General features: G+C 60.3%; 110 protein-coding genes, 4 tRNA genes, 1 pseudogene and 1 riboswitch (1 of these 116 cut by a window edge). Of the genes and pseudogenes, 37 read left to right on the forward strand and 78 right to left on the reverse strand.

Annotated elements, in window-relative coordinates:
* From ACM6HV_RS01020 to ACM6HV_RS01045, 6 genes and pseudogenes are all read right to left on the reverse strand, one after another.
* A pseudogene (locus ACM6HV_RS01020) lies at positions 1–1,169 on the reverse strand (type IV secretion protein Rhs); the annotation flags it as partial.
* 246 nt (positions 1,170–1,415) lie between these two features.
* Positions 1,416–1,814 (reverse strand): sel1 repeat family protein, encoded by a 399-nt coding sequence (locus ACM6HV_RS01025; RefSeq protein ID WP_414903040.1) that lies wholly within the window; start codon positions 1,812–1,814, stop codon positions 1,416–1,418.
* Positions 1,815–2,186: a hypothetical protein gene (locus ACM6HV_RS01030; RefSeq protein ID WP_003223109.1), complete on the reverse strand. Its 372-nt coding sequence runs from the start codon at positions 2,184–2,186 to the stop codon at positions 1,815–1,817.
* A complete protein-coding gene (locus ACM6HV_RS01035; RefSeq protein ID WP_145593414.1) occupies positions 2,183–2,524 on the reverse strand; it encodes a helix-turn-helix domain-containing protein in 342 nt (113 codons plus the stop codon). Before ACM6HV_RS01035 ends, ACM6HV_RS01030 begins: the two co-directional genes overlap by 4 nt.
* 113 nt (positions 2,525–2,637) lie before the next feature.
* Positions 2,638–3,093, reverse strand: coding sequence for a YkvA family protein (locus ACM6HV_RS01040; protein WP_041071886.1), 456 nt, complete (start codon positions 3,091–3,093; stop codon positions 2,638–2,640).
* 300 nt (positions 3,094–3,393) lie between these two features.
* Complete coding sequence (locus ACM6HV_RS01045; protein WP_007966725.1) at positions 3,394–4,110, reverse strand: FKBP-type peptidyl-prolyl cis-trans isomerase; 717 nt, start codon at positions 4,108–4,110, stop codon at positions 3,394–3,396.
* A gap of 270 nt (positions 4,111–4,380) precedes the next feature.
* On the opposite strand from ACM6HV_RS01045, the gene ACM6HV_RS01050 reads away from it, so the two are divergent.
* Together ACM6HV_RS01050 and ACM6HV_RS01055 are read left to right on the forward strand one after the other, a co-directional pair.
* On the forward strand, positions 4,381–6,189 hold the full coding sequence (locus ACM6HV_RS01050) for a di-heme-cytochrome C peroxidase (protein ID WP_414903043.1): 1,809 nt from the start codon (positions 4,381–4,383) through the stop codon (positions 6,187–6,189).
* Positions 6,186–7,349 (forward strand): catalase family protein, encoded by a 1,164-nt coding sequence (locus ACM6HV_RS01055; protein WP_414903045.1) that lies wholly within the window; start codon positions 6,186–6,188, stop codon positions 7,347–7,349. Before ACM6HV_RS01050 ends, ACM6HV_RS01055 begins: the two co-directional genes overlap by 4 nt.
* Positions 7,350–7,549: 200 nt before the next feature.
* Here the strand turns inward: ACM6HV_RS01055 and ACM6HV_RS01060 are convergent.
* The 4 genes from ACM6HV_RS01060 to ACM6HV_RS01075 form a co-directional block, all read right to left on the reverse strand.
* Positions 7,550–7,626: transfer RNA gene (locus ACM6HV_RS01060), tRNA-Asp, on the reverse strand.
* Between the two features lie 19 nt (positions 7,627–7,645).
* Positions 7,646–7,721: transfer RNA gene (locus ACM6HV_RS01065), tRNA-Val, on the reverse strand.
* A 199-nt stretch (positions 7,722–7,920) separates the two neighbouring features.
* A tRNA-Asp gene (locus tag ACM6HV_RS01070) sits at positions 7,921–7,997 on the reverse strand.
* Positions 7,998–8,016: 19 nt separating this feature from the next.
* A tRNA-Val gene (locus ACM6HV_RS01075) sits at positions 8,017–8,092 on the reverse strand.
* A 159-nt stretch (positions 8,093–8,251) separates the two neighbouring features.
* Between ACM6HV_RS01075 and rdgC the strand changes: the two genes are divergently transcribed.
* The 3 genes from rdgC to sugE all read left to right on the forward strand — a co-directional run bounded on the left by rdgC (position 8,252) and on the right by sugE (position 10,720).
* A complete protein-coding gene (gene rdgC / locus ACM6HV_RS01080; protein WP_047600223.1) occupies positions 8,252–9,172 on the forward strand; it encodes a recombination-associated protein RdgC in 921 nt (306 codons plus the stop codon).
* A 148-nt stretch (positions 9,173–9,320) separates the two neighbouring features.
* Positions 9,321–10,286 carry a bile acid:sodium symporter family protein gene (locus ACM6HV_RS01085; protein ID WP_414903048.1) on the forward strand — a complete coding sequence of 322 codons (966 nt, stop codon included), beginning with the start codon at positions 9,321–9,323 and terminating at the stop codon, positions 10,284–10,286.
* A 119-nt stretch (positions 10,287–10,405) separates the two neighbouring features.
* Entirely contained in the window at positions 10,406–10,720 is a 315-nt protein-coding gene (sugE, locus tag ACM6HV_RS01090; RefSeq protein WP_007962927.1) for a quaternary ammonium compound efflux SMR transporter SugE, read from the forward strand.
* Positions 10,721–10,817: 97 nt separating this feature from the next.
* Here the strand turns inward: sugE and ACM6HV_RS01095 are convergent, their stop codons facing one another.
* The 4 genes from ACM6HV_RS01095 to ACM6HV_RS01110 form a co-directional block, all read right to left on the reverse strand.
* Positions 10,818–12,692 carry an MFS transporter gene (locus ACM6HV_RS01095; protein WP_414903050.1) on the reverse strand — a complete coding sequence of 625 codons (1,875 nt, stop codon included), beginning with the start codon at positions 12,690–12,692 and terminating at the stop codon, positions 10,818–10,820.
* 97 nt (positions 12,693–12,789) lie between these two features.
* Entirely contained in the window at positions 12,790–13,941 is a 1,152-nt protein-coding gene (locus ACM6HV_RS01100) for a TDT family transporter (protein WP_414903052.1), read from the reverse strand.
* A 105-nt stretch (positions 13,942–14,046) separates the two neighbouring features.
* A complete protein-coding gene (locus ACM6HV_RS01105; protein WP_108182101.1) occupies positions 14,047–14,358 on the reverse strand; it encodes a cupin domain-containing protein in 312 nt (103 codons plus the stop codon).
* A 52-nt stretch (positions 14,359–14,410) separates the two neighbouring features.
* Positions 14,411–15,598, reverse strand: a complete 1,188-nt coding sequence (locus tag ACM6HV_RS01110) for an MFS transporter (protein WP_414903055.1) — start codon at positions 15,596–15,598, stop codon at positions 14,411–14,413.
* A 91-nt stretch (positions 15,599–15,689) separates the two neighbouring features.
* Here ACM6HV_RS01110 and ACM6HV_RS01115 point away from each other — a divergent pair, with 91 nt between their 5' ends.
* Complete coding sequence (locus ACM6HV_RS01115; protein ID WP_414903057.1) at positions 15,690–16,232, forward strand: TetR/AcrR family transcriptional regulator; 543 nt, start codon at positions 15,690–15,692, stop codon at positions 16,230–16,232.
* Between the two features lie 220 nt (positions 16,233–16,452).
* Positions 16,453–19,923 carry a NahK/ErcS family hybrid sensor histidine kinase/response regulator gene (locus tag ACM6HV_RS01120; protein WP_414903059.1) on the forward strand — a complete coding sequence of 1,157 codons (3,471 nt, stop codon included), beginning with the start codon at positions 16,453–16,455 and terminating at the stop codon, positions 19,921–19,923.
* An 86-nt stretch (positions 19,924–20,009) separates the two neighbouring features.
* Here ACM6HV_RS01120 and rmuC read toward each other — a convergent pair whose 3' ends face one another.
* From rmuC to ACM6HV_RS01135, 3 genes are all read right to left on the reverse strand, one after another.
* Positions 20,010–21,374, reverse strand: a complete 1,365-nt coding sequence (rmuC, locus tag ACM6HV_RS01125) for a DNA recombination protein RmuC (protein ID WP_414903277.1) — start codon at positions 21,372–21,374, stop codon at positions 20,010–20,012.
* A gap of 175 nt (positions 21,375–21,549) precedes the next feature.
* Positions 21,550–21,873 (reverse strand): sel1 repeat family protein, encoded by a 324-nt coding sequence (locus ACM6HV_RS01130; protein WP_145593424.1) that lies wholly within the window; start codon positions 21,871–21,873, stop codon positions 21,550–21,552.
* A gap of 523 nt (positions 21,874–22,396) precedes the next feature.
* Complete coding sequence (locus tag ACM6HV_RS01135; RefSeq protein WP_414903061.1) at positions 22,397–22,690, reverse strand: hypothetical protein; 294 nt, start codon at positions 22,688–22,690, stop codon at positions 22,397–22,399.
* 208 nt (positions 22,691–22,898) lie between these two features.
* Here ACM6HV_RS01135 and ACM6HV_RS01140 point away from each other — a divergent pair, with 208 nt between their 5' ends.
* The 3 genes from ACM6HV_RS01140 (at position 22,899) to ACM6HV_RS01150 (ending at position 25,298) form a co-directional block, all read left to right on the forward strand.
* Positions 22,899–23,123 carry a hypothetical protein gene (locus ACM6HV_RS01140; protein WP_007962908.1) on the forward strand — a complete coding sequence of 75 codons (225 nt, stop codon included), beginning with the start codon at positions 22,899–22,901 and terminating at the stop codon, positions 23,121–23,123.
* A gap of 274 nt (positions 23,124–23,397) precedes the next feature.
* Positions 23,398–23,880 carry a hypothetical protein gene (locus ACM6HV_RS01145; RefSeq protein WP_041074321.1) on the forward strand — a complete coding sequence of 161 codons (483 nt, stop codon included), beginning with the start codon at positions 23,398–23,400 and terminating at the stop codon, positions 23,878–23,880.
* 146 nt (positions 23,881–24,026) lie between these two features.
* Positions 24,027–25,298 (forward strand): outer membrane protein transport protein, encoded by a 1,272-nt coding sequence (locus ACM6HV_RS01150; protein ID WP_145593425.1) that lies wholly within the window; start codon positions 24,027–24,029, stop codon positions 25,296–25,298.
* A gap of 179 nt (positions 25,299–25,477) precedes the next feature.
* Here ACM6HV_RS01150 and ACM6HV_RS01155 read toward each other — a convergent pair whose 3' ends face one another.
* The 14 genes from ACM6HV_RS01155 to cobO form a co-directional block, all read right to left on the reverse strand.
* Positions 25,478–26,038, reverse strand: coding sequence for a glutathione peroxidase (locus tag ACM6HV_RS01155; RefSeq protein ID WP_041074325.1), 561 nt, complete (start codon positions 26,036–26,038; stop codon positions 25,478–25,480).
* Between the two features lie 54 nt (positions 26,039–26,092).
* Positions 26,093–26,218: a hypothetical protein gene (locus ACM6HV_RS01160; protein ID WP_256588587.1), complete on the reverse strand. Its 126-nt coding sequence runs from the start codon at positions 26,216–26,218 to the stop codon at positions 26,093–26,095.
* On the reverse strand, positions 26,215–27,423 hold the full coding sequence (locus tag ACM6HV_RS01165) for an MFS transporter (RefSeq protein ID WP_414903065.1): 1,209 nt from the start codon (positions 27,421–27,423) through the stop codon (positions 26,215–26,217). The genes ACM6HV_RS01160 and ACM6HV_RS01165 overlap by 4 nt, the downstream gene beginning before the upstream one ends.
* A gap of 53 nt (positions 27,424–27,476) precedes the next feature.
* Positions 27,477–27,881 carry a MarR family winged helix-turn-helix transcriptional regulator gene (locus ACM6HV_RS01170; RefSeq protein WP_007950413.1) on the reverse strand — a complete coding sequence of 135 codons (405 nt, stop codon included), beginning with the start codon at positions 27,879–27,881 and terminating at the stop codon, positions 27,477–27,479.
* 175 nt (positions 27,882–28,056) lie between these two features.
* Positions 28,057–28,788 carry an adenosylcobinamide-GDP ribazoletransferase gene (locus ACM6HV_RS01175; protein ID WP_414903067.1) on the reverse strand — a complete coding sequence of 244 codons (732 nt, stop codon included), beginning with the start codon at positions 28,786–28,788 and terminating at the stop codon, positions 28,057–28,059.
* A 1-nt stretch (position 28,789) separates the two neighbouring features.
* Positions 28,790–29,365: an alpha-ribazole phosphatase family protein gene (gene cobC / locus ACM6HV_RS01180; RefSeq protein ID WP_414903069.1), complete on the reverse strand. Its 576-nt coding sequence runs from the start codon at positions 29,363–29,365 to the stop codon at positions 28,790–28,792.
* Complete coding sequence (cobT, locus tag ACM6HV_RS01185) at positions 29,362–30,417, reverse strand: nicotinate-nucleotide--dimethylbenzimidazole phosphoribosyltransferase (protein ID WP_145593431.1); 1,056 nt, start codon at positions 30,415–30,417, stop codon at positions 29,362–29,364. The genes cobC and cobT overlap by 4 nt, the downstream gene beginning before the upstream one ends.
* Complete coding sequence (cobU, locus tag ACM6HV_RS01190; protein ID WP_414903071.1) at positions 30,414–30,935, reverse strand: bifunctional adenosylcobinamide kinase/adenosylcobinamide-phosphate guanylyltransferase; 522 nt, start codon at positions 30,933–30,935, stop codon at positions 30,414–30,416. Before cobU ends, cobT begins: the two co-directional genes overlap by 4 nt.
* Before the next feature lie 211 nt (positions 30,936–31,146).
* Positions 31,147–32,598 (reverse strand): cobyric acid synthase, encoded by a 1,452-nt coding sequence (locus tag ACM6HV_RS01195; RefSeq protein ID WP_414903073.1) that lies wholly within the window; start codon positions 32,596–32,598, stop codon positions 31,147–31,149.
* Positions 32,595–33,587 carry a threonine-phosphate decarboxylase CobD gene (gene cobD / locus ACM6HV_RS01200; RefSeq protein WP_414903075.1) on the reverse strand — a complete coding sequence of 331 codons (993 nt, stop codon included), beginning with the start codon at positions 33,585–33,587 and terminating at the stop codon, positions 32,595–32,597. Before cobD ends, ACM6HV_RS01195 begins: the two co-directional genes overlap by 4 nt.
* Positions 33,580–34,488 (reverse strand): adenosylcobinamide-phosphate synthase CbiB, encoded by a 909-nt coding sequence (gene cbiB / locus ACM6HV_RS01205; protein ID WP_414903077.1) that lies wholly within the window; start codon positions 34,486–34,488, stop codon positions 33,580–33,582. The genes cobD and cbiB overlap by 8 nt, the downstream gene beginning before the upstream one ends.
* Positions 34,485–35,135, reverse strand: a complete 651-nt coding sequence (gene bluB / locus ACM6HV_RS01210; protein WP_414903079.1) for a 5,6-dimethylbenzimidazole synthase — start codon at positions 35,133–35,135, stop codon at positions 34,485–34,487. The genes cbiB and bluB overlap by 4 nt, the downstream gene beginning before the upstream one ends.
* A 47-nt stretch (positions 35,136–35,182) precedes the next feature.
* Positions 35,183–36,532: a cobyrinate a,c-diamide synthase gene (locus ACM6HV_RS01215; protein WP_414903081.1), complete on the reverse strand. Its 1,350-nt coding sequence runs from the start codon at positions 36,530–36,532 to the stop codon at positions 35,183–35,185.
* Positions 36,529–37,140: a cob(I)yrinic acid a,c-diamide adenosyltransferase gene (gene cobO, locus ACM6HV_RS01220; protein ID WP_145593438.1), complete on the reverse strand. Its 612-nt coding sequence runs from the start codon at positions 37,138–37,140 to the stop codon at positions 36,529–36,531. Before cobO ends, ACM6HV_RS01215 begins: the two co-directional genes overlap by 4 nt.
* 80 nt (positions 37,141–37,220) lie before the next feature.
* Positions 37,221–37,452, reverse strand: a riboswitch (cobalamin riboswitch).
* A gap of 164 nt (positions 37,453–37,616) precedes the next feature.
* On the opposite strand from cobO, the gene ACM6HV_RS01225 reads away from it, so the two are divergent.
* Both ACM6HV_RS01225 and ACM6HV_RS01230 read left to right on the forward strand, forming a co-directional pair.
* Positions 37,617–38,201, forward strand: a complete 585-nt coding sequence (locus ACM6HV_RS01225; RefSeq protein ID WP_414903083.1) for a hypothetical protein — start codon at positions 37,617–37,619, stop codon at positions 38,199–38,201.
* 65 nt (positions 38,202–38,266) lie between these two features.
* Positions 38,267–39,580 carry a PQQ-dependent sugar dehydrogenase gene (locus ACM6HV_RS01230; RefSeq protein WP_414903085.1) on the forward strand — a complete coding sequence of 438 codons (1,314 nt, stop codon included), beginning with the start codon at positions 38,267–38,269 and terminating at the stop codon, positions 39,578–39,580.
* Between the two features lie 132 nt (positions 39,581–39,712).
* On the opposite strand, the gene ACM6HV_RS01235 is transcribed toward ACM6HV_RS01230, so the two are convergent.
* The 5 genes from ACM6HV_RS01235 to ACM6HV_RS01255 all read right to left on the reverse strand — a co-directional run bounded on the left by ACM6HV_RS01235 (position 39,713) and on the right by ACM6HV_RS01255 (position 44,395).
* Positions 39,713–40,249 carry a C40 family peptidase gene (locus ACM6HV_RS01235; protein WP_034156233.1) on the reverse strand — a complete coding sequence of 179 codons (537 nt, stop codon included), beginning with the start codon at positions 40,247–40,249 and terminating at the stop codon, positions 39,713–39,715.
* A 220-nt stretch (positions 40,250–40,469) separates the two neighbouring features.
* On the reverse strand, positions 40,470–41,087 hold the full coding sequence (locus ACM6HV_RS01240) for a C40 family peptidase (RefSeq protein WP_041074354.1): 618 nt from the start codon (positions 41,085–41,087) through the stop codon (positions 40,470–40,472).
* A 226-nt stretch (positions 41,088–41,313) separates the two neighbouring features.
* Complete coding sequence (hda, locus tag ACM6HV_RS01245) at positions 41,314–42,018, reverse strand: DnaA regulatory inactivator Hda (protein ID WP_025111852.1); 705 nt, start codon at positions 42,016–42,018, stop codon at positions 41,314–41,316.
* Positions 42,019–42,237: 219 nt separating this feature from the next.
* Positions 42,238–43,311, reverse strand: coding sequence for an AI-2E family transporter (locus tag ACM6HV_RS01250; RefSeq protein WP_041074356.1), 1,074 nt, complete (start codon positions 43,309–43,311; stop codon positions 42,238–42,240).
* A gap of 31 nt (positions 43,312–43,342) precedes the next feature.
* Entirely contained in the window at positions 43,343–44,395 is a 1,053-nt protein-coding gene (locus tag ACM6HV_RS01255) for a DUF2066 domain-containing protein (RefSeq protein WP_414903089.1), read from the reverse strand.
* Positions 44,396–44,769: 374 nt separating this feature from the next.
* Here ACM6HV_RS01255 and purM point away from each other — a divergent pair, with 374 nt between their 5' ends.
* The 3 genes from purM to ACM6HV_RS01270 are packed head-to-tail and all read left to right on the forward strand — an operon-like array spanning position 44,770 to position 47,200.
* Positions 44,770–45,828, forward strand: a complete 1,059-nt coding sequence (gene purM, locus ACM6HV_RS01260; protein ID WP_414903091.1) for a phosphoribosylformylglycinamidine cyclo-ligase — start codon at positions 44,770–44,772, stop codon at positions 45,826–45,828.
* Positions 45,828–46,478: a phosphoribosylglycinamide formyltransferase gene (gene purN / locus ACM6HV_RS01265; RefSeq protein ID WP_414903093.1), complete on the forward strand. Its 651-nt coding sequence runs from the start codon at positions 45,828–45,830 to the stop codon at positions 46,476–46,478. The genes purM and purN overlap by 1 nt, the downstream gene beginning before the upstream one ends.
* 8 nt (positions 46,479–46,486) lie before the next feature.
* Positions 46,487–47,200, forward strand: a complete 714-nt coding sequence (locus ACM6HV_RS01270) for a DUF3108 domain-containing protein (RefSeq protein ID WP_041074363.1) — start codon at positions 46,487–46,489, stop codon at positions 47,198–47,200.
* Positions 47,201–47,393: 193 nt separating this feature from the next.
* On the opposite strand, the gene ACM6HV_RS01275 is transcribed toward ACM6HV_RS01270, so the two are convergent.
* Positions 47,394–49,019 (reverse strand): methyl-accepting chemotaxis protein, encoded by a 1,626-nt coding sequence (locus ACM6HV_RS01275; protein ID WP_414903095.1) that lies wholly within the window; start codon positions 49,017–49,019, stop codon positions 47,394–47,396.
* Positions 49,020–49,149: 130 nt separating this feature from the next.
* Positions 49,150–50,205, reverse strand: coding sequence for an amidohydrolase family protein (locus ACM6HV_RS01280; protein WP_414903098.1), 1,056 nt, complete (start codon positions 50,203–50,205; stop codon positions 49,150–49,152).
* A gap of 129 nt (positions 50,206–50,334) precedes the next feature.
* On the opposite strand from ACM6HV_RS01280, the gene ACM6HV_RS01285 reads away from it, so the two are divergent.
* Both ACM6HV_RS01285 and ACM6HV_RS01290 read left to right on the forward strand, forming a co-directional pair.
* Positions 50,335–50,751, forward strand: a complete 417-nt coding sequence (locus ACM6HV_RS01285; protein ID WP_027614046.1) for an OsmC family protein — start codon at positions 50,335–50,337, stop codon at positions 50,749–50,751.
* A gap of 61 nt (positions 50,752–50,812) precedes the next feature.
* Positions 50,813–51,676: a pirin family protein gene (locus ACM6HV_RS01290; RefSeq protein ID WP_414903099.1), complete on the forward strand. Its 864-nt coding sequence runs from the start codon at positions 50,813–50,815 to the stop codon at positions 51,674–51,676.
* A 157-nt stretch (positions 51,677–51,833) separates the two neighbouring features.
* Here ACM6HV_RS01290 and ACM6HV_RS01295 read toward each other — a convergent pair whose 3' ends face one another.
* From ACM6HV_RS01295 to ACM6HV_RS01310, 4 genes are all read right to left on the reverse strand, one after another.
* Positions 51,834–52,562, reverse strand: coding sequence for a dienelactone hydrolase family protein (locus ACM6HV_RS01295; protein ID WP_414903101.1), 729 nt, complete (start codon positions 52,560–52,562; stop codon positions 51,834–51,836).
* 68 nt (positions 52,563–52,630) lie between these two features.
* Entirely contained in the window at positions 52,631–54,535 is a 1,905-nt protein-coding gene (htpG, locus tag ACM6HV_RS01300; protein ID WP_145593447.1) for a molecular chaperone HtpG, read from the reverse strand.
* Between the two features lie 81 nt (positions 54,536–54,616).
* Positions 54,617–55,069: a PaaI family thioesterase gene (locus ACM6HV_RS01305; RefSeq protein ID WP_041074374.1), complete on the reverse strand. Its 453-nt coding sequence runs from the start codon at positions 55,067–55,069 to the stop codon at positions 54,617–54,619.
* Positions 55,066–55,542, reverse strand: coding sequence for a PaaI family thioesterase (locus ACM6HV_RS01310; protein WP_041074375.1), 477 nt, complete (start codon positions 55,540–55,542; stop codon positions 55,066–55,068). The genes ACM6HV_RS01305 and ACM6HV_RS01310 overlap by 4 nt, the downstream gene beginning before the upstream one ends.
* Positions 55,543–55,700: 158 nt before the next feature.
* On the opposite strand from ACM6HV_RS01310, the gene ACM6HV_RS01315 reads away from it, so the two are divergent.
* Complete coding sequence (locus tag ACM6HV_RS01315) at positions 55,701–55,937, forward strand: hypothetical protein (protein ID WP_007962865.1); 237 nt, start codon at positions 55,701–55,703, stop codon at positions 55,935–55,937.
* 88 nt (positions 55,938–56,025) lie between these two features.
* Here the strand turns inward: ACM6HV_RS01315 and ACM6HV_RS01320 are convergent, their stop codons facing one another.
* From ACM6HV_RS01320 to sdhC, 12 genes are all read right to left on the reverse strand, one after another.
* Positions 56,026–56,427, reverse strand: a complete 402-nt coding sequence (locus ACM6HV_RS01320) for an MAPEG family protein (RefSeq protein ID WP_041074377.1) — start codon at positions 56,425–56,427, stop codon at positions 56,026–56,028.
* Entirely contained in the window at positions 56,427–57,164 is a 738-nt protein-coding gene (locus tag ACM6HV_RS01325) for a DUF599 domain-containing protein (protein WP_003223022.1), read from the reverse strand. The genes ACM6HV_RS01320 and ACM6HV_RS01325 overlap by 1 nt, the downstream gene beginning before the upstream one ends.
* A gap of 257 nt (positions 57,165–57,421) precedes the next feature.
* Positions 57,422–58,735 carry a branched-chain amino acid transport system II carrier protein gene (brnQ, locus tag ACM6HV_RS01330; protein ID WP_047292845.1) on the reverse strand — a complete coding sequence of 438 codons (1,314 nt, stop codon included), beginning with the start codon at positions 58,733–58,735 and terminating at the stop codon, positions 57,422–57,424.
* Positions 58,736–59,123: 388 nt separating this feature from the next.
* Positions 59,124–60,005 carry a succinate--CoA ligase subunit alpha gene (gene sucD / locus ACM6HV_RS01335; RefSeq protein ID WP_003223019.1) on the reverse strand — a complete coding sequence of 294 codons (882 nt, stop codon included), beginning with the start codon at positions 60,003–60,005 and terminating at the stop codon, positions 59,124–59,126.
* The gene (sucC, locus tag ACM6HV_RS01340; protein ID WP_003223015.1) at positions 60,005–61,171 is read right to left on the reverse strand and encodes an ADP-forming succinate--CoA ligase subunit beta; all 1,167 of its coding nucleotides are present in this window, start codon (positions 61,169–61,171) and stop codon (positions 60,005–60,007) included. Before sucC ends, sucD begins: the two co-directional genes overlap by 1 nt.
* Before the next feature lie 199 nt (positions 61,172–61,370).
* Positions 61,371–62,807 carry a dihydrolipoyl dehydrogenase gene (gene lpdA / locus ACM6HV_RS01345; protein ID WP_041074385.1) on the reverse strand — a complete coding sequence of 479 codons (1,437 nt, stop codon included), beginning with the start codon at positions 62,805–62,807 and terminating at the stop codon, positions 61,371–61,373.
* Between the two features lie 97 nt (positions 62,808–62,904).
* On the reverse strand, positions 62,905–64,128 hold the full coding sequence (gene odhB, locus ACM6HV_RS01350; RefSeq protein WP_041074387.1) for a 2-oxoglutarate dehydrogenase complex dihydrolipoyllysine-residue succinyltransferase: 1,224 nt from the start codon (positions 64,126–64,128) through the stop codon (positions 62,905–62,907).
* Between the two features lie 42 nt (positions 64,129–64,170).
* Positions 64,171–67,002, reverse strand: coding sequence for a 2-oxoglutarate dehydrogenase E1 component (locus ACM6HV_RS01355; protein WP_086794958.1), 2,832 nt, complete (start codon positions 67,000–67,002; stop codon positions 64,171–64,173).
* Positions 67,003–67,261: 259 nt separating this feature from the next.
* On the reverse strand, positions 67,262–67,966 hold the full coding sequence (locus tag ACM6HV_RS01360; RefSeq protein ID WP_003223007.1) for a succinate dehydrogenase iron-sulfur subunit: 705 nt from the start codon (positions 67,964–67,966) through the stop codon (positions 67,262–67,264).
* 11 nt (positions 67,967–67,977) lie between these two features.
* Positions 67,978–69,750 carry a succinate dehydrogenase flavoprotein subunit gene (gene sdhA / locus ACM6HV_RS01365; RefSeq protein WP_007962857.1) on the reverse strand — a complete coding sequence of 591 codons (1,773 nt, stop codon included), beginning with the start codon at positions 69,748–69,750 and terminating at the stop codon, positions 67,978–67,980.
* Between the two features lie 3 nt (positions 69,751–69,753).
* A complete protein-coding gene (gene sdhD, locus ACM6HV_RS01370; RefSeq protein WP_003222999.1) occupies positions 69,754–70,122 on the reverse strand; it encodes a succinate dehydrogenase, hydrophobic membrane anchor protein in 369 nt (122 codons plus the stop codon).
* Positions 70,116–70,490, reverse strand: coding sequence for a succinate dehydrogenase, cytochrome b556 subunit (gene sdhC, locus ACM6HV_RS01375; RefSeq protein ID WP_016773673.1), 375 nt, complete (start codon positions 70,488–70,490; stop codon positions 70,116–70,118). Before sdhC ends, sdhD begins: the two co-directional genes overlap by 7 nt.
* Positions 70,491–70,853: 363 nt before the next feature.
* Here sdhC and gltA point away from each other — a divergent pair, with 363 nt between their 5' ends.
* Entirely contained in the window at positions 70,854–72,143 is a 1,290-nt protein-coding gene (gene gltA / locus ACM6HV_RS01380; protein WP_003222994.1) for a citrate synthase, read from the forward strand.
* A 1,090-nt stretch (positions 72,144–73,233) separates the two neighbouring features.
* On the opposite strand, the gene ACM6HV_RS01385 is transcribed toward gltA, so the two are convergent.
* The 3 genes from ACM6HV_RS01385 to ACM6HV_RS01395 form a co-directional block, all read right to left on the reverse strand.
* On the reverse strand, positions 73,234–74,892 hold the full coding sequence (locus ACM6HV_RS01385; RefSeq protein WP_414903110.1) for a cation acetate symporter: 1,659 nt from the start codon (positions 74,890–74,892) through the stop codon (positions 73,234–73,236).
* Positions 74,889–75,200, reverse strand: coding sequence for a DUF485 domain-containing protein (locus tag ACM6HV_RS01390; protein WP_041072887.1), 312 nt, complete (start codon positions 75,198–75,200; stop codon positions 74,889–74,891). Before ACM6HV_RS01390 ends, ACM6HV_RS01385 begins: the two co-directional genes overlap by 4 nt.
* A gap of 242 nt (positions 75,201–75,442) precedes the next feature.
* On the reverse strand, positions 75,443–76,294 hold the full coding sequence (locus tag ACM6HV_RS01395) for a glycine betaine ABC transporter substrate-binding protein (protein ID WP_414903112.1): 852 nt from the start codon (positions 76,292–76,294) through the stop codon (positions 75,443–75,445).
* Between the two features lie 288 nt (positions 76,295–76,582).
* On the opposite strand from ACM6HV_RS01395, the gene ACM6HV_RS01400 reads away from it, so the two are divergent.
* Positions 76,583–78,178, forward strand: a complete 1,596-nt coding sequence (locus tag ACM6HV_RS01400; RefSeq protein WP_414903114.1) for a beta (1-6) glucans synthase — start codon at positions 76,583–76,585, stop codon at positions 78,176–78,178.
* A 107-nt stretch (positions 78,179–78,285) separates the two neighbouring features.
* Here the strand turns inward: ACM6HV_RS01400 and ACM6HV_RS01405 are convergent, their stop codons facing one another.
* The gene (locus ACM6HV_RS01405; protein ID WP_145592988.1) at positions 78,286–78,654 is read right to left on the reverse strand and encodes a hypothetical protein; all 369 of its coding nucleotides are present in this window, start codon (positions 78,652–78,654) and stop codon (positions 78,286–78,288) included.
* A 223-nt stretch (positions 78,655–78,877) separates the two neighbouring features.
* On the opposite strand from ACM6HV_RS01405, the gene ACM6HV_RS01410 reads away from it, so the two are divergent.
* Positions 78,878–80,176 carry a serine/threonine protein kinase gene (locus ACM6HV_RS01410; protein ID WP_041072894.1) on the forward strand — a complete coding sequence of 433 codons (1,299 nt, stop codon included), beginning with the start codon at positions 78,878–78,880 and terminating at the stop codon, positions 80,174–80,176.
* Positions 80,169–80,957 carry a VacJ family lipoprotein gene (locus ACM6HV_RS01415; protein ID WP_007969640.1) on the forward strand — a complete coding sequence of 263 codons (789 nt, stop codon included), beginning with the start codon at positions 80,169–80,171 and terminating at the stop codon, positions 80,955–80,957. The genes ACM6HV_RS01410 and ACM6HV_RS01415 overlap by 8 nt, the downstream gene beginning before the upstream one ends.
* Positions 80,958–81,132: 175 nt before the next feature.
* Here ACM6HV_RS01415 and ACM6HV_RS01420 read toward each other — a convergent pair whose 3' ends face one another.
* Positions 81,133–82,047 (reverse strand): DUF808 domain-containing protein, encoded by a 915-nt coding sequence (locus tag ACM6HV_RS01420; protein ID WP_414903117.1) that lies wholly within the window; start codon positions 82,045–82,047, stop codon positions 81,133–81,135.
* 134 nt (positions 82,048–82,181) lie between these two features.
* On the opposite strand from ACM6HV_RS01420, the gene ACM6HV_RS01425 reads away from it, so the two are divergent.
* Positions 82,182–82,787: a TetR/AcrR family transcriptional regulator gene (locus ACM6HV_RS01425; RefSeq protein ID WP_047292618.1), complete on the forward strand. Its 606-nt coding sequence runs from the start codon at positions 82,182–82,184 to the stop codon at positions 82,785–82,787.
* A 112-nt stretch (positions 82,788–82,899) separates the two neighbouring features.
* Here ACM6HV_RS01425 and ACM6HV_RS01430 read toward each other — a convergent pair whose 3' ends face one another.
* Positions 82,900–83,358 (reverse strand): REP-associated tyrosine transposase, encoded by a 459-nt coding sequence (locus ACM6HV_RS01430; protein WP_414903119.1) that lies wholly within the window; start codon positions 83,356–83,358, stop codon positions 82,900–82,902.
* A gap of 212 nt (positions 83,359–83,570) precedes the next feature.
* Positions 83,571–84,011, reverse strand: a complete 441-nt coding sequence (locus ACM6HV_RS01435) for a GlcG/HbpS family heme-binding protein (RefSeq protein ID WP_095667156.1) — start codon at positions 84,009–84,011, stop codon at positions 83,571–83,573.
* Positions 84,012–84,280: 269 nt separating this feature from the next.
* Here ACM6HV_RS01435 and gcl point away from each other — a divergent pair, with 269 nt between their 5' ends.
* The 8 genes from gcl (at position 84,281) to ACM6HV_RS01475 (ending at position 94,010) form a co-directional block, all read left to right on the forward strand.
* Positions 84,281–86,056, forward strand: a complete 1,776-nt coding sequence (gcl, locus tag ACM6HV_RS01440; RefSeq protein ID WP_041072901.1) for a glyoxylate carboligase — start codon at positions 84,281–84,283, stop codon at positions 86,054–86,056.
* Between the two features lie 155 nt (positions 86,057–86,211).
* Positions 86,212–86,994: a hydroxypyruvate isomerase gene (hyi, locus tag ACM6HV_RS01445; protein ID WP_108182068.1), complete on the forward strand. Its 783-nt coding sequence runs from the start codon at positions 86,212–86,214 to the stop codon at positions 86,992–86,994.
* Positions 86,995–87,127: 133 nt separating this feature from the next.
* The gene (locus ACM6HV_RS01450) at positions 87,128–88,021 is read left to right on the forward strand and encodes a 2-hydroxy-3-oxopropionate reductase (protein ID WP_003222962.1); all 894 of its coding nucleotides are present in this window, start codon (positions 87,128–87,130) and stop codon (positions 88,019–88,021) included.
* 154 nt (positions 88,022–88,175) lie between these two features.
* Entirely contained in the window at positions 88,176–89,450 is a 1,275-nt protein-coding gene (locus ACM6HV_RS01455) for a glycerate kinase (protein ID WP_329699248.1), read from the forward strand.
* Positions 89,447–90,862, forward strand: coding sequence for a pyruvate kinase (gene pyk / locus ACM6HV_RS01460; protein WP_086791476.1), 1,416 nt, complete (start codon positions 89,447–89,449; stop codon positions 90,860–90,862). The genes ACM6HV_RS01455 and pyk overlap by 4 nt, the downstream gene beginning before the upstream one ends.
* Before the next feature lie 210 nt (positions 90,863–91,072).
* Entirely contained in the window at positions 91,073–91,987 is a 915-nt protein-coding gene (locus tag ACM6HV_RS01465) for an urea transporter (protein ID WP_414903124.1), read from the forward strand.
* 21 nt (positions 91,988–92,008) lie between these two features.
* Positions 92,009–92,833 (forward strand): ion transporter, encoded by an 825-nt coding sequence (locus ACM6HV_RS01470; protein WP_414903126.1) that lies wholly within the window; start codon positions 92,009–92,011, stop codon positions 92,831–92,833.
* Between the two features lie 181 nt (positions 92,834–93,014).
* Positions 93,015–94,010: a sulfate ABC transporter substrate-binding protein gene (locus ACM6HV_RS01475; protein ID WP_041072913.1), complete on the forward strand. Its 996-nt coding sequence runs from the start codon at positions 93,015–93,017 to the stop codon at positions 94,008–94,010.
* A 144-nt stretch (positions 94,011–94,154) separates the two neighbouring features.
* On the opposite strand, the gene ACM6HV_RS01480 is transcribed toward ACM6HV_RS01475, so the two are convergent.
* Positions 94,155–94,775, reverse strand: coding sequence for a DUF5666 domain-containing protein (locus ACM6HV_RS01480; protein WP_041072915.1), 621 nt, complete (start codon positions 94,773–94,775; stop codon positions 94,155–94,157).
* Positions 94,776–95,018: 243 nt separating this feature from the next.
* Between ACM6HV_RS01480 and ACM6HV_RS01485 the strand changes: the two genes are divergently transcribed.
* Positions 95,019–96,206, forward strand: coding sequence for an MFS transporter (locus ACM6HV_RS01485; RefSeq protein WP_414903129.1), 1,188 nt, complete (start codon positions 95,019–95,021; stop codon positions 96,204–96,206).
* 69 nt (positions 96,207–96,275) lie between these two features.
* On the opposite strand, the gene ACM6HV_RS01490 is transcribed toward ACM6HV_RS01485, so the two are convergent.
* Both ACM6HV_RS01490 and ACM6HV_RS01495 read right to left on the reverse strand, forming a co-directional pair.
* The gene (locus tag ACM6HV_RS01490; RefSeq protein WP_086791488.1) at positions 96,276–96,680 is read right to left on the reverse strand and encodes a type II toxin-antitoxin system HicB family antitoxin; all 405 of its coding nucleotides are present in this window, start codon (positions 96,678–96,680) and stop codon (positions 96,276–96,278) included.
* Positions 96,680–96,892, reverse strand: a complete 213-nt coding sequence (locus ACM6HV_RS01495) for a type II toxin-antitoxin system HicA family toxin (RefSeq protein ID WP_041072921.1) — start codon at positions 96,890–96,892, stop codon at positions 96,680–96,682. Before ACM6HV_RS01495 ends, ACM6HV_RS01490 begins: the two co-directional genes overlap by 1 nt.
* A gap of 307 nt (positions 96,893–97,199) precedes the next feature.
* Here ACM6HV_RS01495 and ACM6HV_RS01500 point away from each other — a divergent pair, with 307 nt between their 5' ends.
* From ACM6HV_RS01500 to ACM6HV_RS01510, 3 genes are all read left to right on the forward strand, one after another.
* Positions 97,200–98,087: a LysR family transcriptional regulator gene (locus ACM6HV_RS01500; RefSeq protein ID WP_414903132.1), complete on the forward strand. Its 888-nt coding sequence runs from the start codon at positions 97,200–97,202 to the stop codon at positions 98,085–98,087.
* Between the two features lie 84 nt (positions 98,088–98,171).
* Positions 98,172–98,639 (forward strand): helix-turn-helix domain-containing protein, encoded by a 468-nt coding sequence (locus ACM6HV_RS01505; RefSeq protein ID WP_414903134.1) that lies wholly within the window; start codon positions 98,172–98,174, stop codon positions 98,637–98,639.
* Positions 98,636–99,211 (forward strand): PIN domain-containing protein, encoded by a 576-nt coding sequence (locus ACM6HV_RS01510; protein ID WP_414903136.1) that lies wholly within the window; start codon positions 98,636–98,638, stop codon positions 99,209–99,211. Before ACM6HV_RS01505 ends, ACM6HV_RS01510 begins: the two co-directional genes overlap by 4 nt.
* Positions 99,212–99,269: 58 nt before the next feature.
* On the opposite strand, the gene ACM6HV_RS01515 is transcribed toward ACM6HV_RS01510, so the two are convergent.
* The 10 genes from ACM6HV_RS01515 to ccmA all read right to left on the reverse strand — a co-directional run bounded on the left by ACM6HV_RS01515 (position 99,270) and on the right by ccmA (position 106,652).
* Entirely contained in the window at positions 99,270–99,674 is a 405-nt protein-coding gene (locus tag ACM6HV_RS01515) for a hypothetical protein (protein WP_041072925.1), read from the reverse strand.
* 27 nt (positions 99,675–99,701) lie between these two features.
* Positions 99,702–100,904: a c-type cytochrome biogenesis protein CcmI gene (ccmI, locus tag ACM6HV_RS01520; RefSeq protein WP_041072926.1), complete on the reverse strand. Its 1,203-nt coding sequence runs from the start codon at positions 100,902–100,904 to the stop codon at positions 99,702–99,704.
* Complete coding sequence (locus ACM6HV_RS01525) at positions 100,901–101,371, reverse strand: cytochrome c-type biogenesis protein (protein WP_041072928.1); 471 nt, start codon at positions 101,369–101,371, stop codon at positions 100,901–100,903. The genes ccmI and ACM6HV_RS01525 overlap by 4 nt, the downstream gene beginning before the upstream one ends.
* On the reverse strand, positions 101,368–101,904 hold the full coding sequence (locus ACM6HV_RS01530) for a DsbE family thiol:disulfide interchange protein (protein ID WP_041072930.1): 537 nt from the start codon (positions 101,902–101,904) through the stop codon (positions 101,368–101,370). Before ACM6HV_RS01530 ends, ACM6HV_RS01525 begins: the two co-directional genes overlap by 4 nt.
* Positions 101,901–103,889 (reverse strand): heme lyase CcmF/NrfE family subunit, encoded by a 1,989-nt coding sequence (locus ACM6HV_RS01535; RefSeq protein ID WP_414903139.1) that lies wholly within the window; start codon positions 103,887–103,889, stop codon positions 101,901–101,903. Before ACM6HV_RS01535 ends, ACM6HV_RS01530 begins: the two co-directional genes overlap by 4 nt.
* A 3-nt stretch (positions 103,890–103,892) precedes the next feature.
* Positions 103,893–104,348 (reverse strand): cytochrome c maturation protein CcmE, encoded by a 456-nt coding sequence (gene ccmE / locus ACM6HV_RS01540; protein ID WP_041072935.1) that lies wholly within the window; start codon positions 104,346–104,348, stop codon positions 103,893–103,895.
* Positions 104,345–104,521: a heme exporter protein CcmD gene (gene ccmD, locus ACM6HV_RS01545; protein WP_003222944.1), complete on the reverse strand. Its 177-nt coding sequence runs from the start codon at positions 104,519–104,521 to the stop codon at positions 104,345–104,347. Before ccmD ends, ccmE begins: the two co-directional genes overlap by 4 nt.
* Positions 104,518–105,273, reverse strand: coding sequence for a heme ABC transporter permease (locus ACM6HV_RS01550; protein ID WP_414903142.1), 756 nt, complete (start codon positions 105,271–105,273; stop codon positions 104,518–104,520). Before ACM6HV_RS01550 ends, ccmD begins: the two co-directional genes overlap by 4 nt.
* Before the next feature lie 78 nt (positions 105,274–105,351).
* Positions 105,352–106,020 (reverse strand): heme exporter protein CcmB, encoded by a 669-nt coding sequence (gene ccmB, locus ACM6HV_RS01555; protein WP_003222942.1) that lies wholly within the window; start codon positions 106,018–106,020, stop codon positions 105,352–105,354.
* On the reverse strand, positions 106,017–106,652 hold the full coding sequence (ccmA, locus tag ACM6HV_RS01560; RefSeq protein ID WP_047292581.1) for a cytochrome c biogenesis heme-transporting ATPase CcmA: 636 nt from the start codon (positions 106,650–106,652) through the stop codon (positions 106,017–106,019). The genes ccmB and ccmA overlap by 4 nt, the downstream gene beginning before the upstream one ends.
* 197 nt (positions 106,653–106,849) lie before the next feature.
* Here ccmA and ACM6HV_RS01565 point away from each other — a divergent pair, with 197 nt between their 5' ends.
* Together ACM6HV_RS01565 and ACM6HV_RS01570 are read left to right on the forward strand one after the other, a co-directional pair.
* Entirely contained in the window at positions 106,850–108,430 is a 1,581-nt protein-coding gene (locus ACM6HV_RS01565; protein ID WP_414903145.1) for a flagellar hook-length control protein FliK, read from the forward strand.
* On the forward strand, positions 108,427–108,756 hold the full coding sequence (locus tag ACM6HV_RS01570) for an EscU/YscU/HrcU family type III secretion system export apparatus switch protein (RefSeq protein WP_145593023.1): 330 nt from the start codon (positions 108,427–108,429) through the stop codon (positions 108,754–108,756). The genes ACM6HV_RS01565 and ACM6HV_RS01570 overlap by 4 nt, the downstream gene beginning before the upstream one ends.
* Before the next feature lie 105 nt (positions 108,757–108,861).
* On the opposite strand, the gene ACM6HV_RS01575 is transcribed toward ACM6HV_RS01570, so the two are convergent.
* The 4 genes from ACM6HV_RS01575 to ACM6HV_RS01590 all read right to left on the reverse strand — a co-directional run.
* The gene (locus ACM6HV_RS01575) at positions 108,862–109,254 is read right to left on the reverse strand and encodes a DUF2802 domain-containing protein (RefSeq protein WP_007961680.1); all 393 of its coding nucleotides are present in this window, start codon (positions 109,252–109,254) and stop codon (positions 108,862–108,864) included.
* The gene (locus ACM6HV_RS01580; RefSeq protein WP_003222936.1) at positions 109,255–109,740 is read right to left on the reverse strand and encodes a chemotaxis protein CheW; all 486 of its coding nucleotides are present in this window, start codon (positions 109,738–109,740) and stop codon (positions 109,255–109,257) included. It abuts the gene before it with no gap.
* Between the two features lie 90 nt (positions 109,741–109,830).
* Positions 109,831–110,763, reverse strand: a complete 933-nt coding sequence (locus ACM6HV_RS01585) for a CheW domain-containing protein (protein ID WP_414903148.1) — start codon at positions 110,761–110,763, stop codon at positions 109,831–109,833.
* 105 nt (positions 110,764–110,868) lie between these two features.
* Positions 110,869–111,445 carry the 3' portion of a ParA family protein gene (locus ACM6HV_RS01590; protein WP_003222933.1) on the reverse strand. It continues 212 nt past the right edge of the window, so only the last 577 of its 789 coding nucleotides appear in the window; the start codon falls outside the window, past its right edge; its stop codon occupies positions 110,869–110,871.

Below are 111,445 nucleotides of genomic sequence, written 5' to 3' on the forward strand. Positions count from 1 at the left end.
ACGCTGTCGCCGTTGGGGTTTTTCGCTTGTTCCGGCGAGTCGTCGTGATGCTCGTTTTTCTTCAGGGCGGCATTGCGCTTCGCATCCCAGCGCAACTGCATGCGACCCTTTTTAACGCCGGCGGCAATGCCCCGCGCGGCGACGGTTTTGTACTGGTCGACGTAATGGATGAACGTGTTGACGATGCCGAACATCGCCTTGACCAGACGTTTCACAACCGTGAGCAGCTGGGCGGCGCGATCCGCCAGACGTAGCGTCAGATAAGCGATCCCTGCGCCAGCCCCGACGAATGTCAACACCACGCTGATCAGCACATCGAGCAGCACCTGCACGATCATCATCGACGCCGTTTCAGCGGTTTTGCCGACGATCTGGCTGGGCGGCAGCATCTCCAGCCAGAGACTCGCACTGCGCAGCAGCAAACACAGCGCCGCCTCATCGCTGACCAGCAACTGCAGCTTTTGCATGACATCCGGAGCCGATTCTGCGAGGCGGATCAGATCGGCCGCGCCGCTTCCAAGGCGATCGGCAAACGCCGCTGGATCCTGCAGAATCTCCGACAGCATGCCGATGCTGTCCCACACGCCCTCGATCGCCGCCCAGCTCCCGGCGAGCATGCCGTTGCCCGCCGCGGTCGCCACCGACTGTGACCACTGCGGCTTGAACCCCTGCCACTCGCTGCGCAGCCAGCCTTCCAGATTGCCGGTCAAGCCGTCGTAGGACTTGAACAGCGCCTCGATCTGCTCCGAGGTAACGTCGCTGTGCACCTGCACGCGATAGAACTTGCCGGGCGTCCCGGTGAATGCTCCCCGGCCTTGCGCATCAAGTCCGACGGGGAAGATTTGGCCATCATCCACCGCCACCACATCGACCACGATGTCGCCCAGCGGAATGTCGTACACCGACTCGAATTTGCTCTCGATCGTCAGCACCCCGCTTTTCGGGCACTGCACGACGCCGGAGGCAAACTCACTGTCTCCTGTGCTGACAGCGGTGATGCGATCACCGAAACGGATGATCCGCTCCATGCCCATCAGCGACGGCAAATCCGCCGCATGGCTGACCTGATCGGCCGCTCTGCTGAACCAATGTTCAAGCTGCTGGCGATAGAGGCTGAGGGTGTCGGGAAAGCTGTCGAGTTCCTGCTCGATACGGCTGACGGCTTCCATCAGCGCACGCAACGATGCGGGGTGGAATGAAAAACCGGGTCAAACATGAGCGTTCCCTCGCGCAAAAATTAGGCGCGGGGACTTTGCGGGGGATCAATCAGGAAAGAAGTCAGGCGAGTAGGCTTTTGCTGTAGGACTATTCTGCAAAGGACTGATTACTACAAAACGTAGGGCGATAAACGCAAACGTGGCGTGAGGTTTCCCTCACGCCACGTTTATCCAACGATACAAAATGATTTACTGGGTTTAATCCCGAGCGCTCAACTCTTTGAGTTTGAGCTCGGCTAACGGGTGGCCGGCCTTGGCGGCCAGCGTCCACCAGCGCGCCGCTTCTGTCGGATCCGGCGCTTTGCTCGGGGTACCGGCCAGGCTGATCACGCCAACCTGATAAGCCGCTTTGCCATCGCCGGCGAGCGCCGCCAGACGCAACAGTCGCACACCCTCTTCGCGGGCGCCCAGGCCAACACCGCGAAACGTCAGAATGTGCCCATAAAAGCTTTGCGCGCCGACATCGCCCAGATTGGCCATGCGCGCAAACTGCCCTTCGAGCCAGCGCCAGCCTCTGGGCTGGCGGACGAACCACGACCAGTGAAACAGCCTGCGGGCCAACCAGTAACTGGCCGACGCCTTGAGTCGAAAGAACACTCAGGCCTCCGCCGATTCCGGGTACTCGTATTCGAAGACCCTGACCACTTCCGACGCATGCCAAGAGGCAGCCGCGACGCCATCGGATGGCCCGGAAAAACGCCCGAGACGTTCAACGCACTCAAAAAAACCGGTTCGAGGCAAACGGCTGGCCCCTTGGCTGATCACCAGCGAGCTGCGCAATGGCTGCTCGGCCTTGGCGTCCAGTGCAGCCAGATGCTCAAGTGCCGCGGTCAGCGTCTGCATCGCCGGCGTCGGCAGTTGCAAACGTTCGAGCAAGGCTCGATAGGTCAACAGATGGCGCTGCCTGCGCGCCTGATCCAGCTCCCCCAACAATCCGTCCCAATGTTGACGACTGATGCGTACGCTCACGATTCATCCCTCCAACCCGGCACCGTCAGTTCCCAGGCCAGGCTGCGGCGAATCGCGGCGTCAGGTTGACGCTCGCCGCTTTCGATCATGGCCAGATAAGACGGGCTGATGCCTACCGTGCGGGCCAGCGCCTCGATGGCGATGCCCTTCCCTTCGCGCAAACTGCGTAGTTGATCCAGACCTGGAAGAATCGGGTCTGGCGCTGCGGCGGCCGGCGCTTGCGCCTGCTGCTGCGGTATGTCGTTGATGCCTGCTGCTTTCAGTAGAGCCTGATACTGGCCCCATGGCAGAACCGCGTATTCGGGTTCGCCATCGCGTGCAATTATCTGAATATCCATGACTACCCCGTAGGACAACAACACTTAGCGAGTCGGCACTTTTCCCTAGAAGTGTAATCCTAACAGCGGCCAAGGTCGCGGGGGGGTATCAATCTGCCTGCAGACGAGGTGAATCAGGTTTTTTTCGGGCCCTGCAGTTGAAGTTGCTCGGGGGTATCGGGCAAACGCTCGACCACTGCGAGCTTTTCCGGCTGTTGTCGATTGCGCCAGAGCCGGAAGGCAGCGAGTTCGTCGTCGAGGGTTTTCATTAGCCAGGCGAGAACAGCAATGTCATCGAGCATGCCGAAGACGGGGATGAAATCCGGGATCGCGTCTACCGGGCTGAGGAAATACATCAACCCTGCCACCACCGAAACGATGGCTTTCGGACTGATCGCCCGGTACTCGCCGCGCCAGTAAGCCAGACACAATGCCTGGAGCAAGCGCAGATCATCCTTGAGCTTGCCCAGGCGATTACCTTGCGCAGCGCCCTTGCTCGCCACGGCGAACAGCAGAGTCGGCAGCCGGCCACGCGCTAGCAGGCGTCCCGCCAGAGGCAGAAACCGGGCGAAATTCCACGGCGCTTTCATCTATTTCTCCCGTTGAAATGTTATCCACACAAATTGTGGATAACCTTGTGAACAGAGCTGCATTTCAGCGCTGAGAGCCCCGTTTCATAAGGGCTTCGCTCAGATCGGGCGTTTTTTACTCACATAAAAAAACCCAATATTTCATTGACTTGGCGGCTCGGGACGTCTACCCACGGCGGCCTCAATCTCTAGGACTGCTGCCAGCGGCATCCGTTCGCTCTGTTTACCTGCGCCATCCTTCAGATGCAACAACGCCCCGCATAAGCGAGGCGTTGTTGGCGAAGCCGTTACCGATGCCTGTTACTTGGCAGCGGCGTCTTCTTTGGCTGGATCCTTGATGGCCAGCAGTTCCAGGTCGAAGACCAGAACCGAGTTGGCCGGGATTGCCGGGCTTGGCGATTGCGCGCCGTAAGCCAGATCGCTAGGGATGTACAGTTTGTACTTCTCGCCAACGTGCATCAGTTGCAGACCTTCAACCCAACCCGGGATCACGCCGCTGACCGGCAGATCGATCGGGCTGCCACGTTCCACGGAGCTGTCGAACACGGTGCCGTTGGTCAGCTTGCCGGTGTAGTGAACAGTCACTACGTCGGTCGGCTTGGGCTGTGGGCCGTCGGCTTTCTTGACCACTTCGTACTGCAGACCGGAAGCGGTGGTGGTAACGCCAGGCTTCTTGCCGTTTTCTTCGAGGAATTTCTTGCCGGCGGCTGCCGACTCTTCGCTCATCTTGGCCATACGCTCTTCGGCACGCTTTTGCAGCGCGGCGAAAGCTTCGACCAGTTCTTCGTCTTTCAGCTTCTGTTCTTTCTTGCCGACGGCATCTTCGATGCCCTGGGCTACCGCTTTGGAGTCCAGATCATCCATGCCTTCCTGAGCAAGGCTCTTGCCCATGTTCAGGCCGATACCGTAGGAAGCTTTTTGCGCCGGGGTTTTCAGCTCTACGCTGGTCTGCGAATCACAACCCGCGAGGACCAGGCTAACCAGGGCTACCGCCGCCGCCAACCGATGCTGTTTCATGCTATTTCCTTGTTCATGCGCCGAAAGGGCAATCGAGTAAAGCCGCGAGCTTATCAGGCCGCCACGACCAATGGCTACCGGCATGAGAGCAGGAAACGTCCGATAAGTTCAGGGATTAAAACGCATTCGGGCAAAGCGACGATGAAGCTTCTGTCATCTCGGCCTGACAAGGACTGACGAGACTTCCTACGACAGTTGGCGTAATGGCCACTTGCCGCACCTGCAACAGCTGAGGCATAACAACGCAACAACTCGACAAGGATGTTTATCTTGCGCCTCTTATTCCGTGTGCTGACTCTGATCGTGGTACTGCTGGGCCTGATCCTGGCCGTGATTCTGTACTACGTCGCCAACCCGAAACTGCCCTTCTATACCCCGGCCCAACAGGTGCATTACCTGCAACAGTGGAGCGAGGAGGAGCGCCAGACTTACTATTTCACCCCGCAAGGGACACAGGTCAAAGGCCTGCGCTATGAATGGTTCCAGGCGCTGGAACTGCCCTTCTCGCAGCAGCGTTTCGCGTCCCCGGAATACCTTGCACGCTTCGGTTTTCTGGTTGATCCGCAGCAGAAAGCCACGCCAAACAACCCCGGCAATCTGCCGGTCGGCTTCGCCCGCCACCCGAATCCCGGCGGCACCGAGCAATACCTCGATATCACCTGCGCCGCCTGCCACACCGGTGAATTGCGCTTCAACGGCCAAGCCGTGCGGATCGACGGCGGGTCGGCGCAGCATGTTTTGCCTTCCAGCGTTCCTACGTTGCGCGGTGGCAGTTTCGGACAGGCATTGGTCGCCAGTCTGGCCTCGACTTACTACAACCCGTGGAAATTCGAACGCTTCGCCAGAAATGTTCTGGGCGATGGCTACGAGCTGCGCCGCGAGCAACTGCGCAAAGACTTCAAGCAATCGCTGAACACCTTCCTCAAAGTCGCCTGGAACGATACCCATCGCGGCCTCTACCCTACCGAAGAAGGCCCGGGCCGCACCGACGCATTCGGCCGCATCGCCAACGCCACCTTCGGCGACGCGATTTCCCCCGCCAACTACCGCGTGGCCAACGCCCCGGTCGACTACCCGCAACTGTGGGACATGTGGACCTTCGACTGGGTGCAGTGGAACGGCTCGGCCCAGCAACCGATGGCGCGCAACATCGGTGAAGCATTGGGCGTCGGCGCCACGCTGAATTTCTTCGACAGCAACGGCCAGCCGCTGCAAGGCGATGCGCGTTATGCATCGAGTGTGCGCGTACGCGATCTGCACACAATCGAGGAAACCCTGCAACGCCTGCAACCACCAGCCTGGCCGGAAGATGTCCTGGGCGCCATCGACAAAACGCTGGCCGCCAAGGGCCGCACGCTGTTTGCCGAAAACTGCGCCGGTTGCCACGTGCCGCGCAAGACTCAGGAAGGCGAGCGCTGGGTGCAGCACTTGCACATGTTGCCAGTGGACATGATCGGCACCGACCCGAATGCCGCGACCAACATTGCCAATCACCGTTTCGACCTGACGCCGCTGCAATGGGACCCGAAAGAACTTGAGCAGATGGATGTGAAGTTGCATCCGACGCCCACCGAACCACTGGATCTGAGCCAGCTATCGGTGGCCAAGGGCCTGGCCTATGTCACCGCATTCGTCGAGAACCGCGCCTATCGCGAGGCAGGGGTCACCGCGCAGGAGAAACCGCAACTCGACGGCTTCGGCCTGCCGATCGGTGTGCGTGAAAAGGTTGCCTACAAGGCCAGGCCACTGGCCGGTGTCTGGGCCACCGCGCCGTTTCTGCACAACGGTTCGGTGCCAAGCCTCTACCAGTTGCTGTCGCCGCAGGATGAGCGCGCGACGACTTTCTATAAGGGTTCGTTCGAGTATGACCCGCGCCATCTGGGTTATCGCACCGAAGCCTTCACCAACGGCTTTTTGTTCGATACGCGAATCACCGGCAACCACAACAGCGGCCACGAGTTCCGCGCTGGCGAGCGCGGCAATGGGGTTATCGGCCGCCTGCTGCAACCGGAAGAACGCTGGGCCTTGCTGGAGTACCTGAAAGTATTGGGCGGGCCATTGGAGGCGCAACTGCCATGATGATCAACTCGTACAAAAAACCCTCCCTTCTCGCCCGCCTCTGGCTGTGGCTGGGTCGACTGCTGGGCAAAACCCTGCTGGCCCTGCTGATTGTCGGCCTGCTGGCCTGGGCGATCGCGAGCACGTGGTTCACCTGGCAACACAGAGGTCCGGTGTCGGCGCAGGAACAGATTCCCGCCGGTGAAGCGGCCATGACCCAGGACGTCATCCAGACCGCCGTGCGCATCGTCGATCAGCACCGCGAAGGCACGCGCTACCTGCGCGATGCGCATGCCAAGGCCCATGGTTGCGTGAAAGCTGTAGTGACGGTGCTGCCGGAACTGACACCAGCGCTGCGCCAAGGTGTTTTCACCGAACCGGGCAAAACCTGGCAGGCGCTGATTCGCTTGTCCAATGGCAACGCCTACCCACAGTTCGATAGCATCCGCGACGCCCGGGGGATGGCAATCAAGCTGCTCGATGTCCCCGGCAAGCAGCTGCTCGGCGACCGTCAGGTGCGCCGTGAACAAGACTTCGTGATGTTCAGCCACCCGAACTTCTTTGTCAGCGATGTCGCCGAGTACCGTCAGAATGTGGCAGCTCAGGCTGACGGCAAAAAAATCATGGCGTTTTTTCCCGGTTGGGATCCGCGCACCTGGCAGATACGCCACCTGTTCATCGCCCTGGCGACCCTGTCACCGCCGCCGGACAGCCCGACCGCGACCACCTACTTTTCGGTATCGCCTTACAAATTTGGCGAGGCCAATGCGAAGTTTCGGGTTGCGCCGGATCCGGACAACTGCCCGACCTACGCACCGCCCGCGCAAAATCACGACCTGCCGAATTTCCTGCGCAGCGCCTTGAACCAACAACTGTCGACAGATCGGGTGCCAGCATGTTTTGTACTGCAGATTCAGCGCCAGGACGCGAACAAGTACATGCCGATCGAGGACACCAGCATCGAGTGGCGCGAGCAGGATTCAGCGTTCGAAACAGTGGCACGGATCACCCTGCCGGCGCAGGACTTCGACACGCCAGCGCTGAATCTGGCATGCGACAACCTGTCGTTCAATCCGTGGTTTGGTATCGAGGCGCATCGGCCGATTGGCGGGATCAATCGCTTGCGTAAAGCGGTGTATGAGGCGGTGAGCGATTATCGGCACAGTCGCAATGCCGAATAGTGACAATTCCTCTGTAGGAGCTGTCGAGTGAAACGAGGCTGCGATCTTTTGATCTTTAAAAGCAAGATCAAAAGATCGCAGCGTGCCGCAGCTCCTACAGAGAAGATCGAGTGATTTCACAAATCGCAGACAGCAAAAAGCCCGCACTCGGCGGGCTTTCTGTGGTGACCTGGCGTTCAGTGGGTCCAGGTGACCGAATATGGCGCAGCGGACGGGACTCGAACCCGCGACCCCCGGCGTGACAGGCCGGTATTCTAACCGACTGAACTACCGCTGCGCGAAACGCTTGAAACGAATGGTGGGTGATGACGGGATCGAACCGCCGACATTCTGCTTGTAAGGCAGACGCTCTCCCAGCTGAGCTAATCACCCTTCGCTTCGTTACGGGGCGCATTATGCCACAAGTTTTCGTAAAGTGTTGATTTAATTGAAGTTTTTTTCAAATAAATCCGAAAACCGGTGAAACGACACAAACCCGATGGAACAAGGTACAAACGTGAGACAGAAAAAAACCCGCTTCAGCGGGTTTTTCCGTGGTGACCTGGCGTTCAGTGGTCCAGGTGACCGAATATGGCGCAGCGGACGGGACTCGAACCCGCGACCCCCGGCGTGACAGGCCGGTATTCTAACCGACTGAACTACCGCTGCGCTAAACACTTGAAACGAATGGTGGGTGATGACGGGATCGAACCGCCGACATTCTGCTTGTAAGGCAGACGCTCTCCCAGCTGAGCTAATCACCCTTCGCTTCGGTGTGGCGCGCATTCTACGGAGCGACCCAACCTCTGGCAAGCACTTTTTTAATTAATTTTCTCAGGCCTTCCAAAGGCTTAGAGAAGGGTTGGCCTATGCCACGGCGAAGACAATAATGCCCCCCTTTGTATAAAGGAGAGACTCACCCCATGTGGTTCAAAAACCTGCTGATCTATCGCCTGACCCAAGACCTGCCTGTCGATGCCGAGGCGCTGGAAACTGCACTGGCCACCAAACTGGCGCGTCCATGTGCAAGCCAGGAGTTGACCACCTACGGTTTCGTTGCGCCGTTCGGCAAAGGCGAAGATGCGCCATTGGTGCACGTCAGCGGCGACTTCCTGCTGATCGCTGCGCGTAAGGAAGAACGTATTCTGCCGGGCAGCGTCGTGCGCGACGCGGTCAAGGAAAAGGTCGAAGAGATCGAAGCCGAGCAAATGCGCAAGGTCTATAAGAAAGAACGCGATCAGATCAAGGATGAAATCATCCAGGCGTTCCTGCCGCGTGCCTTTATCCGTCGTTCGTCGACCTTCGCTGCCATCGCGCCGAAACAGGGCCTGATCCTGGTGAACTCGGCCAGCCCGAAACGCGCCGAAGACCTGCTCTCCACCCTGCGTGAAGTGCTCGGCACCCTGCCCGTGCGTCCGCTGACCGTGAAAACCGCGCCGACTGCGGTGATGACCGAGTGGGTCACCACCCAGCAAGCAGCACCGGACTTCTTCGTGCTGGACGAATGCGAGCTGCGCGATACCCACGAAGACGGTGGCATCGTGCGGTGCAAGCGCCAGGACCTGACCAGCGAAGAAATTCAGCTGCACTTGAGCACCGGCAAAGTCGTCACTCAGCTGTCGCTGGCCTGGCAAGACAAGCTGTCGTTCATGCTCGATGACAAGATGACTGTCAAACGCCTGAAGTTCGAAGACCTGCTGCAGGATCAGGCAGAACAGGACGGTGGCGACGAGGCCCTGGGTCAACTGGACGCCAGCTTCACCCTGATGATGCTGACCTTCGGCGACTTCCTGCCGGCGCTGGTGGAAGCGTTGGGTGGGGAAGAGACTCCGCAGGGGATCTAACCCTGACGAGTTTCAAAACTGTAGGAGCGAGCCTGCTCGCGAATGCGGAGTGACCGTTAACATTTATGTGTCTGACACGCCGCGTTCGCGAGCAGGCTCGCTCCCACAATTGATTTTGTGGTGTTCATTCAATAATAAGGAACACGCCATGCGAGCATTGGCTGCACTGAGCCGCTTTGTCGGCAACACTTTCGCTTACTGGGTTCTGATTTTCGCCGTGATCGCGTTCCTGCAACCGACGTGGTTTCTCGGTCTCAAGGGTGCGATCGTGCCGCTGCTGGGGCTGGTGATGTTCGGCATGGGCCTGACCCTCAAACTCGATGACTTCGCCGCCGTTGCCCGCCATCCGTGGCGCGTGGCTTTGGGCGTGGTCGCACATTTCGTGATCATGCCCGGTGTGGCGTGGTTGCTCTGCCAGATCTTCCACCTGCCGCCGGAAATCGCCGTCGGGGTGATTCTGGTCGGCTGCTGCCCAAGTGGCACCTCTTCCAACGTCATGACCTGGCTGGCCCGCGGCGATCTGGCGCTGTCGGTGGCGATTGCTGCCGTCACCACCCTGCTCGCCCCGCTGCTGACCCCGGCGCTGATCTGGCTGCTGGCTTCGGCGTGGTTGCCGGTTTCGTTCATGGAATTGTTCTGGTCGATTCTGCAAGTGGTGCTGCTGCCGATCGTGCTCGGCGTGGTCGCGCAACGCGTGCTCGGCGACAAGGTGCGCCACGCGGTGGACGTGTTGCCACTGGTGTCGGTGGTCAGCATCGTGATCATCGTCACCGCCGTGGTGGCCGCCAGTCAGGCGAAGATTGCCGAATCCGGGCTGCTGATCATGGCCGTGGTGATGCTGCACAACAGCTTCGGCTACCTGCTGGGTTACTTCACCGGACGTCTGTTCAAGCTTCCACTGGCGCAGCGCAAGTCGCTGGCGCTGGAGGTCGGCATGCAGAACTCGGGGTTGGGCGCGGCGCTGGCGAGTGCGCACTTCTCGCCGCTGGCGGCGGTGCCGAGCGCGTTGTTCAGCGTCTGGCACAACATTTCCGGGGCACTGCTCTCGACCTGGTTCCGGCGCATGAGCGAGAAGCAAGACCGTGAAGCGCTGGCGCAGCAGCCGGCCGACTGACCGGGAAACTTGATCCCCGGATTAATGCTCGGCAGACTGTTGCGCTACGCGGGGACGACCCTGCGGCTCGATCGAGTTATCAATCTGGGGACGGCCCCGTCAATCGATGGAGGTCTCTCATGTCCTGGATCATTCTGTTTTTCGCCGGCCTGTTCGAAGTCGGCTGGGCCGTCGGCCTGAAATACACCGACGGCTTCACCCGCCCGCTCCCTACCGTCCTGACCGTTGCGGCCATGGCCATCAGCCTTGGTCTGCTGGGTCTGGCAATGAAGGAATTGCCGCTGGGTACGGCTTATGCGATCTGGACCGGAGTCGGCGCTGTGGGCACGGTGATTGCCGGGATCATTCTGTTTGGTGAATCGATGGCGTTGATTCGGCTGGCCAGTGTGGCGTTGATCGTGACCGGGTTGATTGGCCTCAAGGTCAGCGCTTAAGCAACTAGCGCTTTCGCGAGCAGGCTCGCTCCCACACTGGAATGTATTTCAAATGTGGGAGCGAGCCTGCTCGCGAAGGGGCCAATTCAGGCAACAACTATCTGACTGCCCCGCGCAACGCCCCCACCAACCCCTGCAATTTCGCCGGTTCCGCAGATTCCACCGCCACCGCCGAACCCGCCACCAACGTCACCCGCGACCACAACCGCTTGAACAGACCCTTGTTCGGATCGCGGCTGAAGAAACTGCCCCACAACCCTTGCAACGCCAGCGGAATCACCGGCACCGGGGTTTCTTCGAGAATCCGCGTCAGCCCACCCTTGAACTCATTGATCTCGCCGTCAGTGGTCAACTTGCCTTCGGGGAAGATGCACACCAACTCACCGTCCTTCAGATACTGGGCGATCCGGGTGAAGGCCTTTTCGTAGATCTGGATGTCTTCGTTGCGTCCGGCAATCGGAATCGTCCCCGCCGTGCGGAAGATAAAGTTCAGTACCGGCAGGTTGTAGATTTTGTAGTACATGACAAAGCGAATCGGCCGACGCACCGCGCCGCCAATCAGCAAGGCATCGACGAACGACACGTGGTTGCACACCAGCAATGCCGCGCCCTCGTCCGGGATCGCCTCGAGGTTGCGGTGCTCGACGCGGTACATGGAATGGCTGAGCAGCCAGATCATGAAACGCATGCTGAACTCGGGGACGATCTTGAAGATGTAGGCGTTGACGCCAATGTTCAGCAGCGACACCACCAGGAACAATTGCGGAATCGACAGTTTGACCGCACTCAGCAACACGATCGAAACGATCGCTGACACCACCATAAACAGGGCGTTGAGAATGTTGTTGGCGGCAATCACCCGCGCCCGCTCGTTCTCGGCGGTGCGCGACTGGATCAACGCGTACAGCGGCACGATATAGAAACCGCCAAAAATGCCGAGGCCGAGAATGTCGACCAGCACCGCCCAGGTATGTGCAAAGCCCAGCACTTCAGTCCAGCTGTGGCCGGTGACGCTCTCCGGGATTCCCCCGGAATGCCACCACAGCAGCAGGCCAAACACGGTCAGACCGAACGAACCGAACGGCACCAGACCGATCTCGACCTTGCGCCCGGAGAGCTTCTCGCAAAGCATCGAACCCAGCGCAATCCCCACCGAGAACACCGTGAGAATCAGCGTCACCACGGTTTCGTCGCCGTGCATCCATTCCTTGGCGTAGGCCGGGATCTGCGTCAGGTAAATCGCCCCGACAAACCAGAACCACGAGTTGCCGACAATCGAACGCGACACCGCAGGCGTCTGGCCCAGACCGAGTTTCAGCGTGGCCCAGGACTGGCTGAAAATGTTCCAGTTCAGGCGCATTTCCGGCGACGCCGCGGCAGCGCGTGGAATGCTGCGACTGGCGAGATATCCCAGCACCGCAATCCCGACAATCGCGGTCGAAACCAGCGGCGCGTAGTGCGTCGAGGACATGATGATCCCAGCGCCGATGGTCCCGGCGAGAATCGCCAGGAACGTGCCCATCTCCACCAGACCGTTGCCGCCGACCAGCTCATCCTCGCGCAACGCCTGCGGCAGGATCGAATACTTCACCGGCCCGAACAGCGCCGAATGCGTGCCCATCGCAAACAGCGCCACCAGCATCAGCGACAGGTGATCGAAGAGGAAACCGACCGATCCGACGGCCATGATCGCGATTTCCGCGAGTTTGATCAGACGGATCAGCGCGTCCTTGGCGAATTTTTCTCCGAACTGCCCGGCCAGCGCCGAGAACAGGAAGAACGGCAGGATAAACAGCAGCGCACACAGGTTGACCCAGATCGAACGGTCACCCTCGATGGTCAGCCGATACAGAATGGCGAGAATCAGCGACTGCTTGAACACGTTGTCATTGAACGCGCCCAGCGACTGTGTGATGAAAAACGGCAGAAAGCGCCGGGTGCGAAGCAGGTTGAACTGTGAGGGGTGACTCATCTTCCGTGTTTCCCTGAGGTCGGTAGAGAATGGCCTGGATCTCCTTATTGGAATCTCGATCGGCGATCCAGGCCACACCTTACCTAAACTTTTCAGGTTATTTCTTCAACCCTGCAATACAAGGTGAGACAAACAGCTCACCGCGCCACGCGCCTTGCACGGTGCGTTTACCGACGATCAGCCACATCACCGCCAGCAGACTCACCAGCACGCAGCCGACCACGCTGAAAAAATCCAGGTTCAGCGTGCTGGCGAGCTTGAGGGTCGCCAGCGAATACACGCCCAGCGGGAAGGTAAAACCCCACCAGCCGAGGTTGAACGGGATGCCGTCACGCAGGTAACGCGCGGTGATCAGCAGCGCCATCAACATCCACCACAAGCCGAAGCCCCACAGGGTGATACCGGCGACCAGCCCTACGCCTGCAGCGATTTCACCGATGCCCGGCAGGCCGTTGGCGGCGAAGATCGCCGGCGCATCGCTGCCCAGCAGCAACATGCCCAATGCACCGGTACCGATCGGGCCAAGGGCCAGCCAGCTCGAGGCGGCCATATTTTCGTGGGGCAGTTTATGCAGCGCCATGCGCAGCAACAGGATGGTCAGAATGCTGAACGCCACGGGCAGGGAAAATGCCCAGAGCACGTAGCTTGTCGTCAGCACCACCAGTTGCGCGTGGGCATCGGCCAGGTGCGGCGCGAGCAAACCGCCGCTGGCCGCCGCCACTTCCGCCGCCACCACCGGTAGCAGCCAGACGGCAGTCATTTGGTCGATGCTGTGTTCCTGACGGGTAAACATCATGTACGGAATCAATACACCGCAGGCCAGCGACATCGCCACATCGAGCCACCACAGCACTTCGGCCAAATGAATCACGCCTTCGCCCCAGCGTGGCAGGCCGAACAGCAGAAAGCCGTTAATGATGGTCGCCAGGCCCATGGGAATCGTGCCGAAGAACATCGATACGGTGGAGTGGCCGAAGATCCGCCGCGCTTCATCGAAGAATAGAATCCAGCGCGCGGCATAGGCGAAGGTAAACAGGCTGAACAACAGAATGTTAAACAGCCACAACCCTTCGGCAACCGCATGCAACCCGGGGATCGCCACCGGCAATTGCGCCAGCGCCAGGGCCAGCACGCCGGTGCCCATGGTTGCGGCGAACCAGTTCGGGGTGAATTGACGGATCACTTCACGCGGATGCTGAAGCTGGCGGAACGGCTTGATACCGGGTTTGGCAGTGTTGGGGCAAATCATCATGAACTCCTGTCCTCAGGTGAGGTTGAGCCCATGGTAGAACCGAATCGAATATCTATATAACGGGTAATTTCTCTATCTGTTATCTACTTTTCAGATAAGCAGTCAAACACTGCCTTCGCTTTCAATTACCAGAATCCGCGCCACCCCCTGCGGATGCGCAACGTGCTCAGTGCCGACCGAGGCGTAGAAAATGTCCCCGACCTCCAGCAGCACCTGCTTTTCTTCGCCCTGTTCGCGATAGTGCATCTGCACTTGACCGTCGAGCACCACGAACACCTCCTCACCGTCGTTGATGTGCCATTTGTATGGCTGATCGGTCCAGTGCAGGCGCGTGGTGATGCCGTTCATGTTGGCGATGTCCAGCGCACCCCAGGCACGCTCGGCGGTGAACGACTTGCTGCGGATAATTTTCATGTGTCGATCCGTGAAAAGAAGGGCCGGCCAAAGGTAGCTGAAAGCGCCGCGCTTATGGAGCGCTGCACACCTTGGCCGCTTGCGGGCGCAGGCTGAGCAACAGCGCGGCGACGGCCAGGACGATCAATCCGGCGCCGTAGCCATCGGTGGCCGCCAACAAACCATAGGCGCGGGTCAAATGCCCGGCCAACAAGGCCGGCAGGCAGAACGCCAGATAACTCAGCGCGTAGTATGCCGACATCAAACCGGCCCTTTCATGCGGCAGGGCCAGCGGCACCAGGCTGCGCACTGCGCCGAGAAACCCCGAACCAAAGCCGCAACCGGCGATCAGTGTGCCGAGGAAAAACAGCGCCAGACTGGCGCTGTGCACGCCAAACAGAATCAGCAGCACGCCGAGGGGCAGCAGACTGGCGCCGATTTGCAGGGCTTTGCCGGCGGGACGATTGCGCAAAGTGAAAATCATCAGCGCCCCGGTCACGGTCAACGCCGAGACGGTCGCGCCGCCGATCAGGTTCGACGTCGAGCCGGTGGCGGTACGCACCAGCGACGGCGCCAGCGAGGCAAAAAAGCCGCCGAGGGCCCAGGTCGCGGTGTTCAGCGGCAGCACACGCCACAAGGTCGAACGCGCCTGAACCGGCACATGCAGGGTCGGCCGTAACGAAGCCAAGGCCCCGGCCTGCGGGGTGACGCTTTCCGGCAGACGCCAGACATACACCGCCTGCAACACAAACAGCGCCAGCAACAACCAGTAAGTCAGTTGCAACGGCGCCGGGGCGAATTCGGCCAGCAGGCCACAGCCCATGCTGCCCAGCGCCATGCCGAGCAACGGTGCGACGCTGTTGATCAACGGCCCTTGCTGGCGATCGGTGTCAAGCAGTGTCGCGCTCAAAACAGCGGTGGCCATGCCGGTGGCAAAACCTTGCAGTACGCGGGCGCTGATCAGCCAGGCAACACTGTCGGCGCTGATAAACAGCAACATCGCCAGCGCATTGAGCAGCAAGGCAGTGAAAATCACTGGTTTACGTCCCAGGTGATCGGACAGCGATCCGACCGTCAACAGCGCCGCAAGCAGACTCAGGGCGTACACGCCGAAAATCAGGGTCAGCACCGCTGCCGAAAAATGCAGTTGATCCTGATACAGGTGGTATAGCGGCGTCGGCGCTGTGGAAGCGGCGAGGAAACTGAGTAAGGTGATCGCCAGGAAAATCAGGCTGCCACGGTTGGAAGCAAGGCTGGTCATGGGCACACTCCGCAAAAGCTAATTTTTTGCTTTTGCGGAGTGTGCGCTCGACTTTGGCTTAAAGCAAATTCTTTGTGTTAAGGTCTGGCGCATGGCTATTAAAGAAGGTTTACGCCCCGGTGGACGCAGTGCCCGGGTGCAAGAGTCGATTCATTCGGCAGTCCGCGCACTTCTGCAAGAACAGGAGCGCAGCAGCGTGACCGTCCCGCAAATCGCGGCGCGCGCCGGGGTCACGCCGTCGACGATCTATCGGCGCTGGGGTGATCTGGCGGCGTTGCTGGCCGACGTCGCCCTCGCCCGCATGCGCCCGGACAGCGAACCGGCGGTGACCGGTGACCTGCGCGGTGATATCCGCGCCTGGGCCGAGCAATATCTGGACGAAATGAGTTCGGAGCCGGGGCGCAACATGATGCGCGACGTGCAGGCCAGCGCCACGCCGGGGTACTGCGTGACGATCATTGGCGCACAGTTGCAGACCATCATCGAGCGTCACCCTGATGAGCCGGCGCCGAGCGTTGATCATCTGATCAATCTGGTGGTGGCGCCGGTGGTGTTCCGGATTCTGTTTTCGGCGGCGGCGCTGGAGGTGGATGAGCTGCATCGGTTGATCGATATCGCACTGCGACAGGACTGACGCTTTCGCGAGCAGGCTCGCTCCCACAGGGGATTGCATTCCAAATGTGGGAGCGAGCTTGCTCGCGAAGGGGCCTGACCGGTCACCCGAGAACCACCCGGTTTCAAAGTGCGACACCCCGCCACGCCACGACCTTGGTCGACACTGACTAACCGCCGCACTCATGCGAGACTGTCCGCCCGGGCAGGATTGCCGGGGAGTCTTTTGTCGGGAGTGTTGCATGTCGCTGTCCACCGGGCTGATCGCCGCCGTCGCCCTGGCCTATATGGCCATCATGTTCGCCATCGCCTTCTACGGCGACCGTCGCAGCACGCCGTTGCCGCCGCGGATGCGCGCGTGGGTGTACAGCCTGTCGCTGGCGGTTTATTGCACCAGTTGGACGTTCTTCGGCGCCGTCGGCCAAGCCGCCGAACAGCTGTGGTCATTCCTGCCGATCTACCTCGGGCCGATCCTTTTGTTGCTGGGCGCGCCGTGGGTCCTGCAGAAAATGGTGATGATCAGCAAACAGGAGAACATCACCTCGATTGCCGACTTCATCGCCGCGCGCTACGGCAAATCGCAATCGCTGGCGGTGGTGGTGGCGCTGATCTGTCTGGTCGGCGTTCTCCCTTATATCGCCCTGCAACTCAAAGGCATCGTGCTCGGCGTGAACCTGTTGATCGGCGCCGGTGCCGACGCCATGGGCACCCGCGCCCAGGACACCGCGCTGATCGTGTCGCTGGTGCTGGCGCTGTTCACCATCGTCTTCGGTACGCGCAACCTCGACGCCACCGAGCACCACCGCGGCATGGTGCTGGCGATTGCCTTTGAATCACTGGTCAAGCTGTTCGCCTTTCTTGCTGTCGGCGCCTTCGTCACCTTTGGCCTGTATGACGGTTTCGACGACCTGTTCAATCAGGCCATGCTCGCGCCACGGTTGGAGCAATACTGGAAAGAAACCATCAACTGGCCGTCGATGGTGGTGCAGACCGGTGTGGCGATGATGGCGATCATCTGCCTGCCGCGGCAGTTTCACGTCACGGTGGTGGAGAACATCGACCCGCAAGACCTGCGCCTGGCCAAATGGGTGTTCCCGGCTTATCTGGCGCTGGCCGCGCTGTTCGTGGTGCCGATCGCCCTCGCCGGGCAGATGATGCTGCCGAGCCACGTACTCCCGGACTCGTTCGTGATCAGCCTGCCACTGGCCCAGGCCCATCCGGCCCTGGCGTTGCTGGCGTTCATCGGCGGCGCGTCGGCGGCCACCGGCATGGTGATTGTGGCCAGCGTGGCACTGTCGACCATGGTTTCCAACGACATGCTGTTGCCGTGGTTGCTGCGCCGCAACAACGCCGAGCGCCCGTTCGAAGTGTTCCGCCAGTGGATGCTCTCGGTGCGCCGCGTGAGCATTGTGCTGATTCTGTTGCTGGCCTACGTCAGTTACCGCTTGCTCGGCTCCACCGCAAGCCTCGCAACCATCGGCCAGATCGCCTTCGCCGCCGTCACCCAACTGGCCCCGGCGATGCTCGGCGCGCTGTACTGGAAACAGGCCAATCGCCGTGGGGTGTTCGCCGGTCTGGCCGCCGGTACATTCCTCTGGTTTTACACGCTGATCCTGCCGATTGCCGCCCACAGCCTCGGCTGGTCGCTGAGCACGTTCCCGGGCCTTTCGTGGCTGCACAGTAACCCGCTGAACCTGCCGATCACCCCGCTGACCCAAGGCGTGGTGCTGTCACTGGCGGGCAACTTCACGCTGTTTGCATGGGTCTCGGTGTTGTCGCGCACGCGGGTCTCGGAACACTGGCAGGCCGGGCGCTTCATCGGCCAGGAAATCAGTGCTCGGCCGAGTGCGCGCTCGATGCTCGCGGTGCAGATTGATGATTTGCTGCAGCTGGCCGCACGGTTTGTCGGTGAAGAACGTGCGCGACAGAGCTTCATTCGTTTCGCCTACCGGCAAGGCAAGGGCTTCAACCCGAACCAGAATGCTGACGGCGAATGGATCGCCCACACCGAACGCTTGTTGGCTGGTGTGCTCGGCGCTTCTTCGACTCGGGCAGTGGTAAAAGCGGCGATTGAAGGTCGGGAAATGCAGCTGGAGGACGTCGTCCGAATCGCTGACGAAGCTTCGGAAGTCCTGCAATTCAACCGCGCCTTGCTGCAAGGCGCGATCGAAAACATCACTCAAGGCATCAGCGTGGTCGACCAGTCGCTGAAACTGGTGGCGTGGAACCGGCGCTATCTGGAGCTGTTCAACTACCCGGACGGTTTGATCAGCGTCGGCCGGCCGATTGCCGACATCATTCGCTACAACGCCGAACGCGGCTTGTGCGGCCCCGGCGAGGCGGAAGTCCACGTTGCCCGGCGCCTGCACTGGATGCGTCAGGGCCGTGCGCATACCTCCGAACGCTTGTTCCCCAACGGCCGAGTGATCGAGCTGATCGGCAACCCGATGCCCGGCGGCGGCTTCGTCATGAGTTTCACCGACATCACCGCGTTCCGCGAAGCCGAGCAGGCGCTGACCGAGGCCAACGAAGGTTTGGAGCAACGGGTCAGCGAGCGCACCCAAGAACTGTCGCAACTCAACGTTGCACTGACCGAAGCCAAGGGCCATGCCGAGGCCGCGAATCAGTCAAAAACCCGTTTTCTCGCCGCCGTCAGCCATGACCTGATGCAGCCGCTGAACGCCGCGCGCCTGTTCTCTGCCGCCCTCTCCCACCAGGACGACGGCTTGAGCAGCGAGGCACAGAAACTGGTGCAACACCTCGACAGTTCGCTGCGTTCGGCAGAAGACTTGATCAGCGACCTGCTGGATATTTCCCGCCTGGAAAACGGCAAGATCAACCCCGATCGCAAGCCGTTCGCGGTCAACGAGCTGTTCGACACCCTCGGCGCCGAATTCAAGGCGCTGGCGCAGGAACAAGGGCTGACGTTCCGGGTGCGCGGCAGCCATTTGCGCATCGACAGCGACATCAAGCTGCTGCGGCGGATCTTGCAGAACTTCCTGACCAACGCGTTCCGCTACGCCAAAGGGCCAGTGTTGCTGGGCGTGCGTCGACGCGGCAGTGAACTGTGTCTGGAGGTGTGGGATCGCGGACCGGGGATTCCGGAAGACAAGCAACAGGTGATTTTCGAGGAGTTCAAACGCCTCGACAGCCATCAGACCCGCGCCGAAAAAGGCCTCGGCCTGGGCCTGGCGATTGCCGACGGTTTGTGTCGCGTGCTTGGCCATACCCTGCGCGTACGTTCGTGGCCGGGGCGCGGCAGCGTGTTCAGTGTCAGCGTGCCGCTGGCCCGGGCGCAAGCGCTGCCGCAGACAGCCGCGGTGGAGCTGAACGGCAAATTGCTCAGCGGCGCGCAAGTGCTGTGCATCGACAACGAAGACAGCATTCTAATTGGCATGAACAGTCTGCTGACCCGCTGGGGCTGTCAGGTGTGGACGGCGCGCAATCGCGAAGAATGCGCGGCGTTGCTCAACGAGGGTGTGCGGCCGCAACTGGCATTGGTCGACTATCACCTCGACCACGGCGATACCGGGACCGAGTTGATGGCGTGGCTGCGCACCACGTTAGGCGAGCCGGTGCCGGGGGTGGTGATCAGCGCCGATGGCCGCCCGGAGACGGTGGCGCAGGTGCATGCGGCAGGGCTGGATTATCTGGCCAAACCAGTGAAGCCGGCGGCGTTGCGGGCGTTGTTGAGTCGGTATGTGCCGCTGTAAAGCAAAAGATCGCAGCCTGCGGCAGCTCCTACATGGGATTTGCATTCATCCTGTAGGAGCTGCCGCAGGCTGCGATCTTTTGCTCTTCACTCTGGCAGTTCGACCAGCCCGTCGACATCGGTCATCGCCCGTTCCAGCAAATCCGCCGGCAGACTCTTGCTGGCCCGCGCGCCGAGCAGTTTGAGCTGCTCACTGCGGCTGACCAGGTTGCCGCGCCCTTCCGTGAGTTTGTTGCGCGCCGAGCTGTAGGCCTTGTCCAGCTGTTGCAGGCGATTGCCGACTTCGTCCAGATCCTGAATGAACAGCACGAATTTGTCGTACAGCCAGCCGGCACGCTCGGCGATTTCCCGGGCGTTCTGGCTTTGCCGCTCCTGCTTCCACAGGCTGTCGATCACCCGTAACGTCGCCAGCAACGTGGTCGGGCTGACGATCACGATGTTGCGGTCGAACGCCTCCTGAAACAGCGTCGGCTCAGCTTGCAAAGCGGCGGAAAATGCCGCTTCGATCGGCACGAACAGCAACACGAAATCGAGGCTGTGCAGGCCTTCCAGACGCTTGTAATCCTTGCCGGCCAAGCCTTTGACGTGGCTGCGCAGCGACAGCACGTGCTGCTTGATTGCGATCTGGCCGAGGGTGTCGTCTTCAGCGGCGACGTACTGCTGATAGGCGGTGAGACTGACTTTGGAGTCGACCACCACCTGCTTGTCGCCCGGCAGGTAAATAATCACATCCGGCTGGAAGCGCTCGCCGTCTGGCCCCTTGAGGTTGACCTGCGTCTGGTACTCGCGGCCCTTCTCCAGACCCGCATGTTCCAGCACCCGTTCAAGGATCAATTCACCCCAGTTGCCTTGGGTCTTCTGGCCTTTGAGGGCGCGGGTCAGGTTGGTCGCTTCATCACTCAGGCGCAGGTTAAGCGCTTGCAGGCGCTCCAGTTCCTTGGCCAGCGAGAAGCGTTCACGGGCTTCGGCCTGATAACTTTCCTCCACGCGTTTTTCGAAGGACTGGATGCGCTCTTTCAGCGGATCGAGCAACTGGCCGAGGCGCTGCTGACTGGTCTCGGCAAAGCGCTGTTCACGCTCATCGAAGATCTTTCCCGCCAGCTCGGCGAACTGCGCGCGCAACTCATCGCGCGAGCCTTGCAGGTCATTGAGGCGTTGTTGATGGCTTTCCTGTTGCTCGCGCAGTTCGGCGTTCAGCGAAGCGGCCTGGGCGTCGAGACGGCGCAATTCGGCCTCTTTGTTGGCGCGCTCGATGTTCCAGGCGTGGGACGCGTCACGGGCGTCATCGCGCTCGATCTGCAGCAACTCGACTTCGCGGCGCAGAGCCGCCAACTCCGCCTGCCTGGCGGCATTGGCCTGGCCGAGGTCGACGATTTCATCGCGGCTGGCTTCCAACTGCACGTTAAGCCCGTCCTGCGCCAGTTGCGCCATGGCCAGGCGCTCTTCGAGCAAGGCGACCTCGGCTTGCCGATCACTGGCCCGCCGTTGCAGTTGCCAGGCCAGCGCCAGCAGCGGCAATCCCGCGCCCGCCAGACCGAGCAACACGCTGGTCAAGTCCATAGCCATAGCCACTCCTGCCGATCCGATAAAGCCTGAAGGTTAACCAAGGCGTGGGGTGTTGGACAGCTCAGTCTTCGAGCAGACCGAGTTCCCGTTGTGCACGACGGTCGCCGGCGCGAGCGGCCTGGCGCAGCAGATCCTGGCCGATGCGCCGATCCCGGGCATTACCGCACTCGCGGCACATCAATTGGCCGAGACGACTTTGCGCCGCGACCACGCCTTCGCGTGCCGGTTGCTTGAGCAGACGCCCCGCCAGATGCTTGGCATTACGGCTATCGCCCAGCCGCGGGCTGTCGAGCAGCCATTCGGCCACACGCACGGAAAATCGCTTGGGAGAGGTAACACGGGAGTGTTCGGAGGTAACAGAGTCTGATACTGAGCGAAACTTCATAAAACACTGTGGGACAGATCGGAAGGCGCGCCACTCTACTCTCTTTTTCGTACAGGTAAAGTCGAAAAAAACCCGGCACGCCCGTGCTAGAGCAAGCGCTAGGGACAATCCACAGAAGCTGTGGATAACTCAGTGGACAACCGCTCCCGAACCCGCGCAAAGCCTTGTGGAATGGGGCTCGCAGTCAAACTGACGATTTTTTCACCAACAAAAAAAGACGATATTTTTCATTGACTTAAACTTTTGATGCAGGCAGCCATCGGGGTCAGGATTGATATGACAGTGAGGTTACCGTCTGCGCAACTAATGTGCACAAGTACCTGTTACCCGGTTATATCGATGCGCTTTTTCGGGTCGTTTTGCGCCCTGAGCAGTGGATAAGCGGGTTGGCGATGGGCATGGCTGCACGCTTTTGTGGCGACCGGCGGTTGATCAGGGTGATCCCTTCGCGAGCAGGCTCGCTCCCACACTGGATGGTGTTTCTCATGTGGGAGCGAGCCTGCTCGCGAAAGGGCCAGCCCTGTCACCCATGATCAGCACCACCGTCCAAAATCTTTTTTTGCCGCAAGGTTTGCATTGCCCAGGACGTTCCGTTACTATCCGCGGCGTTAGTACCAAGCTGAAAGTCAATTCCGGTCGAACACATCCCCACGGTCAACCTTCTTCCCAGAAGCCCTTCACCGAAAAAAGCGGGAACGACCCCTCGATGGTTTCCAGGTAAATCTTGCGCCAGCACAGCCTTTGAATGAATGCAAAGGGTGCTGCGAAGACCACTTACTCTGACCGAACCAACCTGCAAATTGATCAGGATCTTCACCCCGGGCCCAGAACCTCTGCCCTCGATGTGTTGCCTGTCCTCCTAAGTACCTACCTGCCAGCCCAAGCGCGCCAACTTATTTAGCGCTTCAAACTGGCTGCTTTGTTCCAGTCGGGTTCTTTGTTCGACCAATGGTGGTCGACATTACTGGAACGTTTTAACGTTGCACGGTTCTTATCCGTGTCATTTGTAGGAACACCTAATAACTATGTCTACTCAAATCCAGACTCAGGATGCCATTCGCACCCTAACCAACGCTTTTGCCCCAATGAACTGCCTGATCATGGCCGCTCGCAAAGGCTGCTTCAGCTTCACCGTGGTCAATGAACACGGAATCGCCCGCCACAGCGAGCGTCTGTACCCCGATCAATACTCCAGCGCCGAGCCGCTGCAGGCCATTATTGATCGTACGCGTCAGGCGTTGATTGCCTGAGAGCCGAAAAGGCTGCAAAAGCAAAAACCCCGCACACAATGCGGGGTTTTTTATTGCCCGATGTTTCGCTTTTAGCCGCCGGTGCCTAAGCACCATCGGATATAACGCTTTTCGCTCGCTGTTGGAAATATTTTAAAAACAGGCCTTTACGTCGTGAATATGACACTACACTTCAACTCAAGCGGCTTGATCCGCTTCCGGCGAGCCTGAGTCGATCCACCGCTGCCAAAGCCCCTTCAGGTTTCGCCGCCCCATTACAAGAATCGAGGGCATTATGGGTATCGCTGCCAGCGAACTGTGTCGCTACGTGATCCGTCCCACATTGATTTATCTGGGACGTCATTGCGCAACCGCCGAATCCCTGCTGCTGGGAATCGCCGCCAGCCAGTCCGCCCTCGGCTCCGCCCTGCATGACCGCCGTGGCCACGGCCTCTACCGGATAGCCGAGCATCGCCACCAAGCCCTTTGGGATCACTACCTGGCTCTGGATCCGGAGCGCGCGAGCCTTGTTCGCGGTCTCGCCAGCCAGCATGCTTTTCTTAGCGGCCCGCACCTGGAATTGACCGTCAATCTGCGTTACGCCACCGCCATCGCCTGGCTGCTGGTAGAAGAACAACACCCCACCCTCCCCGCCCCGGGCGATCTGCTGGGCATGGCGCGAATCTGGCGTCAGACCTTCCAGCCGCAAGGCCGTCTGCGCGACTTCACCTACGCCTGGCAAACGTGTGTTTCACCGGTGAATCAGGTCGCGTGTTGACTGGCGAGTTTTGAAAGATCGCTCAACAGGTCGCGAATCTGGTCGGATTGTCCTACAAAACCGCTCTAACTCAAGGCATAGGGACTATAGCGCTGGGACGAAAATGTTGGTAATTTTCGCCCCGGTGATCACCAGGAGTTCTAATAATGAAAAAAGTCATGCTCAAAACCACCCTTAGCCTCGCCGTTACCATGGCATCCACCCAGATCTTCGCAGCTGGCTTTGCCATCAACGAACACAGCATTAGCGGGATGGGTACTGGTTACGCTGGGCGATCCTCTTCTGCCGACGACGCAAGCACTGTTTATGGCAACCCTGCCGGCATGTCGCGCCTCACGCGCGAACAAGTCACCGGCGGTGTTGCATTCCTCGATGCCAAGACCGATATCAGCGACGCCAGCTCCAGCCCTAACGGCGGCAGCAACAAAGGCGACATGGTGCCCTTCACCTCCGTACCTATGGGCTTCTACGTCAAACCGATCGATGAGCATTGGGCATTCGGCCTCGGCGTTTACGTGCCGTTCGGCCTGATTACCGACTATGAAAAAGGCTTTGGCGGCCGTTACTTCGGCAGCAAGTCCGAAGTACAAGTCATCACTTTCCAGCCAACTATCAGCTACAAGTTCAACGATGTGGTGTCGATCGGTTTCGGTCCGACCATCAACCGTATCGACGGTACGCTGGAATCCAACCTGTCGATCACCCAGGCCGCGCCGGACGGCAAGGTCAAGATCAAGGGTGACGATACCGCGCTGGGCTACAACATCGGCGTTTTGGTACAAGCCACCGACACCACGCGTCTGGGTCTGACCTACCACTCGAAAGTCGACTACAAACTCGAAGGCGACACCAAAGTCAATTACAGCGTGTTGGGCGCAGTCGGTCTGGGCGCCCAGCAGAAGTACGACGCATCGCTGAAGATCACCACGCCTGAGTCGGTGGACTTCTCCATCACTCAAGCGATCAACGATCGCTGGAACGTCTACGCCGGTAGCACCTGGACCCGCTGGAGCCAGCTGGAAAAGATCACCGTCAAGAACTCCGGCGTGCAGCCGCTGCTGGCCGGCCAGTTCGGCGAGATCACTGAAGACCAGAACTGGCACGATTCCTGGGCTTACGCCGTGGGTACTTCGTACCAGTTGAACAAGGAATGGGTACTGCGCACCGGTCTGACCTTCGACCAGGCGCCGACCAACAACGTCGACCGTTCCCCGCGCATCCCGACCGGCGACCGGACCATCTTCAGCATCGGTGCTGGCTGGAGCCCGACCGAAGACCTGACCATCGACGTGGCTTACTCGTACCTGAAAGAAGAGTCGGTCAAGGTCCACAACCAGAACGATCGTGGCCAGACCTACGACGCCAAGTATGAAAACTCTGCAAACGGTTTCGGCGTCGGCGCTACTTACCGCTTCTGATGCTGCGCGGCGAGGCTAAACCCTTGCCCACAGAAAAGCCCCGCTCTCTTTGCAGAAAGCGGGGCTTTTTTGTGCCTGAGATTTACAACCTGTAGGAGCTGTCGAGTGAAACGAGGCTGCGATCTTTTGATCTTGTTTTTTAAGATCAAAAGATCGCAGCGTTCCGCAGCTCCTCAGGGTCATGGTTGCAGTGGTTTTGAGGCGATAGCCTTTTCAACTGCCGCAATAAACTCCGGATCATCCGGCTTGGTCAGGCTGGAGAAATTGGCAATCACCTTGCCCTGCCGATCAATCACATACTTGTAGAAATTCCACTTCGGCGCACTGCTCTGTTCGGCGAGCACCTTGAACAGGTGAGTCGCATCGTCGCCTCGGACCTTCTGCGGCTCGGTCATGGTGAACGTCACGCCGTAGTTGGCGTAGCAGACCTTGGCGGTTTCGGCGCTGTCCTTGGACTCCTGCTTGAAGTCATTGGAGGGCACGCCGAGCATTTCCAGGCCTTGCGCCTTGTAGTGCTGATTGAGCGCTTCGAGGCCCTCGAACTGAGGGGCGAAGCCACAGAAACTGGCGGTATTGACCACCACCAGCGGTTTGCCGGCGTAGCGCTGGCACAGATCGACGGATTCCTTGGCGCGCAACTTGGGCAACGAACCTTGCAGCGCCTCCGGGCAATCGGCCGCCTGGGCCAATCCGGTCAACGCCATCAGCAACGCGGGCACAGCACACCAGCGCATGAGCATGTCGGGCATCCTTTGAGCAGTCATCAGACTCTCGACGTTACTCGCCCTCCAAGCCTACAAGCAAGCGCCCAGGCCCAACTGCATCAACGCCAGGCCACCCTGATGCCAGCCCCACCACACCAGCGCCAGCAACAGCGCGCCGAGTGCGGTGAAAGCAATTCGTGGCCAGGAGCGCTTCATACGGCGCCGACCGCCGGCTGCAGACGCGCCACCGGACGCTCGCGCACCGGCCAGTTCAGCGCGGCCGCCAGCAGACTCAAGAGAATCGCCACTTGCCAGATCAAGTCATAACTCCCAGTACGGTCATACACCACGCCACCCAGCCAGCCGCCGAGGAACGAGCCAAGCTGATGAAACAGGAACACGATGCCGCCGAGCATGGACAGATTGCGCACGCCAAACAAGGTCGCCACCGTGCCGTTGGTCAACGGCACCGTCGACAGCCACAGGAAGCCCATGGCCATGCCGAACAGGTACGCCGAAGTCGTCGTCACCGGCAGCCACAGGAACAGCACGATCACCACTGCACGCAGCAGGTACAACGCCGTCAACAGACGCGGTTTGGACATGCGCCCGCCGAGCCATCCAGCGGTATAAGTGCCAAAGATATTGAACAGACCGATCAGCGCCAGCACCGTGGTCCCGACGGTTGCCGGCAGATGCTGATCAACCAGATAGGCCGGCAGATGCACACCGATGAACACCACCTGGAAGCCGCAGACGAAAAAGCCGAATGCCAACAGCCAGAACCCCGAGTGCGAACAGGCTTCGCGTAACGCTTCGGACAGGCTCTGCTCATGGCCCAGCACCGGCAGCGGCCTGTCCTTGAGCATGCTCACCAGCGGCACGATCAGCGCCACCAGCAGGCCCAGCACCAGCAATGCCGCTGACCAGCCGAGCCAGCCGATCAAACCCAAGGTACCCGGCAACATCGCAAATTGACCAAAGGAGCCGGCGGCACTCGCAATGCCCATGCCCATGCTGCGTTTTTCCGGTGGCACCGCACGCCCGACCACGCCGAGGATCACCGAAAACGAGGTGCCGGACAGGCCGATACCGATCAATAGACCCGCACTCAGCGACAAGGTCAGCGCCGAATCGGACAGCCCCATGCACACCAGGCCCGCGGCATACAGCACGCCGCCGACCAGCACCACTTTGGCCGCACCGAAACGGTCAGCCAACGCGCCAGTGAACGGCTGCGCCAAGCCCCAGATCAGGTTCTGCAGGGCGATGGCGAAGGCGAACACTTCGCGCCCCCAGCCGAACTGCGCACTCATCGGCGACAGGAACAGACCGAAGCCGTGCCGCACGCCCAATGACAACGCCAGAATCAGCGCACTTCCCAGCAACACCCAACCGCACGTACGCCACATCGATGTCATTGTTATTCTCCGTTCGCGGGTATATACCCGCTTAAATCCGGAAAAACCGGCCTTCAGGCCAGTTCGTCCAACAGTCGCAGCAAGGTTTCACGCTTCTCGGCGCCCAGGCGATCGATCAATCGCTGTTGCGCCGCTTCCCAGGCCGGCAGCGCGGCCGCAAGGCGCTGTGCACCGGTTTCGGTGAGCCGGACGATGCGGTTGCGCATGTCCTCGCCCTCGGCCAGCGCCACCAGGCCCTCGCCTTCGAGTACCCGCAGGTTGCGCCCCAAAGTGCTGCGATCCAGGCCCATGGCTTCGGCCAGTTCTGAGATGCTCGGTTGATCCAGACGCTGCAGGTTGCACAGCAAAGAGTACTGGGCAACGTTGATCCCGAAGCCGTCGAGAGCGCCGTCGTAATGCCTGCTGACGCCACGAGCGGCGCGACGCAGGTTGGTGCACAAACACTGAGAAGGAAGCATGATGCGTGTATATACCCGCGACTGTGTTAAATCAAGTTACACATGAGTTTTACCCATACATTTGTAGCGCCTGGCAGACCGCTTTCGCGAGCAGGCTCGCTCCCACAATGGAAACGCATTCCAAATGTGGGAGCGAGCCTGCTCGCGAAGAGGCCGGCACGGTCTTAGCAATATGTCAGACCAACACAACCCCAACCAGCACCGCCATCTCCAGCAACTCCAGCAACGCCCCCGCCGTATCGCCCGTGGTCCCGCCCAACCGCCGCATCATCACCTGCCGCAGCCAGACAAACCCGACGAACGCGACAACCAGCGCAACAATCGCTTTCACCCCGGCAATCAGCAAGCAGGCCAGCGCACTCGCCCCCAGCACCCACCAACCGGCCCGGCGCGGAAGATGATCAGCCAACGCCTGCCCCAGACCTCCCGCGCGCACATACGGCGTGGTCAGAAACAGCCCCAGCAACGCCGCGCGCCCCAGCAGCGGCACGATGATCAACATCACTTCGTGCCCCTGCTCGATCAGCGCCAGCAACGCGCAAAACTTCAGCAGCAACACCAACACCAGCGTCACCACGGCAATCGGCCCGCTGCGCGGATCCTTCATGATCGTCAGCGTGCGCTCGCGATCACCGAAACCACCAAGCCAGGCATCAGCGCTGTCAGCCAGGCCATCCAGATGCAGCGCGCCGCTGAGCAGCACCCACACCGTCAGCAGCAGCGCCGCATGCAACAACAACGGCGCGCCGGCCAATACCAGGTTGAATACCCAGAGGATCACCCCGAACAGCAACCCCACCAGCGGATAAAACAACAGCGAACGCCCGAGCTGTTGCGGCTCCGGCATCCCCGGCAGACGAATCGGCAGGCTGCTGAGAAATTGCAGGGCGATCCACAGTGGCAGCATCTCAGTGACCTTCCTTGAGCACGCCATCGGCTTCGACACTGAGCGCGAACAGCGAAGCATGCGCGACTTCGACATTGAGCAACTGCTCACGCGGCAAACCTCGCGCCCGCGCCAGCAACAGACGCATCACGCCGCCATGACTGATCAACAAAACGCGTTCACCGGCATAGGCCTGATGCAACCGCGCAACCGCGCCCAGCACGCGCGCCGCAAAATCACTGACCGGCTCACCCTGTGGCGGCGTGAACGCATACGGATCGGCCCAGAACAGCCCCAGCGCCTCGGCATCGGTCTCCATCAGTCCCACTGCGCTCTGCCCTTCCCAGGCACCGAAATGCAGTTCTTGCAGGTTTTTATCCAGATGAACCGGCAGCCCCAACTGCTCGCCCAGTTCGGCGGCAAACCGCGCACAACGCTGCAGCGGCGAACTGACCAGTCGATCCCACGGTCCGCCCGCGATCACCGCCGCACGCATCTGCGCCCAACCCTTTTCCGTGAGCGCATCATCGAGGCTACCGCGCAATCCGCCGCCCAGCTCCGTTTCACCGTGGCGCAGCAGGTCCAGACGCAACGTCATGCCGGACGATCCGCCACCGCCGCTTCGGCGAACGTCGCCATCTGCCCGTGCAGGTCGCAGGCCAGACGCAACAGCGGCACAGCCAACGCCGCCCCGCTGCCCTCGCCCAGACGCAAACCGAGTTCCAGCAGCGGTTCGGCATTGAGGGTTTCCAGCACGTGACGATGGCCCGGCTCGGCCCCACGATGGCCGAACAGCAGCCACTCGCGGCAGGCCGGATTCAGCCGCACCGCGACCAGCGCAGCGACCGTGCAGATAAAGCCGTCGACCAGCACCGCCACGCCTTCCTGCGCACAAGCCAGGTACGCGCCGACCAGTGCGGCGATTTCAAACCCGCCGAGGTTGAACAAGGTTTGCAGCGCATCGCCACATTGCGCCGCGTGCAGCGCCAGTGCGCGCTCGATCACTTGTGCTTTATGGCTGACGCCTTCGGCATTCAACCCCGTGCCGGGACCGGTCAGGTGCGCCACCGGGCAATCGAGCAAGGCACACGCCAGTGCACTGGCGGCAGTGGTGTTGCCGATGCCCATTTCGCCACCGATGAACAACTGTGCGCCCGCCGCTTTGGCGCGCAGCACGCTGTCACGACCGGCCTGCAAGGCGAGTTCGCCCTGCGCTTGGGTCATCGCCGCGCCCTTGGCGAAATTCGCCGTGCCCGGGCCGATGTTCAGATGACGCACGCCCGGCAGATTCAACGTCGGTGTCACGGTGCCCAGATCGACCACTTCCAGTTGCGCATCGAGCTGGCGCGCCAGCACGCTGATCGCCGCACCGCCGCTGACGAAGTTGAGCAGCATCTGCCCGGTGACCTCCTGCGGGAAGGCAGAAACACCTTCCGCGACCACCCCGTGATCACCAGCAAAAATCGCGATCCAGACCTGCTTGAGGGTCGGTTTGATCTGCCCCTGCAATCCGGCCAGCTGCACCGCCACGCTTTCGAGGCGACCGAGGGAGCCGGCCGGTTTGGTCAACTGCTGTTGGCGCGCCGCCGCGTGTTCAACGATCTCGGCATTCACGGATTGGCACGGGTTCAACCACCACGCTTGAGTCATAACGCAGGTCCTTTCAGGGTCAGGGGCAGGCCGGCAACGGTCAGGACAACTCGCTGACAACGCTCGGCCAGAGCTTGATGCAGCCAACCGGCTTCATCGACGTAGCGGCGAGTCAATTCGCCCAGCGGCACGACACCCATTCCGGTCTCGTTGCTGACAAAAATGATTTCCCCCGGCAATGACGCCAGGCAGTCCAGCAGAGCTTCACGTTCGGCGGCGAGACGCGCGGCGTCATCGAGCATCAGCAGATTGGTCAGCCACAGGGTCAGGCAGTCCACCAGCAGGCAACGCTCGGCGCCGGCGTTTTCACGCAGGACGCGGGCCAGCGCTATGGGTTCTTCGATCAGTGCCCATTCGGCCGGGCGCCGGGCGCGGTGATGGGCGACGCGGGCGTTCATTTCACCGTCCAGCGGCTGGCTGGTGGCGATGTAAGTGACCGCCAGATGGCTGTCGCTGGCGAGTTTTTCCGCCAGGCGACTTTTGCCGGAGCGGGCGCCGCCGAGGATCAGTTGGAGCATGGGGACATCCTGAAAATTATGTGTTGAGGCAAACGGCCTCTTCGCGAGCAGGCTCGCTCCCACCCTGGAATGCATTCTCATGTGGGAGCATGGGAACATCCCGAATTATGTGCTGAGGCAACCGGCCCCTTCGCGAGCAGGCTCGCCCCCACATGGGAATGCGTTCCAAAGTGGGAGCGAGCCTGCTCGCGAAGAGGCCGTAACAGCCAGCCTAAATCCCGCAGAGCTGACGCAGCAGCCCGGTATCCAGATGCCGCTCCACCAGATCCGCCAACCGCTCGATATCGCGCTCGCGCAAGCCGTGATAATCCACCTCCTGCACAGCACTCAACCCGGCCCAGCGCAGCAACGCGGCACTGGCTTGCGGTGATTCGAACAAGCCATGCAGGTAGGTGCCGAACACCTGCCCGTCCGGACTCTGCGCGCCGTCGCAACGACCGTCATCCAGAAGCACCGCCGCGTTCTCCAGCGCCGGGCCTACCGTTACCCCGGCATGAATTTCATAGCCACTGACCTCGGCGTTTTCCAGCGCCAGATGCCCACGGACATTGCGCAACTGCTTCTCGGCTTCCAGCGTGGTTTCGAACGCCAGCAAACCCAGGCCGGCACTGGAGCCCGGCGCGCCTTCCAGGCCCAGCGGATCGTGCACCTGCTCACCGAGCATTTGCAGACCGCCGCAGATCCCCAGCAACTTGCCGCCATAGCGCAAGTGCCGATTGATCGCCGCGTCCCAGCCATTGGCACGTAAATAGGCAAGATCGCTGCGCACGCTTTTCGAGCCGGGCAGGATGATCAGGTCGGCGGCAGGGATCGCCTGCCCCGGGCCGATGAATTGCAGATCGACCTGCGGATGCAGGCGCAGTGGATCAAAGTCCGTGTGGTTGCTGATGCGCGGCAGCACCGGCACCACCACTTTCAGCACTTGCTCGGTCTTGTCGGTCTGGCGCTGGTCGATGCCGTCCTCAGCCTCCAGATGCAGATCCATCACGTACGGCAGCACACCGATAACCGGTTTGCCGGTGCGCTGTTCCAGCCAGTCGAGGCCAGGTTGCAGCAAGGCGATGTCACCGCGAAAACGGTTGATGATGAAGCCCTGGACCCGTGCCTGCTCGCTCGGCGACAGCAACTCCAGCGTGCCGACCAGATGCGCAAACACCCCGCCGCGATTGATGTCGGCAATCAGCAGCACCGGGCAATCCACCGCTTCGGCGAAGCCCATGTTGGCGATGTCACCGGCACGCAGATTGATTTCGGCCGGCGAGCCAGCGCCTTCAACCATCACCAGCGGATAGGCCGCGCTGAGTCGCTGGTGCGACGCGAGCACCGCTTGCATGGCGATGGCTTTGTAGTCGTGATAGGCCACTGCGTTCATGCTGGTGACCGCGCGGCCATGGATGATCACTTGCGCGCCGGTGTCGCTGTTGGGCTTGAGCAGCACCGGGTTCATGTCGGTGTGCGGTTCAAGGTGCGCGGCTTGCGCCTGCACCGCTTGCGCCCGGCCAATCTCGCCGCCGTCGGCGGTCACCGCGCTGTTGAGCGCCATGTTCTGCGGTTTGAACGGCACCACCGCCACGCCCTGACGGGTGGCCCAGCGGCACAGCGCCGTCACCAGCGTGCTTTTACCGGCGTCGGAGGTGGTGCCTTGCACCATCACGGTGGTCATTTCGATTCCTTGGCAAAGGCTTGCAGCGCCTGTTCGAGGCGCGCTTCTTCAGCGGCGTTGGCCGGCAGGCCAAAACGCAGACTGCTGTTGTGGGTGAAGAGGCGCAGAAGGATGCCGCGTCGGGCCATGAATTCGTGCAACGCAGGCGCGTGCTCGGTGATCAGCCACTGAAACAACGCACAACCCCCATGGGGTTTGAAGCCATAACGCTCCAGCAGCAGCGCCAGACGTTCACTGGCCTCATCGCTGCGAATACGTTGCCGAGTGTGCGCTTCGGTGTCCTGCAAACAGGCCTGACCGAGCACCCGTGTCGGCCCGCTCACCGCCCACGGTCCGACCTGTTCGGCGAGCAACCTGAGCAACTTGCGCTCGGCCAGCACAAACCCCAGACGCACCCCCGCCAGACCGAAAAACTTGCCGAACGAGCGCAACACGATCAGGCCAACTTGATGGGTGTGCGAGGCCAGGCTCAGCTGCGGCGTGTTATCCATGAACGCTTCATCGACCACCAGCCAGCCGCCGCGCTGGGCCAGCCGCGCATGCCAGTCGAGCAGCCGCGCCGGGGTCAGGCTCAGGCCAGTGGGATTGTTCGGATTGACCACCACCAGCACGTCGAGGCTGTCGAGAAAGAATTCCACTTCCTGCTCCAGCACTTCGCGCACGATATAACCACTGCGACGCCAGGCTTCGGCGTGCTCGGCATAACACGGCGACAACACACCGACCTTGCCGGCACGGCGCAAACGCGGCAGCAGCTGGATCGCCATCTGCGAACCGGCCACCGGCAGCACCCGCGAGGCGCCATAGTAATCACACGCGGCCTGTTCCAGCCCGTCGTCGGTTTCCGGCAAGCGTGCCCAGGCGCGCAGCGGAATCTGCGGCACCGCAAATGGCCACGGCGCAAGGCCGCTGGACAGGTCGAGCCAGTCGGCCTCGGCAATCCCGTAATCGAGTGCAGCCTTGCGCAGCCGGCCACCGTGCTCAAGCATAGAATTCAGCCCCCACGCAGAGAATCAGCAGCCATAACCATACCCCGCGCTGGACCAATTGCCAGCCGCGATCAATCGAATCGGCATCCGCCGGCGCACCTTCGCCCAGCTGCGGACGCTCATGCAGTTCGCCGTGATAGATCGCCGGGCCGCCCAGTTCGACATTCAACGCACCGGCACCGGCCGCCATCACCGGACCGGCGTTAGGGCTGTCCCATTGCGGGCCCTGGCTGCGCCAGCATTTCCAGGCGAGCCGGGTGTTGCCCAGCAGCGCGTAGGTCAGCGCCACCAGTCGGGCCGGAATGTAGTTGAGCACGTCATCGATTTTTGCCGCGCACCAGCCGAAGCGCTCGAAGCGTTCGTTGCGATAGCCCCACATCGCGTCGAGCGTATTGCTCAGGCGATAGAGCACCACCCCTGGCGCGCCGGCCACGACAAACCAGAACAGCGCGGCGAACACCGCGTCACTGCCGTTTTCCAGCACCGATTCGGTGGCGGCGCGGGCGACGGCGGTGCCGTCCAGTTCGCTGGTCTGACGGCTGACCAGATAACCGACGCGTTTGCGTGCTTCTTCCAGATCATCGCTGCGCAGGGCTTTGGCCACGGGCTCGACGTGTTCGCCAAGACTGCGCATGCCGAGGGCACAATACAGCGCAAGAATCTCGACGATCCAGCCCACGTACGGTGCCCAGGAAAACGCGGTCGCGAGCAAGGTCAGCGGCAGCACCGCGATCACCCACGCGGTGACCCCGTGACTGCGCCAGCCACGTCCGCCCGCATTGAAACGGCGCTCGATGCGCCCGGCAAAATTGCCGAACGCCACCAGCGGATGCCAGCGTTTCGGTTCACCCAGCAGCGCATCCAGCGCGACCGCGGCGACACTCAACAACGCCACACTCATTGACTCACTCCCCAATAATTTTCGTACAGCAACTCATTGAGCGGCCGCGCCTGCGCCCACCCTTCGAGTACCAGCATCGGCGCCGGATAGAATGCCCTGACCGGCCCCAGGCACAACACCGCCAATGGCTTGGCCCCGGCCGGCAGTTGCAGCAGATCGGCCAGTGCCTGCGGTTCGAACAGCGACACCCAGCCCATGCCCAGTCCTTCGGCACGGGATGCCAGCCACAGGTTCTGAATCGCGCAGGACAGCGAGGCCATGTCCATTTCCGGCAGCGTACGACGGCCGAAAATGTGTTTTTCGCGATCATCCATCAGCGCCGCGACCAGCACTTCAGCGCAGTCGTTAATGCCTTCGACCTTGAGCTTCATGAACTCGTCACTGCGTTCGCCGAGGGCTTCGGCGGTACGCACGCGTTCTTCTTCGACGAGGTTCTGGATCTGCCCACGCAAGGCGCGATCGCTGATGCGGATAAAGCGCCACGGTTGCATCAGGCCGACGCTGGGCGCCTGATGCGCGGCTTCGAGCAGACGGCGCAGCAGCTCCGGCTCCACCGTGCCACCGGTGAAGTGGCGCATGTCGCGGCGCTCGGCGATGGCTCTATAAACCGCTTCGCGTTCGGCTTCGGAGAATGTGTTGTCGGTCATGGCCTCTTCGCGAGCAGGCTCGCTCCCACATTGAACGGGGTGCTTGCTCAAGAAACGCGATCCCCTGTGGGAGCGAGCTTGCTCGCGAAGGCGGCCTCAAGATCTGGCACAAACAGTGCCGCGATAGCCGCAGGGTTCGACGGGAAGTAAAAATGCACGTACGACGCCGTCATCCGCCCCTCCCGATAAACCGCCTCCGCCCCGCGCCCGCCATTCGGGCTGATGCCCCGGGCAATCGGCGTCAGCTCGGTGCTGGTCAGGGAATGGTGATAGGTGTGGCCGCGCAACGAACCTTCCGGCAGATCTACCGCTTGCAGTGCCAGTGCCGCCAGACGTTTTTGCATCACTGCCTCACCGCGCAGCAGCCCGACCAGTTCGGCGCGGGTGCCTTCGACATCGGTCAACGCGTCGAGCAGATAGAGCATGCCGCCGCACTCGGCAAGCAGCGGTTTGCCGGCAGCGTGGTGCGCGCGAATCGCATCCAGCATCGCGGTGTTTTGCCCCAGCGCCACATGGTGCAATTCCGGGTAGCCACCGGGCAGATACAGACTGTCGGCGTCGGGCAACTGCGTATCGCGGATCGGCGAAAAGAAACTCAACTCGGCACCCATCGCCCGCAGCAGATCGAGGCTGGCACCGTAGGTGAAGGCAAAGGCTTCGTCACGAGCGACGGCGATGCGCACGCCTTCGAGCAGCGGTTCGGCAGAGATCACTTCAGGCGCGGCGAACTCCACGGCCGGTGGCAGCGCTACCTCGCAACTGCTGGCCAACGCTTGGGCGGCCGCGTCGAGACGCAGGTCCAGATCATTCAATTCGCTGGCCTGCACCAGACCGAGATGGCGGCTCGGCAACTCGATCCCGGTTTCCCGCGACAGCGCGCCGTACCAACGCAGACCTTCGGTGAGGCTGCCTTCCAGCAACTGCGCATGACGCAAGGTGCCGACGCGGTTGGCCAGCACCCCGGCAAACGGCAGGTCCGGCTGATAACGCGCCAACCCCAGCGCCAGTGCACCAAAGGTCTGGGCCATCGCGGTGCCATCGATCACACCAAGCACCGGCACACCAAAATGGCGCGCCAGATCAGCGCTGGACGGCGTGCCGTCGAACAGGCCCATCACGCCTTCGATCAGGATCAGATCGGCTTCGGCGGCGGCTTCCCACAACAGGCGGCGGCTTTCCTGCTCGCCGACCATCCACATGTCCAGTTGATACACCGGCGCACCGCTGGCGCGCTCGAGAATCATTGGGTCGAGAAAGTCCGGGCCGCACTTGAACACGCGCACCTTGCGTCCCTGATTGCGGTGCAAGCGCGCGAGCGCAGCGGTGACGGTGGTCTTGCCCTGACCGGAGGCCGGCGCGGCAATCAGCACCGCCGGGCAGTGACGTGGTTGATTCAAAGTTCGACGCCTTTCTGCGCTTTGATGCCGGCCTGGAAGGCGTGTTTGAGCATGCCCATTTCGGTGACGGTATCGCCCATCTCGATCATTTCCGGCTTGGCCGCGCGGCCGGTGACAATTACATGTTGCATCGGCGGACGCGCCTGCAAATCGCTGAGCACTCGATCCAGATCGAGGTAACCGTGCTTGAGGGCGATGTTCAGTTCATCCAGCACCACCAGACCGATCGACGGATCGCGCAGCAGCTCGCGGGACACTTGCCACGCGGCTTCGGCGGCGGCGATGTCACGTTGGCGATCCTGTGTTTCCCAGGTGAAACCCTCGCCCATCACGTGAAAACGCACTTGCTCGGGGAAGCGGCGGAAGAACAGCTCTTCGCCAGTGCTGTTGCGGCCCTTGATGAATTGCACCACACCACATTGCATGCCGTGACCCATGGCACGGGCAAGCATGCCGAACGCCGAGCTGCTTTTGCCTTTGCCATTGCCGGTCAACACCAGCACCAGGCCGCATTCGTCAGGCGAATTGGCGATGCGCTCGTCGATCACGGCTTTTTTGCGCTGCATACGCGCCAGATGGCGTTCGTCGCGCTCGGGGGAATCGGTCATGGGGGAGCTCTCCGTTGAGGCTGGATAACGGCGGGCAGGCACAAGAACAGACGGCAAAAAGCCTGGCATCGCCCACCGTGATGCCGCTGGATGGATCAGGCCGGTCTCCGGGCTCATGAGCGGCGAATCGCCTGACTGCGCGCCTTCCCGCGTCGGTCGACACAGTGGCTCAATGCGCAGTTTTCACTCATTTACCGTTGCGGGGGCAGCGCCGGGATCGTGATCGTCTTTCACCTGAAGACAACCCTCACCGGCTTCCCTGTTTCACTCTGTCGACACGCGTCACAGAGCACCTGAAACAAGCCGCGAAGGTTAGAGGGTTGGGGGTGGAGCGTCAATTAAAGAGGGGGCCGTCGGGCGAATAACTGCCACCGATCAATTATCTGACGCCAATCTTGTGCCACACTGAGACAAGTGATATCAAAGAGCCATGCTTTTGATTGAAAAAGCACACCACAACAATAAGGATGATGACGATGCAAGGCATGATCATCAGCAACCCGCGCCTGGAATTCCTGCGCCCGGTGCTTGAACGCTGGTTTGACTGTATTGACCGTTACAACGCGGTACGCGGTGACAACGACACGCCCTACTGGCATGACGAGAACGCCAATCTCGGCTTGCTCTCCGCGGCAGCCTGGATGGCCGAGCTGGTGACCCTTTGTGATACCTCGACCCGAAAGCAGAACGAGGATGGCGAGCGCAATGCCCGCGCCGATCTGTTCATCGCCGGCGCCGAAGACCGCGCCTACCTTCAGGCCACCCAGCGCTGGCCGCGGGTCAACAACCTCAACCTGACTCAGGCCCTGCTGGACATCACCAGCGATGCCAAACGCATCAGCTTCGCCAGCGACCTCAAGCTCGGCTGTCTGTTCGTCGCCCCGCAGAAGGCCCAGCACAGTGCCAGCCCCGAAGAACTGCAGGACATGGTCGACGACCTGCAAAAGGAGCATTGCTGCGCCGTGGCCTGGTATTTCCCCTACGCCTACCGCAAGTTGCGCAGCGAAGCGGGCAATTATCACCCGGGCATCGCCGTGTTGTTCAAAGAGGCTCGCGGATAGCGGTTGAACCATCGGGTGCGCAGGGTTCTCTATGATTAAGCATGCATTCATAGGGAAGATCAGCAATGCGCAAAACCCGACTCGCTCTCGTCATCGCTCTCGCCGGAGGGCTCGCCGCCTGCGGTGAATCCTCCAGCCTGCAAGTTTCCGACGGCACCGGTCCGTCACCGAAACTGCCTGAACCGAACAAAACCCTGATCCCGACGGTGAACATCGCCCCAGCGGTCGGCTGGCCTGCAGGTGGCAAACCGACCGCCGCAGCCGGTACGCAAGTGGCTGCATTTGCCGAAGGCCTCGATCACCCACGCTGGCTCTACGTGCTGCCCAACGGTGACGTATTGGTGGCGGAAACCAACGCGCCGCCCAAACCGGATGACAGCAGCGGTATTCGCGGCTGGGTGATGAAGAAAGTCATGGGTAAGGCCGGTGCCGGCGTGCCGAGCCCGAACCGCATCACCCTGCTGCGTGACGCCGATCACGACGGCGTGGCCGAGACCCGCACGGTGTTTCTGCAGAACCTCAACTCGCCATTCGGCATGACCCTGGTCGGCAACGATTTGTACGTCGCGGACACTGATCGCCTGCTGCGCTTCCACTACGAACCCGGTACGACGGAGATCAAGACACAGCCGATCAAGGTTACCGATCTGCCGGGCGGTACGCTGAACCATCACTGGACCAAGAACGTCATCGCCAGCAAGGACGGCAGCAAGCTGTATGTCACCGTCGGCTCGAACAGCAACGTCGGCGAGAATGGTCTGGATAAAGAGGAAGGTCGCGCCGCGATCTGGGAAGTGGATCGCGCCACCGGCAATCACCGGATCTTCGCCTCAGGCATTCGTAACCCCAACGGTCTGGCGTGGGAACCCACCACAGGCGCGCTGTGGACAGCAGTCAACGAACGTGACGAAATCGGCAGCGACCTGGTGCCGGACTACATCACCTCGGTCAAGGACGGTGGCTTCTATGGCTGGCCTTTCAGCTATTACGGCCAGCACGTGGATGTGCGGGTGAAGCCGCAGAATCTGGATCTGGTGGCCAAGGCCATCGCTCCGGACTATGCCGTCGGCCCGCACACCGCGTCACTGGGCCTGACCTTCGCCGAGGGCAACAACTTGCCGGCGCAGTTCAAGGAAGGCGCGTTTATCGGCCAGCACGGCTCGTGGAACCGCAAACCGCACAGCGGTTATAAAGTGATTTTCGTACCGTTCGCGGCCGGCAAGCCGAACGGAGCACCGGTGGATGTGCTGACCGGTTTCCTCGACAAGGACGAGAACGCTTTGGGCCGCCCGGTAGGCGTGGCAATCGACCAGCAAGGTGGTTTGCTGGTGGCGGATGATGTGGGGAACAAGGTTTGGCGGGTTTCGTCCGCCAAGTAACTTTTGCCTGACCTGAAACAACTGTGGGAGCGAGCCTGCTCGCGAATGCGTAGTGTCAGCCTCCATTGGGTTGACTGATACACCGCTTTCGCGAGCAGGCTCGCTCCCACATTGGAATGGCTGCTATTTTTACTACGGGTTATGCGCCAGATGCTCCGGCTGCAACACCCGCTTGGCACTCAGGTACGCCTTCTGCCAGTACGCCTTCGACAGACTGTCCAGCTTCACCGTGCCGCCGGTGGCTGGCGCGTGCACGAAGCGCCCTTCGCCGACGTAGATCCCCGCATGACTGACCTGCGAGCCGCCATTGGTGGCGAAGAAGATCAGGTCGCCGGTCTGCAAACCCTCTTTGCCGACATTCGGCGCCTGCATCACGATCATCTCGCGGGTGGAGCGCGGTAAGGAGATACCGGCGGCATCGCGGTAGACGAAACCGATCAGGCCACTGCAATCAAACCCGGAATCCGGTGTGTTGCCGCCCCAGCGATAAGGCGTGCCAACCAGGCCCAGCGCGCGAAACAGCACGTCTTCAGCAGCCGGCGAAAAAGCCTGGGAAGGCCCGAACACCACCGGGGCGCGTACCACGGGCGCAGGCGGCGGGGTGCGGCTGGCGCAGGCGCTGAGCAGCGCTGCGAAGAAAATCAATGTGAGGCGGGCCGACATCGTCATAAGCAGAACATCCTGATCTGGCTGCGGCTTTCTCTGCCGAATGGACAGAAACAAAACCGCCTGCGGAGCACGCAGGCGGTTTGCCATCAATATAGATACAGGATTCTAGCGGCTACACGGCAAACTTCAAGTAAGACTTTAACTTCACCTTGTAAAGTCTAGGTCTACTCCCTTGCCGGGATCCGTTTTTGTCGCCACGGACATGGCGACAACGGGGGAATTACTTGCGAGCGGTGACCACAGTCGGTGCCATCGCGAGGGCGCGCTTGGCTTCGATGAAGGTCTTGCTCCAGTAGCTGTCACCCAGGCTGTCGATGCGGACACCGCCGCTGCGACGGCTGCTGGAGTGAATGAACTGGTTGTCACCCAGGTAGATCCCGGCGTGGCTTACACGACCGCGACGACCATTGGTGGCGAAGAACAGCAGATCGCCCGGCTCAAGATTACCGCGCGAGACCAGAGGCGCATCCACGTTGATCATTTCGCGGGTGGAGCGCGGCAGATTCATGCCAGCCTCTTCGCGGAACAGATAACCGATGAAACCGCTGCAGTCGAAACCGGCTTCAGAGGTACCGCCGAAACGGTAACGGGTACCGATCAGGGACATGCCGCGTTCGAGGATGCTGTCGGCCAGAACCGGAAGCTCATAGGGCTTCTTGCCGTTGAAATCGGCGAGTTCTTTTTCGGTGGCCAGCTCTTCCTGGTAAATAACGGAAGACTGGGCGGTGGCAGAATTTTTAACCTGTTGAGGCTGCTCTTGAACTGGAGAATGAGCAGCGCAACCGAACAACAGGGTGACGAGTGCGAGAGGCACGAGGGGTGCGAAGCGATTTAGCATGGGCACGACCGTGGCTGAAGTTGTAAAGAAGCCGAGACTATGCCCGCTATCGGCCTCATTTGCAAATTCAATCGATCTTTTTGTGACTTCCCGGTTTCTCGTTTACATCTAAGCGCTTAAGCCCATTTGACTCGATACGCAGTCTGCACACCGTGCGGAAAAGCGGATTTTCTGGCGCCTGAAATATGTCGAAACCGCCTGAAACCTGCGGATTTCAAGGGCTGCACTACCATCCGAGGGTTTCCTTCAGGAACGGAATGGTCAGCTTGCGTTGCGCCTGCAAGGAGGCCTGATCCAGCTGTTCGAGCAGGTCGAACAATGCACTCATGCTGCGGGTGCCACGGGTCAGAATAAAGTGTCCGACTTCATCGGTCAGGTGCAGGCCGCGACGCGAAGCACGCAATTGCAGGGCACGCAATTTGTCTTCATCGGAAAGCGGGCGCATCTGGAAGATCAGCGCCAGCGTCAGGCGCGATTTGAGGTCAGCCAGTTTCACCGGCAGCTCGCGAGGTGAGGTTGAAGCGGCAATCAGCAAGCGTCGACCGCTGTCGCGCAGACGGTTGAACAGATGAAACATCGCCTCTTCCCAGTCCGGCTTGCCGGCAATCACCTGCAAGTCATCGAGGCAGACCAGTTCATACTGTTCAAGGTTGTCGAGAATTTCGATACCGCGATCCATCAATTCGGCCAGCGGCAGGTACACCGCCGGTTCACCCATCTGCTCGAAACGCAGGCAAGCTGCCTGCAACAGATGCGTACGCCCTACCCCATGCTTGCCCCACAGGTAGATCAGGCTTTCGGTCCAGCCGGCGTCGGCTTCGCATAGGCGCTCGACATAGCCGAGTGCAGCGGCATTGGCGCCTGGGTAGTAGTTGATGAAGGTGGCGTCGTCACGCAGACGCACACCTAGGGGCAGCTGAATCGGTTTCATGCTGACTGAACAGTTCTCAAGGAACCGTTAGTGGCCTCTGTGTAAAGTTTGCGAAGTTTATACCCGTGAAGCTGAGCGCACAATGCGACAGACCCCAAGCAAAATCAAAGGTTTGCGTTAACACGCTGGTTTTATGACAGTTTCTCTGACGCGTCAGCGAAACAATCCACCGCAAAACACGGGCCAACCCGGCACAATGCCGGACCGCCCGTGATCGGATCACAGCTCGGGCTCATCGGTCCCGCTGTAAATATCCGAGTCCTTGTACAAATCGTGCACGTGACGCACCAGCACCATGATCACCGCCGCCACCGGCAATGCCAGCAGCACACCGGTAAAGCCGAACAGCTCGCCGCCGGCCAGGATCGCGAAAATCACCGCCACCGGATGCAGACCGATCCGGTCACCCACCAGCAAAGGCGTCAGCACCATGCCTTCGAGCGCCTGCCCGACCATGAACACCGCCACGATTCCGATCATCGGATACAGATCACCACCGAACTGGAACAAACCGGCAATCAGCGCCGCGCCAATCCCGATCACGAAGCCCATGTACGGCACGATGGCCGCCAGACCAGCGATCAGGCCGATCAACAGCCCCAGTTCCAGCCCAACGATCATCAGACCCGCTGCATAGATCACGCCCAGCGCCAGCATCACCAGCAACTGCCCGCGCACGAACGCGCCGAGCACCTCATGGCACTCACCCGCGAGCGAGACGATGGTTTCTTCACGGTCACGGGGCAGCAGGCTGCGGATCTTGGCCATCATCACGTCCCAGTCACGCAGCAGGTAGAAACTCACCACCGGGATCAACACCAGATTCGCCAGCCAGCCGATCAGGGCCAGACTCGAGGCCGTGGCCTGACTCAGCACCACACCGACGATGTCAGTGGTCTGCCCCATGTGCTCGCTGATCGCGGCCTTGACCTTGTCGAACTTCCAGAAGCCGTCCGACAGCCCCAGTTTCGACTGCGCCCAGGGCAGCGCCGTGTGCTGCAGCCAATCGAGCATCTGCGGCGCCAGTTCGTACAAGCGCAGCAACTGCTTGGCGAGCATCGGTACCAACACCAGCAACAACGTGGTGACGATCAGGGTGAACAAGGCAAACACCGCGATCACGCCCCAGGTGCGGGACAGACCGAGCCGCTCCAGACGATCCACCAGCGGATCAAACAGGTACGCCAGCAGCAACGCCACCAGAAACGGCGTGAGGATCGGGTGCAGCAACCAGACAAACGCGCAAAGCAGGACCACCCCACCGAGCCAGAACCAACGCCGCGTATCGGCCATGTATCACTCCTGCTTCTATATAAGGAAAGACTTACCAGCGAAACCGCAACGACGATGCCGCAGGGGCCTGCGCGGCAACCGGTGCTGCACCGACAACAGCCGGTTGTGGCGCCGGCACGGGCGCCGGCGCTTCAGCCGGCAACTCCTGCAGCTTCGCCAGCGACAATTGCGCGCGCAACTGATCCGCGCTGCCATTGACCCGATACACGATGCGATCACCCTCGACACTTTGCAGACGCACACCAAACGGCTCAAGTAACCGCAGCAGCGCGGCGTAATGCTCCAGATTCATACCCTGCACTTCGAGGGTCTGCTGACCCGACACCCCTGGCTTGGCGACAAACCGCGGCGCCAGGCGCTCCGCTACCGCCAGCATTACCGCATCGGCCACGCCAGCCTGATCGGCACCCTGCACGCTGCCGGCCTCTTTCTGATCACCCAGCCACAGATGCCACTTGGCCTGCCACTGCCCCCCCTCTTCGTGCGCATGCACCGCCAACAAGGCATCCGCACCGTAACGCTCCGAAGCGCCGCGCAATGGTGCGGGATCGGTGCCATCCAGCACTGGCGCGGTGGCCACCAGTTGCTCACTCAAATCAGCCAGCGGCAAACGCAAGGGCAAACCACGATGCTGAGCCGCCGCACGCAGGGGTGCCGCCGCTGCCTGACCGTCACCGACCAGGCTCGAACCTTCAGTCGAATCATTCAGCCACCAACTCAGGATCGACGGCCGGCTCGCGCCCCACAACGACAATCCCGCACGACGCAGCGCCTGCTCAGTGGTGGCCGGGTCGAAATCGACTTTCAGCACTTCCGGTGGCCCGGCATCAAAACCGAACTGACTGATGATCTGCTGCGGGTCTTTGCGAATCGTCGCCAACCCTGGATTTTGCACAGCCTTCGGGTCGCCGGTCAGGCGCAATACCAGCGTATCCAGCGCCGCCTGCGTGGCGCGATCGCGCTCTTCCGGCGCCTGGCTGCTGACCGGCTGACGCACTTGATAGAGACCTTTGAGGTTTTCGGCATGACTCGCCAGGCTGACCACGGACAAACAACCCACAACCAACAATTTACAAAAACGCATGGAAAATTCCCGTCGACAGGAGCGGCTGGAACAGGCCGCGTGAACCGGTTAAGCAAGGCTGTGACAATCTGCCATCGCAAAACATTCACACGGCGGCGGTAAGTTTTTGCACAGGGATAACGATAGACGGTTAATCGGTACACCTTATACAGGCAGCCACCCGGCACAATTGCAAAAAATTTCCGCTGATTATGCCCCTGCCCGTCGGCGCGAGGATGGCCGCTGCCCCTCAAGCCTGATAAAATCGCGCGCCTTCGCAGACCGGCAACAGCCGGGCACCCCGAAATTCGCGTGAGGCCATCGCCCTCTCGATTTCGATGTTCCCGCTGAACTCGGTCGTTACCCCTGAATCCCCTCCCCTAAAGGCCTGGATCATGAGCAAGCAACCCTCCCTGAGCTACAAGGACGCCGGTGTAGACATCGACGCCGGTGAAGCATTGGTCGAACGCATCAAGAGCGTCGCCAAGCGCACTGCGCGCCCGGAAGTCATGGGCGGCCTGGGCGGTTTCGGCGCCCTCTGCGAGATCCCGGCCGGTTACAAACAGCCGGTGCTGGTTTCCGGTACTGATGGCGTCGGCACCAAGCTGCGCCTGGCGCTGAACCTGAACAAGCACGACAGCATCGGCCAGGACCTGGTCGCCATGTGCGTCAACGATCTGGTGGTGTGCGGCGCTGAACCGCTGTTCTTTCTCGACTACTACGCCACCGGCAAGCTGAACGTTGACGTGGCCGCCACCGTGGTCACCGGTATCGGTGCAGGCTGCGAACTGGCTGGCTGCTCTCTGGTTGGCGGCGAAACCGCTGAAATGCCTGGCATGTACGAAGGCGAAGACTACGACCTGGCCGGCTTCTGCGTCGGCGTCGTGGAAAAAGCCGACATCATCGACGGCTCGAAAGTCGCCACCGGTGACGCGCTGATCGCCCTGCCATCGTCCGGCCCGCACTCCAACGGCTACTCGCTGATCCGCAAGATCATCGAAGTGTCCGGCGCCGACATCGAAACCGTTCAGCTCGACGGCAAACCGCTGACCGACCTGCTGATGGCCCCGACCCGCATCTACGTAAAGCCGCTGCTCAAGCTGATCAAGGACACCGGCGCAGTCAAGGCCATGGCCCACATCACCGGTGGCGGCCTGCTGGACAACATCCCGCGCGTTCTGCCAAAAGGCGCTCAGGCCGTGGTTGACGTGGCCAGCTGGACTCGCCCGGCGGTCTTCGACTGGCTGCAAGAGAAAGGCAACGTCGACGAGGCCGAAATGCACCGCGTACTGAACTGCGGCGTGGGCATGGTCATCTGCGTGGCTCAGGAGCACGTTGAAGTGGCCCTGAACACCCTGCGTGATGCCGGCGAGCAACCTTGGGTCATCGGCCAGATCGCTGCCGCTGCCGAAGGCGCTGCTCAAGTCGAGCTGAAAAACCTCAAGGCTCACTGATGTCCCAGACCTGTGATGTCGTGGTGCTGTTGTCCGGCACCGGCAGTAACTTGCAGGCTCTGATCGACAGCACGCGGACCGGCGACAGCCCGGTCCGCATCGCCGCGGTGATTTCCAACCGCGCCGAAGCCTACGGCCTGCAACGCGCCAGTGACGCGGGTATCGCCACCCGCTCGCTGGATCACAAGGCCTTCGAAGGTCGCGAGGCCTTCGATGCGGCCCTGATCGAACTGATCGACGAATTCAAACCGAAACTCGTGGTGCTGGCCGGTTTCATGCGCATTCTCAGCGCTGATTTCGTGCGTCACTACCAGGGTCGCCTGCTCAATATCCACCCGTCGCTGCTGCCCAAATACAAAGGGTTACACACGCATCAGCGGGCGCTCGAGGCCGGCGACGCGGAACACGGCTGCTCCGTGCACTTCGTCACCGAGGAACTCGATGGTGGACCACTGGTCGTACAGGCAGTAATACCGGTAGAGTTGCACGACACGCCGCAGACACTTGCGCAGCGAGTGCATGTCCAGGAACACCTGATCTACCCGATGGCTGTACGCTGGTTTGCCGAAGGCCGACTGGCACTCGGTGAGCAAGGTGCTTTACTGGATGGCCAGTTACTCGCGGCCAGCGGCCACTTGATTCGACACTAGGAGATTTTATGCGTCGCGCCCTGCTCTTCGCTTGCGCTCTGCTCGCCCTGCCCTTCGCGCAGGCGGCAGACCTTCAACCGTTCTCCGCGAGCTACACCGCCGACTGGAAACAGTTGCCCATGAGCGGCACTGCCGAACGCAGCCTGACCAAGGAAGCCAACGGCGTCTGGAAACTCAGCTTCAAGGCGTCGATGATGATCGCCAGCCTGACTGAAGAAAGCACCCTGACTTTGGACAAGGACACCCTGCTGCCGCAGTCCTACCACTTTGAACGTGGCGGTCTGGGCAAAGCGAAAAAGGCTGATCTGGACTTCGACTGGAACAGCAAGATGGTCACCGGCACCGACCGTGGCGACGCAGTGAAGATCCCGCTGAACCGTGGCATGGTCGACAAGTCGACCTATCAACTGGCGCTGCAGCACGACGTCGCCTCCGGCAAGAAGACCATGAGCTACCAGGTGGTCGATGACGGTGAAGTCGATACCTATGACTTCCGTGTACTGGGTGCCGAGAAAGTCGACACCAAGGCCGGCAAGATCGATGCAATCAAGGTCGAGCGCGTGCGCGATCCGACACAAAGCAAGCGCACCACCGTGCTGTGGTTCGCCAAGGATTGGGATTACCTGCTGGTCCGCCTGCAACAGGTTGAAACCGACGGCAAGGAGTACAACATCATGCTCCAGGACGGCACGGTCAACGGCAAAACCGTTAAAGGCAGTTGATCCGCCGCTACAACCAAAAGCCCCGCAGATGCGGGGCTTTTTTGTGCCTGCAGTTTTCGCGACGACACATATCCCCTGTGGGAGCGAGCCTGCTCGCGAAAGCGTCAGTTCAGCCGACATGTTTGTGGTTGATACACCGCTTTCGCGAGCAGGCTCGCTCCCACAGGATTCAGCTCGATCATCAAGGGTCAGATCAGACCGAAAATTTGGCCACCATATTGTTCAACTCCACCGCCAGCCGCGACAACTCCTGGCTCGCCGCACTGGTCTGATTAGCCCCGGCAGAAGTCTGCGTCGCCAGATCGCGAATATTCATCAGATTGCGGTCCACCTCCCGCGCCACTGCCGCCTGCTCTTCCGAGGCACTGGCGATCACCAGGTTGCGCTCGTTGATCAAGGTGAACGCCGAGGCGATTTCTTCCAGCGCCTCACCCGCCGCCTTCGCCAGTTCCAGCGTTGAATTGGCGCGAAGGCTGCTCTGCTGCATCGAATTGACCGCCGAATCGGTGCCCTGCTGAATGCCGCCGATCATCTGCTCGATTTCCTGAGTCGATTGTTGGGTGCGGTGCGCCAACGCCCGCACTTCATCGGCCACCACCGCGAAGCCGCGACCGGCATCGCCGGCCCGCGCCGCCTCGATCGCAGCGTTTAGCGCGAGCAGGTTGGTCTGCTCGGCAATCGAGCGGATCACATCCAGCACCTTGCTGATGCCGTGAACCTTCTGCGCCAGATCCTCCACCTGCGTGGCATTCGACGTGACGTCATCTGCCAGGGACTCGATTGATGTCACGGTCTGCCGGACCTGCTCGCGACCACGCTGGGCGATGCGATCAGACTCGCGTGACGCCTCGGACGTCGCCACCGCATTGCTCGCCACTTCCTCAACGGCAGCCGTCATCTGATTGACCGCCGTGGCGGCCTGTTCAATCTCCAGGCTCTGCTGGTGCAGCCCACGTGTGGCGTCTTCGGTGACGCAACTCAGCTCCTCCGAAGCCGAAGCCAACTGACTGGACGACTCGGAAATCTGCCGGATAGTGTCACGCAGGCTGTGCTGCATGCTTTTCAGCGCCTGCAGCAGCCGCGCCGGTTCGTCCTTGCCGGAGATATTGATATCGCCCGTCAGATCGCCACCGGCCACCACTTCCGCCACGCCCAGCGATTGTGTCAGAGGCAAGACGATGCTGCGGGTCAGCAACAGTGCCAGACCGATGGTGATCAGCGCAGTGATGCCGATCATCACCCCGACCCAGACCCGCGAATTGATGAAGACCAGGCGCGCCGCTTCGGTGGCAAGGTTGGCGTTGTGCTTGTTCAGCTCGACCAACTCTTTGAGGGTGACCGCCATGTCGTCGGCCAAGGGGCTCATCTCACCGTTGAGAATGGCCGCCGCCTCCTCCACCCGATTCTGCGCGGACAACTGCATGACCTGCGCCTGAAACTCCAGATACTGGTGCTCGGCGACCTTGAAGCGGTCGAATAACTTGCGCTCTTCGGGCAGCACGATCAACACGTCATAGCGTTGCTGGGCTTCGCTCAACACGCCGCGCAGGTCATTGAGCTTGGCAACATTCTGCGCCAGCGCCTGCGGATCCCGATTGAGCAACAGACGCATGGTCAGCGCGCGCAGGCGCAGCATGTCCTGACTCATCTCGCCAACCGCCATCACGCTCGGCAGCCAGTTGTTGTCGACCTCATCCGACTGGGCGCGCATGTTCGCCATTTGCAGCAAGGCGAACGCCCCCAAGGCAAACACCATCAAGGCCAACACACCAAAACCCAGGCCGGCACGCGGCGCAATATTGAGACTACGGATGCTCATTAATCTGGTTCCTTCCAAAAGCGCTGCATCAACCCTGCAGCTGGTTGCTCTAGAAGGTATCGGCCCCGTGCAAATTTGCGTAAGACGAAAAGGTGATATCAAAAGGCCTTGATACTTCGAACCCTCGGCATTAACGATTCAGCGCGGATTTCCCGGACTTTGCTGTTGTTCGCGGCAATATCGCCAGGAAGTTATCCCGGGCGACTTTACGCGCCACGTCTTCGGGCAAGGCATCAAGGAACGGCGTGAAACTGCGCATTTCCTCACCGAGCTTGTTGAATCGGCCTACAACATCCGAACCCACCATAAAGCGCTCAGGGTATTTCTCCACCAATGCCAGCCATTGCGCACGCGGCTTGCCCTGCTCATCCAGCAGATACGGCGTGAGCATGCTCCACGACAGATCGATGAACAGATTCGGGTAAGCCTCCAACATCCGGCTGACGGTGGGCAGAAGGAATTCCAGCTGCGTCTGGTGCCGATGGATCTCCGCACTGGTGCCGGCGTGCGCCCAGATGAACCGGGTGTGCGGATGATTACGCAGCGGTTCTTCGACTTCCTTCAGGTACAGCGGATTTTTCTCACGCTTGGAGGTGATGTTGGAATGCAGCATCACCGGCAGATCGTTTTCGGCGGCCAGGTGATATATACGCTTCATCGCTTCGTTATTGGCCCGTGGCGTGTCGCCGGCGGTCAACGCCGTCAAGTCATCATGGCGGGTGAACACCTCACCAATGCCCTGCCACAGCCCCGGATACAGATCGAGCATGCGCTGAATGTGCGCGGCGGAGTTCTTGTCGTTGGGGTTGAACCCGGACAGAAACGGGTGGAAATGCTGACGCTGCTCCGGGGTGAGTTTCAGCACGGCATCGGCGACGATCACGTCGGTGGCGCTGTACCAGTAGGCGTCGGCGTCATCACCGGCGTAATAGCGTGGACGTTTGGGTTCGTCTTCATGCCATTTCTTCGCCACGGGAATGCCGGAAATCATCACATTGTCGATGGAGTTGTCCTGCATGGCCGTGAGCAATTTCGCCATGCCGGCGGTTTCCTGGAAAAAATCCACATAGTGCAGGTGCGCATCGCTGTAAGTGTAATCGCGGGCGCTGGCGGTACCGGCACATGCCAGCAGGCAGGCAAGACTCAAACGAAACAGGGACACAAGTAATCTCCGACAGGTAGGCATAGCCTAGACCTTGAGCCGACAACAAGGGTTCATCCTGCAGGAAAGTGGAACGCGCCTCTGTGGGAATGCTCTATAACTGCAAGGTCTTTTTTGATCGCACGACTTTTTCCTACTGCCAGTGAGGTTGCCATGACTGTTACCGTCAATACCGTCTCCGCCGAAGGTTTTCGTCACACCGTACAGATCGATGACCACGAATTGTTTGCCGACGTGCCGAAGTCTGCCGGCGGCGAAGGCTCAGCCCCTGAGCCACACGACTACTTCGACGCCGCGCTCGGTGCCTGCAAAGCCCTGACCCTGAAAATGTACGCGAAGAAGAAAGACATCCCGCTGACCGGCGTGGGTGTTGAGGTCAAGCGCGACAACAGCGAAGAGCAGAAAGGCAAATATGCCCTGCATGTGACGCTTACCCTCAAGGGCGTCCTCACCGATGCCCAGCGTGAAGAACTGCTGCGCGTCGCCGATCGCTGCCCGATCCACAAACTGATGACCACCACCGACGTCAGCATCGAAACCCACGCTCCACAAGGCTTCGACAGCCAGTAATCACCCTCTTGCCAGCGGCGGGTTATGCTTCTGGCATCACCCGCTCAGCCTGGAATGCACCATGGATACGCAACCATTGATCATCCGCCCGCGCGCCGAAGACGTCGAAGGCCAGCCGATCCTGCGCCCGCTGCCGTCAGCCAAATGCCGCAGCGTCGGGCCATTTGTATTTTTCGACCACATGCTCGAGACGGTTTATCCGACGGGCAAAGGCATGAACATCCGACAACATCCGCACATTGGTCTGTCGACCCTGACCTACCTCTTCGAAGGGCAAATCCAGCACAAGGACAGCCTTGGCTCCGATCAGGTGGTCAGCGCCGGCGATGTCAGCTGGATGACCGCAGGCAGTGCGATTGCCCATGTCGAGCGCACGCCCGAGCCGTTGTGGGCGCAAAGCTTCACGATGCACGGCTTGCAGATCTGGCTGGCTTCGCCCAAGGATCGTGAGCAAGGCCCAGGGCATTACAGCCATCATCCGGCCGCCACCCTGCCGGTCAGCAACAACCTAGGCGTGCAGATTCGGATGATTGCCGGATCAGGCTTTTGCCTGGAATCACCGGTACCGGTGCTTTCTCCTACGCTGTATGCCGAAGTGAAGATGCAGACCGCGACCACACTGCTGATCCCGACCGAGCACGCAGAACGCGCGGTGTATGTGCTGAGTGGCGATGCGCAGTTGAATGGCGAGCCCCTCGAGCCCCACGCGCTGGCGGTGTTGCCGGGCGGGGAAGAGATGAGTCTGTTTGCCGAGAGTGATGTGCACGCGGTGGTGTTTGGCGGCGCCGCACTGGACGGGCCACGGCGGATCAACTGGAATTTTGTCGCGAGCGATCCGGCGGCGATTGATGAGGCGCGGCGCAAGTGGGCGGCCGGGGATTGGCCGACGGTACCGGGGGAAGTTGAGCGGATTGAATTGCCTTAGCTCTGTGTCGCCTGTTAGTCAGCCATCGCTGGCAAGCCAGCTCCCACAGGTTTAGCGCCGGACACATATCCAGCAAACGAATCGAACACTGTGGGAGCTGGCTTGCCAGCGATGAGGCCAGATCAGGCACCGACCGAGTCAATGCCTGACTGCACAATCAGCCGTTGAACACTTCTTCCAGCAAATCATGCATCGACTTGAACGCACGCTTGGCGGTCTTCGCGTCGTACATCATCTTGCCTGGCACATTGGCATGCGGATCGGTGAATGAGTGCACCGCACCGCCATAGCTGAGCAACTGCCAATCGACCTTCGCCGCGTTCATTTCATCTTCGAACGCCGGCAATTGCTCTTTCGGCACCAACGGGTCGGAAGCACCGTGCAGCACCAGCACCGAGCCCTTGATGTTCTGCGCATCGGCCGGGTTCGGCGAGTCAAGCGTGCCGTGGAACGACACCGCCGCCTTCACCGGTGCACCGGTACGCGCCAGATCCAGCGCACAGCAACCGCCGAAGCAGAAACCGAACACTGCCAGCTTCGAGGTATCGACCGCCGCCTCGCCCTGCTTCTGCAGTTGTTCGAACGCCGCCTGCATACGCTTGCGCAGCAGTGCACGATCGTTCTTCAGCGGCATCATCGCCGCGCCGGCCTCGTCAGCGTTCTGCGGACGTACTGCCTGCCCGTACACGTCAGCAATCAACACCACGTAACCCTTGGCCGCGACCGACTTGGCGATCTCCTCGGCACCGGCGCTGACGCCCATCCAGTTCGGCGCCATCAACAGGCCCGGGCGCGCACCCCTGTGCTCGGCGTCGAACGCCAGACGACCTTCATAGGGCTGACCATCCAGCTGATAGACCACGGAACGAACAGTAACTTGGCTCATTTCTGACTCCTGATTAGTTAAACACCAGAATGAAAAAACCCGCCGAAGCGGGTTTTTCTACATCGTGATTAGGCTGACAGCTCAACCAGCAGCTTGTTCAGACGGGTCACATAAGCGGCCGGGTCTTTCAAGCTTTCGCCAGCCGCCAGAGCGGCCTGATCGAAGAGGATGTGCGACAGGTCGCCAAAACGCGCTTCGTTCTGCTCGCCATCGAGTTTCTCGATCAGCGGGTGGCTCGGGTTGAATTCGAAGATCGGCTTCGACTCCGGCACTTTCTGCCCGCTGGCTTCGAGGATCTGGCGCATTTGCAGGCCCAGGTCCTGTTCGCCGATGGCCAGAATGGCTGGCGAGTCAGTCAGACGATGAGAGACGCGAACCTCGGCAACGGAATCGCCAAGCGCGGTTTTCAGACGCTCGACCAGACCTTCCTTGGATTTCGCGACTTCCTCTGCAGCTTTCTTGTCCTCTTCCGAGTCCAGGTTGCCCAGATCGAGGTCACCGCGCGCCACGTCGACAAAGGTCTTGCCATCGAATTCGCTGAGGTAGCTCATCAGCCACTCGTCGATACGGTCGGTCAGCAGCAGCACTTCGATGCCTTTCTTGCGGAAGACTTCCAGGTGCGGGCTGTTCTTGACCTGCGCGTAGGTTTCACCGGTGAGGTAGTAGATCTTGTCCTGACCTTCCTTGGCGCGCGCCAGGTAGTCAGCCAGACCGACGATCTGCTCGCCGTCACCTTCGGTGGTCGATGCGAAGCGCAGCAGACCGGCAATTTTTTCCTTGTTGGCGAAATCTTCTGCCGGGCCTTCTTTCATGACCTGACCGAAGTTTTTCCAGAAGCCCTTGTATTGCTCAGGCTCGTTCTTCGCCAGTTTTTCCAGCATGTCCAGCACGCGCTTGGTCAGCGCCGACTTCATCGAGTCGATGATCGGGTCTTTCTGCAGGATTTCCCGCGACACGTTCAGCGACAGGTCGTTGGAATCGACCACACCTTTGATGAAGCGCAGGTACAGGGGCAGGAACGACTCGGCCTGATCCATCACGAACACGCGCTGCACGTAGAGCTTCAGGCCTTTCGGCGCTTCACGCTGGTACAGGTCGAACGGCGCGCGGGCCGGCACGTACAGCAGCGAGCTGTACTCGAGTTTGCCTTCGACTTTGTTGTGGCTCCAGGCCAGCGGGTTTTCGAAGTCGTGAGCGATGTGCTTGTAGAACTCCTGGTATTCCTCGTCCTTCACTTCAGTGCGCGGACGGGTCCACAAGGCGCTGGCGCGGTTGACGGTTTCCCATTCAACGGCTGGTTTCTCTTCGCCCTCGGCAGCAGCCACCTCTTTCGGCAGCTCGATCGGCAGCGCGATGTGGTCGGAGTATTTCTTGATGATGTTGCGCAGACGCCAGCCATCGGCGAACTCGTCTTCACCGGACTTCAGGTGCAGGACGATGCGGGTACCGCGCTCTGGTTTGTCGAGGGTGGCAACTTCGAACTCGCCCTCGCCTTTCGACGACCAGTGCACGCCTTCGCTGGCAGGAGTGCCGGCGCGACGGCTGTACACATCGACTTTGTCGGCAACGATGAAGGCGGAGTAGAAGCCCACACCAAACTGGCCGATCAGGTGCGAATCTTTCTTCTGATCGCCCGAGAGATTCTTCATGAAATCGGCGGTACCGGATTTGGCGATGGTCCCCAGGTGGGTGATCACATCGTCACGGTTCATGCCGATACCGTTGTCTTCGAGGGTGACGGTCTTGGCGTCCTTGTCGAAGCTCACACGGATTTTCAGTTCAGCGCCACCTTCGAGCAATTCCGGCTTGGCCAGAGCTTCGAAGCGCAGCTTGTCGACAGCGTCAGAGGCGTTCGAGATCAATTCGCGAAGGAAGATTTCCTTGTTGGAATACAGCGAATGGATCATGAGGTGCAGCAGCTGCTTTACCTCGGTCTGGAAGCCCAGGGTTTCCTTTTGAGTTTCCACACTCATGGTCATCAAACTCCAATCAGATGGCAGTGGCCGCGACCCGGAGGGTCGGCGGCGGGTTGTTCACTGAGTTGGGGGCAGCGTTCAGGATTTCAAGGGCTCATCGATTTTGAAGTGTGCACGGGCGGTGGCGATCGGCTCGCTCTCGGTACTTTGCCAGGCCGTGATGGCGACGTTGGCCACGCGCCGCCCCTGACGGCAGACCTGACATTTGGCCCAAGTGTCGCGAAACTGCCCGGCGCGCAGGTAATCCAGGGAAAAATCGATGATCTTCGGTACCCCGGGCGCTCCGGTGAAGATCAACAAATGCAACGCGGCTGCCAGCTCCATGAATCCGGCGATCACCCCGCCATGGATCGCGGGCAATAAAGGGTTACCAATGTTGTCCTTGTTCGCCGGCAGCTTGAACAGCAGGTCATCACCGACTCGCGAGCATTCGACGCCGATCAGCCCGGCGTAGGGAATCATCTGCAGCAAAGGCGCGTAATCGCCCTGGGCGTGAGCCAGCAGCAGTTGTTGCTTCCAGTCATCGCTCATCGAAGTTCTCCTTTGATCCTGCCACCAAATCCCTGGGTGCCTTTCAGCCCCTTGCCCATGCGCATGAATGTGCCAACAACATGGGCTATGGGTCGCTGCGGATCATCCTGATAGGCAAAACCGCGAGCGAAGATCACATCGGTGGTGACCCGATAACACTCGGCGAAACCGTAGACGTCCTTGTTCGGCTCGGCGGCGTGCATGTAGTCGATGCGCAGGTCCAGGGTCGGGCAGACTTCGAATTCCGGGAGCACGCACAATGTGGACATACCGCATGCGGTGTCCATCAGCGAAGTAATCGCGCCGCCGTGGATGACCCCGGTTTGTGGATTGCCGACGATTTGCGCGCTGTACGGCAGCTTCACCGTCAGCCCTTCGCTGCTGGCGCTGTGCACCGTCAAACCGAGCACCTGACAATGGCGCAGGGCCGAGAGAAAGCGTGTCGCGCGCTCAAAAACGGGGTTTTCAGCCATTTGATAATTACTCTCGTTAGAGCCTTTTGCCAGTAGTAAGCAATACGGCAAAAGTTCCACTGAAAAACAAACTTATATATCTGAACAAAATGAGGAACTTAACCTTTGGCGCTGCGCTCTTAAGGCCAGTAGTTATTTTCCATAAGGAGAAACACCCCATGCGTAAGACTTTAGCTATTGCCTTGATGTTGACCGCTTCCCTCGGTCTCGCTGCCTGCGATAAAAAATCCGAGGACAAAGCTCAAGATGCCAACCAACATGCTGAGCAAGCTCAGCAAGACATGAACAAAGCTCAGGATAAAGTGAACGACGCAGCAAAAGAAAACGCCGAAGCTGCCAAAGCTCAGGCTGAATCGAATCAAGCTGCTCAGGAAGAAGCTGCCAAGAAGCAATAATTGCGACTTGATGCAGAAAAAGAAAACCCGCCAAGTGCGGGTTTTCTTTTGCCTGTGATTTTTGGTCAGTCTTGGCTTAGAGGCTTTCTTAGAGCAATACGGTTCTAAAAGTCGGACTAATCATCAGCAACAAACTGCAGAGCAGGCCGACCAGCCACACCAGACTGCGCAAGGCTGGTTTATCCGCCAGGTACAACCACACGTAAAGAATCCGCGCGATCACAAAGATGATTGCCAGAGCATCAATCAACCAGCCTTGGGTTTGCGTGGTGTGCGCCATCAGCACACCCACGGCGAACAGGATGAACGCTTCGATGCAGTTCTGATGCGCCGCCAGCGCCCGCGCGCCGTAACCAGTGAGTTGCGCCTGTTGTTGGCGCGGCAGGTGGTTGTTGTAACCACCCTGCTCTTTCATGGCTTTACCCACCGGCATACGCGCGATGTAGATCAACAATGCACTTATAAACACACACCAGAACGGAATACTCATCAAGCAGCCTCTTTATTGGTTTCGGGCAATGGCGCCTCTGTAGGGGTATAGACCATCACATCGAGCACGTCGGAATGAAACTCGCGGCGGTACAACACTAGAACCACACCGGCACTCATCAACATGAACAACCACGGGCTGACAAACCACGCCAGCATGCTCATGCCGAAGTAGTAGGAACGTAGACCGAAGTTGAACTGGTTGGCCGCCATCGAAATCACCCGTGCCGCCCGCAGTGCGAACGCCTTGCGCTCCTGCTCGGACACCTGGCGCTCGCCAATCATTGGCGCTGAGCCGACCAGTACCGCAGCAAAGTTGTACTGACGCATGCACCAGCTGAACGTGAAGAACGCATAGACGAACACCAGCGCCAGGCACAGTAATTTAATCTCCGACATGCCCTGCGATGCCTGCTGCACCATCGGGATATCCGCCAGCAACGACACGGCGCGTTCGGACGCACCGAGCACGGTCAGAATACCGGCAAGAATAATCAGGGTGCTGGAGGCGAAGAACGAGGCGTTACGCTCCAGATTGCCGATAACGCTGGCGTCGGCGATGCGGTTGTCACGCAGGAGCATGCGGCGCATCCAGTCTTCGCGATACAGGTGCAACACACTGGCCAGGCACGCGGTATCGCGGGCCTTCCACGACGCATAACGGGTGTAGCCGCCCCAGCAGATGACAAACCAGAGCGCGGCCAGCAGGTGGATCAGGTTGGCTTGGATGAACGACATGCAATTCCCTGTGGAGTATGGATGCTACCTGTGGGAGCGAGCCTGCTCGCGAAAGCGGCGTATCGCACAACATTGATGGCGGCTGACACAACGCTTTCGCGAGCAGGCTCGCTCCCACATTAAGACTTCGGCAACCCTTCGACGTTAGCTCGCGAAAAAAGACACTGCCAGACGCCCATAAAAAATGCCCCGTATCGATTGATACGGGGCATTTCTGTTTAAGCGTTGAAGACCCGCTTGTGGCGGGTCAGACAACGTCAGGCAACCGCTTCGCTGCGCTTGCCCAGCAGGCGATCGCAGACCACGGCGACCACCAGGGTCATCACGCATGGCACCAGCCAGGCCAAACCCTGCTCACTCAGCGGCAGGTGCGCCAGCTGCGACGGCATCCAGTCAGCCAGACCGGCGCCCTTGAGCGCGTCGATGGTGCCGAACAGGAACGACACCAGCATGACCGGGCCGAGGATCCGCCCGTGTTCATGCCAGAAGTCCTTACAGAAGCTCAGAGCCACCAGAACGATGCACGGCGGGTAGATCGCGGTCAGTACCGGGATCGAGAACGCGATCAGCTTGGTCAGGCCCAGGTTCGACACCAGCAGCGAGAACGCGGCCAGGATGATCACCAGGGTCTTGTAGGACAGTGGCAGTACGCGACTGAAGTATTCGGCGCAGGCGCAGGTCAGACCAACCGCCGTGACCAGACAGGCCAGGGAGATCAGTACCGCGAGGAAACCGCTGCCCAGCGAACCGAAGGTGTGCTGCACGTAAGCATGCAGCACTGCCGCACCGTTGGTGGCACCGACCGCGACTTCATGGCTGCCGGAACCGAGGCGGAACAGGCTGATGTACACCAGCGCCAGACCGACACCGGCGATGAGGCCGGCAATGATCGCGTAACGGGTGATCAGCGCGGGCGACTCGACGCCACGGGAGCGGATCGCGTTGACGATGACGATGCCGAACACCAGCGCGCCGAGGGTATCCATGGTCAGGTAACCATTGATGAAGCCCTGAGAGAACGGTGCCGCGACGTATTCAGGCGTGGCTTGGCCAATATCACCGGCCGGCAAGGCGAACGCGGCGATGCCGAGTACCGCCAGGGCGATGATTTTCAGCGGCGCGAGGAAACGCCCCACGGTATCGAGCAGACGGCCCGGATACAGCGAGATGAAGAACACCAGCAGGAAGTACACCGAGCTGTAGAGGAACAGCGCCAGCGGACTTTCGCCGGTCAGTGGCGCCAGACCCACTTCAAAGGAGACGGTCGCAGTCCGCGGGGTGGCAAACAATGGGCCGACCGCCAGGTAGCACGCCGCGGCGAGGACACCACCGGCGATCTTGCCGATCGGGCTGCTCAGCGCATCCATCGCCCCCCCGACCTTGGCCAGAGCGACAACGGTAACCACCGGCAGACCGACTGCCGTGATCAAAAAGCCCAGCGCCGCCATCCAGACGTTAGGTCCGGACTGCAGGCCGACGATAGGCGGGAAAATGATGTTGCCGGCCCCAACGAACAGGGCAAATGTCATAAAGCCCAGTGCCAGGATGTCCTGACCTTTCAAAACTTTCATTAAGGAAATACCACACTACTGAATCGGAATTTAGAGGGGGATTTCCCTTTTGGGTCAGGGAAATGCTGTCAGTCCGTATGGGGCTGACCCGTTTAGCGCGTTGCATGCCTTGTGGGCGGCAGACGCAAAAATGGCTGCTAGCCTAACGAATTTGTCTGACAAACGCACTGTTTGAGGGCGAACTATCCGATACACGACGTGTCGGTGTCGCGTTTACGCATCTAAATTTCATGAAGAACGCAAAGATCAAAAGATCGCAGCCCGCGGCAGCTCCTACACAGGATTATCTGTAGGAGCTGCCGCAGGCTGCGATCTTTTGATTTTCAGAAACAACAAAGGCCACCCGAAGGTGGCCTTTGTCTGGTGAAGCGTCAGTCAAGCACGAGGCTTACTTGACAGCCCAACCGGTCAGCTCGGCCAGGGCCTTGCCGATGTCTGCCAGCGAACGCACGGTTTTTACGCCTGCGTCTTGCAGCGCAGCAAATTTCTCGTCTGCAGTGCCTTTGCCGCCAGAGATGATTGCGCCAGCATGGCCCATGCGCTTGCCCGGAGGAGCAGTCACACCCGCGATGTAGGAAACAACCGGCTTGGTCACGTGTGCCTTGATGTAGGCAGCCGCTTCTTCTTCAGCCGAACCGCCGATCTCGCCGATCATCACGATCGCTTCGGTCTTCGGGTCTTCCTGGAACAGCTTCAGGATGTCGATGAAGTTCGAACCCGGGATCGGGTCACCACCGATGCCGACGCAAGTCGACTGACCGAAACCGGCGTCAGTGGTCTGCTTCACAGCTTCGTAGGTCAGGGTGCCGGAACGCGAAACGATACCGACCTTGCCTGGCAAGTGAATGTGACCTGGCATGATGCCGATCTTGCATTCGCCTGGAGTGATCACGCCTGGGCAGTTAGGGCCGATCAGGGTAACACCCAGCTCGTCGCACTTAACTTTAGCGTCCAGCATGTCCAGGGTAGGAATGCCTTCGGTGATGCAGACGATCAGCTTGATGCCGCCGAACGCTGCTTCCAGGATCGAGTCCTTGCAGAAAGGAGCCGGAACGTAGATCACGCTGGCGGTAGCGCCAGTGGCAGCGACTGCGTCTTTAACGGTGTTGAACACTGGCAGACCCAGGTGCTCGGTGCCGCCTTTGCCCGGAGTTACACCACCAACCATCTTGGTGCCGTATTCGATGGCTTGCTGGGTGTGGAAACTACCTTGCGAACCGGTAATACCCTGGCAGATAACTTTGGTGTCTTTATTGATCAGGACGCTCATTATTTGCCCTCCGCAGCTTTGACAACTTGTTGAGCAGCGTCGGTCAGGCTGGTAGCAGCGATGATGTTCAAACCGCTTTCTGCCAGTACTTTAGCGCCCAGCTCAGCGTTGTTGCCTTCAAGGCGAACAACAACCGGGATTTTCACGCCGACTTCTTTCACAGCGCCGATGATGCCTTCGGCAATCATGTCGCAGCGAACGATGCCGCCGAAGATGTTGACCAGTACTGCAGCGACGTTGGTGTCGGACAGGATGATCTTGAAGGCTTCGGTCACGCGCTCTTTGGTAGCACCACCACCTACGTCGAGGAAGTTGGCTGGCTTGCCGCCGTGCAGGTTGACGATGTCCATGGTACCCATGGCCAGGCCGGCACCGTTGACCATGCAGCCGATGTTGCCTTCCAGGGCTACGTAGTTCAGTTCGAACTTGGCAGCGTGCGCTTCGCGCGGATCGTCTTGCGACGGATCGTGGAAAGTCTTCAGCTTAGGCTGACGGTACATGGCGTTGGCGTCGATGTTGATCTTGGCGTCCAGGCAGTGCAGATCGCCGTCAGCCTTGATCACCAGCGGGTTCACTTCCAGCAGGGCCAGATCGTGATCCTGGAACAGTTTGGCCAGACCGACGAAGATCTTGGCGAACTGGGCAACTTGCTTGCCTTCCAGACCCAGTTGGAACGCCAGCTCGCGACCCTGGAATGGCTGAGCGCCAACCAGTGGATCGATAGTGGCTTTCAGAATTTTTTCTGGAGTGTCGTGAGCGATTTTCTCGATGTCCACGCCACCTTCGGTGGAAGCCATGAACACGATGCGACGGCTCGAACGGTCAACGACAGCGCCCAGGTACAGCTCTTTAGCGATATCAGTGCACGATTCAACCAGGATCTTGGTGACTGGCTGACCATTGGCGTCAGTCTGGTAAGTCACCAGACGCTTGCCCAGCCACTGCTGTGCGAAGGCCTTGGCGTCTTCTTTGTTGCGAACCAGCTTGACGCCGCCCGCTTTACCGCGACCACCGGCGTGGACCTGGGCTTTGACAACCCACTCGCTGCCGCCGATTTTGTCGCAAGCTTCTGCTGCTGCTTCCGGGGTGTCTACTGCGTAACCAGTGGAAACTGGCAGGCCGTATTCAGCGAACAGCTGCTTACCCTGATACTCGTGAAGATTCATGCTTTTTACCGTCTTCGTTAGGTACTGCGCATTCGGCGCTGCGCTCTTGATGAGTGCCGCGCCACCTGTGACTGCTGCTTGCGCAGCCTTCCGGTTACCCGGTTCAGCTACGCAAGACTGCGTCCAGCGGACATTCCGCGGTGAGACTTGCTCGCAAGGCTCACGACGGGCCGTTACCGCCGTGGTTTCTTATTGTGTCTTAACGCTTCTTGCGGTTGGCAATGTGGATGGCGCCGCCATTCACAGCCAGAGCAGCTTCGTGCAAGGCTTCAGACAGGGTCGGATGGGAGAAAACCATCATGCCCAGGTCTTCAGCGCTGGTGCCGAATTCCATACCGATCGCGCCCTGCTGAACCAGTTCTGCAGCGCTCGGGCCAATCACGTGCACGCCCAATACGCGGTCGGTCTTGGCATCAGCGATGACCTTGACGAAACCACCGGTATCGTTGGCGGCCATGGCACGGCCGGAAGCGGCGAACGGGAAGGTGCCGACGTTAACTTCAACGCCTTCGGCTTTCAAGGCCTGCTCGGTTTTGCCAACCCACGCGATTTCCGGGTGAGTATAAATAACCGATGGGATCAGGTCATAGTTCATCTGGGCTTTGTGACCCTTGATGCGCTCGACAACCATGATGCCCTCTTCCGAGGCCTTGTGCGCCAGCATCATGCCGCGCACCACGTCACCGATGGCGTAGACGCCCGGTACGGTGGTGGCGCAGTGATCGTCAACGTGCACGAAACCGCGCTCGTCCAGGGTCACGCCGCTGTCGGCAGCCAGCAGATCAGTGGTCACCGGACGGCGACCAACGGCTACGATCAGCTTGTCGAAAGTGATGGTCTGTTCGCCGTTGGCATCGGTGTAGTTAACAACGACTTCGTCGCCGTTCACTTTCGAACCGGTCACGCGAGCGCCCAGCTTGATGTCCAGACCCTGTTTGGTCAGAGTTTTCAGCGCTTCCTTGGAAACAGCGGTGTCGGCTGCCATCAGGAAAGTGTCCAGGGCTTCCAGGACAGTCACTTCTGCACCCAGACGCGACCACACCGAACCCAGTTCCAGACCGATCACGCCAGCGCCGATAACGCCCAGACGTTTAGGGACGGCCTGGAATTCCAGAGCACCCGTCGAATCGACGATGACTTTCTGATCGACCGGAGCCGGTGGAATGTCGATCGGACGCGAACCTGGGGCCAGGATGACGTTTTCGGCTTCGATGACTTCAACCGAACCGTCAGGCTTGGTGACTTCGACTTTCTTGCCGGCCAGCAGCTTGCCGTGGCCCTGGATCGAAGTCACGCCGTTAGCCTTGAACAGGGTGGCAACGCCGCCAGTCAGGTTCTTGACGATGCCAGCCTTGCGGCCAACCATCGCAGCGACGTCCATTTTGACTTCGCCGGTCGAGATACCGTGAACGTTGAAGCTCTCTTTGGCTTCCTTGTACTTCCAGGAGCTGTCCAGCAGCGCCTTGGACGGAATGCAGCCGACGTTCAGGCAAGTACCGCCGAGGGCCTGTTTGCCTTCAGCGTCGGTGTACTTCTCGATGCAGGCAGTGGTGAGACCCAGCTGCGCGGCCTTGATGGCAGCTACATAGCCGCCAGGGCCGGCACCGATCACTACTACGTCAAATTTCTGCGACATTCAAAAAATCCTCTTTAGCGAAAAGCTTCAAGCCGCGCGCTCCAAGCCAAGCTGCTTTTTCTTGCAGCTTGAAACTTGAAGCTCGCAGCTGCTTCTATCAGATATCCAGCAACAGACGAGCCGGATCTTCCAGCAGGTTCTTGATGGTCACCAGGAAGGTTACAGCTTCTTTGCCATCGATCAGACGGTGATCGTAGGACAGTGCCAGGTACATCATCGGACGGATCACGACCTGACCGTTGATGGCCATAGGACGCTGGATGATGTTGTGCATGCCCAGAATCGCTGCCTGCGGCGGGTTGACGATCGGAGTCGACATCATCGAGCCGAAGGTACCACCGTTGGTGATGGTGAAGGTACCACCGGTCATCTCTTCCATCGACAGTTTGCCGTCACGGGCTTTTTTGCCGAATGTGGCGATGCCGCCTTCGATTTCAGCCAGGCTCATCAGCTCGGCGTTACGCAGAACCGGAACAACCAGACCACGGTCGCTGGAAACGGCAACACCGATGTCGGCGTAGCCGTGGTAGACGATGTCCGCGCCGTCGATCGAAGCGTTGACCGCCGGGAAGCGTTTCAGCGCTTCGGTGGCCGCCTTGACGAAGAACGACATGAAGCCCAGGCGTACGCCGTTGTGGGACTTCTCGAACAGGTCCTTGTACTTCGAACGCAGGGCCATGACTTCGGTCATGTCGACTTCGTTGAAAGTAGTCAGCATGGCCATGTTCGACTGGGCTTCAACCAGACGCTCGGCAACCTTGGCACGCAGACGGGTCATCGGCACGCGTTTTTCAACGCGGTCACCGGCAGCGAATACCGGGGCAGCAGCGGCTGGAGCAGCGGCTTTTGCAGGAGCAGCAGCCGGAGCGGCTTTCTTCGCGGCAACAGCAGCCACCACGTCTTCCTTGGTCACACGACCGCCTTTGCCGGTGCCGGCAACGGAAGCGATGTTGATGCCGTTTTCTTCAGCCAGCTTGCGCGCAGCCGGAGCAGCAACAGGATCGTCTTCGCCTTCGGCAGCAGCCGGGGCAGCGGCAGCAGCGGCCGGAGCAGCAGCGGCGGCTGGGGCAGCGGCAGCAGCGCCGCCTTCAACGATGGAGCCCAGGACTTCGTCGGACAGAACGGTGTCGCCTTCGTTCTTGACGATTGCGCCCAGCACGCCGTCGGCGGTAGCCAGCACTTCCAGTACGACTTTGTCGGTTTCGATGTCGACGATCAGTTCGTCACGCTTGACCGCGTCGCCCGGTTGTTTGTGCCAGGTGGCAACGGTGCCATCGGCAACCGATTCCGGGAAAGTGGGGGCTTTGATCTCGATAGCCATTATCTGTGGTTCCTTAAATTCGGTTTCAGGTGCGCGAAGGCGTTAAACGGTAAACGCGTCTTGCAGCAGTTTTTCCTGCTGCTCGGCGTGCATCGATGCGTAACCACATGCAGGTGCAGCAGAAGCCTCACGGCCCGCGTACTCGAGTACGAGAGATTTGTTGAGGTTACCGATGCTGCGACGCAGGTGGTGCTGGCTGCAGTACCAGGCGCCCTGGTTCATTGGCTCTTCCTGACACCAGACGGCCGCTTTGGCGTTGGTGTAAGGCGCCAGGACTTCTTTCAAGTCGTCCTCAGGGAATGGATACAGCTGCTCGATACGCACGATGGCGATATCGTCACGGCCTTCGGCACGACGTTTTTCCAGCAGGTCGTAGTAGACCTTGCCGCTACACAGAACAACGCGCTCGACCTTTTTCGGGTCCAGTGCATCGATTTCCGGGATCACGGTCTGGAACGAACCTTCGGCCAGATCTTCCAGAGTCGAGATGGCCAGCTTGTGGCGCAGCAGCGACTTCGGCGTCAGAACGACCAATGGCTTGCGCAGCGGGCGAATCACCTGACGACGCAGCAAGTGGTAGATCTGCGCCGGAGTGGTCGGCATGCACACCTGAATGTTGTGCTCGGCGCACAGTTGCAGGTAACGCTCAAGACGTGCCGAGCTGTGCTCAGGACCCTGACCTTCGTAGCCGTGCGGCAACAGCATGGTCAGACCGCAGAGACGGCCCCACTTGTGTTCGCCGCTGGTGATGAACTGGTCGATAACAACCTGTGCACCGTTGGCGAAGTCGCCGAACTGGGCTTCCCAGATCACCAGCGCGTTTGGCGTGGTGGTCGAGTAGCCGTATTCGAAGGCCAGTACCGCTTCTTCCGACAGGAACGAGTCGTACAGGTCAAAGCGTGGCTGACCTTCGTACAGGTGCTTCAGCGGAATGTAGGTGCCGGCATCTTTCTGGTTGTGCAGCACAGCGTGACGGTGCGAGAACGTACCGCGGCCGATGTCCTGACCGGTCATGCGGATCGGGTGACCTTCGAACGCCAGGGTCGCGTACGCCATGGTTTCGGCGTAACCCCAGTTGATCGGCAGGCCGCCGGCTTGCATCTTCTGACGGTCTTCGTAGATCTTCGCAACCTGACGCTGAACCACGAAGCCTTCCGGGATTTCCAGCAGCTTGGCGGACAGTTCCTGCAGGGTCTTCAGGTCGAAACGCGTGTCGTGACGCGCAGTCCAGGCGTGGCCCAGGTACGGACGCCAGTCCACGAACAGCTCTTTGTTCGGCTCTTTGACCAGCGATTTCACCACGTGCAGACCGTTGTCCAGCGCATTGCGGTACTCGTCGACTTTCGCCTGTACACGCTCTGCGTCGAGCACACCGGCCTGAGTCAGACGATCAGCGTACAGCTCACGGGTGGTGCGCTGCTTGGTGATCTGCTGATACATCAGCGGCTGGGTGCCGCTTGGCTCGTCAGCCTCGTTGTGGCCGCGACGACGGTAGCAGACCAGGTCGATCACCACGTCACGCTTGAACTGCATGCGGTAGTCGATGGCCAGCTGGGTCACGAACAGCACGGCTTCCGGATCATCACCATTCACATGGAGGATCGGCGCCTGGATCATCTTCGCAACGTCGGTGGCGTACTCGGTGGAACGCGAGTCCAGCGGGTTGCTGATGGTGAAACCGACCTGGTTGTTGATCACGATGTGCACGGTACCGCCGGTCTTGAAACCGCGGGTCTGCGACATCTGGAAGGTTTCCATGACCACGCCCTGACCTGCGAATGCAGCGTCACCGTGGATGGAGATCGGCAGCACCTTCTCACCGGTCGGGTCGTTACGACGATCCTGACGGGCGCGAACCGAACCTTCTACCACCGGGGAAACGATTTCCAGGTGGGACGGGTTGAACGCCATGGCCAAGTGAACTTCACCGCCGGCGGTCATCACGTTGGACGAGAAGCCCTGGTGGTATTTAACGTCACCGGAACCCAGCTCGACCTTCTTCTTGCCTTCGAACTCGTCGAACAGCTCGCGCGGGTTCTTGCCGAAGGTGTTGACCAGCACGTTCAGACGGCCACGGTGGGCCATGCCGATGACGACTTCCTTGGTGCCGTAGGAACCGGAACGCTGGATCAGTTCGTCGAGCATCGGAATCAGGCTTTCGCCGCCTTCCAGACCGAAACGCTTGGTGCCCGGGTATTTGGTGCCCAGGTATTTTTCCAGGCCTTCACCGGCCGTCACGCGCTCAAGCAGGTGGCTCTTGATGTCAGCGGAGTACGTCGGACGACCGCGCACGCTTTCCAGACGCTGCTGGAACCACTGGCGCTGCTCGGAATCGGTGATGTGCGTAAATTCAGCGCCGATGGTGCGGCAATATGTCTGCTGCAACGCTTCGTGAATTTCGCGTAGGCTCGCTTCCTCTTTGCCGATGAACAGGTCGCCGGCACGGAAGGTCGTATCAAGATCGGCATTGGTCAAGCCGTAATGATTGATCGACAGGTCTGCAGGTGCAGGACGCTGCCACAGCCCCAGCGGGTCAAGCTGGGCTGCCTGGTGGCCACGCATACGGTAGGCCTGGATCAATCGCAGCACTTCAACTTGCTTCTTCTCGTGCTCACTGCTCACGCTCCCGGCGGAAACCGGTTGAGCGCGGCGCTGGTTCTTTGCCAGCAGCACGAAATGATCGCGAATTGTGGAGTGCGAAACATCAGTGGCAGAGCTGCCGTCGGCAGGCAGCTTCTGAAAGTAGGTGCGCCACTCTTCTGGCACAGCGTTAGGGTCGTGCAGGTAGAGCTCATAAAGCTCTTCCACATAGGCAGCGTTTCCACCTGAAAGGTAGGCGCTGTTCCACATGCGCTGCATCACGCTTTCTTGCATGCTTGGTCACCCTCGGTTAGGGGAACACCATCGGCGTCAATACCGAGCAAACTTGCAGAAGTCCGAATGCAGCGACCAAAACAAGCCACTTAGGATCACGCTGATAGTCCGGGTACCAGCCCGGATGCCCCTGCTTGTCTCATTTCTTCAAAATAAGAGCTGCAGCTTGTGGCTACTGCTCTGGTTATAGCCATGACGCGGGTTGAAGCCCGCGCCACAGCCTCTTCGTTACAGCGGTTCTACGGTTACAGCAGCTGAATCACACGCCGCTCGAAAGCAGCATGTTACGGATGTGACCGATGGCCTTAGTCGGGTTCAGGCCTTTCGGACATACGTTGACGCAGTTCATGATGCCCCGGCAGCGGAAGACGCTGAACGGGTCATCGAGCGAAGCCAGACGCTCGGACGTCTTGGTGTCACGGCTGTCTGCCAGGAAGCGGTACGCTTGCAGCAGGGCAGCTGGACCCAGGAATTTGTCCGGGTTCCACCAGAAGGACGGGCACGAGGTCGAGCAGCAGGCGCACAGGATGCACTCGTACAGACCGTCGAGCTTTTCACGCTCTTCAGGGGACTGCAGACGCTCGATGGCCGGAGCCGGCGTGTCGTTCTGCAGGTAAGGCTTAACCTTCTCGTATTGCTTGTAGAAGATGCTCATATCGACAACCAGGTCACGGATAACCGGCAAACCTGGCAGCGGACGAACGATCAACTTGTTGCCTTTTACGACAGCGGACAGCGGCGTGATGCACGCCAGACCATTCTTGCCGTTGATGTTCATGCCGTCGGAGCCGCAGACGCCTTCACGGCAAGAGCGACGATAGGAGAAACCCTCGTCCTGCTCTTTGATCAGGGCCAGCACGTCCAGCACCATCAGGTCTTTACCACCGGTATCAACCTGGAATTCCTGCATGAACGGCGCAGCGTCCTGATCAGGGTTGTAGCGATAAACACTGACTTGCAACATGGCGATCACCCTTAATAAGTCCGGACTTTAGGTTCGAAAGTCGGAACAGTCTTCGGCGAGAAGTTTACGGCACGCTTGGCGACGCGTTTCTCACCCGGGAAGTACAGGGTGTGGCACAGCCAGTTTTCGTCGTCACGGTCTTCGAAGTCTTCACGGGCGTGAGCGCCGCGGGACTCTTTACGTACTTCGGCCGCGATGGCGGTAGCTTCAGCCACTTCCAGCAGGTTTTGCAGTTCCAGAGCTTCGATACGCGCAGTGTTGAACGCTTGCGACTTATCGTTGATCTTCACGTTGGCGATGCGCTTGCGCAGATCGGCCAGCTGAGCGATACCCTTCTGCATGTATTCGCCAGTACGGAATACACCGAAGTAGTTCTGCATGCAGCTTTGCAGCTCGCGACGCAGGGTTGCCACGTCTTCGCCATCGGTACGGCCGTTCAGCGCGTTCAGACGCGACAGGGCTGCTTCGATGTCGGCTTCGGTAGCGTCGTCGTATTCGATGCCGTCGGTCAGCGCCTTTTCCAGGTGCAGGCCGGCAGCGCGGCCGAATACCACCAGGTCGAGCAGCGAGTTGCCGCCCAGACGGTTGGCACCGTGCACCGATACGCAAGCCACTTCACCTACGGCGAACAGGCCAGGAATGATCTGGTCCACGCCTTCGGCGTTCTGAGTGATCGCCTGGCCATGAATGTTGGTGGCAACGCCGCCCATCATGTAGTGGCAGGTCGGAACCACCGGAACCGGCGCAACCACCGGGTCAACGTGTGCGAAAGTCTTCGACAGTTCGCAGATGCCTGGCAGACGGCTGTGCAGCACTTCCTCGCCCAGGTGGTCGAGTTTGAGCATTACGTGGTCGCCATTCGGACCGCAACCGTTGCCGGCGATGATTTCTTTAACCATCGAACGGGCAACCACGTCACGACCAGCCAGGTCTTTCGCGTTCGGAGCATAACGCTCCATGAAACGCTCGCCGTGCTTGTTGATCAGGTAACCACCTTCACCACGGCAGCCTTCTGTAACCAGTACACCGGCGCCGGCGATGCCGGTCGGGTGGAACTGCCACATTTCGATGTCTTGTACCGGTACGCCAGCACGCAGCGCCATGCCAACGCCGTCACCGGTGTTGATCAGGGCGTTGGTGGTGGAGGCGTAGATACGGCCGGCACCGCCAGTGGCCAGTACGGTGGCCTTGGCGCGGATGTACGAAGTTTCGCCGGTTTCGATGCAGATCGCGATCACACCGACGAACTCGCCTTCCTGGTTTTTCACCAGGTCGACAGCGTAGTACTCGTTCAGGAACGTGGTACCGGCTTTCAGGTTGCCCTGATAAAGGGTGTGCAGCAGCGCGTGACCGGTACGGTCGGATGCTGCGCAGGTACGAGCAGCCTGGCCGCCTTTACCGTAGTCCTTGGACTGACCACCGAATGGACGCTGGTAGATACGGCCTTGCTCGGTACGCGAGAACGGCAGACCCATGTGGTCCAGTTCGAAAACGGCAGCCGGGCCTTCCTGACACATGTATTCGATAGCGTCCTGGTCACCGATGTAGTCGGAACCCTTGACGGTATCGTACATGTGCCAGCGCCAGTCATCGTTCGGGTCAGCGGACGCGATCGCGCAGGTGATGCCACCCTGGGCGGATACAGTGTGCGAACGGGTCGGGAAAACCTTGGTGATCACCGCAGTCTTGTGACCGCCCTGTGCCAGCTGCAGCGCAGCGCGCATGCCGGCACCGCCACCACCAATAATGATGGCGTCGAAAGAAATCGTTGGAATGTTAGCCATGACTCAGATACCCCAGAGAATCTGCACACCCCAGACGAAGTAAGCGAACATCGCGACGCCGCATACTGCCTGGAAAAGGAAACGTATAGCCGTCGCGGACTTGCCGAACGCCATTGGCGTCAGGTAGTCAGTCGCGATGGTCCACATGCCGACCCAGGCGTGAGCGCCGAGAGCAACAAGGGCCAGGAGGCTGAAAATACGCATCCCGTTGTGGGCGAACAGTTCATGCCACTGGGCGTACTCGAGGCCTGGGTGGGCCACGACGTATCCGATCAGAAAGATGAAGTAAGCCGCGAGAACGACCGCCGACACACGTTGCGCCATCCAGTCATAGAGGCCCGAACGCGAGAGGTTCGTGACGTTAGTTACCATATCCAGACTCCTGCCAGAACGATTACCACCACGGAAACGGCGATAACGATTTTCGAGCCCAGCTTGCCGCCTTCCAGCGTCTCACCGATGCCCATGTCCATGATCAAATGGCGCACACCGGCTACCAGGTGATACAGCAGAGCGGACAGGATGCCCCAAATCACTAGCTTGGCTAGCGGACTGGTCAGACACGCTTTCACCTGACCGAAGCCTTCCTCGGAGCTCAGCGACTTGTCCAATGCGTAAAGCATGATGGCAAGGCACACGAAGAGGATGACACCGGAGATACGGTGAAGAATGGACGTGTAAGCAGTGACTGGGAGTTTGATGGTCCTTAGGTCTAGGTTTACAGGTCGTTGGCTTTTCACGGCTTTTTTTTCACACTGAAGAGCCCCTAACAATCAGGGCAAAGTTGTTGGGGAGTGCACTGGTCAGGTAACCACCACCCAGGGATGCGACCCCCAATGAAAGCAAGCCCAAAAGCCCTTGGCGGTCGGTGGCCGAGTATAGACAGTTAGGCTACTAATGACAACGCAATCACCTACCCCAAATAGCTGATTGCACAAGTCGTATAAAAGGCGTAAATGGCAGTCAATTTCGAGGAAAAAGTACGCTTAAAGCCTTCTGGAGCAAGACTTTAGGCAAATTGACATTCGAATTTATCTCACTATAGTGGTGCGGGCCCTGCGTGGGGGGTCTGTCTGATGGTTCAAGCATAAATAGGAGGCCACATGGCTGACAAAAAAGCGCAGTTGATCATCGAGGGCGCAGCCCCCGTCGAGCTGCCCATTTTAACCGGCACCGTTGGTCCCGATGTAATCGATGTTCGGGGCCTGACGGCCACGGGCCGCTTCACTTTCGACCCGGGTTTCATGTCGACCGCCTCGTGCGAATCGAAGATCACCTATATCGACGGCGACAACGGCATTCTGTTGCACCGCGGCTACCCGATCGAACAGCTGGCTGAAAAGTCGGACTACCTGGAAACCTGCTACCTGCTGCTCAACGGCGAACTGCCGACCGCAGAACAGAAGGCCCAGTTCGTCAGCACCGTAAAAAACCACACCATGGTTCACGAGCAGCTGAAAACCTTCTTCAACGGCTTCCGTCGCGACGCCCACCCGATGGCCGTCATGTGCGGCGTAGTCGGCGCCCTTTCGGCCTTCTACCACGACTCCCTGGACATCAATAACCCGCAGCATCGCGAAATCTCCGCGATCCGTCTGGTTGCCAAGATGCCAACCCTGGCAGCGATGGTTTACAAGTACTCCATGGGCCAACCCATGATGTACCCGCGCAACGATCTGACGTACGCGGAAAACTTCCTGCACATGATGTTCAACACCCCGTGCGAGATCAAACCGATCAGCCCGGTACTCGCCAAGGCCATGGACCGGATCTTCATCCTCCACGCCGACCACGAGCAGAACGCATCGACCTCCACCGTGCGCCTGGCAGGCTCTTCGGGTGCCAACCCGTTCGCCTGTATCGCCGCCGGCATCGCCGCACTGTGGGGCCCTGCCCACGGCGGTGCGAACGAAGCCGTTCTGACCATGCTTGACGAGATTGGCGATGTATCCAACATCGACAAGTTCATCGCCAAGGCCAAGGACAAGAACGATCCGTTCAAACTCATGGGCTTCGGTCACCGCGTTTACAAGAACCGCGATCCGCGCGCGACTGTGATGAAGCAGACCTGCGACGAAGTGCTGAAAGAACTGGGCATCAACAACGATCCGCAACTCGAACTGGCCATGCGCCTGGAAGAGATCGCCCTGACCGACCCGTACTTCATCGAACGCTCGCTGTACCCGAACGTCGACTTCTACTCGGGGATCATCCTCAAGGCGATCGGCATTCCGACCAGCATGTTCACCGTGATCTTCGCTCTGGCTCGTACTGTCGGCTGGATTTCGCACTGGAAAGAAATGCTCTCCAGCCCGTACAAGATTGGCCGTCCGCGCCAGTTGTACACTGGCTATGAGTCGCGTGATATCACCAAGCTGGAAGACCGCAAATAAGGCTTGTCTTGCGATAACGTCTTGAAGTTGTATCGGGAACGGCCTCTATTTATATAGAGGCCGTTTTTGTTTGTGGGGTCGCAGCGGCCTTGGGGCCGACTGGTTTTTTGGGGTTTTGGGTGTATATCCGTTGCTGCGGTAACGGCCTCCTATGGTTTCGCTCTTACAGCGAGTCACCTTTTCCAGACGCCGAAAAGGTAACCCAAAAGGCTTTGCCCCCGGCGTACGGCACTTCGCTGAGGCTCAGTGTTCCCTCGCTACGGTGTCCATCCGGGGGCATCGCCTACGGTTTGCTTCGCTGCACCTCCTCTCGATGTATGCGGCTTCGCCGCATGGCGCTGCGCGCCTACCCCCCGGATGGACACCTTCGCTCGGCCTGCCGAAGGGGCAAAAAATCAAAAGCCAAGTCAAGATCAAAAGCCAGAGCCAGAGCCAGAGCCAGAGCCAGAGCCAGAGCCAGATCAAAAGATCGCAGCCTTCGGCAGCTCCTACATGGGATTGGGTGTTTTCAGTTGGTGAATGGTCGGCTGTCAGGCCGCCATCGCTGGCAAGCCAGCTCCCACATTTGGATTGAGTGCATTCAGTTTGAAATTGGTCGGCTCGTAGGCCGCCATCGCCAGCAGGCTGGCACCTACAGTCTAGAAAACGCAGAACCCGTGCGGCGAAGCCGCCCCACTCAACACGATGAGCGTTAGCTCGAGTACCGCTTTTGATCTGAGGGCCCGTCGGCAGGCTGAGTGGAGGGATTTATCCGGGGGTGGGAGCGCAGCGACCGTTTGGCGCAGCCAAACACAGCGAGAGGAGGTGCAGCGAAGCAAACCGTAGGCGCTGCACCCCGGATGAATCCCGGAGCGAAGGAACCCGAGCCTGAGCGAGGGCCGAACGTCAGGGTAAAGCCTTTTTGGTTACTTTTGAGGCGTTTGTCAAAAGTGACCCGCCGTAAGGGCGGAACCCTAAGCCGCCGTTACCGCAGCAACGGATATGTACTCATAAACACCAACCACGAAGGCCCAAGTCCGATAACCGCCCACAAAAAAAAATGCCCCGATCTCTCAACCGGGGCATCTCACTCAAAACATCTAATCAGCGCTTAGTGCGAAACCGCCCCACTCGCCCCCAACCCCGTCTGCGAACGCACAAACTGCGGGAAGAACAGCGCCCGCTCGTTCTCGGCCGCCGCCGACTTGTCGGTGATCGAGAAGAACCAGATACCGATGAACGCAATGATCATCGAAAACAACGCCGGGTACTCGTAAGGGAAGATCGCCTTCTCGTGATGCAGAATCTGCACCCAGATGGTCGGGCCGAGGATCATCAGACCCACCGCACTCACCAGCCCCAACCAGCCACCGACCATCGCGCCGCGGGTCGTCAACTTCTTCCAGTACATCGAAAGCAACAGCACCGGGAAGTTGCAGCTCGCTGCAATCGAGAACGCCAGGCCGACCATGAACGCGATGTTCTGGCTTTCGAACAGGATGCCCAGACCAATCGCCAGCACACCCAGGGCGATGGTGGTGATCTTCGACACGCGAATCTCATCCCTGTCGTTGGCCTTGCCCTTCCTGATCACACTGGCATACAGGTCGTGCGACACCGCCGATGCACCAGCCAGAGTCAGGCCCGCTACCACCGCCAGAATGGTCGCGAACGCCACCGCCGAGATGAAGCCGAGGAAGATACTGCCACCCACCGCGTTGGCCAGGTGCACCGCCGCCATGTTGTTGCCGCCGAGCAGAGCGCCCGCTGCATCCTTGAAGGCCGGGTTGGTGCTGACCAGCAGGATCGCGCCGAAGCCGATAATGAAGGTCAGGATGTAGAAGTAGCCAATGAAGCCGGTGGCATACAGCACACTCTTGCGCGCTTCTTTCGCATCACTCACGGTAAAGAAGCGCATCAGGATGTGCGGCAGACCAGCGGTACCGAACATCAGGGCCAGACCGAGGGAGAACGCCGAAATTGGATCTTTCACCAGGCCGCCCGGGCTCATGATCGCCTCACCTTTGGGGTGAACCTTGATCGCCTCGGAGAACAGCATGTTGAAGTCGAAGTTGACGTGCTTCATCACCATCAGCGCCATGAAAGAAGCACCGGACAGCAACAACACCGCCTTGATGATCTGCACCCAGGTGGTCGCCAGCATGCCGCCGAACAGCACGTACATGCACATCAGGATACCGACCAGAATCACCGCCACGTAGTAGTCGAGGCCGAACAGCAGCTGGATCAGCTTGCCGGCACCGACCATTTGCGCAATCAGGTAGAACGCCACCACCACCAGCGAACCGCAGGCAGACAGTGTGCGGATCTGGGTTTGCCCGAGGCGGTAGGACGCCACGTCGGCAAAGGTGTATTTACCCAGGTTACGCAGACGCTCGGCGATCAGGAACAGGATGATCGGCCAGCCCACCAGGAAGCCGATCGAGTAGATCAGGCCATCGTAGCCAGAGGTGAACACCAGCGCGGAAATCCCCAGGAAGGACGCCGCCGACATGTAGTCGCCGGCAATCGCCAGACCATTCTGGAAACCGGTGATCTTGCCGCCCGCGGCGTAGTAATCGGCAGCCGACTTGTTGCGCTTGGACGCCCAGTAGGTGATGCACAAGGTCGCACCGACGAACACCACGAACATGGCGATCGCGGAAACGTTGAGCGGTTGTTTGTGGACTTCACCGGTCAAGGCGTCAGCAGCCCAGACGGCTGGAGCGAACGCTGCGATGCTCAAAAGAGCCAGTAGACGCCGGATCATTGCTGAGCCTCCTTGAGAATCGCATTGTTCAGGTCGTCAAACTCGCCATTGGCGCGTCGCACGTAGATACCGGTCAGGACGAAGGCCGATACAATCAGCCCGACACCGATCGGAATGCCCCAGGTAATCGAAGACCCGGGGCTGAGTTTCGCACCGAGCACTTGCGGCCCGTAAGCAATCAACAGGATGAATCCGGAATACAGCCCGAGCATGATCGCCGAGAGTATCCAGGCGAACTTTTCTCTTTTTCTCACCAGCTCCTTGAAGCGCGGGCTGTTTTGAATCGAGAGGTAAATGCTGTCGTTCATTGTTTTTATCCTCGCAGCACAGATTATTGTTGGAACGTATCCACTGTATGCGGCTGCGGAACGGCTTCCAGACGACCTTAGTATTAGAACGACATGACGTTTTCGCCAATTTTCAGCACACAAAAAAAACTGTGGGAGCGAGCCTGCTCGCGAAAGCGTCAGATCAGTCGAAATATGTATCAACTGACAGATCGCATTCGCGAGCAGGCTCGCTCCCACAGTGGGGTACGGCGGTGTTGCTTTTATTTGGTCCAGTCAGCCACGCGGTCCGGGTGCTTGGCGACCCAATCCTTGGCCGCCGCGTCAGGCTTGGCGCCGTCCTGGATGGCCAGCATGACTTCGCCGATCTCGTCTTTCGACGCCCACTGGAAGTTTTTCAGGAACTTGGCCACTTCCGGTGCCTTGGTAGCCAGTTCTTTGCTACCGATGCTGTTTACGGTTTCAGCCGCGCCATACACGCCTTTCGGGTCGTCAAGGAAGCGCAGTTTCCACTTGGCGAACATCCAGTGCGGCACCCAACCGGTGACGGCAATCGATTCGTTCTTCTTCTCGGCACGGGTCAGCTCGGCAATCATGCCGGCGCCGGAACTGGCCTTGAGGGAGTATTTGTCCAGACCGTAATCCTTGATTGCCTGATCGGTCTTGAGCATCACGCCTGACCCGGCGTCGATGCCGACGATGCGATTTTTGAAGCTGTCATCGGTCTTGAGGTCTTCGATCGATTTCGCCTTGACGTACTCCGGCACGATCAGGCCGATTTTCGCGTCCTTGAAGTTCGGGCCGTAATCGACGACCAGATCCTTGTTTTTCGTCCAGTATTCGCCGTGGGTCACCGGCAGCCACGCCGAGAGCATCGCATCGAGTTTGCCGGTGGCCACGCCCTGCCACATGATCCCGGTGGCGACGGCTTGCAACTTCACGTCGTAGCCGAGTTTCTGCTTGATCACCTCGGCCGCCACGTGGGTGGTCGCGACGCTGTCGGACCAGCCGTCAACATAACCGATGTTCAGGGTCTGTTTTTCAGCGCTGGCGAATGTGGAACTCATCGCAAGCACCAGAGCGGCACCTGCGCCTAAAAGTCGTCGCATCTTCATCGTTTACTTCCCCGAAATGCTGCGCCCGACGGATGCCGGGCATCGTCAACGTATTGTTATGGTGCACAGCGCCCCCATCACGCCTGACTGCAAACTCGACCGACCATCAGTGGAGTACTGACGCTTTCGATCATCGGCCTGACGCTCGCAGCGACCTGCTCTGTCAGCGACCTCAATACACCGAGAAACGACATCAGAAGGCCATTAATCACCTCTGAATAATTGGCGCCAGACAATCCGCCCGAACTTTGCATGTGCAAATCATGCAGGCCACCAACCCGCGGATAAATGCAGGTAACATGCGTCGCTTTGCAGCCACTCGGCCTGACCATGTCCGCGACCTCCCGCTTCCCGCTTGTTCCTTATCTCTTTGCCTGCCTGCTCGGCCTGTTGGCCCTCGGTGGCTTCTGGTACGGCCTCGGCAAACCGGTGATTCTGCCGGATGCCGCGACCCCGACGCACAAATTGCAATGCGCCTCCTACACGCCGTTCGACAAGGATCAGTCGCCGTTCGACGTGCCGTTCAAACTGCGCCCGGAACGCATGGACGCCGACCTCGCTCTGCTGGCGACGCGTTTCGAATGTATCCGCACCTACTCAATGACCGGCCTCGAAGCGCTGCCGGAACTGGCGCGCAAGCACGGTTTGAAGCTGATGATCGGCGCCTGGGTCAACAGCAACCCGGTGGACACCGAAAAGGAAGTCGACCTGCTGATTGCCTCGGCCAACGCCAACCCGGATGTGGTCAGCGCGGTGATCGTGGGCAACGAAGCGCTGCTGCGCAAGGAAGTCACCGGCGCGCAACTGGCGAAGCTGATCAACAAGGTCAAAAGCCAGGTCAAGCAACCGGTTACCTATGCCGATGTCTGGGAGTTCTGGCTCAAGCACCCGGAAGTCGCGCCAGCGGTGGATTTCCTGACCATTCACTTGCTGCCGTACTGGGAAGATGATCCGTCGAACATCGACGTCGCCCTGCAACATGTGGCGGATGTACGCCAGGTGTTCGGCAACAAATTCGCGCCCAAGGACGTGATGATCGGCGAGACCGGCTGGCCCAGCGAAGGTCGCCAGCGCGAAACCGCCCTGCCGAGCCGGGTCAACGAGGCCAAGTTCATTCGTGGTTTTGTCGCGATGGCCGAGAAGGAAGGCTGGCATTACAACCTGATCGAAGCCTTCGACCAGCCATGGAAGCGTGGCAGCGAAGGAGCGGTCGGCGGTTACTGGGGCCTGTTCGACGCCGATCGTCAGGACAAGGGCGTGCTCGCCGGGCCGGTGACCAATGTGCCGTACTGGAAAGCATGGCTGGGCGTCGGCGGCCTGATTTTCCTCGGCACGCTGCTGCTCGGCGGCCGGGTGCGCACCACCCGATCGGCATTGATCCTGCCGCTGCTCGGTGCGCTGGCCGCCTGCTCGATCGGCGCCTGGGGCGATCTGGCGCGAGTGACCACGCGGTTTGCCAGCGAATGGCTGTGGGTCGGCTTGCTGACGGCATTGAATCTGTTGGTGCTGGCACATGCCGCGCTGAGCCTGAGCGCCCGCCAGGGCTGGCGTGAACGCGCGTTCAGCCTGCTGGAGCGCCGTGCCGGCTGGCTGGTCGCCGGGGCCGGTTTTGCGGCGGCGGTGATGATGCTGGAGATGGTTTTTGACGCACGCTATCGCAGCTTCGCCAGCATGGCGTTCATTCTGCCGGCGCTGGTGTATGTGTGCCGCCCGGTCAGCGTGCCGCGCCGGGAAATCGCCCTGCTGACCTTTATCATCGGCGCCGGCATTGCGCCGCAATTGTATGAGGAAGGCTTGTTGAATCAGCAGGCGTGGGGCTGGGCGCTGGTCAGCGGGTTGATGGTGGCGGCGTTGTGGCGCTGTCTGCGGGTTCGCAAGGGTTGATCTTCAGCGAAGCTAAAGGCCTCTTCGCGAGCAGGCTCGCTCCCACATTGGATCTGTGGCGTTCACAAATCCCCTGTGGGAGCGGGCTTGCCCGCGATGACTGACTGTCAGGCGCTGCGGGATGCCCGGACCAGCCGCAATCCGGCAATCACCACCGCAAACACCGCCAGCGTCGTGTTGTACAACGCCAGCGCCGGCAACCCGAACACCAGCGCCAGCACCGCCAGCCACCACCCTGCCCGCCCCGGCAGCACGAAACCCAGCAACGCCGCAGCCAGCGCGGTCCAGCCCAACACCTTGAAGTGAATCATCAGCCCCAGACTCGAGCGCACCGTACATTCCCAGCGGCTCGCCTCATCGACGCAGATGCCGACCCACTGCCCATCCTCCATGAAGCCATAACGCGCGCCATAACTGGCGGCCAGCCACAGCGGCAACAGCACGAGCAACAGAATCACGGGCAAGCGGCGGGACATGAATCTCTCCAATCAACGAAATCGGCGGCCAGCTTAATCTGCCCGCACGCATTGGCAAGCACTAACAACTGTTAACTGGTCATCCGCGCCTTGCAACGTGTATCGTCCAGCTACTATTACTCCGAATTCTGCCTGTTTGGTGCCGAGGCATGGCACTTTGGCGCAAGCCCGGTGGTCATAGCCTGCGAACTTCATTCGGCACCTTCCTTTAAGGGATCCAGTCATGCTCCGTTCCTTGCGCTTCGCCGCGCTGTTCAGCGGCCTTATTCTGAGTGCGTCCGCACTGGCGGTGGATATCGATGCCGCCAGTTATGGCTATCCCCTGACCAACCCGTTCGAGGCGACCATCGCCACCACGCCACCGGACCTGCGTCCGGAATTGCCGTCGAACGACGAGATCAATCAGTCCGACCACAGCATCACTCTGCGCCCGGAACGGGCCTTCATCCTCCCGGACAACTTCTGGCCGGTGAAAAAACTCACCTACCGTATCGCCGAGCAGGACAAACCGGCGCCGCTGATCTTCCTGATCGCCGGCACCGGTGCGCGTTATGACAGTTCGCTCAATGAGTACCTGAAGAAGCTTTATTACAAGGCCGGCTACAACGTCGTGCAGTTGTCGTCGCCCACCAGCTTCGACTTCATCAGCGCCGCTTCACGCTTCGCCACCCCGGGCATCACCAAGGAAGACGCCGAAGACATGTACCGGGTGATGCAAGCCGTGCGCGCGCAACATCCGAAACTGCCGGTCACCGAGTACTACCTCAGCGGCTACAGCCTTGGCGCGCTGGATGCCGCGTTCGTCGCGCACCTGGACGAGACCCGACGCAGTTTCAACTTCAAGAAAGTCCTGCTGCTCAACCCGCCGGTCAACCTCTACACGTCCATCAGCAACCTCGACAAGCTGGTGCAGACTGAAGTGAAGGGCATCAACAACAGCACCACTTTCTATGAACTGGTGCTGAACAAGCTGACCCGCTACTTCCAGCAGAAAGGCTACATCGACCTCAACGACGCCCTGCTCTACGACTTCCAGCAGTCCAAACAGCACCTGACCAACGAGCAGATGGCGATGCTGATCGGCACCTCGTTCCGCTTCTCGGCCGCCGACATTGCCTTCACCTCCGACCTGATCAACCGCCGTGGCCTGATCACTCCGCCGAAATTCCCGATCACCGAAGGCACCAGCCTCACGCCGTTTCTCAAGCGTGCGCTGCAATGCGACTTCGACTGCTACCTGACCGAACAGGTGATCCCGATGTGGCGCGCCCGTACCGACGGCGGCAGCCTGCTGCAACTGATCGACCAGGTCAGCCTGTACGCGCTCAAGGATTACCTGCACGACAGCCCGAAAATCGCCGTCATGCACAACGCTGACGACGTGATTCTCGGCCCTGGCGACCTGGGTTTCCTGCGCAAGACCTTCGGCGATCGCCTGACTGTTTACCCACTGGGCGGCCATTGCGGCAACCTTAACTACCGCGTCAACAGCGACGCCATGCTGGAGTTCTTCCGTGGCTAAATATCTCCTGCTGATTGCAGCGCTCCTCAGTGCAGGCGTGGCCCAGGCCGACAACAGCAAAGCCAACGCGCCAGTGGTGGTCGACAGCGACGGCTTCAAGGAGCCGCTGTCCAAACTCAAGTTCAACCCGGGGCTGGACCAACGCGAGTTCGAACGTTCGACACTCAACGCGCTCAACGTCTATGACCCGCTGGAGTCGTGGAATCGCCGCGTCTACCACTTCAACTACCGCTTCGACCAATGGGTGTTTCTGCCGGTGGTCGACGGTTATCGCTACGTGACGCCGAGCTTCCTGCGCACCGGAGTGAGCAACTTCTTCAACAACCTCGGCGACGTGCCAAACCTGGTCAACAGCCTGCTGCAGTTCAAGGGCAAGCGTTCGATGGAAACCACCGCGCGCCTGTTGCTCAACACCACCATCGGCATTGCCGGCCTGTGGGACCCGGCGACTGCCATGGGCCTGCCGCGCCAGAGCGAAGACTTCGGTCAGACCCTGGGTTTCTACGGCGTACCGGGCGGCGCCTACTTCGTCTTGCCGATTCTCGGCCCGTCGAACATCCGCGACACCGCCGGCCTGGCCGTGGACTACACCGCCGAATCGGCGATCAACTACCTGAACGTTTCTGAAGTCAGCTCCAACCACCCGGAAATCTGGGCCTTGCGCGCCGTCGACAAGCGCTACCAGACCAACTTCCGCTACGGCCAGATGAACTCGCCGTTCGAGTACGAGAAAGTGCGCTACGTCTACACCGAGTCGCGCAAGCTGCAGATTGCCGAGTAACTTCAGCGGCAACAAAAAAAGGGCCATTCGATGCGAGTCGAATGGCCCTTTTTCATGGATCACTGAAATCCAGTGTGGGAGCGAGCCTGCTCGCGAATGCGGTGCATCAGACCCGAAAAGGGGTAACTGACTCGACGCCTTCGCGAGCAGGCTCGCTCCCACAGGGGTGATGGGTTTATCCCTTGATCGCGCGCCAGATTTTGCCGACCACCGAAACCACTGCCAGCACTGCCGCGCCCGCGATAATCCCCGCTACGCCATTGAGCAACACAGGCACGGCAAACCCGGCGCTGCCAGCCGCCGCGCCGACACTTTCAATCCAGTGATGCACCACCGGAACGCCATGGGTGAGGATGCCGCCACCGACGAGGAACATCGCCGCTGTGCCGATCACCGACAGGCCTTTCATCATGTACGGGGCGGCGCGCAGGATCGCGTTGCCAATGCTTTTTGCTGCTGCACCCGATTTGCGGGTCAGCCACAGGCCCAGGTCGTCGAGCTTGACGATACCAGCCACCAGGCCATAAACGCCCACGGTCATGACGATGGCGATGCCGGACATCACGATCACTTGCTGGGTCAGCGAAGCGTCGGCCACGGTGCCGAGGGTAATGGCGATGATTTCCGCGGAGAGGATAAAGTCGGTGCGGATCGCGCCTTTGATCTTGTCCTTCTCGTAAGCCACCAGATCGGTGGTCGGCTCGGCCACCGCCGCGCTCAGTTGCGCGTGGTTGGCATCATCTTCGGCCTTGCTGTGCAGGAACTTGTGCGCGAGTTTCTCGAACCCTTCAAAACACAGGTACGCGCCGCCGACCATCAACAGCGGCGTCACCAGCCACGGCACAAATGCGCTGATCGCCAGCGCCGACGGCACCAGAATCAGTTTGTTGACGAACGAGCCCTTGGCCACCGCCCAGACCACGGGAATTTCCCGCTCGGCGCGCACGCCGGAGACTTGCTGGGCATTGAGCGCCAAGTCATCGCCGAGTACGCCGGCGGTCTTCTTCGCGGCCATTTTGCTCATCAACGCCACATCATCCAGAACGGTGGCAATATCGTCGATCAGCACCAGCAAACTGCTTCCTGCCATGAATCGTGTTTCCTTATGTGAATAATGCCGCGCAGCATACCGCGACTGCGGGCCACACGGGGCATTCTTGAGCCATGCGCGAGGCCGGTGCTACCATGCGCAACCGCCAGAACAGGCAAGGAACCACCGGGTTTATGAGCACAATCCGCGAGCGCAACAAAGAACTGATCCTGCGTGCCGCCAGTGAGGAATTCGCCGACAAGGGCTTCGCTGCGACCAAAACCAGCGACATCGCCGCCAAGGCAGGATTGCCCAAGCCCAACGTCTACTACTACTTCAAGTCCAAGGAAAACCTCTACCGCGAGGTGCTGGAAAGCATCATCGTGCCGATCCTGCAGGCCTCGACCCCGTTCAACCCGGACGGCGTGCCGAGCGAAGTGCTCAGCGGCTACATCCGCTCGAAGATCCGCATCTCCCGCGACCTGCCCTTCGCCTCCAAAGTGTTCGCCAGCGAAATCATGCACGGCGCTCCGCACCTGAGCGCCGACCTGGTCGAGCAGCTCAACAGCCAGGCCAAACACAACATCGACTGCATCCAGAGCTGGATCGACCGTGGCCAGATCGCCCCGCTCGACCCCAACCACCTGATGTTCAGCATCTGGGCCGCGACCCAGACCTACGCCGACTTCGACTGGCAGATCTCTGCAGTTACCGGCAAGGACAAGCTGGACGAGGCGGATTACGAGGCGGCGGCGCAGACGATTATCCGGTTGGTGTTGAAGGGGTGCGAGCCGGACTGATAGACCGCGTTGAACGCTTCGCGAGCAGGCTCGCTCCCACAGGGATTTGTGAACGCCGCAGATCCAATGTGGGAGCGAGCTTGCTCGCGAACGGGGCGACTCGGTTTGCCTGTCAGACCCAAATCGCATCCCACAGCGGATAATCGCCAAGCTTCTGCACTAAACCTGCCCGCAATGGGTTGGCGACGATGTACCGAGCCAACTTCACCAGATCTTCTTCTCTGCGCAATGCACGATCATGAAAGCCAGATTGCCAAAGACGGGTCTTTCGACCCGTCGAGAGATTTACGGATTTGGTGCTGAGGGATTTTGTACGCTGCATCAACTCGCTGAGCGAACCACGCTTCAATTCGATTAGCCAATGAAAATGATCTGGCATGACGACCCAGGCCAACGAGTTGGCAAACCCCATCTCGTCTGCGATGCGAAATTGGCTGACGACCAATCGACCCAGTGCAAAGTCGCCGAAAACAGGCTGCCTTCCCGCCGTATTGGCAGTCAGTAAGTAGATGCGGTTTTGTTCGGAGTAGTGACCAATGCGCAAACGATTTGAAGCAGATAGATCCAGCATTCCCTTGCCTTTTCATGTCCTGATTATGAAAAGGCTAGTTCAGTGAATTTCCGCGCAAGCGTCAGACTTTTAGCAAGATGTGTACGGAAGATCGCCTTCGCGAGCAGGCTCGCTCCCACAGGGGACTGGGGTACTCAGACATTTTGTGTCTAGACACCAATCCAATGTGGGAGCGAGCCTGCTCGCGAAGGCGGTTAATCAGCCGCTACAGATCAAGCCGCCACCCCCGCATCCGCCCGCAAATCCAGCGCCTCCACCGCTTTGATCGCGACCTGCTCGTCAATATCCGACAGATCGCCGCTGATCCCGATCGCGCCCAGCACATTCCCCGCCTGATCACGGATCAACACCCCGCCCGGGGCCGGGACGACGCTGCCCTGGCCCATGCTGTTGAGCGCTGCGATAAACGCCGGGCGTTGTTGGGCGTCCAGCGCCAGCAGGCGTGAGCCCTTGCCCAAGGCGATGGCGCCCCAGGCTTTGCCGATGGCGATGTTCGGGCGCAGCAGGCTGGCGCCGTCTTCGCGTTGCAGGGTGATCAGGTGGCCGCCGGTATCGAGTACCGCGATCGTCAGCGGCGCGGCGTTGATCCCGCGCCCGGTAGTGATGGCCTGTTCGACCAGGTTGACTGCGACTTTCAAGGTTAAAGCGCTCATGGTGCCGTCCTCATTTTGTTATTGGGAAAGTCGTGGAGCTGCGCGGTTGTGCCGCAGCCCGATGCCACAAATAGAACACAATGAATTATTTTTTTGTATACAATAATTCTCCAAAAGCGCCACATGCGACGAAAAGCCACAGCAGAAACGGGCTTGCGACGAATGAAACAGGCGCTTGAGAAAATGGATTGACCTGCGCCGTCCGCCGTGAATACACTCTGCGCAAAGCCACTTGTATACAATTACAAAACGTAAAGAGGCACAAAACCATGAGCAAAATGAGAGCAATCGAAGCCGCCGTTCTGGTGATGCGCCGTGAAGGGGTTGATACCGCTTTTGGCATTCCGGGTGCAGCGATCAACCCGCTGTACTCCGCACTGAAAAAAGTCGGTGGCATCGATCACGTCCTCGCTCGTCACGTCGAAGGCGCGTCGCACATGGCCGAGGGGTACACCCGCACCAAGGCCGGCAACATCGGCGTGTGCATCGGTACGTCCGGCCCGGCCGGCACCGACATGGTCACCGGGCTCTACAGCGCCTCGGCCGACTCGATCCCGATCCTCTGCATCACCGGCCAGGCACCCCGCGCCCGTATGCACAAGGAAGACTTCCAGGCCGTCGACATCACCAGCATCGTCAAGCCCGTCACCAAGTGGGCGACCACGGTTCTGGAGCCGGGCCAGGTGCCCTACGCGTTCCAGAAAGCCTTCTACGAAATGCGCTCCGGCCGCCCGGGCCCGGTGCTGATCGACCTGCCGTTCGACGTGCAGATGGCTGAAATCGAATTCGACATCGACGCTTACCAGCCACTGCCGCTGGCCAAGCCGACCGCGAGCCGCGTTCAGGTCGAAAAGGCGCTGGCGCTGCTGGATCAGGCCGAGCGTCCATTGCTGGTAGCCGGTGGCGGCATCATCAACGCCGACGCCAGCGATTTGCTGGTGGAGTTCGCCGAGCTGACCGGTATCCCGGTGATCCCGACCCTGATGGGCTGGGGCACCATTCCTGACGATCACCCGCTGATGGTCGGCATGGTCGGTCTGCAGACGTCGCACCGTTACGGCAATGCGACGATGCTCAAATCCGATGTGGTGCTGGGCATCGGTAACCGTTGGGCCAACCGTCACACCGGTTCGGTCGACGTCTACACCGAAGGTCGCAAGTTCATTCACGTCGACATCGAAGGCACGCAGATCGGCCGCGTGTTCACCCCGGACCTGGGCATCGTCTCCGACGCCGCTGCGGCGCTGACCGTGTTCATCGAAGTCGCCCGCGAATGGCAAGCCGCCGGCAAGCTGAAAAACCGCAGTGCCTGGCTGCAGGATTGCCAGCAGCGCAAGGCCAGCCTGCAGCGCAAGACCCACTTCGACAACGTGCCGGTCAAGCCGCAACGCGTTTACGAAGAAATGAACCAGGTGTTCGGCAAAGACACCTGCTACGTCAGCACCATTGGTCTGTCGCAGATTGCCGGCGCGCAGTTCCTGCACGTCTACAAGCCGCGTCACTGGATCAACTGCGGTCAGGCCGGCCCGTTGGGCTGGACCATTCCGGCAGCGCTGGGCGTGGTCAAGGCCGATCCGAACCGTAAAGTCGTGGCCCTGTCGGGGGACTATGACTTCCAGTTCATGATCGAGGAGCTGGCGGTCGGCGCTCAGTTCAAACTGCCTTACATCCACGTCGTGGTGAACAACTCGTACCTGGGCCTGATCCGTCAGGCCCAGCGCGGGTTCGAAATGGACTACTGCGTGCAGCTGTCCTTCGATAACCTGAACGCGCCGGAACTCAACGGTTACGGTGTCGACCACGTCGCCGTCGCCGAAGGCCTGGGCTGTAAAGCGCTGCGTGTGTTCGAACCGGCGGACATCGCCCCTGCCCTGCGCAAGGCCGAAGAGCTGATCGAAGAGTTCAAGGTGCCGGTGATCGTCGAAATCATCCTGGAGCGTGTGACCAACATCTCCATGGGGACCGAGATCAACGCCGTCAACGAATTCGAAGACCTGGCGCTGGTCGGCAACGACGCGCCAACGGCGATTTCGCTGCTCGACTGATCTGCCGGGATTTGATGGCCGCGGTTACTCCCCTGTAGGAGCTGCCGCAGGCTGCGATCTTTTGATCTTGTTTTTCAGGATCAAGATCAAAAGATCGCAGCCTGCGGCAGCTCCTACACAAAGCCATCATCATTAATTCGCAACAGGAGACCACCATGCCGCGTTTCGCAGCCAACCTGTCCATGCTGTTCACCGAACAGGATTTCCTTGCCCGTTTCGACGCCGCCGCCAAGGCCGGTTTCAGTGGCGTGGAATACCTGTTCCCGTACGACTTCAGCTCCGCCGAAATCAAGGCAAAGCTCGAGGCCAACGGTCTGACCCAAGTGCTGTTCAACCTGCCGGCCGGTGACTGGGCCAAGGGCGAGCGCGGTATCGCCTGCCTGCCGGATCGCGTTGAAGAGTTCCGCGCCGGGGTCGATCTGGCGATTGCCTACGCGCAAGTGCTGGGCAACACCCAGGTCAACTGCCTGGCCGGTATCCGCCCGCAAGGGGTCGACGATGCCACTGTGGAAAAGACCTTCGTCGCCAACCTCAAGTACGCCGCCGACAAGCTGCAGGCGGCGGGCATCAAACTGGTGATGGAAGCGATCAACACCCGCGACATCCCGGGGTTCTACCTGAACAACACGGCGCAAGCCCTGTCGATTCGCGAGCAGGTCGGCAGCGCCAACCTGTTCCTGCAATACGACATCTACCACATGCAAATCATGGAAGGCGATCTGGCCCGCACCCTGCAATCGCACCTGGCCGAGATCAACCATGTTCAGCTCGCGGACAACCCGGGACGCAACGAGCCGGGCACTGGCGAGATCAACTACCGCTTCCTGTTCGAACACCTGGATCGGATTGGTTATCAGGGTTGGGTGGGTTGCGAGTACAAGCCGCTGACCACTACTGAGGCCGGTCTGGGCTGGCTCAAAACTCATAACGCAATCTGATCGAACACGGTCATTCCTGTAGGAGCTGCCGAAGGCTGCGATCTTTTGACTTTGCTTTTCAAGATCAAGATCAAAAGATCGCAGGCTTCGCCAGCTCCTACAGAGAGCCACACAAAAACAAGAGGATTTTCTCATGGCTAAAATCGGATTTATCGGCACCGGCATCATGGGCCACCCAATGGCTTCGAACCTGCAGAAAGCCGGTCACAGCCTGTTCCTGTCGGCGCACCACGACGCCGCTCCAGCCGACCTGGTGGCCGCTGGCGCCGTCGCCTTGGCCAACCCGCGAGAAGTGGCGCAGGAAGCCGAATTCATCATCGTCATGGTGCCGGATACCCCGCAGGTCGACGACGTACTGTTCCGCGCCGACGGCGTCGCTGCCGGCATCGGCAAAGGCAAAGTAGTGATCGACATGAGCTCGATCTCGCCGACCGCCACCAAGGCCTTCGCCAAGAAGATCAACGAGAAAGGGGCGCAGTACCTCGACGCGCCAGTGTCCGGCGGTGAAGTCGGCGCCAAGGCTGCGACCCTGAGCATCATGGTCGGTGGCGATGCCGATGCCTTCGAACGCGCCCTGCCGCTGTTCCAGGCCATGGGCAAGAACATCACCCTGGTCGGTGGCAATGGCGACGGTCAGACCGCCAAAGTGGCGAACCAGATCATCGTCGCGCTGAACATTCAGGCTGTCGCTGAAGCCCTGCTGTTCGCCTCGAAAAACGGTGCTGATCCAGCCAAGGTGCGTGAAGCGCTGATGGGCGGTTTCGCTTCGTCGAAGATTCTCGAAGTGCACGGCGAGCGCATGATCAAAGGCACCTTCGACCCGGGCTTCCGCATCAGCCTGCACCAGAAGGACCTGAACCTGGCCCTGCAAGGCGCCAAGGAGCTGAACATCAACCTGCCGAACACCGCCAACGCCCAGCAAGTGTTCAGCACCTGCGCGGCCATCGGTGGCAGCAACTGGGACCACTCGGCGCTGATCAAGGGTCTGGAACACATGGCCAACTTCTCGATTCGCGACAAGAAGTAAAGCCTGCACAAAACCCTGTGGGAGCGAGCCTGCTCGCGAAAACGGTTGCACATTCAACATCGATGTTGGCTGACACACCGCCTTCGCGAGCAGGCTCGCTCCCACAAGGGTTCCGAGTTGCCCTTTCGAATAACAAGAATTCCGGGAGCCCGCCATGTCGGTCGATCCGCAACAACTGCTGCGTGAGCTGTTTGCCACAGCCATCGACGCGGCCCATCCGAACCAGGTCCTCGAAGCCCATCTGCCCGCCGATCGCACGGGTCGGGTGATCGTCATCGGTGCCGGCAAGGCCGCAGCCGCCATGGCGCAGGTGGTCGAGCGCTGCTGGCAGGGTGAAGTATCCGGTCTGGTGGTGACCCGTTACGGTCACGGCGCTCCGTGCGAAAAAATCGAAGTGGTCGAAGCCGCGCACCCGGTACCGGACGCCGCCGGCCTGGCCGTGGCCAAACGCGTGCTGGAACTGGTCAGCAACCTGAGCGAAGACGATCGCGTGATCTTCCTGCTCTCTGGTGGCGGCTCTGCCCTGCTCGCCCTGCCGGCTGAAGGCATCACCTTGGCGGACAAGCAGTCGATCAACAAAGCCCTGCTCAAATCCGGCGCGACCATCGGCGAAATGAACTGCGTGCGCAAGCACCTTTCGGCGATCAAGGGTGGCCGCCTCGGCAAGGCCTGCTGGCCTGCCACTGTGTATACCTACGCGATTTCCGATGTGCCGGGCGACCTCGCCACGGTCATCGCTTCCGGCCCGACCGTGGCCGACCCGAGCACTTCCGCCGAAGCGCTGGCAATCCTCAAACGCTACGGCATCGAAGTCCCGGCCTCGGTGCGCACCTGGCTGCAAAGCCCGGAATCGGAAACGGTCAAACCCGGTGATCCGAGCCTGGCCCGCAGTCACTTCCAATTGATCGCCCGCCCGCAGCAATCGCTGGATGCTGCGGCGGTGAAATGCCGCCAGGCCGGTTTCAGCACGCTGATCCTTGGCGACCTGGAAGGTGAATCCCGCGAAGTGGCGAAGGTCCACGCCGGCATCGCCCGGCAGATCATCAATCACGGGCAGCCACTGGCAGCGCCGTGCGTGATTCTTTCCGGCGGCGAAACCACGGTCACCGTGCGCGGCAATGGTCGCGGCGGGCGCAACGCCGAATTCCTCTTGAGCCTCACCGACAGCCTCAAGGGCCAGCCCGGCGTCTACGCGCTGGCCGGTGACACCGACGGCATCGACGGTTCGGAAGACAACGCCGGCGCAATCATGACCCCGGACAGCTACGCCCGCGCCGCCGCCCTCGGTTTGAGCGCCAGCGACGAGCTGGATAACAACAACGGTTACGGCTATTTCGAGGCGCTCGATGCGCTGATCGTCACCGAGCCGACCCGCACCAACGTCAACGACTTCCGCGCCATCCTGATCCTTGAGAACTGCAAATCATGACGCCTGATAAAAAGGTCAAAATCCTCGCCACCCTCGGCCCTGCCGTCGACGGCATCGAAGACATCCGTGAACTGGTCGAGGCCGGGGTCAACATCTTCCGCCTGAACTTCAGCCACGGCGATCACGCCGACCACGCCAAGCGCTATCAGTGGATCCGCGAAGTCGAGCGCCAGCTCAACTATCCGCTGGGCATTCTGATGGATTTGCAGGGGCCGAAACTGCGCGTCGGCAAGTTCGCCGACGGCAAGGTGCAGCTGCATCGCGGTCAGGCGTTCCGCCTCGATCTGGACGCGACCCCGGGCGATGAACGCCGGGTGAACCTGCCGCACCCGGAGATCATCGCCGCGCTCGAAGCGGGCATGGATCTGCTGCTGGATGACGGCAAGCTGCGCCTGCGCGTGGTCACAAAATACACCGACGCGATCGACACCACCGTGCTCGCCGGCGGCGAACTGTCGGACCGCAAAGGCGTGAACGTGCCGCAAGCGGTGCTCGACCTCAGCCCACTGACCGCCAAGGATCGACGCGACCTGAGCTTCGGCCTGGAGCTGGGTGTGGACTGGGTGGCGCTGTCGTTCGTGCAACGTCCGCAGGACATTCTCGAAGCCCGCGAACTGATCGGCGACAAGGCCTTTCTGATGGCGAAAATCGAGAAGCCGTCAGCGGTTGAGCAACTGCGCGAAATCGCCCAACTGAGCGACGCGATCATGGTCGCTCGCGGCGATCTCGGCGTGGAAGTGCCGGCGGAAAGCGTGCCGCAAATCCAGAAAAACATCATCAGCACCTGCCGCGAACTGGGCAAACCGGTGGTGGTGGCGACGCAGATGCTCGAGTCGATGCGTTTCTCCCCGGCCCCGACCCGCGCGGAAGTCACTGACGTGGCGAATGCTGTGGCTGAAGGCGCGGATGCGGTGATGCTGTCGGCCGAAACCGCCTCCGGCGAATACCCGCTGGAAGCGGTGCAGATGATGAGCAAGATCATCCGTCAGGTGGAAAACGGTCCGGACTATCAGACTCAACTCGACGTCAGCCGACCGAAAGCCGAGGCGACGGTGTCCGATGCGATCAGTTGCGCGATCCGCCGCATCAGCAACGTGCTGCCGGTGGCGGTGCTGGTCAACTACAGCGAATCGGGCGCTTCGACGTTGCGCGCGGCACGGGAACGACCGAAAGCGCCGATCCTCAACCTGACGCCGAACCTGCAGACCGCGCGGCGTTTGAGCGTGGCGTGGGGCATTCACTCGGTGGTCAACGATCGCCTGCGTCAGGTCGATGAAGTGTGTTCGACGGCGCTGGAAATCGCCCAGGCGCAAGGCATGGCCGAGCGTGGCGATACCTTGCTGATCACCGCCGGTGTGCCGTTCGGGCAGCCGGGATCGACCAACTCACTGCGGATCGAAACGCTGATCTGACCCATATTTTTGATGTGAATACAAAACCTGTGGTGAGGGGATTCATCCCCGATTGACTGCGCAGCAGTCACCGCTTTCAAGAGAGTGACGGTTTTCACAGAAAAACCGCACTCCCCGATTGGGGGCCGCTTCGCAGCCCATCGGGGATAAATCCCCTCACCACAGGTAAGCAAGACCTTTTGATTGTCCAACTGCCCAGATTTTTTCAACATGCCTGCCAATCATTTCAACACCCACTGCCCCGACTGGGCCGAGGCTTTGCTCAACGGTTTCAGTCAGATATTCCTCCAGCGCCACCCGCTGTGCGGCCTGTTGTGCCTGCTGGCGATCCTGCTCACTGCGCCGGTGCTGTTTGCCGGCGCGCTGCTCGGTGCAGTCGCCGGCCTGCTAACCGCGCAACGGCGCAACTATGCCAAGGCGGATCGTCAGGCCGGATTGTTCAGTTACAACGGCGTGCTGCTTGGCTTGGTGCTGAGCCTGTATTTCCCGTGGTCGCCGATGCTGCCGCCGCTGATTCTGGCGGCCGGTGGCCTCAGTGCGATGGTCACTCAGCAGTGGCTCAAACACGTGTATCGCAGTCGATCGATACCGGCTTACACCTCGCCGTTCGTGGCCATCGGCTGGATCCTGCTGCTGTTCGCCGAGCCATCCGCGCCGACGGCGCATATCGAGATGACCACGCTGAACCTGCTCGCCGCTGAACTGCGTGGACTGGGTCAGGTGATGTTCCTCGGTCATCCGCTGGCCGGCGCGTTGATCGGCATCGGTCTGTTGATCGCCGATCGCCGCGCGTTCTGCTGGGCAGTGCTGGCGTCGGCCATCGGGCTCGCCTCCAGCCTGCTGCACCACGAAACCGCTGCAGCGTTGCTGGGACTGGGCAGTTACAACGCGGTGCTCGCCGCCCTCGCCTTCAGTTCACAGCGTCAACAACCGTGGCTGCCGCTGCTGGGCATCGTCCTGGCGCTGCTGGTCACCCCGCTGTTCACCGCCCTTGGTCTGGCGACGCTGACCGCGCCGTTCATCCTCGCCGGCTGGCTGATCCGTGCCGGGATCCAGATGCTCGGCAAAGCGACCGTCGACGCCACGCCTTGCGCACAGGGGGACAATCAACCTAGGCTGCGCTGATCTTCAATTCAGGCGTTATCCATGGACAGCAGCAACAGTTGGCGTGAACGGCTTTACGTGATGATTTTCCAGAGCGACACCCTCGCCGGGCGGCGCTTCGACGGCACCTTGCTGTTGATCATCCTTGCCAGCCTGGTGGTGGTGATGCTCGACAGCATCGACAGCATTCACCAGAACTACGCCGATGTGCTGGCCTACATCGAGTGGGGCTTCACAATCATTTTTCTCGGCGAGTACATCCTGCGGTTGTACTGCTCACCGAAGCCGTTGCGCTACGCCTTCAGTTTCTACGGACTGGTGGATCTGCTGGCGATCGTGCCGGGGATCCTCGCGCTGTATTACAGCGATGCGCAGTACCTGCTGATCATCCGGATCATTCGGATGCTGCGGATCTTCCGCGTACTCAAGCTCAGCCCGTACCTCAAGCAAGCCAACTATTTGATGTCGGCGCTGCGCGGCAGCAAGCAGAAGATCGTGGTGTTCCTGGTCAGCGTCTGCACGCTGGTGACGGTGTTCGGCACCCTGATGTACGTGATAGAAGGCCCGGAACACGGCTTCACCAGCATCCCCAAAGGCATCTATTGGGCTATCGTGACGTTGACCACGGTAGGCTTCGGCGACATCGTGCCCAAGACTCCGCTGGGCCAGGTGATTTCCTCGCTGGTGATGATCACCGGTTACTCGATCATCGCCGTGCCCACCGGGATCTTCACCGCAGAACTGGCCAACGCCATGCGCGGCGAACAGCTGCAACACGACTGCCCGGTGTGCAAGAAAAACAGCCATGAACACAGCGCGGCGTTTTGCTCGAGATGTGGCAGTCAGCTGTTTAAGAAAGTGGAATAAGCACAGAGCTTTTTAATCTTTAAACGACTATGCGTGCCCCGTTATAGTCAGTGGCAATTAAACATCACCCCCTGTAGGAGCTGCCGCAGGCTGCGATCTTTTGATCTTGATTCTCTAAAAACACAATCAAAAGATCGCAGCCTGCGGCAGCTCCTACACAAAACAAAACAAGGAATGCGCAGTGAAAAAACTCTTTGGCGCCTCACTTCTCGCCGCCGGTCTTGCCTTTGGCAGCGTGGCTCAAGCCGCACCGACCCTGCTCAACGTCTCCTATGACGTGATGCGCGATTTCTACAAGGACTACAACACTGCGTTCCAGAAACACTGGCAGGCCGAGCACAACGAAAACATCACCGTGCAGATGTCCTTCGGCGGTTCGAGCAAGCAGGCGCGTTCGGTGATCGACGGCCTGCCGGCTGACGTCATCACCATGAACATGGCCACCGACATCAACGCCCTCGCCGACAACGGCAAACTGGTGCCGGACAACTGGGTCACCCGCCTGCCGAACAACAGCGCGCCGTTCACCTCGGCCACCGTGTTCATCGTCCGCAAAGGCAACCCGAAAGCCCTGAAAGACTGGCCGGACTTGCTCAAGGACGGCGTGCAAGTGATCGTGCCGAACCCGAAAACCTCGGGCAACGGCCGCTACACCTACCTCTCGGCCTGGGGCTACGTGCTGAAGAATGGTGGTGACGAGAACAAGGCCAAAGACTTCGTCGGCAAACTGTTCAAGCAAGCGCCGGTGCTCGACACCGGTGGCCGCGCCGCGACCACCACGTTCATGACCAACCAGATCGGCGACGTGCTGGTGACCTTCGAGAACGAAGCCGAGATGATCGCTCGCGAGTTCGGTCGCGATCAGTTCGAAGTGATCTACCCAAGCGTCTCCGCCGAAGCCGAACCACCAGTGTCGGTGGTCGACAAAGTGGTCGACAAGAAAGGCACCCGCGCTGCGGCCGATGAATACCTGAAGTACCTGTGGTCGCCGGAAGGTCAGGAAATTGCTGCTGCCAACTACCTGCGTCCACGGGACCCGGCGGTGCTGGCGAAGTACACCGATCGTTTCCCGAAAGTCGACTTCCTGTCGGTTGAGAAGACCTTTGGCGACTGGCGTTCGGTGCAGAAGACCCACTTCAATGATGGCGGGATCTTTGATCAGATCTACAGCCAGTAAGATTTGGCGGACATGAAAAAGGCGACCTCAACAGGTCGCCTTTTTTGTGGCGACCCCCTGTAGGAGCTGCCGAAGGCTGCGATCTTTTGACTTTGATTTTAAAAACCAAGATCAAAAGATCGCAGCCTTCGGCAGCTCCTACAGTTACATCGGCGGCGTGACGCCGTCCTTGCCAGCGGAAATCGATTGCGCGGTCAGCGTGCCGTCCGCGCCTTGCGTGACGAACGTCACGATCTTCACCCCGACCTTGAGCAAACTCCGATCCCCTGGCATCAGGTTGACGATCGGCACATCCTCCGGCACCAGAATCTTCTGCTGCCCGCCCTTGTAGTTGACGGTCAGCACCCGGCCATTGCTCACCACCAGATCACCGACGCTGCCATTGGTCATGCTGCTGCCCTTGGCAAGGTCGAACGGCCGATGGCCGTCGCCGCTGCCGGCCAGTTCCGGCGGGAATACGTGCACTTCCAGCGCCTTGAGCGTGCCGTCCTCTTGCGGCATGGCCGCCGAGCCAATGTAACTGCCGGGTTTGATGTCCTCGATATTGGCCAAGGTGACGGCGCGCACTTTGGTGTCAGCGGTCAATTGAATCACCACGTTCTCGCCGCTGTTGACGTGGACTTTCAACGAGTCAGCGCTGACTCCGGTGATCTCGCCGCGTACGCCGATCCGCATCCCCGGGGCATCCGCAGCCTGTACTGCGCTGGCGCCAAGCAGACCGATCAGGACAATCGTGGTGGTGTGACGCAGCAGCCGACGCAACATGGCAATCCTCCGTTGGTAAACAGTTGAACAGCAGCGGTAAACATAAGCACGCTATCGAAGAAGATGTAAGTGAATGTATCATCGACACTCTCCGGCCGGACGCAAGGTTCGCCGATGGACGACACCGCGCTTGAAGCCAATCATTCCGCAACGGAATAACTGATATCGATACAAGGCTTCTACCGCCACGTCGGTGCGTCCCTTAGCCTCACCGCATTCCCTTTCGCTGGATCGAGAAACCTTATGAACGCTACAACTCACGCAATGACCCGAGGCATGGTGCTGCTGTTCGCCTTCTGCTGCGGTGCCATCGTCGCCAACATCTACTACGCGCAACCGATCATTGGTCTGATCGCACCGGACATCGGCCTCTCCGACACCATGGCCAGCTTCATCGTCTCGCTGACACAGATCGGTTATGCGCTGGGTCTGTTTTTCCTGGTGCCGCTGGGCGACCTGCTGGAAAACCGCCGGCTGATGATCATCACCACTGTAGTGGCGATTGCCAGCCTGCTCGGCGCGGCGTTCACCAGTCAGCCGAATGTGTTTTTGCTGATCTCGTTGCTGGTGGGCTTCAGTTCGGTGTCGGTGCAGATCCTGATTCCGCTGGCTGCACATCTGGCGCCGGAAGAATCCCGTGGCCGGGTAGTCGGCGGGATCATGGGTGGCTTGCTGCTGGGCATCCTGCTGGCAAGACCGGTATCGAGCGTCGTCGCTGACCATTTCGGCTGGCGCGCGATGTTCATGATTGCTGCGGCGTTGATGGCAGCGATCAGCGTGGTGCTGGCGCTGACCGTGCCCAAGCGTCAACCGGATCACAGCGCCACATACGGCCAACTGATCGGTTCATTGTGGACATTGCTGCGCCAGCAACCGGTACTGCGTCAGCGCGCGTTTTATCAGGGCTGCATGTTCGCCACCTTCAGCCTGTTCTGGACAGCGGTGCCACTGGAGCTGGCGCGTAACCATGGCCTGTCGCAGAGCGAGATCGCGATCTTCGCCCTGGTCGGCGCCATCGGTGCCATCGCCGCGCCGATCAGCGGACGCCTGGCGGACGCCGGCCACACCCGCGTCGCTTCGCTGCTGGCCATGCTGTTCGCCAGCCTGAGCTTCCTGCCCGCCTTCATCCACCCGGCCTACAGCGTCATCGGCCTGGCCGTGACCGGCGTAGTACTGGATTTCTGCGTGCAGATGAACATGGTCCTCGGCCAACGTGCGGTCTACTCGCTGGACGCCAAAAGCCGTGGTCGCCTGAATGCGCTGTACATGACCAGCATCTTCATCGGCGGCGCCTTCGGCTCGTCGGTCGCCAGTGCGGTGTATGAGCATGGCGGCTGGTTGTGGATCGTGATTGTCGGCAGCGCCTTCCCGCTGCTGGCGCTGGCGCGGTTTTTGAGTGCTTCGCAGCGTGGTTCATTGGCAACCGCTTAAGACGTCAAAAGCATCGCAAGCAGGTTCGCTCCCACAGGTTGTTCACCGGGCCCATGGGAGCGATGACGCTCAATACCGAACCAGTTTCTCCATCGCCGCATCCGCCAGAAACGAAGAGCGGCTTTTGACATTGTGTTCACGCACATAGCGATCGATGCGCTGGATCACATAGCCTGGCAACGTCACGTTGACCTTCTCGGTCTTGCCCATGTACGGCGAGATATCCAGCTCGAGCATCCCCCAGCCCATGTCGGCAAACTCCGGGTTATTGCGATGGGTCGCTGCCGACGTCGGCATGGGAATCGATTCGCCGTCTGCCGCCATCTCCTGCAGCATGAGATGGGCCACTTCAACGGCTGCGTTGTAAGCGTCCTCGAAGGTATCCCCAGCCGTGACGGCGCCGGGAATGTCGGGTATCTGAATACCGATGGCGGTGTCGTCGTCACCCCATTCGATGCAGATCGGATATTGCATTATGGATCTCCCTTGCAGCTGGCTGGCGGGTGGTACAACCCGGCACGCCTCCTGATGCTTTTGACCGTCCCCAGCGGCAAATCCTTTTTCGGGTGGGGAACGGGAATGGTGTACGGGTTGTAACGATGCCTGAAGATGTGATGACTGCCGGTGACTCGATCCAGCGTCCAGCCTGCCTCCTCCAGCTCCTTGATCAATAGCCTGCTTTGCACCTACCGCCTCCTTGCTCCGGCCGAATAAAAGTAACCCTAGAGTTATCTTTACTCAAGCACATGAATCTGCAGAACGACGTTCGGTTGTTTTACCGCATGTGATCGATGGCACAGTCTTGTCCACGGATTAAACTCAGCGACTCGCAAAGCTACATCCTGGCCAACACCCTGTTCCTCTGTGGGAGCGAGCCTGCTCGCGAAAGCAGTCTGATATTCAACAAATGTGCTGGCTGATCCGACGCCTTCGCGAGCAAGCTCGCTCCCACAGGGCTCCTCTGAATGCTTGAAGATTGCACAAGGATCTGAGATGGACCGCCTCGCCGCCATGGAAACCTTCGTCTGCGTCGTCGAAACCGGCTCGTTTTCCGCCGCCGCCCGACGGCTGAATATCGGCCAACCCGCCGTGTCGAAAACCATCGCTCAACTGGAGAAACGCCTGGCGGTCAGCCTGTTGCTGCGCTCGACCCGTGGCCTGACGCCGACCGAGGCCGGCCTGGCGTTTTTCGAGCGAGCCAGACGCGCCATCGACGAAGCCAATGAGGCCGATAACGCTGCCCGTGGCAGTGCCGGCGGTTTGCGCGGCAACCTGCGGATCAGCGCGGCGGTGACGTTCGGTCGCCTGCACGTCGTGCCGCAACTGGGGGCGTTTCTCGCTCAGCATCCGCACCTGAACATCGACCTGATGCTCGATGACCGCAACATCAATCTGGTCGAAGAAGGCATCGACGTCGCCCTGCGCATGGGCCCACTCAGTGACTCCAGTCTCACCGCGCGCAAAATCGCCGACTGCCGCCGCGTGGTGCTCGGCAGCCCGGCCTACTTCGCCCGCCACGGTGAGCCGTGCTGCCCGACCGATCTGGATCAGCATCAAGGCATTGTCTACAACCTCAGCGGCGGCGCCACCTGGACCTTCACCAAAGGCCGCGAACAGCAGACGCAAACCTTGACCGGCCGCCTGCGCGTCAGCGCCGCCGAAGGTTTGCGCGCAGCCGTGCTGGCCGATCAGGGCCTGACCATCGCCTCGCAATGGATGTTCGCCCCGGAGCTGGCAAGCGGCGCGGTCAGGGCGGTGATGGATGATTGGCGTTTGCCGGATCAGGATTTGTGGGCGGTGTTCCCCACGGGGCGGATGGTCAGTGCGAAGGCGCGGGCGTTTGTGGAGTACATGGAAAATTTGCTGACACACCTGAACTGAACCGGCTTCTGTTTCGTTTATTGCGATTTTCGTTTAATTCGAATAACGTTCCAGCATCTTCTCTTCAAAATGCTGGAATTCATTATGTCGATCGTCCTTCACCCCTCTCTCAACCTCCCGGTGGAGCGCGAAGTCAAAGCCGCAATTGAAGGCAAACGCGCGCTCGCCGCCTACCTGGCGACCCAATTCGAAACCCAGCACATCCAGATTTTCGACCAACAGAACCAGGCGCATCAGGTCGAGCTGCCGACCTCGGCATTACAACTGCTGATGGATATTCTGGCGGCGCTGGCCGAGGGTAACGCGGTCAAAGTCGTACCGGTGCACGCCGAACTGACCACTCAGGAAGCCGCCGACCTGCTCAATGTCTCACGCCCGCACCTGATAAAACTGCTGGAAAGTGGCGAGTTGTCCTACCACAAAACCGGCAAGCACCGACGTGTGCGTTTCGCCGATTTGATGGACTATAAAACCCGGCGCGACACCGCCAGCGAGCAGGCAATGGCGCTTCTCGCGGAGCAGGCACAGGCGTTAAGGACAGGATACGAGTGAGGCATTCACCTTTCACCGCTGTATACGATGCATGTGTTTTGTACCCCGCCCCATTGAGAGACTTCCTGATGTGGCTCGCGCTATCGGGGCGATTTCGGGCCCGATGGACTCAGCAGATTCACCGCGAATGGAAACGCAATTTATTGAAAAACCGAACCGATCTGACGATAGAGCAACTGGATCGCACGTCCGAGCTTATGGATCGTGCGATCCCGGATGCCTGTGTCTACGATTTTGAAGACCTGATCACCGGACTTTCCTTACCCGATACCAACGACCGCCATGTTCTGGCCGCAGCCATACGCTGTGGTGCAGGGGTGATCGTGACGTTCAACCTGAAAGATTTTCCCGATACCTGCCTCGCCCCCTATGGCCTCGAGGCCCAACACCCTGATGAGTTTGTCGAAAACCTGTTTCACCTTGATCAGGCAGTTGTTATCGCTGCAGCGCAACGGCAGCGCCAACAACTTAAATTGCCGCCGATAGCCGTTGAGCCGTTTCTGGATCTTTTGCAGCGACAGGGATTGGTTGAGTCAGTTCGGGCGCTAAGCGCCTATCGTGCGATTCTCTGAATAATCATTTTGTGAACACCAGACAAAAAAACGGCGATCCAGAGATCGCCGTTTTTCATTACTGCCCGAACTGTTTGCCCAATCCCGGCGGTACGCCGTGGATATCGGTGTCTTCCCACGGGCCGTTGGGGCTGATTGAGCGGGTCCAGCCGTTGTTCCAGCGGAAGTAGGTGCGCTGGCGGTAGAAGGTGTTGGGCTGGTCATCGAGGACGTAGACGCCGAGCTTCTGGTCCCAGTGGCTGTTGCCGCCCGGTGGCGGGGCGAAGCTGGCCGAGGTGCGTGGCACCGGTTTGGACGGTTTGGCCGGGATGCTTTTTCCGGGTGTCGGCGAGGTCGACGGGGTCGGGCTCGGTTGTGACGGCGGGATGGGTGGCAGGTTGGTGGTCGGTTCCGGTCGGTGCACCGCACATGCGCTCATGCTCAAGGCCAATGTAATGACGGTGATGCGGGCGAGGCTGTGCATGGCGGTGCTTTCCTGTGGGTTCCGGGGTTATTGGTCCGGGCTGTCGATGGTCAGTGTTTGCGGCGCGGTGGTGCTGCTGGCCAGCGGGCCGCTGCGACCCACCCACTCCCCGGCGGTCGGTTGACCGGCGCGGGAGATGCGCGCAACCAGTTGGACTTCAGGAAAGTTCGACAGTTTCAACTGCGGCATCATCGCGTCGGCATCGCCCAGTTCGACGGTCACCGGCAGGTCCGCCACGGTCAGGCGCTTGGCCGCCAGCGGTGCCGGTGGGCCGGAAACGGCGCGGGCGAAGATGAACACGCTGTCGCCCGGTTGCACCTTGCCTTTGAGTTCGCTGGCCAGATCGACGCGCACCTTGAGCAGTGCGGCAACCTTGGCGGCCGGTGCGGCGGCGACCTTGCCGCCGCTGGCTTCAAGCCGTTCGGTGGCGCGGTTGATGCCGCCCTGCAGGGCTTCGCGGGACTTGTCGTTCTCTGGCAATTGCGCCAGCAAGCGATTCCAATAGTCGATGGCCTGCTGATAACGCTCGCCTTCGAACGCGGCGATACCGAGCAGGCCAAGGCTGGTGACTTCTTTCGGGTCGGCTTTCAGCGCTTCGTCGGTCAGGGCCTGGATTTTGTCCGACCACTTCTTGCCATCGGCAAAATACTGCGCCTGTGCCCACTGACCGAGCAGCTCCGGCTGGCGACCGGCAAGGTTGGCGGCGCGTTCGAACATCTTCGCCGCGTCCGCCGGGCGATCCTGGGCCATGTAGGTGCGACCGAGGAAGTACAGACCTTCCGCCGAATCCGGTTGCGCGGCGACGGCTCGTTCCAGACGCCGGGTCATCTCTTCCATCGACTGCGGCGCCTGGGCGAACTCGCGGGTCAGCTCGACCTTGTCCGCAGCACCGAAATGCAGGTACAGACCCAGGCCCAACACCGGCACCAGCACCGCGGCCAACAACGGCAACGGCTTGCCCAGTTTCGACACACGCGGTGCGGCAACGCCCTCGGTATCGGCGAGCAGTTCACGCGCCGCTTCCGCACGACCGCTGTCCATTTGCGCCGCATCGAGCACGCCTTCGGCCTGCTGCGCTTGCAGCTCGGCGACGCGTTCCTGATACAGCGCGACGTTCAGGGCAGTTCGATCCTCTTCACGCTGGGCGCGACGGCCACGCAAAACCGGAATCAGCAGAAAACTCAGGGCGACCAGAAGCAACAGCCCTGCGGCAAGCCAGAAATCAATCATTCTTGGTTTTTATCCAACAGTTGGTCGAGGCGCTGACGTTCTTCGGTGGACAGCGATGACGGGGTTTCGGCGCGCTGACCGCGACGACGGCGCACGATCAGCACAATCACCACCAGACCGCCAAGCAGCAACCCGGCCGGGCCGAACCACAGCAGTGCAGTCTTGGCGTTGAGCGCCGGTTTGTAGCGGACGAAATCACCGTAGCGATCAACCATGAAATCGATGATCTGCTGATTGTCCTTGCCCTCGCCGAGCATGCGGAAAATCTCTTTGCGCAGATCTGCGGCAATCGGTGCGTTGGAGTCGGCGATGTCCTGGTTCTGGCACTTGGGGCAGCGCAGTTCCTTGGTCAACTCGCGGAAACGCTCGCGATCGCCTTCCTTGGCGAACTCGTAGGTGTCAATCGCGGCGTGGGCCACACCGGCCAGACTCAAACCCAAGACCACGGCAGCCATAAAACGCTTCATGGCTTGGCCTCATCGACCAGCGCCTGGTATTTGGCTGCGAGTTTTTCGCGCCAGACCTGTTCGTCGATCACCCCGACGTACTTGTCGCGGATGATGCCCTTGGCGTCGATGAAGAAGGTTTCCGGCGCGCCGTACACGCCGAGGTTCAGACCCAGCGAACCTTCGTCGTCACGGATGTCCAGCAGGTACGGGTTGTGGAATTCGGCCAGCCACTTCAACGCATCGGCGTTGGTGTCCTTGTAGTTGATGCCGTAGATCACCACGCCACGCTCGGCCAGCTTGTTCAGCACCGGGTGCTCGACCCGGCAGGAAATGCACCAGGTGCCCCAGACGTTGACCAGTGCCGGTTTGCCGAGGATGTCGGCCTTGGTCAGGGTCTTGTCGCCCTGCACATTCGGCAGGCTGAATTCCGGGAAGGGCTTGTTGATCATCGCCGACGGCAGTTCCGCCGGATCGAGGTACAGACCGCGATAAAGAAACACCGCCACCAGCAGGAAAATCGCCAGGGGTACCAGCATCAACCAACGTCTCATGCAGCCGCTCCTTGCAGGCCGAGGGCTTCACGCACCCGGGCTTTGACCTTGACTCGATAACGCCGATCCAGCGCCGCCAGCAATCCGCCCAGACCGGTCAGCAGACCACCAAACCAGATCCAGCGCACGAACGGTTTGACGTGAACCCGCACCGCCCACGCGCCGTTTTCCAGCGGCTCGCCCAAGGCGACATAGAGATCGCGAGTGAAACCGGCGTCGATCCCGGCCTCGGTCATCATCGAACTCTGCACGGTGTACAGGCGTTTTTCCGGGTGCAACACGCTGACTTCCTTGCCATCGCGGATCACCCGGATGGTGCCCTTGTCGGAGGTGAAGTTCGGCCCTTCAAAGTGCTTGGCGCCTTCGAAGATGAAGTGATAACCGGCCAGGTCCATCGACTCGCCCGGCGCCAGACGCAGGTCGCGTTCGGCACTGTTCTGGCTCGACAGCACTACACCGAGGGCGCACACGGCGATGCCCAAATGCGCGATCTGCATGCCCCAGTAGCTGCGGGTCAGAGTTGGCAGACCTTTGATCAGGCCCTTGTGGCGAGTCTTGTCGAAGATGTCGCGCACACCGGCGAGCAACACCCACGCGGCGAGCAGGAACGTCGCGATCACCGCCCAGTTGAAATCGCCGTAAGCGACACCAGCCACCACGGCCAATGCGACGCTGCCGAGCAGCACCGGGGTCAGCATGTTCGCCAGCCACTTCACCGGGGTGTCTTTCCAGCGCACGATCACGCCGACCGCCATCACCAGCATCAGCAACGCCATCAGCGGGATGAACAGCGCGTTGAAATACGGCGGGCCGACCGAGAGCTTGGCGCCGCTGATCGCATCGAGAATCAGCGGATACAGGGTGCCGAGCAGGATCATCGACGCCGCCACCACCAGCACCAGGTTGTTGCCCAGCAGCAGGGTTTCCCGTGACCACAGGTTGAAGCCGACCTGGCTCTTGACCACCGGCGCACGCAACGCAAACAGCGTCAGCGAACCGCCGACCACGAACAGCAGGAAGATCAGGATGAACACGCCGCGTTCAGGATCGGAGGCAAACGCGTGCACCGAAGTCAGCACGCCGGAACGCACGAGGAACGTGCCAAGCAGGCTCAGCGAGAACGCGGCAATCGCCAGCAACACCGTCCAGCTCTTGAACACCCCACGTTTTTCCGTGACGGCCAGCGAGTGGATCAGCGCGGTGCCGACCAGCCATGGCATGAACGAGGCGTTTTCCACCGGGTCCCAGAACCACCAGCCGCCCCAGCCGAGTTCGTAGTAAGCCCACCACGAACCGAGGGTGATGCCGATGCCGAGAAACGCCCAGGCGACAATCGTCCACGGCCGCGACCAGCGCGCCCAAGCAGCATCAAGACGACCACCGAGCAGTGCGGCGATGGCGAAGGCGAAGGCTACCGAGAACCCCACATAACCCATATAGAGCATCGGCGGATGCACGATCAGGCCGATGTCCTGCAGCAGCGGATTGAGGTCACGACCATCCGCCGGAATCTGCGGCAGGATCCGCGAAAACGGGTTGGAGGTGAGGATCAGAAACAGCAGGAAGCCGGTGCTGATCATGCCCATCACCGCCAGCACCCGGGCGAGCATGACTTGCGGCAACTGCCGGGAGAACACCGATACGGCGAAGGTCCAGCCACCGAGGATCAACGCCCACAGCAGCAGCGACCCTTCGTGGGCGCCCCATACCGCGCTGAACTTGTAGTACCACGGCAAGGCGCTGTTGGAGTTCATCGCCACGTAACCGACCGAAAAATCGTCGGTCATGAACGCGTAGGTCAGGCAACCGAAGGCAAACAGCAGGAACGCAAACTGGCCCCACGCCGCCGGCTGGGCCAGGCCCATCCACAGACGGTCGCCGCGCCACGCACCGAGCAGCGGCACCACGGCCTGCACCAATGCGAAACACAGCGCCAGAATCATCGCCAGATGGCCGAGCTCGGGAATAAACAGTGCAGACGTCATCAATCAACCCTCCTTCGCTGGGGTCGGTGCAGATTGACCGCTGTCTTTCAGCGCTTTGGTCACTTCCGGCGGCATGTACTTCTCGTCGTGCTTGGCCAGCACTTCATCGGCGACTACCACGCCATCGGCGTTGAGCTTGCCCAGGGCGACGATGCCCTGCCCTTCGCGGAACAGATCCGGGAGGATCCCGCGGTAGGTGATGGTCACGGCTTTGTTGAAGTCGGTGACGACGAATTTGACGTCCAGCGAGTCCGGCGAACGCTGCAGCGAGCCCTTCTCGACCATGCCGCCGGCGCGGATGCGCGTGTCGTGCGGCGCTTCGCCGTTGGCGATCTGGGTCGGCGTGTAAAACAGGTTGATGTTTTCCTGCAGGGCGCTGAGGGCCAGGCCGACAGCAGCGCCGACCCCGACCAGGATCGCCAGAATGAGGGTCAGACGTTTTTTGCGCAGCGGATTCACTTGCCGTTCTCCCGGCGCAGACGACGCGCCTCTTGTTGCAGATAGCGCTTGCGGGCCGCAATCGGTGCGACCACGTTGAGGATCAGCACCGCCAGACAGATGCCGTAGGCCGACCAGACGTACAGGCCGTGGTGGCCCATGGCGAGAAAGTCGCCGAATGAAGCGAAACTCATCGCGCGGCCTCCAGGCTGTTCTGCACTTCTTCTTTGACCCAGCTGGCGCGCGCTTCGCGCTTGAGTACTTCAAGGCGCATGCGCAGCAACAGCACGGCACCGAAGAAGCAGTAGAACCCCAGCACCGTCAGCAACAGCGGCAGCCACATTTCAGCGGGCATCGCCGGTTTTTCCGTGAGGGTGAAGGTCGCGCCCTGATGCAGGGTGTTCCACCACTCCACCGAGTACTTGATGATCGGAATGTTGATCACCCCGACGATCGCCAGCACGGCGCAGGCCTTGGCGGCGCTGTCGCGGTTGCTGATGGCGTTGCCCAGCGCGATCACCCCGAAATACAGGAACAGCAGAATCAGCATCGACGTCAGCCGCGCATCCCAGACCCACCACGAGCCCCAGGTCGGCTTGCCCCAGATCGCCCCGGTGACCAGCGCCACGGCGGTCATCCACGCGCCGATCGGCGCCGCGCATTGCAGGGCGACGTCGGCCAGTTTCATTTTCCACACCAGCCCGACCACGCCGCACACCGCCAGCATCACGTAGATCGACTGCGCGAGCATCGCCGCCGGCACGTGAATATAGATGATGCGAAAGCTGTTGCCCTGCTGATAGTCCGGCGGCGCGAAGGCCAGGCCCCAGACGACGCCAACGCTGATCAGCAGCAACGCTGCGATGCTCAACCACGGCAGGAACTTGCTGCTGATGCCGTAGAACCACTTGGGCGAGCCGAGCTTGTGAAACCAGGTCCAGTTCATACTGTTTCCATCACGGGTGCCGCTCATCGGTGTGAGCAGTCTCAGGGTCTTTGCTGGTTAAATTTTAACCAGACCTCATTATTCGCCGACGCTGATCTTCAGGCCAGCCGCTATTGCAAAAGGTGTCAGGGTGATCGCCAGGGCGGTCAGGCTACCCAGCCACAGCAGATACCCGGTCGCCGGCATGCCTTGCAAGGCGGCCTGCAAGGCGCCACTGCCAAGGATCAACACCGGGATGTACAACGGCAGAATCAGCAACGCCAGCAACAGGCCGCCGCGTTTCAGACCAACCGTCAGCGCCGCACCCACCGCGCCAAGCAAGCTCAGCACCGGGGTACCCAGCAGTAACGACAACAGCAACACCGGCAGGCAGGCGACCGGCAGACCGAGCATCAACGCCAGCAACGGCGAGAGCAGAACCAGTGCAAGTCCCGAGAACAGCCAGTGTGCCAGCACCTTGGCCAGCACCAGTAGGGGCAGCGGGTGCGGCGAAAGGACCCACTGTTCCAGGGAGCCATCTTCGAAATCACTGCGAAACAATCCGTCCAGCGAAAGCAGGACCGACAACAGCGCGGCCACCCAGACTAACCCCGGGGACAGGTTTTGCAAGACTTGAGTTTCCGGGCCGACGGCCAGCGGGAACAAAGCGATGACGATGGCGAAGAAAATCAGCGGATTGGCCAGTTCCGCCGGGCGACGAAACAGCAGGCGGGACTCACGGGCAACCAGCAGGCCGAACACACTCATACTGCCCAGTTCCCCAGATCGATATCGCGATAACCGGCCGGCATCCGGCTCAGCGTGTGGTGCGTGGTCAGCACCACCAGACCGCCGCGCTCGCAGTGCCCGGCCAGGTGCTCTTCAAGTTGCGCCACGCCCTGTTTGTCGAGCGCAGTGAACGGCTCGTCAAGAATCCACAGCGGCGGGCTGTCCAGATACAGCCGCGCCAGTGCCACGCGGCGTTGCTGACCGGCGGACAGGGTGTGGCAGGGAACATCTTCGAAACCGCGCAATCCTACGGCAGCCAATGCTTGCCAGATCGCCTCGCGCGCGGCGGGCCGATGCAGGGCGCAGAGCCAGGACAGGTTCTCTTCCGGGGTCAGCAGATCCTTGATCCCGGCGGCGTGACCGATCCACAACAGGTTGCGCGCCAGTTCGCTCGGTTGTGCGGTCAAAGGCTGACCGTTGAGCAGCACCTGACCGCTGGTCGGCTGCATCAACCCGGACAACAGGCGCAGCAGGCTGGTCTTGCCGCTGCCGTTGGGGCCGCTGATCTGCACCATATCGCCACTGGCCAGTCGCAATTCGAGATTTTCGAAGAGCAGCCGCAGGTCTCGCTCGCAGGCAAGGGCAACGGTTTGCAGGACAGGACTGGTCAAGGGATCACGGGCCTTATACGGTTCAAGTCGGCTCTGGCGCGGCCGTTAAAGAGATGCAGGATAAATGCAATGACGGTGCGAAGCAGAGAGCTGGATCAAACAATTGCTATGTTTTCTGAACGAAGCGCAAGACGCGCGGCATTATACATGCCGTGCCTTACTCCCAAGAGCGCAATTTCCTCAGGTTGTGTCCGCGTATGACAGGCGAAATGAACATCCTCCCGCTTCCGCCCACCACCCCGGCGAACACGCGCCCGCTGGTGATGAGCGGTGAGTTGCTCAAGCTGCTGACCCCGGTCGAAGGCTTGATCGGTGCCGGGCAAAGCGCTCAGGCCGAGGTGTTGTCACTCAAACAGGCGGATCAGACTTTTCAACTGCTGCTCAAGGTGACCGTCGACGGCGGCCGCCAGACCACCGTACAAGCCAGCAGCAACCTGCCGTTGCCGACCGGCACCAACCTGGCGGTTACTCAGCCATCGGCGGGCAATCTGGCAATCACCGTGCAGCAGGCCATCGCCAGCAGCGTCGCCGCCCTCACCCGCATCGACACCGCGCAATTGCCGGTCGGCACACTGCTGCAAGGCAAGGTGCTGACCTCGCAGACACTGCCGCAAGTGCCGGGGCAGCCGACGGTGTACCGCTCGCTGGTGAGTCTGCTCAACACTGCTCAAAGTGGCGCCACACTGGACATCGACAGCCCGACGCCGCTGCGCATCGGCACCCTGCTTTCGGCACTGGTCGAAGACTCGCAAACCCTCAAGTTCGTGCCATTGAGCAGCCGTCAGGAGCAATTGGCGGTGAGCCAGCAACTGCTCAGCCAGCAGAGTCGCCAAGGCTCGCTGGACGGTTTGCTTAATGCTTTGCAAAACCTGCCGAGCGACGATGATCAGACCTCGCAGGATCTGCGCGCTGCCGTCGTGCGTCTGCTTGCCAATCTGCCCGATGTGCAGCAGATGAGCAGCGCCAAAGGCGTGGCCCTGGCCCTGGCCAACAGTGGCGCCTTCCTCGAAGCCAAATTGCTCAGCGGACAGAATCCGGCACTGGCCCCGGACATGAAAGCCGATCTGCTCAAACTGATCGCGCAACTGTCCCCGGGTGTGCCGGGCAATGCCAGTTTCAACGCGATCATCGCCGCCAACACCCTGGCGCAAGCGCTGCCGAGTTTCGTGCGCAACGCCCTCGGCACCCTCGGCCAGGTCAGCGCCAAACCCGTGCCGAGCAGTTTCCCGCTGCCCGACCGCCTGCTGCAAAGCCAGGACGGCGAAGGCGATCTGGAACATCTGCTGCGCCTCGCCGCCGCAGCCGTGTCGCGCCTGCAAAGCCATCAGTTGTCGAGTCTGGAACAGACCGGAGTCACCGATGACGGCCGCTTGCTCAGCACCTGGCAGCTGGAAATCCCCATGCGTAACCTGCAGGACATCGTGCCGTTGCAGGTCAAGTTCCAGCGCGAAGAAGCGCCGGAAAGAGAACCGCAACCCAACGAACGCCGCGACGAGCGCGAGCCCAAACAGCAACTGTGGCGCGTCGATCTGGCCTTCGACATGGAGCCGTTGGGGCCGATGCAAATTCAGGCGCAGCTGATTGCCGGCAGCCTGTCGAGTCAGCTCTGGGCCGAGCGCCCGTACACCGCCGACCTGATCGAAACCAACCTGTTCGCGCTGCGCCAGCGTCTGCTTGATCGCGGGCTGAACGTCGGTGATCTCGACTGCCACCTCGGCACCCCGCCGCAAGGCAATCAAACCCGTCTCGAACACCGCTGGGTCGACGAAACCGCATGAATGATTCCACTGTTCCACGCCAGGCCATCGCCCTCAAATACGACGGCAACCACGCCCCGACCCTCACCGCCAAGGGCGACGAAGAACTGGCCGAAGAAATCCTGCGGATTGCCCGCGACTGTGAAGTGCCGATCTATGAAAACGCCGAGCTGGTGCGGCTGTTGGCGCGAATGGAGCTGGGCGACAGCATCCCCGAGGAGCTGTACCGCACGATTGCCGAGATCATCGCGTTTGCGTGGAATCTGAAGGGGAAATTCCCCGAGGGACAGGATCCGGATGCGCCGATGATGGAGAAGGACGTTACCGAACGCGGGGATGATTACTGAGACTTCCAAGACGCCTTCGCGAGCAGGCTCGCTCCCACATTAAACCGTGATCGAATGTGGGAGCGAGCCTGCTCGCGAATGGCTATTTCAGCCTGATCGCAATGATCAGCTTCTGTGCAGCTTGCGCATCAACTCCGCCTCAGCCTGGGTCAAGCCGCAGGACTGAGTCAGCTCATCGACGCTCGCGCCCATGCCCACCAGTTTCGCCGCCTGGGCGAACGACAGGCTCGACGGGTCGCGCTGTTCCAGCGCCACAATCTTGTCCGGCAACGGACCGACGACCGAGCGCAGCTCGTGCAGGGCTTCGCCCATGCGCACGTTGCCGTTCTGGTAGTCGTCGACGCGCTTGGCCAGGTCCTTGATGCGCTGATCACGCAGCGCATCGCCCTGAGCCTGTTGCGCCGCGATCACCCGCTGCGCCTTGATGTACGCCAGAAACATTGCCAGCGTGCCTGCCCAGAACAGAAACAGGACAATGACCGCAACTTCGAGAATCAATCAGATGCTCTCCAGTTCCGACCATTCTTCTTCGCTCATCATCTTGTCCAGCTCGACCAGGATCAGCAACTCGTTGTTCTTGTTGCACACGCCCTGGATGAACTTGGCCGACTCTTCGTTGCCGACGTTCGGCGCGGTCTCGATTTCCGACTGACGCAGGTAAACCACTTCAGCCACGCTGTCGACCATGATCCCGACCACTTGCTTGTCGGCTTCGATGATGACGATACGGGTGTTGTCGCTGATCTCGCCGCTGTTCAGGCCGAAGCGCTGACGGGTGTCGATCACGGTGACCACGTTACCGCGCAGGTTGATGATGCCCAGCACGTAGCTTGGCGCACCCGGTACCGGAGCGATTTCGGTGTACCGCAGGACTTCCTGAACGCGCATCACGTTGATGCCGTAGGTTTCGTTGTCCAGCTTGAAGGTCACCCATTGCAGGATCGGATCTTCAGAACCTTTTGCATTCGTCGCCTGACTACTCATACCCTGACCCCTCGAAAAAACCGCACTGGGCGGTGTGTGTTCTGTGTGGAGGCATTGAACAATGCCTTCGCCTGACTGTTATGTCGGCTGCTATGTCGATTTATGTAGCGGCTTGTGGCCGCCCAAGTGCTTTGCCCCGCCGCTGGCGATCAACTCGGCCAGCGCGGCTACATCAAGTAATGCACACATGTGCTCTATCACCGTGCCGGCGAGCCATGGCCGCTGACCCCGGTGACTTCTCCATTTGATTTCATTCGGATCCAGACGCAACGAACGGCTGACCTGATGCACCGCCAGGCCCCATTCGTAACCTTGTACCGAAATCACGTACTGCAGGCCCTGACGGAAGTCATCGCGATAGCGATCCGGCATGACCCAACGCGCGGTGTCCAAGACTTTCAGATTGCCGGCCTGGCTCGGCAGAATCCCGAGGAACCATTCCGGCTGCCCGAACAGCGGCGTCAACTCGTGGCCGGCCAGCGAATAGATCGAACCGAGGCACACCAGCGGCACCGCCAGCGTCAGCCCGGCAACATCGAACAACAGGCACTCGAACGCTTCGGCAGCCCAGGCCGGTCGGCCATCGGTGTCCACCGGGGGTGGCGTGTTGCTCGGTGGCAAGTGCACTTCGACCACCGGCGGTACCCGCGTCTGCTCGACGGGTGCCACCGGCGCCGGTTCAGCCACGACCGGTTCCGGCGCGGTTTTCAGCAATTGGGTTTGTAGCAGCGGTGCGAGTGTCGAAACCGGCGCGCGCGGCGGCTCGGCTTCTTCGATCAACGCCACCGGTGCTTTGGCAACGGGCGCCACGGCAGGCGCGGCAACCGGCTTCACAACCTTCTGCGCATCACGCGCCTGCTCTTCCAGCACCGCAGCCTGGAACTCATCCAGCGCTTCGGTACTTTCGACCACCTCGACCGGCGCCTCGACCGGCAACTCATCAGGGATTTCCTGCAGCAAGCTATCCAGATAGGACTGCAACGCCAACTGCGGCTTCGACGTCAACTTGATCGGGCGGTTCATCGGTCAACAGCGCCAGACAGGGAAACCGCGTCGCCTGCTTCGCGAGCAGGCTCGCTCCCACAGGTTTTGTACAAGTCAGGCATGCGTGATCGGAACACAGTCATCTCAGGCCACCTGCGGAACAAGTTGTTGCGCCAGCAGGTGCTTGAGCAGCGCGCGGTAAGCCAGCACGCCACGACTCTTGCCGTCGAACTGCGAAGGGGTGACCCCGGCCCGGCTGGCGTCGCGCAGACGGGTATCGACCGGGATGTAACCCTGCCAGATCTCTTCCGGGAATTTGTCACGCAGCACGCGCAAGGTACCCAGCGACGCCTGCGTTCGGCGGTCGAACAGGGTCGGCACGATGCTGAATGGCAACGCCTGTTTGCGCGAGCGGTTGATCATCGCCAGGGTGTTGACCATGCGCTCCAGACCTTTGACGGCCAGGTGCTCGGTCTGCACCGGGATCACCAGTTGCTGGCTCGCGGCCAGGGCGTTGACCATCAACACGCCGAGCAACGGCGGGCTGTCGATGATCGCGTAATCGAAGTCCTGCCACAGCTGCGCCAGACTCTTGGCGATCACCAGGCCCAGACCGCTTTGCCCCGGCGACTGGCGCTCAAGGGTGGCCAGCGCGGTACTGGACGGCAACAGGGAAATGCGTTCGTCGCTGGTCGACAACAGCAACTGCCCGGGCAAGCCT

The sequence above is a fragment of the Pseudomonas sp. IT-P260 genome (genome assembly GCF_949768395.1).
Classification (GTDB): domain Bacteria; phylum Pseudomonadota; class Gammaproteobacteria; order Pseudomonadales; family Pseudomonadaceae; genus Aquipseudomonas; species Aquipseudomonas parakoreensis.

Bases quoted from the DNA above. Each gene is read 5' to 3' on its own strand.
- ACM6HV_RS01355 (WP_086794958.1), bottom strand. From the start codon at position 67,002: ATGCAAGAAAGCGTGATGCAGCGCATGTGGAACAGCGCCTACCTTTCA.
- ACM6HV_RS01255 (WP_414903089.1), bottom strand. From the start codon at position 44,395: ATGCGTTTTTGTAAATTGTTGGTTGTGGGTTGTTTGTCCGTGGTCAGC.
- pyk (WP_086791476.1), top strand. From the start codon at position 89,447: ATGACGCCTGATAAAAAGGTCAAAATCCTCGCCACCCTCGGCCCTGCC.
- ACM6HV_RS01095 (WP_414903050.1), bottom strand. From the start codon at position 12,692: ATGAGTCACCCCTCACAGTTCAACCTGCTTCGCACCCGGCGCTTTCTG.
- gcl (WP_041072901.1), top strand. From the start codon at position 84,281: ATGAGCAAAATGAGAGCAATCGAAGCCGCCGTTCTGGTGATGCGCCGT.
- sdhA (WP_007962857.1), bottom strand. From the start codon at position 69,750: ATGGCTAACATTCCAACGATTTCTTTCGACGCCATCATTATTGGTGGT.
- ACM6HV_RS01165 (WP_414903065.1), bottom strand. From the start codon at position 27,423: ATGACATCGATGTGGCGTACGTGCGGTTGGGTGTTGCTGGGAAGTGCG.
- odhB (WP_041074387.1), bottom strand. From the start codon at position 64,128: ATGGCTATCGAGATCAAAGCCCCCACTTTCCCGGAATCGGTTGCCGAT.
- ccmD (WP_003222944.1), bottom strand. From the start codon at position 104,521: ATGAGTTTCGCTTCATTCGGCGACTTTCTCGCCATGGGCCACCACGGC.
- ccmI (WP_041072926.1), bottom strand. From the start codon at position 100,904: ATGATTGATTTCTGGCTTGCCGCAGGGCTGTTGCTTCTGGTCGCCCTG.
- ACM6HV_RS01295 (WP_414903101.1), bottom strand. From the start codon at position 52,562: ATGAGCCAAGTTACTGTTCGTTCCGTGGTCTATCAGCTGGATGGTCAG.
- rdgC (WP_047600223.1), top strand. From the start codon at position 8,252: ATGTGGTTCAAAAACCTGCTGATCTATCGCCTGACCCAAGACCTGCCT.
- ACM6HV_RS01195 (WP_414903073.1), bottom strand. From the start codon at position 32,598: ATGACCACCGTGATGGTGCAAGGCACCACCTCCGACGCCGGTAAAAGC.
- hda (WP_025111852.1), bottom strand. From the start codon at position 42,018: ATGAAACCGATTCAGCTGCCCCTAGGTGTGCGTCTGCGTGACGACGCC.
- ACM6HV_RS01320 (WP_041074377.1), bottom strand. From the start codon at position 56,427: ATGAGTATTCCGTTCTGGTGTGTGTTTATAAGTGCATTGTTGATCTAC.
- ACM6HV_RS01130 (WP_145593424.1), bottom strand. From the start codon at position 21,873: ATGAAGTTTCGCTCAGTATCAGACTCTGTTACCTCCGAACACTCCCGT.
- ACM6HV_RS01175 (WP_414903067.1), bottom strand. From the start codon at position 28,788: ATGCTGCCACTGTGGATCGCCCTGCAATTTCTCAGCAGCCTGCCGATT.
- ACM6HV_RS01115 (WP_414903057.1), top strand. From the start codon at position 15,690: ATGGCTATTAAAGAAGGTTTACGCCCCGGTGGACGCAGTGCCCGGGTG.
- ACM6HV_RS01430 (WP_414903119.1), bottom strand. From the start codon at position 83,358: ATGCTGGATCTATCTGCTTCAAATCGTTTGCGCATTGGTCACTACTCC.
- ACM6HV_RS01155 (WP_041074325.1), bottom strand. From the start codon at position 26,038: ATGCTCATGCGCTGGTGTGCTGTGCCCGCGTTGCTGATGGCGTTGACC.
- ACM6HV_RS01035 (WP_145593414.1), bottom strand. From the start codon at position 2,524: ATGGATATTCAGATAATTGCACGCGATGGCGAACCCGAATACGCGGTT.
- ACM6HV_RS01435 (WP_095667156.1), bottom strand. From the start codon at position 84,011: ATGAGCGCTTTAACCTTGAAAGTCGCAGTCAACCTGGTCGAACAGGCC.
- ACM6HV_RS01040 (WP_041071886.1), bottom strand. From the start codon at position 3,093: ATGAAAGCGCCGTGGAATTTCGCCCGGTTTCTGCCTCTGGCGGGACGC.
- ACM6HV_RS01515 (WP_041072925.1), bottom strand. From the start codon at position 99,674: ATGCACAGCCTCGCCCGCATCACCGTCATTACATTGGCCTTGAGCATG.
- bluB (WP_414903079.1), bottom strand. From the start codon at position 35,135: ATGACCGACAACACATTCTCCGAAGCCGAACGCGAAGCGGTTTATAGA.
- cobT (WP_145593431.1), bottom strand. From the start codon at position 30,417: ATGACTCAAGCGTGGTGGTTGAACCCGTGCCAATCCGTGAATGCCGAG.
- ACM6HV_RS01455 (WP_329699248.1), top strand. From the start codon at position 88,176: ATGTCGGTCGATCCGCAACAACTGCTGCGTGAGCTGTTTGCCACAGCC.
- ACM6HV_RS01170 (WP_007950413.1), bottom strand. From the start codon at position 27,881: ATGCTTCCTTCTCAGTGTTTGTGCACCAACCTGCGTCGCGCCGCTCGT.
- ACM6HV_RS01250 (WP_041074356.1), bottom strand. From the start codon at position 43,311: ATGGCCGATACGCGGCGTTGGTTCTGGCTCGGTGGGGTGGTCCTGCTT.
- cobC (WP_414903069.1), bottom strand. From the start codon at position 29,365: ATGACGTTGCGTCTGGACCTGCTGCGCCACGGTGAAACGGAGCTGGGC.
- ACM6HV_RS01325 (WP_003223022.1), bottom strand. From the start codon at position 57,164: ATGTCGTTCATCCAAGCCAACCTGATCCACCTGCTGGCCGCGCTCTGG.
- ACM6HV_RS01140 (WP_007962908.1), top strand. From the start codon at position 22,899: ATGTCTACTCAAATCCAGACTCAGGATGCCATTCGCACCCTAACCAAC.
- ACM6HV_RS01580 (WP_003222936.1), bottom strand. From the start codon at position 109,740: ATGAGTAGTCAGGCGACGAATGCAAAAGGTTCTGAAGATCCGATCCTG.
- ACM6HV_RS01565 (WP_414903145.1), top strand. From the start codon at position 106,850: ATGACAGGCGAAATGAACATCCTCCCGCTTCCGCCCACCACCCCGGCG.
- ACM6HV_RS01490 (WP_086791488.1), bottom strand. From the start codon at position 96,680: ATGCAATATCCGATCTGCATCGAATGGGGTGACGACGACACCGCCATC.
- ACM6HV_RS01150 (WP_145593425.1), top strand. From the start codon at position 24,027: ATGAAAAAAGTCATGCTCAAAACCACCCTTAGCCTCGCCGTTACCATG.
- sdhD (WP_003222999.1), bottom strand. From the start codon at position 70,122: ATGGTAACTAACGTCACGAACCTCTCGCGTTCGGGCCTCTATGACTGG.
- ACM6HV_RS01110 (WP_414903055.1), bottom strand. From the start codon at position 15,598: ATGACCAGCCTTGCTTCCAACCGTGGCAGCCTGATTTTCCTGGCGATC.
- ACM6HV_RS01395 (WP_414903112.1), bottom strand. From the start codon at position 76,294: ATGAAGATGCGACGACTTTTAGGCGCAGGTGCCGCTCTGGTGCTTGCG.
- ACM6HV_RS01525 (WP_041072928.1), bottom strand. From the start codon at position 101,371: ATGAAGCGTTTTATGGCTGCCGTGGTCTTGGGTTTGAGTCTGGCCGGT.
- ACM6HV_RS01360 (WP_003223007.1), bottom strand. From the start codon at position 67,966: ATGTTGCAAGTCAGTGTTTATCGCTACAACCCTGATCAGGACGCTGCG.
- lpdA (WP_041074385.1), bottom strand. From the start codon at position 62,807: ATGTCGCAGAAATTTGACGTAGTAGTGATCGGTGCCGGCCCTGGCGGC.
- ACM6HV_RS01230 (WP_414903085.1), top strand. From the start codon at position 38,267: ATGCGCAAAACCCGACTCGCTCTCGTCATCGCTCTCGCCGGAGGGCTC.
- ACM6HV_RS01390 (WP_041072887.1), bottom strand. From the start codon at position 75,200: ATGAACGACAGCATTTACCTCTCGATTCAAAACAGCCCGCGCTTCAAG.
- ACM6HV_RS01410 (WP_041072894.1), top strand. From the start codon at position 78,878: ATGCTCCGTTCCTTGCGCTTCGCCGCGCTGTTCAGCGGCCTTATTCTG.
- cbiB (WP_414903077.1), bottom strand. From the start codon at position 34,488: ATGAGTGTGGCGTTGTTGAGTGTCGCCGCGGTCGCGCTGGATGCGCTG.
- ACM6HV_RS01290 (WP_414903099.1), top strand. From the start codon at position 50,813: ATGGATACGCAACCATTGATCATCCGCCCGCGCGCCGAAGACGTCGAA.
- hyi (WP_108182068.1), top strand. From the start codon at position 86,212: ATGCCGCGTTTCGCAGCCAACCTGTCCATGCTGTTCACCGAACAGGAT.
- ACM6HV_RS01240 (WP_041074354.1), bottom strand. From the start codon at position 41,087: ATGCTAAATCGCTTCGCACCCCTCGTGCCTCTCGCACTCGTCACCCTG.
- ACM6HV_RS01045 (WP_007966725.1), bottom strand. From the start codon at position 4,110: ATGAAACAGCATCGGTTGGCGGCGGCGGTAGCCCTGGTTAGCCTGGTC.
- ACM6HV_RS01160 (WP_256588587.1), bottom strand. From the start codon at position 26,218: ATGAAGCGCTCCTGGCCACGAATTGCTTTCACCGCACTCGGCGCGCTG.
- gltA (WP_003222994.1), top strand. From the start codon at position 70,854: ATGGCTGACAAAAAAGCGCAGTTGATCATCGAGGGCGCAGCCCCCGTC.
- ACM6HV_RS01570 (WP_145593023.1), top strand. From the start codon at position 108,427: ATGAATGATTCCACTGTTCCACGCCAGGCCATCGCCCTCAAATACGAC.
- cobO (WP_145593438.1), bottom strand. From the start codon at position 37,140: ATGACCGATTCCCCCGAGCGCGACGAACGCCATCTGGCGCGTATGCAG.
- brnQ (WP_047292845.1), bottom strand. From the start codon at position 58,735: ATGAAAGTTTTGAAAGGTCAGGACATCCTGGCACTGGGCTTTATGACA.
- ACM6HV_RS01235 (WP_034156233.1), bottom strand. From the start codon at position 40,249: ATGACGATGTCGGCCCGCCTCACATTGATTTTCTTCGCAGCGCTGCTC.
- ACM6HV_RS01470 (WP_414903126.1), top strand. From the start codon at position 92,009: ATGGACAGCAGCAACAGTTGGCGTGAACGGCTTTACGTGATGATTTTC.
- ACM6HV_RS01535 (WP_414903139.1), bottom strand. From the start codon at position 103,889: ATGACGTCTGCACTGTTTATTCCCGAGCTCGGCCATCTGGCGATGATT.
- ACM6HV_RS01270 (WP_041074363.1), top strand. From the start codon at position 46,487: ATGCGTCGCGCCCTGCTCTTCGCTTGCGCTCTGCTCGCCCTGCCCTTC.
- ACM6HV_RS01225 (WP_414903083.1), top strand. From the start codon at position 37,617: ATGCAAGGCATGATCATCAGCAACCCGCGCCTGGAATTCCTGCGCCCG.
- ACM6HV_RS01385 (WP_414903110.1), bottom strand. From the start codon at position 74,892: ATGATCCGGCGTCTACTGGCTCTTTTGAGCATCGCAGCGTTCGCTCCA.
- sucC (WP_003223015.1), bottom strand. From the start codon at position 61,171: ATGAATCTTCACGAGTATCAGGGTAAGCAGCTGTTCGCTGAATACGGC.
- ACM6HV_RS01100 (WP_414903052.1), bottom strand. From the start codon at position 13,941: ATGATTTGCCCCAACACTGCCAAACCCGGTATCAAGCCGTTCCGCCAG.
- ACM6HV_RS01550 (WP_414903142.1), bottom strand. From the start codon at position 105,273: ATGAACTGGACCTGGTTTCACAAGCTCGGCTCGCCCAAGTGGTTCTAC.
- purN (WP_414903093.1), top strand. From the start codon at position 45,828: ATGTCCCAGACCTGTGATGTCGTGGTGCTGTTGTCCGGCACCGGCAGT.
- ACM6HV_RS01485 (WP_414903129.1), top strand. From the start codon at position 95,019: ATGAACGCTACAACTCACGCAATGACCCGAGGCATGGTGCTGCTGTTC.
- ACM6HV_RS01450 (WP_003222962.1), top strand. From the start codon at position 87,128: ATGGCTAAAATCGGATTTATCGGCACCGGCATCATGGGCCACCCAATG.
- cobD (WP_414903075.1), bottom strand. From the start codon at position 33,587: ATGCTTGAGCACGGTGGCCGGCTGCGCAAGGCTGCACTCGATTACGGG.
- ACM6HV_RS01480 (WP_041072915.1), bottom strand. From the start codon at position 94,775: ATGTTGCGTCGGCTGCTGCGTCACACCACCACGATTGTCCTGATCGGT.
- ACM6HV_RS01425 (WP_047292618.1), top strand. From the start codon at position 82,182: ATGAGCACAATCCGCGAGCGCAACAAAGAACTGATCCTGCGTGCCGCC.
- ACM6HV_RS01465 (WP_414903124.1), top strand. From the start codon at position 91,073: ATGCCTGCCAATCATTTCAACACCCACTGCCCCGACTGGGCCGAGGCT.
- ACM6HV_RS01310 (WP_041074375.1), bottom strand. From the start codon at position 55,542: ATGGCTGAAAACCCCGTTTTTGAGCGCGCGACACGCTTTCTCTCGGCC.
- ccmB (WP_003222942.1), bottom strand. From the start codon at position 106,020: ATGAGTGTGTTCGGCCTGCTGGTTGCCCGTGAGTCCCGCCTGCTGTTT.
- cobU (WP_414903071.1), bottom strand. From the start codon at position 30,935: ATGCTCCAACTGATCCTCGGCGGCGCCCGCTCCGGCAAAAGTCGCCTG.
- ACM6HV_RS01400 (WP_414903114.1), top strand. From the start codon at position 76,583: ATGCAGGTAACATGCGTCGCTTTGCAGCCACTCGGCCTGACCATGTCC.
- ACM6HV_RS01305 (WP_041074374.1), bottom strand. From the start codon at position 55,069: ATGAGCGATGACTGGAAGCAACAACTGCTGCTGGCTCACGCCCAGGGC.
- ACM6HV_RS01285 (WP_027614046.1), top strand. From the start codon at position 50,335: ATGACTGTTACCGTCAATACCGTCTCCGCCGAAGGTTTTCGTCACACC.
- sugE (WP_007962927.1), top strand. From the start codon at position 10,406: ATGTCCTGGATCATTCTGTTTTTCGCCGGCCTGTTCGAAGTCGGCTGG.
- ACM6HV_RS01500 (WP_414903132.1), top strand. From the start codon at position 97,200: ATGGACCGCCTCGCCGCCATGGAAACCTTCGTCTGCGTCGTCGAAACC.
- ACM6HV_RS01275 (WP_414903095.1), bottom strand. From the start codon at position 49,019: ATGAGCATCCGTAGTCTCAATATTGCGCCGCGTGCCGGCCTGGGTTTT.
- ACM6HV_RS01145 (WP_041074321.1), top strand. From the start codon at position 23,398: ATGGGTATCGCTGCCAGCGAACTGTGTCGCTACGTGATCCGTCCCACA.
- ACM6HV_RS01405 (WP_145592988.1), bottom strand. From the start codon at position 78,654: ATGTCCCGCCGCTTGCCCGTGATTCTGTTGCTCGTGCTGTTGCCGCTG.
- ACM6HV_RS01315 (WP_007962865.1), top strand. From the start codon at position 55,701: ATGCGTAAGACTTTAGCTATTGCCTTGATGTTGACCGCTTCCCTCGGT.
- ACM6HV_RS01505 (WP_414903134.1), top strand. From the start codon at position 98,172: ATGTCGATCGTCCTTCACCCCTCTCTCAACCTCCCGGTGGAGCGCGAA.
- ACM6HV_RS01085 (WP_414903048.1), top strand. From the start codon at position 9,321: ATGCGAGCATTGGCTGCACTGAGCCGCTTTGTCGGCAACACTTTCGCT.
- ACM6HV_RS01105 (WP_108182101.1), bottom strand. From the start codon at position 14,358: ATGAAAATTATCCGCAGCAAGTCGTTCACCGCCGAGCGTGCCTGGGGT.
- ACM6HV_RS01585 (WP_414903148.1), bottom strand. From the start codon at position 110,763: ATGAACCGCCCGATCAAGTTGACGTCGAAGCCGCAGTTGGCGTTGCAG.
- ACM6HV_RS01530 (WP_041072930.1), bottom strand. From the start codon at position 101,904: ATGAGACGTTGGTTGATGCTGGTACCCCTGGCGATTTTCCTGCTGGTG.
- ACM6HV_RS01120 (WP_414903059.1), top strand. From the start codon at position 16,453: ATGTCGCTGTCCACCGGGCTGATCGCCGCCGTCGCCCTGGCCTATATG.
- ACM6HV_RS01420 (WP_414903117.1), bottom strand. From the start codon at position 82,047: ATGGCAGGAAGCAGTTTGCTGGTGCTGATCGACGATATTGCCACCGTT.
- purM (WP_414903091.1), top strand. From the start codon at position 44,770: ATGAGCAAGCAACCCTCCCTGAGCTACAAGGACGCCGGTGTAGACATC.
- ACM6HV_RS01280 (WP_414903098.1), bottom strand. From the start codon at position 50,205: ATGCCTACCTGTCGGAGATTACTTGTGTCCCTGTTTCGTTTGAGTCTT.
- ACM6HV_RS01055 (WP_414903045.1), top strand. From the start codon at position 6,186: ATGATGATCAACTCGTACAAAAAACCCTCCCTTCTCGCCCGCCTCTGG.
- htpG (WP_145593447.1), bottom strand. From the start codon at position 54,535: ATGAGTGTGGAAACTCAAAAGGAAACCCTGGGCTTCCAGACCGAGGTA.
- sucD (WP_003223019.1), bottom strand. From the start codon at position 60,005: ATGAGCGTCCTGATCAATAAAGACACCAAAGTTATCTGCCAGGGTATT.